Below are 115,343 nucleotides of genomic sequence, written 5' to 3' on the forward strand. Positions count from 1 at the left end.
TTTGAGACCTTTCTCCTTGGAGAGCTTGACCAGCGAATCGGTATAGGAGCCGCCGGGTGGCCTAAAAAGATGGGTCCCCGCACCAGTTGCCTGTACGATGCTCGCCTGAGCTTGATCCAATTCGGACAGAGCTTTGTTGCGAGAAATATACTGAAAGGATGAGTGAAGGAAGGTATGGTTGCCAACTTCATGCCCTTCTTCTCGTTCCCGCTTGACAAGGTGAGGCAGCTTTTCTACACGACTGCCGACGACAAAAAAGGTCGCTTTAGCATCGTATTCTTTAAGCAAATCCAAAATGGCAGGCGTATTGCTTCCATCCGGTCCGTCGTCGAATGTGAGGGCAATCAACTTGCGATGGGTAGGAACTTCCCATACAATGTCGCCGCGTTCTTCATAATAGGCTCTTCCCTTTGTAGGAGTAGGGGAGGTGTAAGATGCGGCTTGTGCAGTATTTGTATAGGTTGTGGGGCACAAGCTGGCACAAAACAAGGAAACAGCGATACTTGCAGATAGTAATCGGTCATATTTCATCAGGCTTCTTCTCCGTTCTAACGTATTCTCACATTAGCTTGCCAAGAAGAAGCGTATATCATTCTTCGGTTCTGAAATTCATCAATTCCAATCACTTAAAATTGGATCTAATTGTTTCTTCAATAAGACGCAGATTACAGAGTTATGCTTAAAAAGAGTGATAGCTTGCTTGTTGATAACATCCTGTACCCATGTTAAGTTGTACATATCCATCCTTGGTTTCAATGTGCAGTTGAGGTAGGTCATTGTCCAGTTCGTGAGAGTCTTAATCTGACGAAAAATGAAGAGGTCGACGGGACAAGCCGCAAAAGCTGATCTGAGGTCAAGGAGTTGCGACTCGTTCCTGAACTTCCAACAGGAGATGAGACGGGATGCAAACAAAAGAAAAAGAGCTGCGAGCTATTAGTCTGACGTTAGAAGCGGGCGAACACATTCGATCATATATGGGGTGTACGTATGATTTGCAGCAGAGCTCCCAAAGGATATCGCTTCATGGAATGCTGGCTGTGACGTCCGAACGAATCATTTTTTATTCCTGTACTATGGGTACTCCTTGGGTCAAGTTCATTAATTATCACCATATTTCACTGGCTAAGCTGGATGAGGATTTGTCGGGTACTAGGGGAAACATCACGCTAATCAATCAGGGTGTGAACGAGGTGTTCACCCATCTGCCGAGTGGAGAGGGTATAGAGGGATTTGTAGCTGTACTAGAGCAAGAAGCAGGTATCTCTTGTGAGAACTAATGATTATGGAAAACAAATAACTAAAACCTCCAACTTCGTAATATGCCAAGGGTGGCTACTTATCGAATTTGGAGGTTTTTTTGTCTTTTAGTTAGAGAGAGATGGAACGAGCGCTAGCTCAACAGGGTTATAACCAATAAATTATATAACACAAGCGGCAAAATGACATTGTTGTAGGCATAGGAGCGATTCGGAGTCGTGGTGCCTGGGAAGGGTGAGTGATATTGCTGAGGAACTCTCAGATACAAATGATCCGCATCGATGTGCACAATCGTTCCTTCATATACTTGATGATCCATCGTTTGTACCCTAACCGTATGATTCATGTAGGGGCTTAATTGATAATGCAAATGATCGCGGATCTTTTTGAGTTCGGTCTGTAATTCCGGTCTAGCTTGATATAAAGTTTGCGGACTGACGGTGTTGTACGGCATTCGCCTCTAACCTCCATACCATGTAATGATGCATCATATGCAGAAGTCTATGTCCTTGTGCTCATACCTATAGAGAGTTGCTTTTACAAAAAGGAAAAACATTAACATTTTACTCCAGCCCACTTGACGTTCCCTTTACATCGAAACGATACACTTACTGAGGTTGGTTTGAAAAGAAAGGGGCGCTCCGTTTTGGGTGAGCTTAACAAATCTATGGGACTGGGGACGAGGAGTCAGCAACAGACTTCGTCTAAAGCCCGCATACGCACGGGTTCGCTAAAAATTCAAAGACTGCGCGAAAACGCGCTGGCGTATACCTTTTTGGCTCCATCGCTTATTTTGTTTGCTGTATTTATGTTTTATCCGATGATCAAGTCCGTTTATCTCAGCTTGCATTCTACAGATCCCGCAGGAAACGTTGCAGCATATGTAGGATTAGATAATTTCACTACACTTTTCAGCTCGGGACTGTTTCTGCAAGGGATTAAGGTGACACTCCTGTTTGCACTGTTAACCGTACCAGTAGGTATTTTATTGGCGCTGGTACTGGCTGCACTTACACACAGTAAATTGCGGGGAATGCGTATCTTCCAGTTTGCCTTTTCGCTGCCGATGGTGTTGTCGGTCGGTTCATCTGCGGTCATTTGGAAATTTCTTTTTCATCCGACACTGGGGATGCTCAACTATGTGCTTTCCCTCCTACATATCAATCCGGTTCCGTGGCTGACCAGCCCGGATTGGGCGCTGTTCTCAGTAGCCATAATGACCATCTGGATGAATCTTGGCTTCAATTACATTATCTTATCGAGCGGACTTCAAGGGATTCCAGATGACATGTATGAGAGTGCCAAAATGGACGGGGCTGGACCGCTCGTCACGTTCTGGCGTATCTCCATGCCACTGTTATCACCGACGATCTTTTTTGTGACCGTAGTTTCCATCATTGGAGCCTTCCAGTCTTTTGCTCAAATTAACATTTTGACCAAAGGCGGTCCGGTGAACAGTACGAATGTATTTGTGTATTCCATCTATCAGGAAGCTTTCGTTAATTTCCGGTTCGGAACGGGGAGCGCGCAGGCCATTGTCTTGTTTGCTGTCATTCTGCTGCTCACGATGATTCAGTTCAAATGGGTGGAAAGAAAGGTGCATTACCAATGAAACGACACCTGAATTCTACATTGCTATATGTGCTGCTTACGATTGCAGCTGCTCTCATTTTGTATCCGGTTATATATACGTTTTTTATGGCAGTCATGTCTCCCGAGGAAGCGAGCGCTTACCCACCAAGCTTTTTCCCGCATTCTTTTCATATGGCCAATTTTACTGAAGTGTTTGAAATCGTTCCGATTGCAGCCTTTATTGGAAATACATTTCTCATTTCGGGTCTTACAATGATTGGGCAACTGATTACAGCGAGCTTGGCGGCCTATGCCTTTGCCAAAATGGAATTCAAGGGAAAAAACTTCATTTTCAGCATGTTTGTTGCGACAATGATGATCCCTTGGGAAGTGACCATTATTCCAAACTACCTGACGGTACGGAGCTGGAATTGGCTTGATACATATCAAGGGTTGACGGTTCCTTTTCTGGCGACGGCATTCGGGACATTCCTGTTAAGGCAATTTTTTCTCCAGCTTCCCAAGGAACTGTTCGAGGCGGCTCGTATGGATGGGTGCGGACATATCCGTTACTTTCTGTTCCATGTGCTTCCGTTATCGCGCCCTGCGCTCGGAACACTGGCTGTGTATTCGTTCCTGAATATGTACAATTCGTATCTCTGGCCTTTACTGATCACCAATAGCGAGAATATGCGTACAGTACAGATTGGAATATCCATGCTCGAATTTCAGGAATCGACTTCATGGAATCTGGTATTTGCGGGTACGGCTCTTGTCATTTTACCGTCTCTGCTCCTGCTGATCTTTGGACTAAAACAGTTGGTTCGTGGAATGGCAGCGGGTGCACTTAAAGGCTGACCACATATGTCAAAAGAAAGCAACACCTGCGCAAGCAGCCCATATACAGAGCTTCAACACACAAGAATATCGCAAGAGAATGCCAATTCAAGAATCATTTAATCAAAGGGAGAGAAGAGAGATTATGAGATTTTTTTGTCTGAAAAGTGCATTGACCCTGCTTATTCTGACTGCCATGGTGGTTGCAGCAGGTTGTAGCAATAATACTGCTGCAGAGAAGCCGAGTAATGGTAGTGATGGAGCAGCAGCGGCTTCCCCAGTGAAGCTGACTTGGTGGCATTCGATGTCCGGTAACGGTGAAAAAGCAATCAAGCAGATCGCCGCTGATTTTAACGCCAGTCATAAGGACATTCAGGTAGAGCCGGTATATCAAGGCAAATATGATGACAGCTTGAACAAGCTGAAAGCGTCGCTTGGTTCCGGCAGCGGACCGGACATCATTCAGGTATATGAAATCGGTAGTAAATTCATGATCGACTCCAAAATGATCACACCCGTACAACAATTTATTGATGCAGACAAGTTCGATCTGTCACAGCTAGAGCCGAATATTACACGATACTATACGATTGATGGTAAACTGAACGCGATGCCGTTCAATACGTCAAACCCGATTTTATATTACAACAAGGATGCATTCAAAGCCGCAGGAATTGATCCAGCTAATCCTCCGAAAACGTATGATGAGTTCGAAAAGGCTGCTAAAGCCTTGAGCAAGGATGGTAAATCCGGTGCTTCCATTGCCATCTACGGCTGGTTTATGGAACAACTGTTTGCCAATCAGAACGCAGATTATGTGAATAATGGCAATGGTCGTGATCAAGCGGCAACGGAATCCATGCTGAATTCGGATGTAGGTGTAAAAACCCTAACGTGGTGGAAGAAAATGATCGATGAAAAGGTTGTATCCAATCTGGGACGTAACTCGGACGATACGGCAAAGGCTTTTTCCGCAGGGCAAATTGCAATGACGCTGGATTCCACCGCTTCGCTGCGTAATATTGTGGAGCAGGTTGGCGATAAATTTGAAGTAGGCACAGGATTCCTGCCAAGAGCCAATGAAGCTAAAGAAGGCGGCGTGGTTGTAGGCGGCGCAAGCTTGTACATCATGAACAACAAGCCCGAAGCCCAGCAGAAGGCAGCATGGGAGTTCATTAAATTCGTCGCTTCCCCAGCTGTACAGGCACAATGGAGTGTGAATACCGGGTACTTCCCGATCACGAAAGCGGCCTATGACGAAAAGGTACTTAAAGACAATATGGTAAAATATCCGCAATTCCAGACGGCGGTTGATCAATTGCATGCATCGGCACAATCCACCGCTACACAGGGCGCAGTGATGGGCGTATTCCCAGAAGCGCGTCAAATCGTCGAAGGTGCAATCGAGGCTGTGCTGAGTGGCCAGCAACAGCCCAAACAGGCATTGGATCAAGCTACCCAAGAAATCACAGGCAAAATTGCGCAATATAATCAAACCGTGAAAAAATAGTCGGCCTTCCCTTAAAATCAGATGATAATCCGTAGAATGCGCCTCCTTATCATCCGATTTTATGACATAGCGGATCGAATGAGTGACCCCCTCACTTATTCGATCCGTTTTTGCATTTTCACTTTTAGAATAAGCGTTTAGACGAATTGTCTAAAATGAAATATTTTCATTTTTCCTATTGCTGGATAACTAAAAATGGGCTTATAATAAATACATAATTTTTGTACTGGACGGTCAGTTCAAAAAAGGAGGAAGCATGAAACAGCAGACAAAGGAAATTATTTTTAACGGCGCACTCAAAGCTTTTTCTGAACGAGGATTTAATGAAACAAATATGGAGGAAATTGCCAAAGTTTGTGGCATAGCCAAAGGAACCCTGTATTACAATTTTAAAAACAAGCAAGAATTGTACATTTACATTTTGAAGATGGGGATGGAGCGTTTTGTCCGGGATATCCATGAAGCAATGGCTCATACTCCTAAAGATCAGGTGGAGCTTAGGATTCGCAAGCTAATCCAAGTACATATTGAGTTTATTGTGAGAGAACCGGACTTTTGCCGTCTATTGGTCAGTAAGGGCTGGGTTTCGCAAGAGCAGCATTTTAATATTAGGCAGGTGCTGGCTGACTATTTTGATTTTATGGAGGCAGAGATCGATTCCGGCAAGTTTCATGGGAAAATTTCAAGTAAGCTGGATGCCAAAACAACAGCCAATTGCTTATTTGGGATTTACATTTTTGCACCGATGAGGTCAATGGTTTGGGGCGAAACGATGAATCTGCAAGAGGTTCGTGAAAGTATTGAAGTTTTTGTGTGTAATGCATTGGGCATGCAACATTAATATACAGATGGAGTGATGAAAACATGAAAGCTAAAAAGTATACGATTTATGTCGTACTTATTATTTTAATCGCGGTTGGGATATATGCCTTAACTGCTCTTCCACGGGGTGGAAGCAGCTTGTCTGCGGATCAGTCTTCTTCCATTCCTACGGCTTATGTGGAGTCGGATACCCTCAATGCCAGCTTTAAAATGGCAGGACGGATTGACCAGATGCTCGTCAAAGAAGGCGATCAGGTTAAAAAAGGGCAGGTGTTAGCCCATCTGGAAAGTCGCGAGTTGGAAGATAAGGTGAAGCAGGCACAGGCGGCATTGCTGGCAGCCAAGAGTAATGTATCCAAAGCAAAAGCTGGAGTGTTGCAGGCTCAAGCAGGCGTAGGCCAGGCACAGGCTACTGTGAGTGCTGCTCAGGCCAAGAAAAGCCAAGGCACGACATCGGTCAGTGTGACCGCAGAGGCTTCCTCCAGCCAGATTGAACAGGCCAAAGCGGCTGCGAACGCCGCCTTGGCAAAACTGGATGCCCTCAAGAGCGGGGCAAGACCACAGGAGCTTGAGCAATTGCAAGTATCTGTAAAGGTAGCCAAGGAAACGCTGGACCTGACCGTTAAAAATCTGGAGCGTGCCAAAAAGCTTCAAGAAGCCGGTGCAGCAACCCAGGCATCTTTGGATCAAGCGACATTGGAACATCAACAGGCAGTGGCCAAGTATAATGCGGAGTCGCAAAAATTGGATATGGCACGGGAGGGAAGCCGCAAGGAGGAAATTACGGCGGCTGAAGCTCAATACCGTCAAGCCTTGGCTGCGGTGAAGGAAGCACAGGCAGGAGCGGGCAAAGTTGCTCTGCAACAGGAAGATGTCAAAGCCGCTCAGGCTTCGGTAGAACAAGCGCAATCTGCGGTGAAGGCGGCGCAATCCACAGTTGAGCAGGCTCAATCTGCGGTTGCAGGTGCCAATGCACAGGTAGCCCAAGCGGAAGCCGCACTTCAAGAGGCTCAGACCTATTTGAGCTACACTACGCTGCGTGCGTCCGAGGATGGAATCGTAAAATCCAAGTCGCTTAGCTTAGGTGAAATGGCTAGTGCAGGGTTCCCGGTTTATACCATTGAAACTTCGACACAACGTTGGGCTAAATTCTATGTACCTGAAACGTCTCTGAACGGTCTTCAAGCAGGGGATACAGTCCAAATTAAATTGCTGTCTGGCGGTAAGGAGCTGAAGGGTAAAGTCATTCTGTTAGAATCGGCTGCTGACTTTGCCATTCAAAAACCGAGCCAAAGCTCCGGTGACAAGGATGTCCGTTCCTTCGGTGTTAAAGTAGCATTGCCAGACCTTGCTGCATCGGTTCCAACAGGCTCCACGGTTCTGTTTACAGGCAAAGGGGCGCAGTAATATGCAGGATTCACAGGAAAGACTTCGTATCCGCGATGTGTTTCGCGAGGAATGGCTGAGCATCTTCCGGGACCGCCGCTTTATGGCTATTCTGCTGATTACGCCGATTGTGTATACGATACTATTCGGCTTCCTGTATTCACATCAGCGGATTACCGAGATGCCTGTCACCGTGTACGACGGAGATAATTCGCAGCTCAGTCGCCAGATCATTCAGGCGTTTGATTCGACCGATTCATTTTCCGTTACACGGCAAGCAAACAATCAGGATGATGTAGTCCGTCAAGTAGAGGCTGGAGAAGCTAAGGTCGGAATCGTCATTCCCGACAACTTTACCACTCGGCTTAAGCATGGGGAGAATCCACCCGTGCTCACGCTGATTGACGGCAGTAATATGATGTATTCCAATAGTGCCAGTCGGATTGCGAATCAGGTTATTAGTAGCGTGAGTGCCGGAGTATCAGTCAATTCCATGAAACAAAAGGGAATGAACGCCGATCAGGCCGCGTCGACGCTGACTACCATCCCGTTCCGATCCAGAGTGCTATTTAACCCAGTATATGATTATAAGCTTTTCATGCCGTTGGGGGTTATTTCTGCGGCTCTCCAGCAGTGTTTGCTGCTAGGTATTGCGTTGTCTTGCACGCGTGATAAGGAAGCAGGGACTTGGGGAAGATTTGGCGCATGGAGAAATACCCCTTGGCGTTTGGCTATTGCCAAACTGGCACCGTATTATGCAGCGGGAGCTTTCAATGTGCTGACTGTATTCAGTATCAGCGCTTTATGCTTCGATATTCCGTTCAGGGGACAGGTACTGCCGTTGATTTTAGTGTCGCTGGTTTTTAACTTTGCCTTGTGCGGATTAGGCTTCCTGTTCAGTCTCTTTTCCAAAACCAGAGTAGATGCGACCCAAACTCTGATGCTGATTGCTGTTCCTTCCTTTATGCTGTCAGGCTATACATGGCCATTAGAGGCAATGCCCGGCTTCTTGCGGGGGCTTGCTGAGATATTGCCACTGACGTATTACCTGGATGCTGTACGGAACATCACGCTCAAAGGACTGGATATCACATACATTTTCAAAGATATGATTGCTCTAGGCGTCATTGGTTGTGTAAGTCTGCTGGTGTCTTTCGCGATCTATCCGTTATTCTTTAGACAGCACCAGACGACAGAGCAGCATGCCGAAGTGTCCGCTCAAGAAGGATTCACGCTAAAAGGCTGAGAGCAACTCTAAATATTGGATATCACAAAAAGGCAGATCAGGAGTAAACCCTGATCTGCCTTTTGCTTGTTCGTATGGTTTAAAAGCAGAAAAAATATTATTGCGGCGGCTGAAGATCCTCGATAGAATCAATCGGCACATAGGATGGAACGACAAGCCCGGACATAACGCCAGTCATGCTGGTTCCGATGTCATCCACCTTATCCTTGTATTGAGCCCAATAATCAGCATGCGTCAATGGAAGCCAAGCGGCTGCGGTAGCATCTACACTTCCGCCAGCTACGCCAGTCCACATCGGGCCGATTTCCACTTGCAGAGCTGTTACTTTATAGCCCAATTTTTGTTCCAATACATATTTCAATACGTTCGTACTGGCAATTTCAGAATCCCAAGCAGCGTAGCTTAGCTTCAAAGGATCGCCGTTGACGGGCTGCAGACCCTTGATCCATTCCTGAACCTTGTCAGGATGTTTATCAGCCCAATTCTTGGCAGCCTGCTGTGGGGCAGTACCGTCCTGAATCGCGATCATCACTTCACCCATATCTTCAGCAGTCCACTTAAATCGGCTTAGAAATTCATAAGCCACAGGAGCATCCTGCTTCAAACCTTTGCGGGCGATTGTATGAATTTCTTCCTTATCACCGTACGCTTTTTTAGGATCTTTCAAGTATTTCAAATCATATTTGTTAAACATCCAGTGAGGTGTCCAACCTGTTACGACGATAGGCTGCTTGGCTTTGATAGCTTTATCCAGTGTAGCAGTCATAGCAGCTCCAGAGCTTTCAAGCAGCTTCCAGTCGGATAAGCCATAGTCATTCATAGCTTTAGCGGTCAGCTTCATTAGTCCGGCGCCAGGGTCGGTACCGACAATGCGGTAGCCGACCTCTTTGCCAAAGTCTCCAGTTGTGGCGGAAGCCGGAGCCGCTTCGGCTCCGTTATCCTGCAAATCAGTAATCGATTTAACATCCATGTAAGCTGGAACGACCAATCCGGTTTTAACACCGCTCATATTAGCCCCAAGATCGTCGAGCTTATCCTTGTATTTAGCCCAGTAATCCGCATGTGTTAACGGCAGCCATGCAGCCGGTGAAGCATCTACATCACCACTAGCGACACCCGTCCACATAGGACCTGCTTCAACTTGAAGTGCTGTTACTTTGTAACCCAGTTTGTTCTCCAAAATATAACTTAGCAAATTCGTGCTGGCAATTTCAGAATCCCAAGCCACATAACTTAGCTTGAAGGTGTCACCATTGACAGGTTGCAGTCCTTGAGTCCATTCCTGAACCTTGTCGGCATGTTTCTCCGCCCAATCCTTGGCAGCTTGCTCAGGACTGGTTCCGGCTTGAATGGCGACCATCATTTCACCCATATCTTCTGGTGTCCATTTGAAACGTTTTAGAAACTCATAAGCGATAGGAGCATCCTGCTGCAAGCCTTTACGGGCAATCGTATGAATCCCCTCGGCTTCACCATAAGACTTCTTAGGGTCTTCCAAATATTTGAGATCATACTTGTTGAACATCCAGTGTGGAGTCCAACCTGTAATAATGATCGGTTTTTTCGCTTTAATGGCTTTGTCTAGTGTGGCCGTCATAGCTGCACCGGAACCTTCAACCAGCTTCCAATCAGACAAATTGTAGTCTTGAATTGCTTTGGCAGTCGATTTCATAATGCCTGCCCCGGCATCAATACCGATAATTTTGTAACCGACTTCTTCGCCAACCGGGTTGGCAGCAGCGTTACCTTTGCCAGATGCGGAATGATCCGTTCCAACAAAATATTGGGATGCACCAGCGATCAGAATGACAGCTGTAACTGCAGAAGTAATCCATACTTTTTGCTTGCTGGATACGCGGCTTTTGCCTTTTTGCGTAGGTTTAAACAGGTTTTGCGTAAAACGGTCAAGCACAATAGCCAGAACGACAACAGCTAAGCCGGCTTCAAAACCTTTACCGATTTGCAGCTGTGTCACAGCACGGTACACAACAGCACCGATGCCTTCCGCACCGATCATGGAAGCAATGACAACCATAGACAGTGACAGCATAATCGTCTGGTTAATACCAGCCATTAAGGTAGGCAATGCAAGTGGAAGCTGAACTTTGAACAGCTTTTGCGCAGATGTTGAACCAAAAGCGTCTGATGCTTCGATCAGCTCACCTGATACTTGCATAATCCCCAAGTTGGTCATGCGAATGGTTGGGGGGATAGCAAAGATAACAGATGCGATAACACCCGGCACAACACCCAGGCTGAAAAAGGTAACCGCTGGGAGTAAGTACACGAACGCAGGCATCGTCTGCATAAAATCAAGTAAAGGCGTGATAATGCGTGATGCCGATTTACTGTATGCACACCAGATCCCGATGGGAATCCCGATAACAATGGATACGAGCGCAGACGTGATGACCAGTCCGAGCGTATTCATTGTTTCACTCCAATAACCAAGATTATCAATCAGCAGGAAGCCGATGACAGTAAATAGCGTAAGCTGAACCCGCCCGATCATAAAGGCGATAATCCCGATGATTACGATGAACACCAGAGGGTGCGGAAGCATGAACAGGCCTGAGAAAAAGCCAACTACAGCTTCTATAATGGAAGAAATAACATTAAACAATCCAGCCAGATGAATACCCATCCAGTCTACAATGGATTGAATCCACTCAGCGATTGGCAGTTTCGGTATCATGGGCATTCACCTCCTTCGTAGTGGTAACATCTCCACCAAGTGCGCCGAGCAATGCTCCACGGACGATAACGCCCAGCAGCTTTTGCTTGTCATCGACCACAGCCAGCGGCACCTTGGACGAGCTTGTAATTTCAAATAAATCATTAATGACTGTCTCGGCAGCAACCTGCGGTCCGTCCGTGATCAAAATATCTTCAATTTTCAAATTATTGCGCAGTGCATGAACAGCATCCTCGGCGTTAATAACACCCAGTAGCTTTTTGGTGCGGTCAATGACGAACAAATTGGAAATCCCACGCTCCCGCATCAATTCCAGAGCCACACGCGGACCACGATCCATGGTGATGGTTTCTGGACGAAGCATGACATGAGCAGCCGTCAATACCTTGGACAGATCCACATCCTCGACGAAGCGGGCTACATAAGAGTTAGCCGGTTGGATCATAATTTCTTCCGGTGTACCGATTTGTACGACCGCACCGTCTCGCATCAATGCAATCCGGTCACCAATCCGCAGCGCTTCATCCAGATCATGGGTGATAAACACAATGGTTTTCTTCATTTTATCTTGAAGCTCCAACAGCTCATCCTGCATGTCACGGCGAATGAGAGGGTCCAATGCACTGAATGCTTCATCCATCAGGAGCACTTCAGGGTCATTAGCCAGCGCTCGTGCCAGACCGACACGCTGTTGCATACCGCCACTTAATTCATCGGGCATTTTATCGCCCCAGTTTTTAAGACCAACCAGTTCCAGCGCTTGTTGCGCCTTTTCCTGACGCTGTGCTTTTTCTACCTTTTGAATTTCAAGACCATATTCTACATTTTCTAGTACAGTCCGATGTGGGAACAGGGCGAATTTTTGAAAAACCATGCTGATGGTTTTACGACGAACTTCGCGAAGTTGTTCTTTGTTCATCTTACGGAGATCTTTGCCGTGGACCAGAATTTCACCGGAGGTAGGCTCAATCAAGCGATTTAGCATTCGCACTAAAGTAGACTTGCCACTGCCCGATAGCCCCATAATTACGAAAATTTCACCTTGCTTAATTTCCATGTTGGCCTTATTGACACCAACAGTAATCTGTTTTTCTTTGGCCAACTTTTCCTTGCCCCAGCCTTGCTCCAGGAGCGGAACACCTTGCTCTGCGTGAGGACCAAAGAGTTTGCTGACATTTTTGACTTCCAAAATCGTCATACATACACCTCTTCTTTCTATACTTTGCTTGGTATTAACCCCATGTTGCATTAAGGATTGAGTATAAAAATCATAATTCTGAACATCCTGAACGGTTAATGACAAAATTAATTGTAACAGAAGCATTGCTTACATTTCAAACAAAAAAACTGTTCATAAAGTACGTACAGAAAAAACTGTACAAAGTTTCCTTCGATATGCTCCTTCGTTCTATAGAATGCTCAAACATTCGGAACTTTACAACCGATAGTGCTTTTTTTAAAATAGACAATGAAATATAACCATAAGAAAAAGATTTATGTATATCCATAATTTAAAAAGTTTACTATCATTAGCAATTTTGCGAATTATGATTTTGAACGACCCATGCTGTTGTAATATAGACAGAAGCTTTGCTTTTGAAACATTTCATTTATTGTTGAAAGATTTCATATATTGCGTCAAAGCTAATCTTTTACGGGTAAATCGTTCATACTAGGTTGTGCAAAATGCTCTAAAATTAGGAGGTTGCAAGCATGAGCTTGTACCAGTTAGGTGATGAGCAGCAGGCTTCGCTGCAAAAAATTCGCAAACGTGTCATAGAAGCTATAGGTAAAAACATGGACCTGTATGGGATTACTTTGTCTGCGGGGCATTTATACGGTTTGCTTTTTTTTGCGGATAAACCAATGACGCTGGACGAGATGGGCCGTGAAATGGAAATGAGCAAAACGAGCATGAGTACAGGGGTTCGCACATTATTGGATCTGAAAATGGTAAATAAGGTATGGAGCAAAGGCTCACGCAAGGATTTGTATGAAGTTGAATATGACTGGCATCAAACATTTACTGACTTCTTCGCTATTAAATGGAGAAAAGCGGTAGAAACAAATTTACTGGTGTTGCGCAAAGCCATTGATGAGCTGGACAGATTGATGAATCAGGGTGAAGAGTACGAGGAATTTAAGGCGATTCTTCAGCAAGATCGTATGAAAATGAAGCAGGCCGTCGCTTATTACAAGTGGCTAGATCGACTAATTGACTCTATGGAAAGCGAAGAAATTTACAAGCTGATTCCAAAAGAAGAAGTTCGGGATTAATCGCTATTTCGCTATCTTGTTTATAAAAATGCCGGAGCGCAAAAGTGCTTCCGGTATTTTTTGGTTTGGCCGTGTGCAAAGGGTATAATAGAGATATGTAAAGATTGATATTATACCGTTGTGTTGAACTTACGAAATAAAGGGGGCTTCATGATGGAGAGTATTATAGTACATACTCGTCTAGGTCAATTGCGTGGGGAATCAGGAAATGGATATCATGTATGGAAAGGTATCCCATATGCACGGCCTCCTATTGGAAAACTGCGTTTTCACGCGCCCCAGCCTTTGGAGTCTTGGGAGGGTGTGCGGGCTGCGACGAGTTTTGGGCCAATCTGTCCGCAACCTATGCCATCCGCTGAAAGTATGACTGGAAATCTGGTGGAACCGCCTAAGCAGTCAGAGGATTGCTTATACCTGAACATTTGGACACCTGCTTCGAAGGCTCCTGAGAAGGGACGCCCAGTGATGGTGTGGATTCATGGCGGTGCCTTTGTCACGGGGTCCGGGATTATACCTTTATATGACGGGGAACGCATGGCGAAGAATGGCGATGTTGTGGTTGTTACGATCAATTATCGATTGGGGCCGTTAGGGTTTTTGCATCTGACTCCAAAGGGAGATGGACTGACCTCTAATGCGGGACTACTGGATCAGATCGCTGCGCTGGAATGGGTTAGGGATCACATCTCTGCCTTTGGCGGTAACCCGGACGAAGTAACGGTGTTCGGTGAATCGGCAGGGGCGATGAGTATTGCCGCTTTATTGGCGATGCCAACAGCTGAGGGACTGTTCCGGCGTGCGATTTTACAGAGCGGTGCGTCGCAGGTATTGCCAACTGCACAGGCCGAGCAAGTGACGGCTGTGTATCTGCAGCAGCTGGGTGTGGACACTCAGCATCCAGAACGGTTGTTTACGTTGCCGACAGATGCGCTGATGCTAGCTATGGAGAAGACATATGAAGTCATCGGACCAGGGATGGCGATGATCTATCAACCCGTTGTCGACGGTGTGACCCTGCCAGATGTACCGCTGTCTGCAATCGCGCAAGGTTCAGCAAAACAGGTATCCGTTTTGATTGGAACGAACTTGCATGAGGGGGCCTATTTCATCCGAAAAGAATCCCATCTAATGAACAAGTCAACAGCGAGTCAGGCTTTGGAAATGATGACGGGCATGTCAGACATCGGCGATCTGATAGAACCATTTCCGGTTACAATTGAGGGGCAGGCGCAAATGTTGACTGATCTATTTTTTTGGCGTCCTGCGTTGGCTCTTGCTGTTGCTCAGTCGGCGCATACTCCTGTATGGATGTATCGTTTTGATTGGACATTGCCCGGGCATCCTACCTTTGAACAAGCGGTTCACGGTGCAGAGATTGCGTTTGTTTTCGATAATCTGGAGCTGCTAGATAAGCTTGGATTAGAGATTCAACCTTCGATGCAGAAGCTGGCTCAAGATATGCAGCAGGCATGGGTTGCTTTTGCACGTGATGGGAAGCCAGTGCTGTCCGAGGGGGCTTGGCCGATGTACGACAGAGAAGAGCGGACTACAGCTATTTTCCATCAGAATATTAAGGTGGAGCACGACCCTGAAGGAGATAGACGCCGTCATTTAACCGGTCAGATGACCCTATAAGTAACAAGAGAGAGAGCATATCAAGAACTCAAATGTAAAAAGCCTTCGCCCGTAATTTGTATACGGACGAAGGCTTTTGTTAGTAGTAAGTTAAATCTTAAATCGCTTAACCAGCTGTTGCAAATCCTGCGCCATGTTGGACAACTCCTGTGACGAAGAGGCAATTTCCTCCATAGCTGCCATTTGTTCCTGAGCAGCAGCAGATGTTGTCTGCGAGCTGTCCGCCGAATTGCGAGACAGGCTTGCCAAATGGGTAACAGTGGCGGAGACTTCCTCTGTACTGGCTGAGATTTGTTCAGCAGCAGCGGACACACTTTGAATTTGTTCCACGATATGAGAAGTAGAGCGCTCAATATTCGTAAATGCACCTTCTGCATCTTGGCTAATACGCATACCTTCACCTACCTGGTTACGAACATTACCGTTCATGGTAGCGGTAGAGCGTTGAATCAAATCGAGCATCTGAGTAATAATCTGACTGATGGAATCCGCGCTTTCCTTGGATTGCTCAGACAGCTTGCGTACCTCTATAGCGACTACGGCAAATCCACGCCCGGCTTCGCCAGCTCTGGAAGCTTCAATAGACGCGTTCAGAGACAACAAATTGGTTTGCTTGGCAATGGCGGCAATAGCCGTATTCATCTGCTTCGCATCGTCCGAGAGCTGGGATAGCTCATCCATTAGGCTAGCCGTTTGGCTGACAGCCTCCAGAATACGGTCCATTTGGGTCCGTACACTACTGATCATTTGACTGCCTTGAGCCACATCATGCTCGGTTTGTCCTGCTGAATCCACGATGGAGCTTGCCGATTCGGCAATGGTGCTGACACCCTTCGCCATTTCTTCAACGGCATTAGCGGTCTGCTCGGATGCCTCGGCGCTGGTGGCTGCATTTTCCGCGGATTCCATAACCGTTTCCGCTACATGTTGTACGGACTCCGTCGTTTGCTCTGTGCTTTCCTTGATTATCAGGGAAGAGGAAGCAAGTCGGGAGGAGGTTTGGTTGACCTCTGAGACCATCGTATGCAAGGAATGCGTCATCTGGTCAAAATTCTGTGCCAGTTCGCCGAACTCATCCTTGCTGGATAGATTAACACGTTCGGTCAGATTTCCGTCACGGACGATGCGTGTTCCTGCTTGCAGCTTGCGCAGCGGAATTAAGAATGAGCGGACCATAAGCACAATGATGATCGCCGCGGCAAGTATGGAAATAACAATCACAATCAGGCTTTGTTTCAGAATTGGTTGGGCTGCATCACTATAATCCTCCAGATCCGACAGTGCGACAATGCTCCAACCGGTGAGAGGGTCCTTAAGTGTAAAGGCCAGCATATCTCGATTCATAAATTGAATTTGCGACATGGAAGGAGTATCATTTTCGACGGTTGTCGCCACTTCGGGAAGTCCTTCTATGGCGTCAGCCGCTTTTTTGCCTGTCTTGTTGAAAGCTGTTCCAGTCCCAGATACAACTTTATGTTCAGAATCAACAATAATGAGTCCTCCGCGCTCACCAATCTTAACAGACTGCAGACTTTCACTCATTTTGTCCAGGTTCAAAGCCAGGGCAACAGCTCCTTCACCGTCCTCCAGCGTTCCCGATATATTAACGACTAAATTCCCTGTCGTGACGCTGGCAACTGGAACACCGACGAATACTTTACCCTTTTCCAGCATCGCGTTTTTGTACCATTTTCTCTCCCTGGGATCATAATCGGACTCCTGTTTTTTCGGCGAACGTATGTATTGCCCCTTCTCATTGCCGAGAAGCGCTGCATCTAGCTCGGGGTGAGCCTTGACGATAACATCTAACTTTTTCTGAAGGGTCTCTTGGTTGGTACCAATGGAATCAGAATTGATTTCAGTGGTAAGCACGTCCAGGTCTTTCATAATAGGCGCTACATACTGATTGACATTGCTCCGGATCAGATACAGATTCGTGTATACGGAACCGCCCATTTGCTGACTGAGTTGTGTCGTAGCCCCCTGATAAGAAAAGTACCCGATAAGTACGCTCGGAATCAATAACACAGCTAAAAAAGATATTATTAATCTTGTCCTCATTAAATAAAACTGCTTGAGAAACCTGTTCCACCACGGAACTGTTTGTTTTGTTTTAGTCATAGTTCTTGCTCCTCTGTGTCTGATGATCACTACATTGTTTTATTCGACATAAACCGACGAATTTTATAGATGTAATCATTGGGAAACGAGAAATAGTAGCATATTTTAGACACTTTTTTTGAAAAACAGGTCTAAAGAACTATGATTAATATTAATGCGAACACATAAAAAGCCAAATCGGAGATGCAAAAGCATCTTCACAATTTGGCTTGGGTGAGTCATGAAGGGGACATTGAACTGTTAATTTTTTTGCTGACGTGAAATCATAAAGAGCGTAATCCAGATGAGCATAAAACCAGTCAATTGCGCTACAGTAACGATTTGCTGAAATGCGATCCAATTAATCACGACACCCACCATGGGAAAGCTCAATTCTGCCATCGTAGCATAAGACGCTTTGGTCGTACTTAAGCCTTTGTAATACAGCAATAAGCTAAGAAGACCCGGAAGCAATGCCTGCAATAGCAAGTTGATAATCACAGCTGCGCCTGCCCATGTACCGGCAGGCATATTCCATGGCGCATGCTCTACAGAGGTGAGGACAATTAGCAGAGGGAGCGCCACCATGAAGCGGAGGGAGGTTACCGTTTCATATTTCATTGAACGAAGCAAGTAGCTTCCCATGACTGTCGAACCGCCCCACAGAACCGCTGCACCCAGTGCAAGTAGACTACCGACCTGGACAAAATCACGAACATGCCCGAAGGGGAGCGACCAACCGAAGGTCAGAAGATACGTCCCGAACAGAGCGACGACAATTAATAATCCAAAATGACGCGGCAGCATTTCCTTCAATATAACGCGGGCCAGAATAATAGCGACCAATGGTTGAAGCTTCTGGAGTAAGAGTACAGCATTCAGATCACCGTTGCTGAGCGCCATGGTAAAAATCACGCTGGCCAGAGCCGAGCCGCCCCACGAGACGAACAAAATAGCGAAAACTTGACGAAGCCGTACCGCTTTGAGTTCCTCACGATGCTTCCACAGCATCGGTGTCAGAGCGAGGAAGAGCAGCACATGCTCCATTAGTACAATTTGTGTTGAAGTAAATGATTTTAGCAAAATAATACGAAACAGCGGATCAGCGCCCCACAAGGCTGCCCCAATTGCGACCAGCCAAAAACCGCTTTTCATGTGGGAGCTATGATCAAAACCTTTGGATGTTAGTACAGTAGAAGATTGACTCATACTCAATTAGCTCCTTGCGAATACAGGACCGGTGGCACAAAAACCCCCGTCCATGGCGAAAGGCCATGCAAGACGGGGGTTGATCAAATAAACTTGCCGCTTTATGCAAGTTAAATGAAGTTACTGCAAAACCAATAAGCAGCATTCATCCACTTCGCGGCATGTTGATATTTCGATCTTCTTCCATCCGGACTTTACCGTCGGCTTTGGCATCTCACCAAATCAGTCTGTATCCTGTTGCTAGATACAGAGTCGCGGGCTTAGCTCCATGAGCCATACCGCCGGTTGGGAATCTCACCCTACCCCGAAGATCCTTATTCCGTTTTTTAATTTCTCCTATAGGATATACCTGTTTTAGAATGAAGTCCAGTGAAAAATGTGTGTATATCTAACAATGATTTTCATCTATTTTTCGAAAGCGTTTTACTAAGTTACATACTACGAAGCAATATCCTTATACTCAATACGTCGAATCGCAGCATAAGCCACAAGCATTCCCAGTATAGAGAAGCCGATTTGCACGGGGGCAATGGAGCTGAGTGTAGCGCCGTTATTATTGGAGAAAAGCAATGCTACAATCAGAATTGAGGTCACAATGGTGGTGGGTACAGAGTATCTTCGCATCCCCATATACAGCGGAATCAGCCCCATAAAACTGGCAGCAACGGCATTGATCAGCGTCCGTGCTGATTGTTGACCCAGTATCGAAAGAGTAAGGTTATCCGGTACAATCAAGAAAAACTGATTGAGCAGATGAATAGCAGCCGTAATGATTATTTCCGATATAATAATGGACAAGAAGGTAAACAGCAGCACAACCAAGAGCTTGGCGATCATCAGCTTTTGACGGTGAATCGGATATATAAATAGGATCGTAATCGATTTGGACTTAAATTCCCCGACGATAAAGCGGCACAGGAGAACGGAGGCAAACACAATAAATGTGCCCCGAACCATAATGTCCATGAGATCGAGAAGCTGAGTGTACTGTGTAAATTCGGGTATTCCTTCACTTTGGCTGTCCAGCGCAATGATGCAGAGCAGCCCAAGAATGCATGCATTGGCGATTAGTGCCGAACGGATATAACCCGCCAGATGAAATTTTTTCAGCTCCAGTTGCATCAATTTAAGCATGAAGATCACCTCCGTTTAACAGGCGCAAAAAGTAGTCTTCCAGCGTACTGCTTTTCTGATGTATGGAATCCACCTCTATATCATTTAAAATGAGGGTTTTCGTAATTTGTTTCTGCGGCACATTTGAATCGTAAATACGTATACTCTGTTCATTGAGTACCCTTATATTATTCAGATTCAGATGATGGGAGAGGACGTAGGTCGCTTTTTTACAATCGTTGGTCGTAAATTCGATATATTCCGTATTGGTTTCCCGCACCTGTTCCATCGACACTTCCTCAATCAGCCTTCCGTGATTAATCACGCCTACCGTATCCGCAATCTGCTCTATTTCCGCTAAAATATGGCTGGACACGAGCAGAGTCATCCCATATTCCTTGCATAGCATGTGAAATAACTGGCGGATTTCCTTGATTCCCACCGGGTCCAATCCATTAATCGGTTCATCCAAAATGAGTAGCTCTGGCTTAGTTGCAATAGCGCGGGCAATCCCGAGACGCTGTTTCATACCCAGCGAAAAATCCTTTACCGGCTTGTCATCCGCATTTCGCAAATTCACTAATTCCAAGGCATCCAGAACAGCCTGCTTATTATAGTAGCCCATGTATTCACAATGAAGTTCGAGATTTTGCTGTGCCGTCAGCCTATCATAAAAAATCGGGTATTCAATAATCGAACCCATCCGTCCGAGCAGATGATACGACTTTGGCGTTACTTTCTCACCGAATAATTCAATTTCACCCGATGTCGGCTTGAGTAAATTCGTAATCATTTTCATTATCGTCGTCTTGCCCGCCCCGTTAGGACCGAGAAAGCCGTAGGTTTCTCCCTTGCGCACATTCATGCTAACTCCTGCTACAATCTCTTTGCCCTTCAGGGCTTTTGTCAACTGATGTGTACGTATTACGTAATTCATGGATGTTCTCCCTTCGTATACTGCTGATAATTCAAGGATAAAGGGCGAAATGTTCATTTTTCTTTCGTGATTCTTACAAATTTATTAAGTTGAGCACAAATCGAATTATAAAAATGCTGAGTTCGATTAATAGTTAATTTTCTTCAATGTAAAAGAGAAGACCGTTCGCTCATAAGGTCTGCTAGTCAATTGAATTTCTCCATTCATCGTTTCAACCAGACGTTTGGCAATCGTAAGGCCCAGTCCGCTGCCTTGTACCGCCTTATTGCGAGAGTCCTCCAGTGTGTACATACGTTCAAAAACTTTATCTTGCTCAGATTCCTGTATCCCTTTCCCACGATCCCATACCTCTATACGCACCGTATCCTGCTGTTCCGATAGAGTCAGACCCAACGTCCGTCCATCTGCCCCGTAGCGAATGGCATTCGAGATCAGATTGTTCAGCACCCGCCCAATGGCTCCTTCGTTTCCCAAGGCATGAATGGGGTGCTCCGGGATCTCAATATGCACAGTAAACCCCTGTGCAGTCAGCAGGTCGTAAAACTCCAAAATGCTGCGTCTGCACAGTTCTCCCACTTCCAGTCGTGTCAACGGAATATCCGTATCATTAGCTTCCAGTTTCGCCAAATTAAAAAAGCTTCCGATCAACTCAATCGCTTCGCTTGTCTTTTGATGAATTTTAGATAGCAGCTTTATACGTTCTTCCGGCAAAATAGTCGGATCGCCATCCAGCATCTCGGCATATCCAAGCACAACCGTAAGCGGGGTCTTGAGATCGTGGGAAATGTTTGAAATCATTTTGCGCATGGCGATTTGGCTACGGTTGTAATCTGCTGACACTCTGAGATTCAAGTCCAGCAGTCGATTAATTTCCGTCATGAGTCGTTGCAGTTCAACGTCACCTGTGACATATAGCAGCTTTTCCGCATGATTCACCGTCACTATTCGCTCTAGTAGGGCTCGGATATCCCTTATTTTGCGCTTATTGGCCATACGCTCCCGCCAAAGCCATACTATAACGACTGACATGATGAGACCGACAATCCATTCAGAAATGTTTTCGATGTTCATATCAGCCATTCTCCCATTTGTAGCCAATGCCCCATAGCGTTTTAATGTGGACAGGATGAGAGGGATCTTCTTCAATTTTCTCACGCAGGCGGCGAATATGGACGTTAATCACGTTCTCGTCGCCCATATAATCGTCCTTCCAAATAAATCCGTATAATTGTGCTTTTGTAAATACCCGGTTTGGATTGGCTACAAACAGCTTCAAAATATCGGATTCTTTGGCTGTTAGCTGAATTTCGTTTTCATTGCGTATGACTGTAAAATGATCAAAATCAATGCACAGACTGCCGTAGGTCAAAACTTGTGCTTGCGGCTGTTCCTCCTGCTGTTGCTGACGGGCATATGTAGTAGATCTGCGGATCGCGGACTGAATACGAGCGGTCATTTCCAGCATTGAAAAAGGTTTGGCAATATAATCGTCTGCCCCAAAGCCCAGTCCAAGCGCTTTATCCACGTCGCTGTCCTTGGCTGACATAATCAGAATCGGGACGGCGCTATGGGTACGAATTCGTCGAATCACCTCCATACCGTCCACCTTCGGCATCATCAAATCCACCAGTACCAGATCATAGGTATGACGTTCAAAGGCAAGAAGCCCCTCTTCCCCGTCATAGGCAGTGGTTAGGCTGTATCCTTCCTTAGTGAGTGCTTTAAGTAGCATTTCGGCAATGGATAGATCGTCTTCAATAAGTAAAATATGCTGTGGCATAGGTGTGGAACACCCCTAATTTTTAGATTAAGCTCGTGTGACGAACTGTACCTGAATTATATAGAGCAGTGGAGGGGATTTCCATAAAAAATATCCAAAGAAAAAATGAAAACTCCCTGGATCGTCCCAAGGAGTTACGTAATCAGCTGTGTCTGGCAATATATCTTTCCTCTATTATACTGAAAGAGTTTATAATCCGATGTTTGAAATACAGTGTTATAATATCCGGGGCATGCCTTATTATGAGAGATTAGGTATGTCGAATCACGCTGCGGTACAGGAGCGTCAATAAAGGAGAGCAACGATGTTTGTCATACGAGGAACACAAAAACTGCTGAAGGAATGGGAGACTGAACCACTTCAAGTTGATATTTATCCGCCTTTAAATAGTTGGCATGCCAGCTTATTTTTACTGAATCGAAGAAAAAATATAGTGTTTATGCATGATATATCCCGCTTAAGCATCACGCTGTTTGGGATTAAAAAATCGCAGTACAAAAACTTGCCGACTCTTTTTATACAAGCCTTGAAGGAATTAATGATCAGCGAAGGGTTTGATGAGCAGATCGTGAAGGCATACACACAGGAAGGCGAGCAGATGCTGGCAACTACGACGAATAGACATAGTGTGTTGGTAACCTTAGATGAGATTATATTTATTATGAAGGAACTGGATATGGAGCATGGGTGCGAGCTGGAAAAAAACCAGTGGAATAACCGGATTGTTTTCAAAACTGTTGAATACAAGTACCCTGTTGATGTTTTTAAAGAAGTGCTGGAAAAGCATTATAAACTAGAGCGGATTTGAGAAATTTATGATTTTACGAAATGAGTTCCATTTATTCCCTCTGTCCTATATAATCTAATATAGTTCTAAAAGACTATATAAAGAGAGGTAAGGGGTAAATGAAGATTAAATTAAGAAATAAAACTGGAATGATCAAGGAACGCAAAGTAGGTTTTTCATGGACTACGCTCTTTTTCGGTTTTTTCCCTGCGTTGTTTAGAGGGGATTGGAAGTGGGCTGTTATTATTTTTCTGGTATCGATCCTTACGAGTGGGGCGTCCAATTTTGTATTTTGCTTCATTTATAATCGCTTACATATTAATGATCTGCTGTCCCAAGGCTATGGCCCTGCTACTAAGAAATCCCAATCTATCCTGATTTCTAAGGGATTTATTGCTGAAAATTACGCTGCTAACTTTGCAGGTTAATTTGAGAGCTGTTTGTTAAACGAGACGTATCAAAAGGGCATCCACCAAAGTCCATACGGGCGGGGGAGGCTCTTTTTTTATAACTCACATGATAGCAACGCTTGCGATGAAATGAATCATAGCGCAATAAGCGGCACACTTTGGTAAAATAAAACGATACAGGGTTTGACACCATCGGTCAGACTTATAAAACGGGGGGTACATAACGAAAGATGAAGAGGATTATTGATATAGCCAAAGAAGCAGGAATTGAAGAAGAACATCTAGAGACGTATGGAAAATATAAAGCAAAGCTGAACCCGTCCCTGTGGGAGCAGTTAAAGGATCGTCCGAATGGAAAGCTGGTGCTGGTTACGGCGATGAACCCCACGCCAGCGGGAGAAGGCAAAACGCTGACCACCATTGGACTGTCGCAGGCGCTGAATGCGCTGGGGCATAAAACCGTTGCTGCGTTACGTGAGCCGTCCCTTGGCCCTTGCTTCGGCATGAAAGGAGGAGCAACTGGGGGAGGACAAGCCCAGATTGTTCCAGCAGAAGACATTAACCTCCATTTTACAGGTGATATTCACGCGATTTCGGCAGCGCATAATTTGCTGGCAGCGATGATCGATAACCACTTATTTCATGGAAATGCTTTGCGGTTGAAACCCGAGCGGATTGTGTGGAAACGCGCTGTCGATATGAACGACCGGAGTTTACGAAACATTGTAACCGGATTGGGGTCAGGTAATGGAGCAGTGAGAGAAAGTGGTTTTCTGATTACCTCGGCTTCAGAAGTGATGGCCGTATTATGTTTAAGTGAAGATATGGACGATCTTAAAGTGCGATTGGGTCGGATGGTGATTGGTTATAACGAAGATGGCGAAACGGTAACAGCTGAGGAACTACATGCGGTGGAAGGTATGGCTGTGCTGCTTCGGGAAGCATTGAAACCCAATCTGGTGCAGACGTTGGAGGGAACTCCAGTTATTGTGCACGGCGGACCTTTTGCGAATATTGCGCATGGATGCAGTAGTTTGATCGGTACGAAGCTAGCCCTGAAGCTGGGAGAGGTGGTTGTCACGGAGGCTGGGTTCGGGGCTGAGCTGGGGGCAGAAAAGTTTTTTGACATCAAGTGCCGTCAATCCGGTTTGCAGCCAGATGCGGCTCTGTTGGTCGTAACCGTCAAAGCGCTGAAATATAACGGCGGTGTAGCTAAAAATGAGCTGGACGCAGAAAATCTGGAGCAATTGCAACTTGGATTAGCCAACATGAATCGGCATGTACGGAATTTGCAAAAGTTTGGCGTGCCAGTACTGGTAGCGGTCAACCATTTTGTAACAGATAGCGAAGCCGAGCTGGAACTGATTTTCTCGGAATGCCGCAAGCTGGGAGTACCCGTAGAGTTGTCACAGGTGTGGGCACAGGGAAGCCAAGGGGGAGAAAAGCTGGCCCAAAGCCTGCTCAACCTGCTCCAGGAGGACAAGGCCCATTTTGCACCATTGTATGAGCATACCCTTGATTTGCAAGCGAAAATTAGTGTTATTGCGAAGGAGATTTACGGTGCGGCAGAGGTAGCTTACACTCCTGCGGCCAAACGGGTGTTGGCCGGTATGGAGCAGCTTGGTTTTGGACAACTGCCTGTATGCATGGCCAAAACGCCGTATTCTTTCTCAGATCAACCTTCTCTGCTAGGTGCACCGGAAGGCTTTACCATTCACGTGTCCAGCGTTGCTTTGTCTGCAGGGGCAGGCTTTGTGGTCGTGGAAACAGGCAATACTATGACGATGCCAGGATTGCCCAAATCGCCAGCAGCTGAGCATATGTCGCTGGAGGCAGATGGAAGCATTCAAGGTCTAATGTAGTATCTTTAGAAAATGGCAGCTTCTCAGGATGAAGTGCCAAGCAGTTTGGGCAGTGCAGTAAGCAGCTTTTGTCGGGTTATGGCATCGCTCCAGTTCCAGCGTTCAGCTTCTACGAAATATACCCGACCTTGACGTACAGCATGGAGGCTGCGCCAGAGAGGGCTGCTGATCATGCGTTCCAGCGTACGTTTGGATTCTGGGCTGTCGGGACAAGCATAAAAATGCGGTCCCCGGCGTAATCAGGCAATTCGCTTGGATCTATTTCCGCGAAGCCGTGTCCCTCGTCGAGCACCCTTTGGATCGGTTCAACGGGCTGAAAGCCCTGGGGGTGGTAGAGGGACGAAGAGAATCCGGACATACCCATGACAAAGAGCCGATCACCATGATCGAAGATGAAGACGGAGGCCGTTTCTCCAGCTGTGATTTGCGTACCGAGCTGCTGCCACATTGCCAGATTACGAGCTGTGAAGGTAGACAACCAGCGCTCGGCCTCGCGCTCCTTACCGAGCCAGACGCCAAGTGTACGCATCCGTTCCTCCAGCGTGGCGAAGGAGTTGAAGGTGACGGTGGGGGCGATGCTGGCAATGCGCTCATATTCCTGTTCATCCGAATTGGCGATGATAATTAGATCAGGATCAAGAGCGCTGGTCAAGCGGGCATCCAGTGGAAGGCCCACATCGGCAACATTCACAAGACGATGTTTATAGACACTGTATTCACTGAGTTGCAGACTTCCGCCGATGGCTTTGGCCCCTAATGCCAATAGATCGCCCATCGTTTCTCCATGATAGATGATGCGGCTTGCTCGGCGCGGAATATGAATATGGTGACCCGTCCAATCCTTGACGCGCACAGAACCGGAGACAGAAAGTGCGTACTTGCCAGGGGGAATCCCGGTCATTTGCCTAAACCGTCGATTAAAATAATATTCGTCAGAGAAACCAACCTGACGGGCAATTTCACGTAAAGGCCGTTTGCAATCCAGCAGCAGCCGCTTGGCATGATTCAAGCGCAGCTCAGTGAGGTAATGCAGCGGCTTTTTGCCTGTAATTTTACGAAACATTTGTGAGTATTGCCAAATGGAAACGTTCGCCTGCTCGGCAAGCTGCTTGACGGTAATGGGCTTTTCATAGTTGTTTTCCATATAGGAGAGAGTGCCTTCTACCGATGCTGGCAATGCCGGATTAGAGGTATTATTTTGATCAATAGGGGTGAGGTCTTCCTGCCACAGCAAGAGCAACTCTTGAAACAGGATTTGCTGCCGTAATACGGATGTTTGGTTATGCGGCTGTACCGTTTGTTGGGTACTATGAAATAGCTTTTCAATCAACTGAATAAGCTTGGAGGAAGAAGAGGAGACGATATATTCACGCGGTCCCGGCAGGACAGCTCCATGATATATGGATGGCATTCGCGCTGCGTGTTCAGCCAAGGCCATGTCGGCTTGTGGTTCCGACGGCAAAGCGATGACCTCAAACGTGATTTTGTAGTATCCGGGTACAGTTCCATTCAGGGGAGCGATTTGATAGGATTCACCTGGAGCTAGCCAATACCTATGACCTGTATGGAATAGATACTGCTCTGGGCCAATGTCCACCCTCCCTGTCCCACAGATGAACATAAGCAGACAGTGATATGAATTGGGACGTGATAATAATTCATCGGTAGGCTCACCAACTAACGCAATTTCTTTAAAATGAAAAAGCAATGAGCTGAACGGGGGAGGATATATGGACGACGGAGACTGGTTCACGGTATTGCTCCTTTTATTGAGAATGGTTATCATGCATATATAAGTATACCTCCTTTAGGTTCAACAAAAAAGAAGCCTATCAACAAGTGTTGATAAGTTTCTCCAATTTTATTTGATGAGCTTGGGCAATTCCTCCAGCAGCCATTCTCGAGTGGAAGCATCACTTTCGGTTTTGCCAATATCCTGAATGTACACTCGCCCCTGTTTGACAGCAGGAAGCTGGAGCCACAGCTTGCTTTTCATTAACTGTTCGGTGGATTGTTCGGCTTCTGAACCTGGTGTTCTTAGTATAAAAATCCGATCTCCAGCGTATTGTCCGATCACTTCCTGAGATATTTGTACAAATCCTTTGTCTTCATCCAGTGCTTTCTGGATAGGAGGGGTAGGTTTGAAACCATTCTTTTCATACAGTATCTGTGATAGTCCGGTCCGTCCCATTGCGAATAAACGGTCACCTGGATAGTAGGTAAAGACTGAAGCTGTTTCCCCCGCCTTAACACCTTCTGCGTGAAGTTTGGTCCACATCTCCGCTTCCTTTATTTTATATTGGGCAAGCCAATCTTCAGCAGCCTTTTTCTTGTTCACAATGTCTCCGAGATGCAGCAAACGTTCGTTTAACGGAGCAAAGGTATCGAACATAATTGTAGGTGCAATTTTTGTTAACGCTGCGTATTGTTTTTCATCTGTATCGGCGGTAATGATCAGGTCGGGCTGTAGTTCCAAGGCTTTTTCCAAATTAATCGGGAACCCCAGGTCGGCCACGTTCTGAACCTGCTTTTCGTAAACCTTGCCTTCAATCATAGAAGTCGATGTACCTACAGCTTGTACGCCTAAAACCAATAAATCCCCATAGTTTTCTCCAAAGTAAGCAATGCGCCGAGGAGTCGTGGGAATATTCACTGTATGTCCCTTATAGTCTGTGTATTCACGAGTTGTGGCAGCTTCCGATGTTTTTGTAGATGCTGTTGTGTTGCTGCTTGCACTCTGATTGTCAGACGCGCCGCATCCCAGCAGCAATGCCCCCATAAGAAAGAATAGGCAGATGAGAGCAGTGTATTGTCGAGTGGATTTTTTGTTGATTGTCGAGTTCTTGTTGGTCATAGCAACCTCCGTATAATAGAATGATTCAGAATTTTGCAAATGAGAATTATTATCACAAAAGCTATGATAAGCGCTGAACCCTCAATACTCAATGGACAAACTTGGTCAATGAATCCGATTTTGTACAAAATAAGTCTCAGGTGTTCTTAGCTCATTTCATTCTTCAAATTTTATTGATTTGTCATTTTTTATGGTATAGAATATCATTTTTATACATTTGAAAGGGGTTTTGAAATGGCATTGTTTATTACATATGTTTTACTAGGTTTCTCTATAGCACTACCTGTAGGTACAATTACGGTTGAAATGACGAAGCAAGGGCTAAAGAATGGATTCATGCATGGTTGGATTGTGGGCCTTGGGGGGATGACCATCGATTTGTTATTGATCACTGGCTTGTATTTTGGTCTAGCCTCAGTCTTGTCATTACCTGTTGTACAAGTGATTATGTGGTTCGTTGGAGCCCTTTTTTTGTGCTACGTGGGGTACGACAGTATTAAAAATGCGGATCATGATATTGCGCTAGAAGGAGAGAAAAAGACGAAATCATTATTTTCTTCCTATAAAAATGGGCTGCTTGTAGCTGTTTCACCAGGAAATTTAGTGTTCTGGGTGAGTGTTTTTGGAACTGTGCTGGCAAGTTCATTTGAACGGTCAAATACAAGTCACTTCTTGATTGTTGGCTTAGGTATTTTGTTTGGAATTCTTATCCATGATTTAGGCTTGATGACCCTCGTAGCCACAACACGAAAAGCCATGAATCGAACCGCCATCAAGTGGGTTACAATCGGTGCAGGCGTGGTTTTGATCGGTTTTTCGATTTATTTTCTGTATGAATTTATGATCACTCTCCAAAAGATTTTATAGCATTACGCAAGGATACGTTCAAGCTTGTCATGCCAGTCTGCATAAATCGAACAAGTCCTTCATAGACATGTACTAATTCATTTAAAACATGTGCTGAAGGGGTTGATGACATGCGCCGGATTTCATGGATGCTCGCCATGGTCATGTGTGTAACGCTGCTGCTGGCCGGGTGCGGCAAGAAGAGCGCGGACGATGTGGTTAAAGATTTGAGTGACGTGGTGAGCGACCTGAACAGCTACCACGGTACAGCTTTGATGACGCTGCATACCGGCGACACGCCGCAGGAATACAAGGTGGATATTTCCTACCGCAAGCCGTCCTATTACCGAATTGCCATGACGAACGAGAAAAAGGATGTTACGCAAATTGTGCTTCGTAATGATGAGGGTGTATTTGTGCTAACACCCAGCCTGAACAAAAGCTTCCGTTTCAAAAGCGACTGGCCAAACAATCAGGGTCAAGTATATTTATATGAAACGTTGGTTCGCAGCATTATCGGCGATGCCTCCCGTCAGTTGGCTACCGACGATAAATCCTATGTGTTTGATGTGGCAGCGAATTACAACAGCCATGCGCTGGTGAGACAAAAGATATGGCTGTCCAAAAATGACTATGCACCCACTCAGGTACAGGTGTCTGATGCGAATGCCAAGGTAGTTGTTGATCTGAAATTCGATCAATTTGCTTTTGATACGAAGTTTGACAAGGACTCTTTTGATATGGAGCGGAATATGGCTTCAGGTAAGACGAGTACAGGTAGCGCAGGGGCGCCATCTTCCGGAGCAGTAGATCCCAGCAGTCAGCTTGATCCTTCCGGTGCGATGGATGGGACGACTGGCGTGACGACTGGCGAACCCGGACAAGAGCAGGGGACCGCAGGGGATGCAGTCCAGCAACCGTCAGGGCAAGCCAAGGTGGACGGTACTGCCACAAACGATACGTCCAAACCGGACAAAGCAGCCAACGCAGAGAGGCAGCAACAAACCCCGGGCACATCGGATGCTGCAAACGGAACGTCAGCGGGAACAGATGCGGCAGAAGCTGTGATGGGTGAGTTCGGCTTGATCGAACCGTCCTACACGCCAGCCGGAGTACAGATCAAGGATACGCCGGAGCTGGAGGATAATGGTACACATGCCGTGATGCTACGGTATAGTGGAACATATAATTATACCATTGTGGAGGCACGTCCAAAAGATCGGGCGGTCGCACTGGCCGCAGGCGAACTGGTTGATATAGGAGGAAGCTTCGCCGTGCTAACCGGAAGCGAACAGCAGACGATGACCTGGATGAATGACGGAATCGAGTTCAGAATCACCAGTGCTGACCTGCCTGTGAGCGAAATGATACAAATTGCCGCTTCTATACAGGATCAATCGGGTAAATAAAATTTTATAGACGGATGCAGACGGTCTAGAGTGTAAAAATGCTCTGCTGCCGCCCGTATCCGTCTTTTGTTCATTCGCAGTCTAAGATGTGCATCGCTTGTATATCCTGTTCTATTGTAGAGATGGTAGAGGAGGCTGGTAAAGCCCCCCTGCCATTGACAGCCACGTTTTTGAACATTACCATTAACCTTTGGAAGCAAGCACTTTTGCCACACTCCGAATGGTAAAAGGTTATGTTACAGGCTAACAATTGAAGAAGGTGACTGGATTTGCAAGCACAATACAGATCGACCCGGGCCGAAATCAACCTGGATCACCTTGGCGCCAACTATGAAGCTTTTCGCAAGGCATTGCCAGCGGATAAGCTGATACTGGTCTGTGTCAAGGCGAATGCCTACGGACACGGTGCCGTGGAAATTTCAAAGGAATTGGAACGCCTTGGTGCGGATTATTTGAGCGTCGCTTTTCTGGATGAAGCGTTGGAGCTTCGTCATGCGGGGGTTCAGCTACCGATTCTTGTACTCGGCTATACCCCACCGGAAGCTGTACAAACGGCTTGGGAGCATGATATCTCATTGACTGTGTTCAGTGAAGAAGTGCTGGAGGGTATCCGCAGACTGGACTGCCAAGGAAATGAACGCAAGCTGAAGGTGCACATCAAAATAGACAGCGGCATGGGAAGACTGGGTTTGCTGCCTGGAGAAGAGGCTATGGCTTTTGTCCGGCAGGCTCACGAATTAGAGCAGGTGCTGCTGGAAGGCATGTACACCCATTTTGCCCGCGCGGATGAAGAAGACAAAAGCTATACACTGCTACAATATGATCGGTTTCGGGGCGTGGCGGAAGCGCTAAGGGAACAAGGTATCACCATTCCCATTATACATACGGCTAATAGCGCCGCTACCATTGATACCCCTTCTCTTTCCCCCAATATGGTGCGGATTGGTATCAGTATATACGGTCTGTATCCGTCTGATGAGGTTAACCGGCAAGCCATTGAACTGCTGCCTGTATTGTCATTGAAGACGGCGGTGGTTTATACCAAGACGCTTCCTCCCGGCTGGGGAGTTAGCTATGGCACCCGGTATGTGACTTCCAGTGAAGAACGGATCGGTACACTGCCAATCGGCTATGCGGATGGATACTCCCGCATGCTGAGTGGGAAGATCGAAGTATTGATACGCGGTCGCCGCGTCCCGGTACTCGGCACGATTTGCATGGACCAGTGTATGGTATCCTTACAATCTTTCGCAGAAGATGCGGAAGAAATCCAAACCGGCGAAGAGGTTGTTCTCATCGGTCAGCAGTCCGGCGAAACTATCGCGGCGGATGAGCTGGCATCCAAGCTTGGTACGATCCACTATGAGGTGATCTGCATGATCGCAGACAGGGTACCGCGTGTATACACACGAGGCCATGTTCCTGTTATTCGAGTGAACTCGCTTCTTCCAACCCACTGGAATTAATTTCATAACGCAAATTACCGAATAAAAGCAGGAGTTTTCGCAGAACGTCCCGAAATATGTACAAAGGAAAGAAAAGAGCGCTATAACTGTCAAAAGACGCATCAGGCTCCGCTGACACTTGTATTTCGGGGATCAAACGCCTGTACGAAAACGAACTGCGTAGTTTATAATGGAATGCAGCATAGATGATATACGAATATCATATACATTCTTGTATTCCGTTTGAATAAATTACCGGGAATAACGTTATAATGGTACAATGGCGACAAGGTTTTGGGGGTGGAAGAGAAGTTGGCCAATTTGCAGAACACCAAAAGAATAATGATCAGTTTGCCAGATCATCTCTTGCAGGAAGTGGACGGGATCGTAGCTATGGAAAATTCCAACCGCAGTGAATTTATCAGGCAGGCCATGAAGCTGTATGTAGGCGAACGTAAAAAACGTTACATTCGTGAAGCTATGCAGCGTGGATACATGGAAATGGCTAAAATTAACTTGACCATGGCATCCGAAGCCTTTCACGCGGAGGAAGATGCAAACAGCACCTTGGGCCGTACAGTTAGCGGGGTGTAATCCATATTGATCGTAAAGCGCGGCGACGTTTTTTTTTGCAGACCTTTCACCCGTAGTCGGTTCCGAGCAAGGTGGCGTCAGACCTGTGCTGATCATTCAAAATGATATCGGCAATCGGTTTAGTCCTACCGTGATCGTGGCAGCTATCACCGCTCAGATTCAGAAGGCAAAGCTGCCTACACACGTGGAAATCGACGCGGCGACGCATGGCTTTGATCGTGATTCTGTTGTTCTTCTGGAGCAAATTCGGACGATCGACAAGCAAAGGCTTACCGACAAAATCACCCACTTAGATGAAGAAACTATGCGCAAAGTGAGCGATTCGCTACAAATCAGTCTCGGTTTGATTGATTTTTAGCGTGATGGAACGACGAGTGAAACGGGAAAAGGGCAGCGCTTGGGCGCTGTCCTTTTGCGTGTCTGATGAAAAATGCAGGTAGGGCTTGCTCTAACGGCACCTGCTGGCGCTTTGAATCATTTTTTGTGATAATGAAAGACATGCTGTATGACAAGAGTTGTGAGGAAGAAGGGATAGGTTTGTCTAACGAGGAAACGAAGACCGAAATCCGGCAGGAGCCGAACGAAGCAGAACGCCAAGAGCGGATTGTCAAACAAGTGGCGAGAGAGCTGTCGCTGGCACTCAAGCAAATCCGGACAACGATCAGTTTGTTGGATGAAGGGAATACAATTCCTTTTATCGCGCGTTATCGTAAGGAAATGACAGGAGAGCTGGATGAAAATCAGCTACGTGAAATTGAAGATCGTGTAGTGTATTTGCGTAATCTGGAGGATCGTAAGGTAGAGGTCATCCGCATTATTGATGAGCAGGGCAAGCTGACGGAAGACCTGCAGGCGGCTATCACCTCTGCGGTTAAACTTCAGGAAGTGGAGGATCTGTACCGTCCGTATCGGCAAAAGCGCAAAACCCGCGCCAGTGTAGCAAAGGAACGGGGACTGGAGCCGCTGTCCATCTGGATCTGGAGCCAGCCGAAGCAGGGCGATGCTCTGAAAGAAGCCGAGTCTTATGTAAATGCGGAACTGGGAGTGGACAGCGCTGAGGCGGCCATCCAAGGAGCCTTGGACATTTTAGCTGAAAATATAGCGGATGATGCGGCTATTCGCCAATGGGTACGCCGATATACGCTGGACCATGGTATGCTGACCTCCGAAGCGAAGGACGCAGAGCAAGAATCCGTGTATGAGAACTACTACAGCTATCGTGAACTCGCTAAGAAAATGCCACCTCACCGTATTCTGGCGATTAATCGCGGGGAGCGGGAAGGCATTCTTAAGGTTGGTCTGGAGGTAGTGCCAGATTCTATTTACAATTACGTGGCAGGCCAAGTGATTAAAGGATCGTCTGTCGTGCAAGATCTGCTGCGCAGTGTCATTGAGGATGCGTATAAAAGACTTATCGCGCCGTCTATCGAGCGTGAAGTGCGCGCTGAAATGACGGAGAAGGGCGAGCAGCAGGCGATCTCCATTTTTGCAGGCAACTTGCGCAGCCTGTTGCTACAGGCTCCGATCAAGGGCCGACGTGTGCTCGGTGTCGATCCGGCCTATCGGACAGGCTGCAAGCTGGCGGTTGTCGATGACACCGGCAAGCTGCTCGAAGTGGCTGTGACGTATCCGACACCACCGAACAACAAGAAGCGCGAGGCTGCTGAAAAGTTCAAGCAGCTGATTGCCCAATACGGGATCGAATTGATTGTCATTGGTAACGGAACCGCTTCGCGCGAGACAGAGCAATTCGTAGCGGAAGTCATCGCGGACATTGGTGACAGCAGTCTAGCGTATCTGATCGTCAATGAGGCGGGCGCAAGCGTATACTCTGCCTCCAAGCTGGCACAGGAGGAATTTCCCGATTTAGACGTGGCCGAGCGCAGTGCGGCTTCCATCGCACGTCGTGTGCAGGACCCGCTGGCTGAGCTGGTCAAGATTGAGCCGAAGGCTATTGGTGTAGGCCAATACCAGCATGATGTGTCGCAGAAACATCTGGATGAAAGCTTAAAGGACGTTGTCGAATCAGCCGTTAACCATGTCGGTGTAGATGTGAACACGGCTTCTTCTGCGCTGTTATCCTATGTAGCAGGGATCAATGCGACGATTGCCAAAAACATCGTTAAGTACCGTGAGGAAAACGGTAAATTCAGCAACCGTCGTCAGTTGCAGAAGGTGCCGCGTCTTGGTGCAAAAACCTACGAGCAATCTGTTGGCTTTATCCGTATACCGGGTGGAGAAAATCCGCTGGATCGCACACCGATTCACCCTGAATCCTATGCTGTCGTAGACCGCCTGTTGGCGGAACTGGCCATCGATGCCCACGATCTGGGCACCAAGGCTGCAACGGAAGCACTGAACGTGTCCAACATTGACGAACTAGCTGCGAAGCTGGAAGTCGGCGTGCCGACACTGAAGGATATTCTGGACAGTCTCCAGCGTCCGGGCCGTGACCCGCGTGACGAGCTGCCGTTACCTGTATTCCGCAAGGATGTGCTGAAGATCGAGGATCTGGCACCGGGTATGGAGCTTCAGGGAACCGTCCGCAATGTCATTGATTTTGGCGCGTTTGTCGATATCGGTATTAAAAGTGACGGGTTGGTTCATATTTCACAGCTGCGCAGTGGCTTCGTAAAGCATCCGATGGATGTCGTATCTGTCGGTGATAACGTAACGGTGTGGGTGTTAAATGTTGATTTGAAAAAAGGCAGGGTTGGTCTGACGATGAAACCTCCTGCAGAGGCGCAATCGCAGGCATAATACTTTAAATAAAACTGTGCAACCTTCTTGTGAAGGGTTAACAAAAGCCGGAATCTCCGAACTGCATCGGAGATTCCGGCTTTCATTTTGGATGCCTTTAGCTTTTACCCGTTGTTGGCATCGAACTCCACGCCAGGTGCTTTATGATAAAAAAACCAACAATCGTTCAACAGTTTAATTTGGCGCCGGTCCTTTTTGTAAAAGGCCCGCATGAGCTGATTGCTGAGCCATTGAGGCAAGCCGATCTCCTCCTCTGCGTTACATCTGTATGCTTAGCATATGGGGTGGGTACCTAAAGTGTGCTTATGAATTGGGGGTTAGACTTCGGTCGTTATTTTATAATATGCTTGTCAGTAAGGAGCAAAGGAGGAGAGACCGTAAGGATGGAGTCCAAGTCCCTGAACAATTCAATGAACCATTCAATGAGCCATTCTATGAGTAATGAAGAGCTTCAAGAATGGGTAGAGCGCATTTCGCTGGAGAGCTTCGGTGTGCCGTTTCGACATCAAGCCACCTTTAATGTACGTCTGTCTTCCACAGGCGGTAGGTATTTTATGAAAAGTCATCATATTGAAATTAATCCACATCAACTCGCAGCTTACGGACGTTCTGAGGTGGAGAAAATTATTAAGCATGAGCTGTGCCATTATCATTTACATTTGCGCGGGATGGGCTATCAGCATCGAGATGCTGACTTCAAAGCATGGTTGGCCCGTGTAGGAGGAAGCAGGCATTGTCAGACTCTGCCGGGAAGAACGGAACGTAAGCCTCAGCCTTATCGTTACAAGCTAGTATGCGTTTCCTGTAAACAGGAGTATATGCGCAAGCGTAAGATGAATCCTCAGCGATATCGCTGTGGGAAATGTGGAGGTAAGCTTCGCCTGTTGGCACTTGACGGCACCCCCTGAATCATGGTAAATTAACCATACTGTAAGATAATTTACAGTAATGTTCCCTGATAGCTCAGTTGGTAGAGCACTCGACTGTTAATCGAGTTGTCACAGGTTCGAGTCCTGTTCGGGGAGCCATGGAGAGGTACCCAAGTGGCTATAAGGGGACCCTCTGCTAAGGGGTTAGGCTGCGAAAGCGGTGCGAGGGTTCGAATCCCTCTCTCTCCGTTGGTATTTTAAGTAGAAAAAGGACGCTCGTATGCATTGTAATGATGCTTGCGAGCGTCCTTTTTGTCTAGATCTGCTTTGAAAATAACGGTGGACTGAAATTCGTTTAAATGGAGAGACGAACGTGCTGCGTACGGCATGAAGCGACGTCAGCCTGTCTTGTAAGCAGCCAATGACTTCTATTTCACAGTGTCGGCCTCAACTGTCTTGAGTATGTTCAACAGAGCATGAGCGACGCCATCTTCCGTATTAGTCAGAGTCACTTCGGAGCAGACGGCCTTAATGTCGTCTTTTGCATTGCCCATGGCAATGCCTCTTCCTGCCATTGTCAGCATGGAGATATCGTTGTAACTGTCCCCAATCGCTACAGCTTCCTGCATGGGAATGCTCAGATGATTCGCCAGATAACGCAATGCATTACCTTTAGACGCGTCCTTATGCTCGACTTCAAAGTTACGGTCTGAAGAGATGACCATGTTCAGGCCCTGAAAACTTTGGTAACGCTCACGGCCCCGATCCAATTTGGCTTGATCAAAGGAGAAACAGAGCACGTTATAAATCTCTACATCCAGTGGAATGTCCTCATATGAAGCGATGCGGGTATGTCCGGTCTGTTCATATTGTTTTTCGGCTGCGTGTAATAATGTATCCAGCGAAATATCCGGGTTGGCGCTCAGCAATCGATCCATTTCAACAGCAAGTAGCTGATGTCCGTTTTGTGGAGAATAAATAGCGCGGTCTGTCATGACCTCATAGTAAAAGTCGTTATCGTGCAGCCAGCTCAGCACTTCAAACGTTTCACTGCGGCCCATAGGAGTAGAGGTTAACTGACGACGATGCACATCGTGTACGGTTGCCCCGTTTGCTCCAATGACGGGAGTTATAAGTTCTGCTTCCTCTAGCTTTGTCCAGGCGTCATAAGCGGCTCTACCAGTGGCAATTGTCACCTGAACGCCTTGCTTTTGTGCTTGGCGTATAGCCTCCGCGTTCACTTTGCTTATTTTTCCTTCCTCGTTCAGCAGTGTTCCATCCATATCAATCGCAAACAGTTTCATTTCTCTCCAACTCCTGTCTTTCGATATCTCTGTGATAAATCTTGAGTTCTAGCTAAGCAGTCTCATATTTTATGAGGGGACAACAACTTCAATATCATGATGTTGCAAAATTTCCAGCATTGCTGGTTCTGGCAAGCGATCGGTGATCACGATATTAACTTCAGATAAATCAGCAAAACGATACGGGAAATTAATTCCGAATTTCGAATGGTCCGCAAGGATGATCACCTGATCCGCCTGTTTCATCATCTGATGCTTCAGCATACCGTCTTCTTCATGAATCAGGCTTAGTCCGTGAGATGATATGCCTCCAATCCCGATAAAAGCTTTGTCTACAAAATAGTGAGACAAAGTGGCGATTACGGACGAGCCATATACATACCGGTGCTCTTTTTGCAGGCGGCCTCCCAACAGATGAATGGAGACACCGTCTTTTCCAGATAGTACGTCGGCCTGATTAATTGAATTGGTGATAACCGAACATTCCTGCACATTCAGTCTTTCTGCACACGCCTGTACGGTGGTAGAGGAATCCAATATAATACGATCCCTATCTCGTACCATGTTGGCAGCCAATTGTCCGATCACTTGTTTCTCCTCAGATACAGTAAGCAGTCTTTCGTTATAATTTCCAATTGGATCGTGATGCAGTTTAGGGAGAAGGGCGCCGCCGCGGGTGCGAATAATTTTTTGATGCTCCTCAAGTTTTACCAGGTCTCGACGGGCCGTATCCCGTGAAACATTAAAAATTTCACAAATATCATCCACCGAAATACGCTTGTGAAGCTGTAAGTAATCAACGATTTTTAACATTCGTTCTTCCTGATACATAGAAAGCTCCTCTGATATATAATGATTTCGGTATCTCGTAAGTGATTATAAGTAAATGTAAGTGATATTGCAATCATTTATCATGATTTTTCAGGGATTAAATGATTCTAGATAAGTTAATGTAAGTGGACATGCATTTTGTAATGATAAAAACTGCTTTTTTTAAAATTTCAAAAATAAGTATTGCCATTTGTTATTCTATTTGATATACTCTTTCTTGTCGCCAAGTTGGCGCATAATAATAAGGCCCGTTGGTCAAGGGGTTAAGACACCTCCCTTTCACGGAGGTAACAGGGGTTCGAATCCCCTACGGGTCATTGTTGTCTTTATAGACTACATGTTGCATGCTTAAGGGAAATTCCTGAGGTCTGGTCTAATGGCGGACAGCTTGGATGAACAGCATGAGCCATTAGCTCAGTTGGTAGAGCACCTGACTTTTAATCAGGGTGTCGAAGGTTCGAGTCCTTCATGGCTCACCATTTATATTTTGTTATGCGGTCGTGGTGGAATGGCAGACACGCTATCTTGAGGGGGTAGTGAGCGTACGCTCGTGGAGGTTCGAGTCCTCTCGACCGCATCAATGGAATGAACGGAAAAGTCTCTCGCGGTAGAGGCTTTTTTTATTTGTGTAATGATGTAATAAAGTAATGATTATGATGAAATAATGATTCCATAGTATAATATAACGCCATAATGTTATAGAATGATAAGTATAAACTTATGAAGTGACGGTGAAAAATATGGACACTCAACTGTTAGGAAATATATCAGAAAATATTTTGGGCTTGTTTCCGATTGTGAAGAAGAAATTTTTCACCTACGGTCCGCTCGATTTCCCATTACACTTGTCGCCTAATAACTTTCAGGTGCTAATGCTCCTGCGTGAAGTACGTTCGTCTACGGTATCTGATTTATCCAAACAGCTCAATGTCTCACGTCCGAACATGACTCCTCTTCTGGACAAACTGGTGGAGCATGGGTTGGCTGACCGCCAGTCGTGTGATTCGGATCGCAGAGTCGTGAATGTGGCGATTACACAGGAAGGCGATGCTTTTTGTGAACAGGTATTTCATACCTTCTCCAATAAAATTCAAGAAAGACTGGTGTATCTGCCAGAAGAAGATTTATTGCATCTGAGTGAAACTTTGAATGAATTGAAGCATATTTTACTTAAAATCGACAACTCTGCTACGTGATTGGCGTAAGTGGACTGGCTTAAAGACCGCCCTTTCTTCGGAAAACAGGCGGTTTTTGTTGCGTGTTGTGGTATAATGGAAACCAACATACATAATTCGGTAATTTTAGCATACGTGATCTTTGAAATGGGAACAGAGAACATGATATCGTTATTTGAGAGCCTGCTAGGGAGGAAGGAACTTCTATGCAATCTATTTACCATCGCATCGAGGAACTCATCAAGGAACGGGGAATGACGAAAAAGGCGTTCTGCCAGCAGTTAGGCATTAGTACAGGGAACTTCGGGGATTGGAAAAGAGGAAAAACGACGCCGGGCACGAATAAACTCATTGAAATCGCTTCTTTTTTTGATGCGAGTCTGGACTGGATTATGCTGGGTCGAGATATACAGGGTGAGGTGCTAAAGGAGTCGCAAGACCCTTATTTTTTTGACGCTTCAGGGCAACTGAATTGCCAGGGGGAACCGCTTAGTGAGGCGGAAAGAAATTTTATACTTGAGTATATTGAATTTACCCGCTTTCGTAAAGAGAAAAACCAGCGCAATTCTACTATGGGGTAATGGTTGCTTAGGATTTAATGGGGATTACTAATGAGTAAGGCTGAAAAATGAAAATTATTTCAGAAAAAGTTACTGTTTCGGAGGGGAAACATTTTGGGAGATCAAACTATTTATCAACGGATTGAAGCTTTGATTAAAGATCGGGGAATGACCAAGAAGGCATTTTGTGAAAAGCTTAAAATCAGTTCAGGGAATCTCGGTGATTGGAGAAGGGGGAAAACAACGCCGGGTACCACTCATTTAATTCAGATTTCGGACTTTTTTAATGTATCGCTCGATTGGTTAATGAAAGGGATTAAGCCGGGAGAAGGCGTACTTCAGGAGCAGAAGGCTGCTTATTTTTTTGGAGTGATGGGGCCACTGAATTGCCAGGCAGAAGATCTTGAGACGGAAGAACAGAATTTTATTTTAGAATATGTTGAATTTGCGAAATATCGTAAGCAAAAAAGTGAGAAGGATAAAACAAAGCCGGAATGATTTTTTTGGCTAAAGATTGTCTGGGTTGAAAACCCGTAAACGAACTGGAGGGGTTCGCTTTACGGGTTTATTTGGTTTCTTGGTGATATGGAATGACCTGTATGTAACTGGAATGCTTGTTGGATTTAGAGTGGCGATGCCTCCTTATAATCGTTATCGTCGATGTTCAGAATTGCAGCAACTTGTTTTCTGTACCTTTGTGCTTTGCGGGTGCCGTGAATCAGATTGGACAAGCGTGAAGGCGGAATATTGTGTGTCTCACAAAATGTTTTCTGATCCAGTCGAAGTTCGACAAGCCGTTGTTTGATGGCCCACCCGAAGGAGGTGACAGGCATTTTGTTGTTCAAAAGAAATCGCCCCTTACGGATTCTTACGGAATAATTGGTGTGTTATAATAATCATCAGTAAACATGTTAGAATTAACCATCTGAAACTATGATACACTTTTATACGTGTTTTTACAATCGTAAATACGTTATTTCGTCAAATTAATTACTTAGTTAAGTGCTAGGTGGTTCTGATAATCCGTAAGGGGGCAACATTAATGCATAGTTCAGCAAGCGGTTATCTTTATGCAGGACGGTATTATTATCGCTCATATATGTAAGTTAAAATAATTATAATATTTTTGTTTACAAATAGTTGATGAGAGAGTATAATAAATCTGTTGCCTCAATACATTATGATTTGCGGTCGTGGTGGAATGGCAGACACGCTATCTTGAGGGGGTAGTGGGCGTACGCCCGTGGAGGTTCGAGTCCTCTCGACCGCATTATATGCAAGACCTAGTTAAAAAAGCATCCTGACACGGTTTACGTGAAAGGGTGCTTTTTTTGTTAAGCATTTTCGTTATATTCTTTAGCCACGGAAGCCACGGTTGCAACAGGTCGTTTATTAACTGTGATAATGAAGAATGTCAGTTTTGCTGCAAAAGCTTCTCTATATCTCCCGCCAGTTTATCTGGAGTGGTTTGCGGTGCATAGCGCTTAAACACGTTACCTTCTCTTGTAATTAAGAATTTAGTAAAATTCCATTTGATCGCTTTGGACCCTAATACCCCCGGAGCTGTTTGGGTCAGGTAGCGAAATAAGGGGTGTGCTTGATCGCCATTGACATCTGTCTTGGCGAACATCGGAAAGGTGACACCATAATTGATCTGGCAAAACTCGGAGATCTCCTCACTGGAACCTGGCTCTTGTTTGGCAAACTGGTTGCTGGGAAATCCCAAAATTTCGAGCCCCTGTTCATGATACTGGTCATATAGCTCTTGTAGCGCTTTGTATTGGGGGGTTAACCCACATTTGCTGGCAGTGTTCACGATAAGCAGAACGTTCCCTTCAAATGTGGATAACGGAATTTGTTTCCCTTGCAGGGTTTGCGCATCATATTCATAAACGGTCATAGCATCTCTCCTCATTCAATATTCAGCAATTAAATTTTAGACAATTTAAAGAAGGGTTGCAAGCCTGGAAAAGCTGTATAAAGCCTTCAGGCGCTGTAAAATCGTATTTTGCTCAAAACAGTAAATCGCACCGCAAATGGAGCGAATTAAGTTGTTTCTTCTTATAAAAGCGGGTTAAATCGGTGTTTAGCTGGTACATATAGCGTATTTTCTTCTCTTTTTACAAAAAAAGGCCAATAACGCTTTACCCTACGCCAATATTGACATGCTTGTCATTTTCAAAAAGGGATGAAAAACAGAGATTAAAGGAGATGTGAGAAGCATAGTTGCATTGTAAGCGTTATTATTAATCTTCTATGCTCTAAAGCCCGATTTATAACCCTGCAGTTGAGCTTTACAGTCTTCCATGCGCGGGTGTATGATTCAAGACGTAATTTCAAATTAACTTGAATGAAGCAACAACGAAATGTCTATAGCGCTGAATTTTGCAGTTGCAAAAGCGGGGGAACCAATCGAGACTGTACGGCTTCGGAAGCCGTGTGTCTCATGGGGTGAATTTTCCGGTCAAGTGCCAGAAATAGGGCGACTCTCACGTCCGAATCCGACAGCTAACCTCGTAAGCGTACAGGGAGAGGCAACAAACCGCCGTGTGCAGCCATGGTTTATTTTATCATGGATATGTCAGAAGCCGGAGGAAAGCCTTTTTCCTTCGGCTTCTTTTTGTTGTCTTTTTATACCGGGAGAGGAGCTACTGATGGAAGGTCGGTTAATTATTGTCACTGCACCGAATGAAGCGGGCAGAAGTTTTGTGAAATTGCTTATTTTCAAAAAATTGGCGTTTGCAGTTCTCACGAATAGCGCCCAGGAGGAACGACAGCTCAAAAAAATGGGTGTGGAGCACATTGTCCGCATCAATACCATGCAAGCGGGAAAATGGAATTTTCCAAAAAAAGAAATTGGTAGTGTGTATTTGTTCGAGAACAGCTTGAATCTGACTTGCCGTTTCCTGCAAATATGTCGACCACTAACATCGGAATCGATCTATGTTATTACACACGGCTGTAATCCACAAGGAATTTATCGGGGATTGGGAGCGGACCATGTGATCTACACATTGAACGGAGAGGTGGGTTTTCTGCTGAACGGATAAGCACTTATGACATAGTTGTTTTATGATTTTATGATGGAATAAGAATGGCGATCTGAGGATCGATACGGAGGGTATAAACATGATGGATATATACATGCTGCTCGTCATGGCTGTGAGTTATGGAGTGATACTGCTGTTTGTACGCTGGTGTGATGCGCAGACCTCTAAAGGAGGACGAAGAGGATGATCGTTATACTCGGGCTTACGGCTATTGTGTTTATGTATTTAATCTACGCACTCCTGAACCCTGAAAAGTTCTAGTCACTTGTAGGGATAGAGCGGGCGGGAACAACAGATCTGAGCATTAAAGCATCATTGGTAGCAGGTTTTCGCAAACGTGTGCACTTCATAGATGGTCTAATCGGGTCTGTTGTTCCAAACGCAGGAGCATTTTGAAGGAGGAATAGAGGATGGAGCTGCTTCAAATTGGAATTGTGATCGTTATATTGCTGCTCTTGGTAAAGCCAATGGGTACATATATGTATCATGTATTCTCGAATGAACCGAATCGAACGGATCGGATTTTTGGCAGAACAGAAAAGCTGATTTATAAGGTAGTAGGCTTGAAGAAAGTGGAGAGCATGCGTTGGACTACGTATGTTATGAGTTTCATTGCTACGAACGTCGTGCTTGTGGCAATCAGCTACTTGCTGTTGCGTTTACAGGGAATGCTTCCCGGTAATCCGGCTGGAAACAGTAATATGGAAGCATCACTAGCTTTTAATACGGTAATCAGCTTTATGACGAATACGAATCTCCAACATTATAGCGGAGAAAGCGGGCTTACGTATCTGACACAGATGGCGTTCGTCACGATGATGATGTTCACTTCGGCTGCTTCCGGTTTTTCGGTTGCTGCGGCTTTTATGAGAGGATTGACGCGGCGCGGTGAAGGGATGGGCAATTTCTTTCAAGATTTTATTAAAGCTATTATAAGGATTTTCCTGCCACTGGCCTTTGTGCTTACGCTGGTGCTGGTGGGATTGAAGATACCACAGACGCTACAGCCTACGGCGGATCTTACGACGCTGAGCGGAACACAACAGCAAATTTCTATGGGACCCATTGCTTCTCTGGAGTCCATCAAGCATTTGGGGACGAACGGGGGCGGTTATGCGGGAGCTAACTCTGCGCATCCTTTTGAAAATCCAAGTCCTTGGACGAACGTGCTGGAAATTTTGGCAATGTGGGTAATGCTGGCTTCGTTGCCGTATACCTTTGGATTGTTTGCCCGTAATCGTAAGCAGGGCTGGATTATTTTTAGCTCCATGATGGTATTGTTTCTAATTTTTCTATCCATTACGTATGTGTCTGAGAAGACAGGTAATCCGTTAATCCAGACACTGGGTGTGGATGCTTCTCAGGGAAGCATGGAAGGGAAAGAGGTTCGTTTCGGTATTGGGCAATCGGCTTTATTCACTGCGGTCACAACAGCGGCAACGACAGGTTCGGTCAATAATATGCATGATACACTAACCCCGCTAGGTGGCATGGCTGCTTTGGGAGAAATGATGCTAAACGTCATTTTTGGCGGCAAGGGTGTCGGGCTGATGAATATGCTGATGTATGCGATTCTGGGTGTGTTTATATGCGGACTGATGGTCGGGAGAACTCCGGAATTTATGGGAAGGAAAATTGAAGGCAAGGAAATGAAGCTGATCGCCATTGCCATTTTGGTACATCCGTTTCTCATTCTCGCCCCAACTGCGCTTGCGTTTATGAGTCATTGGGGATATGATGCGGTCACTAACCCTGGCTATCACGGGTTGACTCAGGTGCTCTATGAATATGCGTCATCTGCCGCAAATAATGGTTCGGGGTTTGAAGGTCTTTCAGATAACAACGTATTCTGGAATGTAACAACGGGGATGGTTATGTTCTTCGGGCGATATGTATCTATGATTGCATTGTTGGCTGTGGCGGCTTCGTTGAATGCCAAAGCGCCGACTCCGGTGACGACGGGGACACTGCGCACGGACAACAAGTTATTTGGAGCCATTCTGATCGGAGTCGTGCTGCTGATTGGTGCGTTGACCTTTTTACCTGTCATCGTATTGGGACCTGTTGCTGAATTTTTGACCATGTGAAGAAGAAAATGAGAATGGATGAACGGGGTGTTTGACCATGAAGGAACAACGCAAACACATGCTGGACAGAAGCATCTTGAAGCATGCGATCAAGGATAGCTTTATAAAATTAAATCCGATGATGATGATGAAAAATCCTGTCATGTTCGTCGTGGAGATCGGTACATTGGTCGTGCTGCTAATGTTACTGTTTCCCGGTTATTTTGGAACTGACAAGGAAATAGGCTTTAACCTGGCCGTGTTTGTTATTCTGTTGTTTACGTTGCTTTTTGCCAACTTTGCCGAAGCGCTCGCGGAGGGGCGGGGTAAGGCACAAGCTGCCTCTTTAAAAAAATCCAAGCAGGACACGCAAGCTAACAAGCTCGTCGGAAATGACATTCAGGTGGTTAGCTCAACCGAGTTGCGTAAGGGGGACGTAGTTATTGTCTCCCAGGGTGAAATGATTCCAAGCGATGGTGAGGTCATTGAAGGTTTGGCTTCGGTGGATGAATCTGCAATTACGGGAGAATCGGCTCCGGTCATCAAGGAATCGGGTGGTGATTTTTGCTCGGTAACCGGCGGAACGCGAGTGGTTAGTGACCGGATTAAGGTGCGGATTACGACAGAGCCGGGCGAGACATTTATTGATAAAATGATTTCGCTCGTGGAAGGCGCTCAGCGGCAAAAAACGCCGAATGAGATTGCGCTGAACACTTTGCTGATTAGCTTGACGATTATTTTTCTAATTGTGGTAGTTACGCTAGCGCCGATTGCCCGTCATTTTAACATTGATTTGCCTGTTCCTGTGCTGATTTCGTTGCTAGTCTGTCTGATTCCAACCACGATTGGAGGACTGTTGTCAGCCATCGGGATTGCCGGTATGGACCGGGTCACCCAGTTTAATGTGCTAGCCATGTCAGGCAAGGCGGTAGAAGCTTCTGGGGATATCAACACGATGATTCTGGATAAAACAGGTACAATCACCTTCGGGAACCGGATGGCGAGTGAATTCGTGCCTGTAGAGGGCGTGGAGAAGGCAGAGCTAGTGAAGTGGGCAGCGACTAGCTCTATGAAGGATGAGACGCCAGAGGGTCGCTCGGTTCTCGAGTTGATGCGCAAACAGGAGCATACGTTGGATGAATCCTTGGCGGCAGGTGGAACCTTTATCGAATTCAAGGCGGAGACCCGGATGAGTGGTCTGGATCTGGCCGATGGACGAAAGGTACGCAAGGGCGCAGTGGATTCCGTTCGGCAATGGATCGTATCGCAAAATGGCAGTGTTCCAGCCGATCTGGAGGAAAAAGCGAATCAGGTAGCCTCTGAAGGAGGTACACCGTTGGCAGTCGCGCTAGATGATCAGATATACGGTATTATTTATTTAAAGGATACAGTGAAGCCAGGCATGAAGGAACGGTTTGATCAGCTCCGGGAAATGGGTATCCGTACGATCATGTGTACCGGAGATAATCCGCTGACAGCAGCTACAATTGCTCGAGAAGCGGGTGTGGACGACTTTGTAGCTGAGAGCAAGCCGGAGGACAAAATCGCGGTTATCCGACGTGAGCAGGAACAGGGTAAGCTGGTTGCCATGACTGGAGACGGCACCAATGATGCACCTGCGTTGGCGCAAGCCGATGTAGGTCTTGCCATGAATAGCGGCACAGTCGCGGCCAAAGAAGCGGCTAATATGGTGGACTTGGATTCCGATCCGTCCAAAATTATTGAGGTGGTCGCGATCGGCAAGCAGCTGCTTATGACGCGCGGAGCATTGACAACGTTCAGCATTGCGAACGATGTTGCCAAATATTTTGCCATCATCCCGGCGATGTTCATGCTAGCCATTCCACAAATGGGCGCTTTGAACGTCATGGGGCTTGGCTCCCCGCTGTCCGCTATTTTGTCGGCGTTGATCTTTAACGCGGTTATTATTCCGCTTTTGATTCCGCTGGCCATGAAGGGCGTGAAGTATAAGCCGATGAGCTCGGATCGCCTGCTGGGACGGAATTTGCTGATTTACGGTCTGGGCGGTATGGTCGTACCGTTTGTCGGTATAAAGGCCATTGATTTGCTGGTGCATTTGTGGATTTAGCGCAGAAAGGGTGAACGACATGAGTGGTTTTTATCGGATGATGTCTGGACGCAGATTTGCTGCACACGAAAAAGCTGAATCTGGCGGACAAGGTCATAACAAACATACAGGGACCGAGACTGTGTCGGAAGGAAAACCGGAGAGACAAGAGATGCGAGGAAGTACAGTTATTGGAGTGGCTTTGCGAACTTCGGTGCTGATGATTCTCTTGTGCGGTTTGGCATATCCGCTAGCCAGTACAGGAATAGCGCAGGTTCTGTTTCCGCAGCAAGCAAACGGCAGTATGCTTCGTGACGCGGAGGAGCGGGTGGTCGGCTCCGAACTGATTGGGCAGTCTTTCACTGATTCGGCGTTTTTTCAAGGTCGGGTATCGAGCGTTGATTATAATGGGGTTGGTTCAGGCTCTAGTAACTACGCACCGTCGAATCCGGCCTTGATACAGCGAGTCAAGGACTCTATTGCGGATTGGCAGAAGCATAACCCGGATGTACCCGTTAGTCAGGTTCCGGTGGACCTGATTACGAACTCCGGCTCTGGTCTAGACCCACACATTTCTCCACAGGCGGCACGGGTGCAAATTCCGCGCATAAGCGGCTTGACGGGTATCCCGCAGGATCAACTGAGAGCACTGGTGCAGGAGCAGACAGAAGGCCGCAACGCCGGCGTGTTCGGCGAGCCGCGTGTCAACGTGCTCAAGCTAAATCTTGCGCTTGAGGCGCAAATGAAGGTAGAGCCTGCCAAGCGTTGAGCATTCTCTATGTATACAGGACAAATAAAATAGGAAACAAAAAAGGTATTTCGCTGCCATTGGGGCAAGTGAGATACCTTTTTAATATATTCATATTTGGCTACCGATTAACCTGAAATCGTTTGGATGATGAGCACTACATTCAAGATAATGATGATAGCGGTCACGATCCAGGTTAGTACTTTTTGCCACATTTTATTTGCGAATTCACCCATAATCTTTTTGTCGCTGGTAAAGAGCAGTAATGGAATGATGGCAAAGGGAAGCTGGATGGATAGGATGACCTGGCTCAGCACAAGCAGTTCCTCCGCACCTTTTTCCCCTGCGATGGCAGTGACGATAACCGCTGGAATGATCGCGATGAGGCGGGTCACCAGACGACGCAACCAAGGTGAAAGACGAAGATTCAAAAAGCCCTCCATCACGATTTGCCCGGCTAAAGTGCCTGTTACGGTCGAGTTTTGACCAGAGGCCAGTAACGCTACCCCAAATAGTATGCTCGCCAGTGTGGTTCCCAGTAGGGGCGAAAGCAGATAGTAGGCATCGCTAATTTCGGCTACATCTGTTCTTCCTGCCGTATGGAATACAGCAGCTGCCACGATCAAGATGGCGGCATTAATAAATAATGCGAACATCAGCGCTATACTGGAATCCCAAGTTGCAAATGTAATAGCTTCCCGTTTACCTGCTGAAGTCTGCTCAAATTTGCGAGTTTGTACAATAGAAGAATGCAGATACAGGTTATGCGGCATTACGGTAGCACCCATAATACCGATAGCAATATACAGCATGCTTGGATTCGTCAAAATTTGCGAGTCTGGTACAAAGCCACCCAATACGCCGCCCCATTCCGGTTGTGCCAAAATGAGATTAATGCCAAAACAGCCGGCAATCGTCGCCATCAGTACAATGACGAGGGTTTCCAATGCCCGAAAGCCTTTGTTTTGCAGCAGTAAAATGAGCATAACATCAAATGCGGTAATGATAACTCCGTATAGTAACGGTAGACCAAACAGCAACTTCAGCGCAATGGCTGAACCGATGACCTCGGCTAAATCCATGGCTGCTATGGCAATTTCGCACAAGAGCCATAAGCCGATCGCGACAGGACGACTGTAGGCATCACGGCACATTTGAGCCAAATCTTTACCTGTGGCAATGCCAAGCTTGCCAGATAAGGCTTGCAGCAGGATGGCCATTAGGTTGGAGATTAGAATGACACTAAGCAGCGTGTAGCCGAATTTTGATCCGCCGGCGATGTCTGTGGCCCAGTTGCCGGGGTCCATATAGCCGACTGCGACCATATAGCCGGGTCCAGCAAAGGCAAGAAACTTCCGAAACCAGGTCCCGTCTTTTGGGACGCTCAAGGAACGATTCACTTCCGACAGTGAAGCGATTTCCGCGAAGTTACCCTTTGTATTTTTCATACGCTTCACCTTCTTTATGGATGTTGAAATATATTATTAGTGACATAACGATTGTGTTATCCCTATTGTACACTCCCAATAGTTTTTGTCTAGTACAACTTTTGTGTGGTCAAGCAAGTTAATCGTATTTTTGAAGCAATATGGCCATCGTATAAGCTGAACCATAGAAAAACCAAGCTATATCGCTCTGAGGGGAGCGGCTTGGTCGTTTTGGATTTTTTAAATTGTTGTCCATCTTCCGGGTGAACGCCCGTTCCATATTTTATCAATTTCCTTCTCATGTGCGACAGGGTTATCCCATCAAATTGGTAGGATTATGAAATGGTCTTACCTTATTCTGTCCCCGAAAATTAAACGACTGGTGGAGATGGTTGTTCAATGTAGACGGCCCAAGTAGGAGCCTATAACATATAGTGTAAACATGGTGGGGTGGAACTAAACGGTAAATGTACTAGTTTACATCCATATTTCAAATGATTCATTTTATGTAGTTCGTTTAAAGTACATACGAGAAGGAAATCATGTATTAACATGACGATAGGTTCCTGCGGAATGCAAAAGATATAGTGAAGGAGAGATGAAAACATGGAAGCATTATACACAGCATCAGCAACGGTACATGGTGGAAGAGACGGTTCAGTCGCTTCATCCGATGGAGTTTTGAAGCATAAGCTCAGCACGCCGAAGGAACTGGGTGGCGCAGGTGGAGAAGCTACGAATCCAGAGCAATTGTTTGCGGCAGGCTATGGTGCCTGCTATGAGAGCGCATTGGCTAATGTGGCCCGGAAGGCTAAGGTGAAGGTGGACAATGTTGAGGTCACTAGCCACGTATCTATCGGCAAGGATCCAAGCGATGGCGGCTTCCAGCTGGCGGTACGTCTGGATGTGAAAATACCCGGTATTGAACGCGCCCTGGCCGAAGATTTGGCACGCCAAGCGCATGATTTTTGTCCGTACTCCAAAGCAACACGCGGTAACATTGATGTCGAGCTTAATGTCATTTGACTGCATTTCTATAACTTCTACACTCTGGCCGCCGATTTATCGGGGGCTTTTGCACATAGATCTTGATTCGCTGAGATTCACGACCATTTGACATCATCGCCAAAATTCATTAAGATGGCTTAGGTGATTCTGGTCATCAGGTACGAAACAAATTTGAAAAATACGGGTGATATGATGTCTTACAGACCGAATATTGTTAATTTCACGCTGGCTGGCAGCAACGAAAAAGAAGGGCTTTATGAGTTTAAAATGAGTTTGGCCGATGGAACGGAGTGCCGCGTTTTTTCTCAACGTCATCCGGAGTGGACCTTGACGAATATTAGTCGACTGCTAACGACGCCTTGCCCGGTATGCCATAAGGATTTTATCTGCAAGTGTATGGATAAGTTCCATGAGGAGTTTTTAGAGCAAATTAATACGAAACAGCTGTTTGAGAAAGCATTGAGCTAGTTTTTCGAACAGGTAAAGACTATACATTTCTAAACAAGCGTCGGATAATTTCGGCGTTTTTTTGTTTATATTCATATGGTTGCGTTGATGGTATTCATGCCGTTGATTTCCCTGGAGGTGAAATGCTATATGAACCAGTCTGATCATGCTCATTCAGATCACTCCATTGTGTTGGTGGATGGGGTATGCCACTTTTGTCAGGGAGCAGTCCGCTTTATTATCAAGCGTGACCCTAAGGGAACATTTCATTTTGGTTCCCTGCAATCCGAGGCAGGACAAGAACTATTACGTGCAGGAGGACTATCTGCGGATCAGCTGGATACGTTCGTGCTGATTGAAGACGGTACGTATTATACAAGGTCCACCGCGGCTTTGCGAATTGCCAAACGTCTTCGTTTTCCATACCCGCTGGCCTATGGTTTCATCCTGGTACCCCGCTTTGTGCGCAACGCAGTCTATAACTGGGTGGCGCGTAACCGATATCGTTGGTTTGGCAAGGATGAAGAGGATCAATGTCTGATCCCCCCACCAGAAATTAGACAACGATTTTTTTAGTTTCTTTTTTAAGTTTCTTTTTTGGAGCGATGTCTACGAATTAGTAAGATCACAGCGATCACGATTATCAGGCTCGTAACAGCTACATACATGATATGTCGTACATTGGGCACGTTAACAGACAATTTTAGCTCGTTAGATTCCAATGGAGCAATGTTCCAGTACAGTGTTTTTCCGTCTTCCGACACACGGTCCGCATTATGGGTAGCAGGTTGGATGGGTAAGGATAGGCTGAAGTTAAGATCCAGCTGCCGCTCCAGTAATTTGCGCGCAAACACATTCATTTGCTTAAATTTGTCACTCAGTCCTTGAGCTTCTTCAGGAAGCATCCGTGGTAGATCGAGCTTCATGGTAAGATCAATATTCGTTGTGAAAAAATGTTGGCTCACAGCGCGCTTTATTTCTAATCCCTCAGGTAGATGTAATCCCTGACTGGGATTTTTTTTGTTTGTGCTCCAATCTCCTTGATAATGCCCCTTGATTTGATATCCCTTTCTTCCCTGTTCAGCTAGCGGCTGTACATCTACATTGTTGCTTTGAATACGCTTGACTAATTGATCTAGCACCCCGGGATTGTCCAACATCATCAGTGTCTGGTTGTTTACGCTGAACGTCGCATCCATATCTACACTTTGATCGAGATGAACATCTACATGGATGTCACCTCGAGCACAGGAAGTTAGGGCAAGCAGACAGCATACCAGCATAAAAATGAGCAGTATTTTTCGTATCCGAACTTGCCGACGTTTGTTCCGATATGGGCTGTACCCTATTGGCTTCATGACCTACACCTCTTTATATGTATTCTTTGGTTTAACGATTGGATATCTTCTATATATTACACATTGGGAGAACGAAAATCGAACGGTATAACGAAATACATAAGAAGAATTATATTTCACAAAATGTTTCCCTAGGTAAAAACTTTAGTGTATACTCTAAAATATAGTATTGATAAAAAATAATTGAATCAAGGAAATAGTTTGTCCCAAAACGAAATTCAAAGGAGGATTTTAAAACATGAACAAGCAGTTTAAGAAGGCTTTGCCGCGCTGGGTAACGACAGTTGGAGTATTGTCTCTAGCTCTGGTTCTAGCGACTGCATGTACCGATGCTAAGAAGAAAGAGCAGGGAAGTGCGAGAGAGACGGGACAAAAAGTAAAGGCTACGGCTACCATCGGTATGATCTCTGACATTGTCGGCAAGGTCGGCGGTAATCATGTGGAGGTCACGGGAATTATGAAGTCAGGCGTTGACCCGCATTTGTACAAGGCTTCACAGGGAGATATGCGCAAGCTGGATCAGGCCGATGTTATTTTTTATAACGGGTTGCATCTGGAAGGTAAAATGCAGGACATTCTGGAGAAAATCAGCAAGCAAAAACCCGTCATACCCGTGTCCAAGAACATCACACAGGATCAGTTGCGTGCAGGTAGCCCGGAAATGGGATCTGAGCATGATCCACATATCTGGTTTAACGTACAGAATTGGATGTCTGCGGTAGAAACCGTCAGAGATGAATTGTCGACGCTAGACGCTGTTCATGCGGAGGAATATAAGGCCAACGCAGAAGCCTATCTTACTGAGCTGCGAAAGCTGGATGATTACACGAGAGAGCAGATTGCCAGTATACCGGAAGCCCAGCGCGTGCTTGTCACTGCACATGATGCTTTCGGCTATTTCGGAGATGCCTACCACATTCAAGTGAGAGGACTTCAAGGTATGAGCACAGAATCAGAAGCGGGTTCTCAAGATGTGACCAAGCTGCGAGATTATTTGGTGGAGCATAAAATCAAGGCCATATTCGTAGAATCTAGTGTTCCGAGAAAGGCCATAGATGCGGTTATTCAGGGGGCCGCTCAGCAAGGTCATACAATTGAGGTTGGTGGCGAGCTGTATTCGGATGCCATGGGTGAAGAGGGCACAGAAAATGGAACATATATCGGAATGGTCAAGCATAACGTCAATACGATTGTTAAAGCTCTTAAATAAGGAGGCAGAGATACATGGGGCATTCACCACTTGTCGTTCGTGATTTATCGGTAGCTTATCAAAAAAAGCCCGTTTTGTTCGATGTTTCCTTTGAGGTGCCGGAAGGCAAGCTGATTGGTATTATCGGCCCGAACGGGGCTGGGAAATCTACACTGATCAAGGCAACGCTTGGATTGATTCCAAAGCTTAGGGGCGAGGTGCTAGTTTACGGCAAGCCCTATAAGCAACAGCTGCTTAAGGTTGGCTATGTACCACAGCGGGAGTCGGTGGATTGGGATTTTCCGACGAACGCATTGGATGTGGTTTTGATGGGACGGTATGGCAGATTGGGCTGGTTTAAGCGTCCGGGAGCAGCAGATCGTCAGGCTGCAATGGAGAGTTTGGACAAAGTTGGAATGAGCCAATATGCAGACAGACAGATTAGTCAATTGTCTGGCGGCCAGCAACAACGTGTTTTTTTAGCCAGAGCACTCGCGCAGGACGCTCAGCTTTATTTTATGGATGAACCGTTCGTCGGTGTGGACGCTGCAACGGAAAAAGCCATTATTTCATTGCTCAACGATCTGAAACAGCAGGGTAAAACCGTGCTTGTCGTTCATCATGATTTATCTACAGTCACGGATTATTTTGATCAGGTTATGCTGTTGAACGGGCATCTTATGGCGTTTGGAGAGACGACAGATATTTTTACCGAGGAAAATCTGCAGCGTACGTATGGCGGGCGTCTGAGTATACTCAAAACAGGCCCGGATTCCGGCACGATACTTGGAGTGAGGTGAGCAGTATGACAAGCTTGGCAACGCTTTTGACCGATCCAAACATGCAGTGGATTTTGCTGGGCTGCATTTTGCTCGGTTTAAGCAGCGGGGTGATTGGCAGTTTTATGTATTTGCGCAAGCAGTCGCTCATGGGAGATGCTTTGGCACATGCGGCTTTGCCGGGGGTATGTGTGGCATTTATGATCACAGGTACAAAATCTGTGTTTGGATTTATGATTGGGGCCGCCATTGCAGGGATTGTTGCGACCTTTGCTATCAGTGCGTTAACCCGGTATTCGCGAATTAAAAGCGATTCGGCGATTGCAGCGGTGCTGTCGGTATTTTTTGGCTTTGGCATTATGTTGTTGACCGAAATTCAGCATAGTGGCGCAGGAAACCAAAGCGGATTGGACAAATTTCTATTTGGTCAAGCTGCGGCAATGGTATTGTCTGATGTCTATACGATGGCGGTAATTTCAGTGGTACTCATCGGAATATGTATATTATTTTTCAAGGAATTTAAGTTGCTCAGCTTTGATCCTGGCTTTGCGCGCGGACTTGGTTTTCCGGCAGGTTGGCTGGATAAGTTGTTGATGCTATTGATTGTCATTGCGGTGGTTGCTGGCATTCAGGCCGTGGGAGTCATAATGATGGCTGCCTTGCTGATTACCCCGGCAGTGTCGGCAAGATACTGGACAGAGAAGCTGGGTGTCATGGTGTGTCTATCAGGCTTGTTTGGTGCTATAGCGGGGCTTGGTGGGACGCTCATTAGCTCTCTGGGGCAAAATCTGCCTACAGGACCGTTATGTGTGTTGTGTGCGACTGTGGTGTTTGGAATGAGCTTGATTTTTGCGCCGCAGCGCGGGATGATCTCCAAGGCTATCGTTCGGTTGAACGCCAGGAAAAATCTGGAGCTGACAGTCGGAACACAGCCAAGGGAGGAGCGTGCCCTATGAGTTCATTTTATGTAATTTTGACGGGAATGTTAGTGGCAGGGGGATGTAGTATCGTTGGGTGCTTTCTTGTGCTCCGAAAAATGGCTATGATCGGTGATGCAATCAGTCATGCGGTACTACCGGGGATTGTCATTGCCTTTCTCATTAGCGGATCGAGAGATTCGGTGTGGATGATGTTTGGTGCGGCAGTGCTGGGTCTTCTAACGGTGTATTTGATTCAGCTGTTCCAACAAAGCGGTCTGCAAAGTGATGCTGCCATTGGCGTGGTGTTTACGTCATTGTTTGCTATCGGTGTTTTGCTGATCAGCGTGTTTGCTTCCAATGCCCATCTGGATATGGATCACGTTTTATATGGGGAAATTGCTTATGTGCCGTGGAATACGTTAGAGATAGCCGGCTTTGATGTAGGTCCGAGGGCTGTGTGGATTACGGGTGCGATGTTTTTGATCAATTTGCTCGTGATAGGGGGCTTTTTCAAGCAATTTAAAATTACTTCCTTCGATCCCGCTTTGGCAGCTTCATTAGGCATTCCAGTTGTTTTTTTTCATTATCTGCTGATGAGTCTCGTCTCACTAACGACGGTGGCGTCATTTGAGAGCGTGGGCGCAATTCTGGTGGTTGGCATGCTCGTTGTACCGCCTCTTACCGCTTATTTGCTGACGGAGAAGTTGTCCCGTATGATTGTATACAGTGTCGGACTTGGAGCCATCAGCTCGGTCGCAGGCTTTTACACAGCAAGTGTATTGGATGCTTCTATTGCGGCATGTATGCTGTGTGTATCGGGTGTGTTGCTGCTTTTGGCTTTTCTCTTTTCCCCGTCTCATGGTGTGGTATGGCAAAAGTTAATTCAACAACGGGGGATCGTTGGCGAAGATAGCAAGTGATTGTAGGAAGTGATCCCATATGAGTTACCCAAAATAGCGTGCATTCAGGCATAGGAGACCTGAATGCACGTTTTTTTGCGCTTATGCTACCCTGTGCGGCTTTTTTTGGGGCAAGCTTGATTGATCATCTTGAATTGATTGGGACACGGGAGTACATTCATTACAACCATATAAGATGGACGGAACGAGCGGCTACGCTGTGGGGAGGAACGAAAGTGGAGAGCTTCAAACGTAAATCACCAGAGGAAATACTGGATTCGATTAACAAATTGCATCGAGGCAGACTCAAAATATACATGGGTGCGGTCAGTGGCTCGGGTAAAACGTATCACATGCTGCATGAGGGACGGTCGCTGCAGCATGAAGGTATCGATGTTGTGATTTGTGCGGTATCGACCATGCAGCGGCCTGAGACCGTGGAACAGGTCGGCACGTTGGAGCGAGTGCCTAGTATTCATTGGATAAAAGATGGTGAGGAGCAAAAGGATCTGGATGTGGAAGCTTTGGTGGCACGAAATCCTGAGGTGGTACTGGTGGATCATTTGGCACATCATAACCGGAAAGACGCCCCATTTCCAACACGGCTGGAGGATATTCGGTATTTGCTGGAGCAGGGGATTAGCGTCATTACGACGGTCAATGTTTATGAGCTCGAAGGAATTACGGAGTGGGTATATCAGCTGACAGGCTTTGAAGCGGAATATACGGTTCCGGTTGATACACTGGAGCTGGCGGATGAAATTCGTCTGATTGATGCCACCCCGGAGATGATTTTGGAACGGCTGGCGAAAGGCTACATGCATACGCCCAATCCTGAGATGTTTCACCGGGGAAATCTGGGTAAATTGCGTGAGCTTGCCTTGCGATTGGTAGCAGAGGATGTGAATGATTCGCTGGAACGGCACCGGGAGGAGTTGGGCTTGCACGGGGCGTCAGGAGCCGCAGAGCGTATTTTGGTACCTGTCCAATATCATTGGAATGGGTCCATTTATGTACGCAGGGGGGAACAGGTCGCCAAGCGGTTGGGTGGAGATATGCTAGTAGTCTCCTTTGTCAGCTCGAAGCGCAAGCTGTCCAAGGAATCAGCAGCCTTTAAGCGCTCAATTGAGCAATTGGCCGACAAGATAGGATCAACATTTGAAGAAATCCCGCTTTTTTCCCGCAGAAGGTTGCCTCGCCAACTGATTCATTATGCGGTGACGCACAATGTTACCCGTATTGTTATGGGACATTCTCGGCAGACTCCGTGGCAGGAGCTGATGAAAGGATCGCTGGTGAACGGGATTTTAAAACGAATGAAAAATATGGATCTACTGCTGATTGCGGACCGAGCCGAGCAGGAGGGTGAGCGAATTTTACCAACGATGAGACAGGAGGTAGAAGAGAATGACCCGTATCATCGTTTGAGCGTTGAGGAAGCACAGGCTGAGGCAGCCAAAATCCTGCGAGGCAAGCTCAAGGTATACATTGGCGCTGCTCCGGGGGTCGGCAAAACATACACGATGCTGAGAGAGGGAAACGATCTGCTGGAGAGCGGGATTGATGTGGTTATCGGATTGCTGGAAACGCACGGAAGAGCAGAAACATTGGCCCAGGTAGGCTCTCTGGAGATGATCCCTCGTCAGTCCATTGAGCGTCATGGCGCACACTTGGAAGAAATGGACACCGAAGCTATTCTCAGGCGCAATCCCGAGGTGGTGCTAATTGATGAGCTGGCTCATACCAACGTCCCAGGAAGTCTGAGATCCAAGCGCTATGAGGATGTGCTCGCCATTTTGGAACAAGGGATCTCTGTGATATCCACAATGAATGTACAGCATCTGGAGAGCTTAAATGATGCGGTAGAACAGATTACTGGCATACGAGTGAGAGAGACTGTTCCCGACCATATGATGCGTCTGGCCGATGAAGTGCAGCTTGTTGATGTGGCTCCCAAATCGTTGCAGCAGCGTATGCGTGAGGGCAAAATATACGATCCTGCGAAGGTGGAGCAGGCACTTAGCCACTTTTTTAAACTGGGCAATCTGATTGCGTTGCGTGAACTTGCTCTGCGGGAATTGGCAGATGACGTAGATGAGCGGCTAGAATCCTGGGATCGACACGAATCACTTCGGGGACCGTGGCGCAGGGAGGAAGTGATCTTCGTAGGCGTGACGCTAAGCGAAAATGCTGAAAGGTTGATCCGCCGTGGTTTTCGTATCGCCTTTCGGCTAAAGGCTGTGTGGATTGTGACGTATGCTCATGTCGGTGAGTGTATACCCGAGAGACTGAACCCTCGTCTGGAACAACTAAAGTTGCTGACCCACCGACTGGGGGGAACCTTTGAGATGCGGCTTGTTTCCAGCCGACGCGAGATTGCCGACATTTTGATTGCTCCGGTGGAAGGATATTCAGGAACGCAGCTTATCGTGGGGCAGTCTTCCCGAAGTAGCTGTTGGGGTAAGTCTGCGGTTGTGCCGAGGATTCTCCGTCAAGCACGTCATATGGATGTTCTAATTGTGGCGGATTATGATCCGGATATTAAGCTGGAGGTAGATCATTAATTAGCCCAGCAAATTCATAAATAGTCATATGCTGGTTACCGATGGTTCGCTGCTTCCATAGTATATTCTATCTCAAAGAAATGGAGGCGAATTTAAATGTTTAAACATCGTAAGCATCATTGTCATTTTCCAAAGCCAAAAAAACGTGTCTTTAAGAAGATCATTAAGGTGACTGTCATTAAGTTTAAACCTAAATTTGAACGTGATCATCGGAAACATGAAGATTTTGATAAGAAATGTCATTGCCGGAAACGTCATCATCGCCATCATCGCCATCATGACTGTCATCGTCGTCACCACAAATTCTACTAAGATGAAGATGGTAGGAGGCGGGGCTAGACTGCCCGCCTTCTCTTAGTACGAGGATTTTGGAAGATACTTGCACAAAAAATACTTGCTCTAATATAAGCGCTATGCTATTCTACCAGTAAATAGATTGCACGTGACGGAAGCACCGTTCACCAACCGTATGTACTTACGGATGGATGAACGGTGCTTTTTTGCGTTGTTGTGTTAGGGAAGGGATGAGCATTATGATTCCAGTGAAAGTGGTATTAGCCGTAGAAGGTCGGGATTATATTGAGCCGCTGCTGAATTATGTTCACGTAAGCGAGTACGCTAGAAGGCTGAGAATAACGGCTTTTTCGCAACCGGAGGCATTTCATCAATACATGATGGAAACCAGCGGAATGAAAAGACCGGATGTGGTGGTTGGTGAAACTCCCTTTTTGAATCTATGGACAGACAGGGAAGCTGCTGATATTCCTTGTTTGGTATTGCATGAGGGAGAACAAGTGAGCGAATATGGACAGCCTTTATTAAAATATCAGCCTTTATCTGAACTGGTCGGTTTTATTTTGGAAACGGCGAGACAGAAGTCAAATGGTCGGAAAAGTGTAAACAGCCGGGAAGGTGGGATGATTATCGGCATGGTAGCAGCTTCCGGAGGACTGGGCAAGACAACGGCCGCACTCAATATGTCCAAACAGCTGGGGAATGAGGGATATTCGGTATTCTATCTGAATCTGGAGACGGTGGATTCAAGCTCATTATTCACTGGTTCAGGCAGTGCTAGCGGAGCAGAAGGAGAAGGGCTGTCCAGGCTGCTCTATGATCTCAAGGCAGAAGGGAGTGAGGAGACTCCGTTATCCATTGCTTCCTATTGTGTTCGTCGCCCTGAAATTCAGGCGGATACTTTTCAGCCTGTCTATAATCGCAAGGAGCTGACGGATATGACTTGTGATGAAGCGAAAGAGCTGATTCGAACAGTTGCCGAAAGTGGACAGTATGATGTAGTGATCGTAGATGGCGATTCTGAAAAAGGTGATCGGGCTCAAGCCGTGCTTGAAGCTAGTCATAAGCTGATTTGGCTGCTGGCAGACGATTTAATGAGCATGCACAAGTGCGGATTATGGCTGGATGTTTTAGAAACCACGCGGCCTGAAGGGCTTGAAGACATGATATGCAAAACCAGCTTTGTGGTGAACCGCTATATGGGAACTATGATCAACTCGTTACCTCGTGACTTCATGGAGCTAAACGGAGCGTTACCCTATATACCTTCATGGAAACAGATGCAGCACCGTGAGCTGCTGCTAAGTTCACCAATTTATCAGCGGGAAATTCGTCATCTATGCCGCGAGCTGCTGAATGTGGACGGTGTAACACATCCGGCCACCGTTTGGTCTTAAAAGGGGCTGATGAACATGAATGAGGGACGATTTAAGGCATTGCGAGCAGATATCCGAAACGGGCTGGACGTAACGTCTTCGGTAAAGGATGCAGATCTGGTACGGCATATTGAAAATCGAATTTTACACGATGTAGAGCTGGTGGGCTTAACTTCCCGTGAGAAGCACGCACTTGTCCGCAAGATTTTTAACTCTTTCCGTGGGCTGGACGTACTCCAGCCATTGATTGACGACCCGACCGTTACGGAAATTATGATCAACAGTCACCGGGAAATCTTTGTGGAGCGGGCTGGTGAGGTGATGCAGGTATCCGATCAATTTGAATCCCGCGAGCGACTGGAGGATTTAATCCAGACGATTGTAGCCGGGGTGAATCGAATTGTGAATGAGGCTTCCCCCATTGTGGATGCCCGATTAAAGGATGGATCACGCGTAAATATTGTGCTACCTCCGGTTGCTCTCAAGGGTCCGACGATGACCATACGGAAGTTTCCCGAGCGTCCTATGACGATGGATGACTTGATACGAATGGGTGCGCTGGATGCAGAAGCCGCTGCTATGCTCAAGGACTTGGTACGTAGCAAGTACAACATTTTTATAAGCGGAGGAACGGGTTCTGGTAAAACAACTTTTCTGAATGCATTATCCCAATTTATCCCGCCATCTGAACGGATTATTACCATTGAAGATTCAGCAGAGCTGCAAATTGTGACGGTCCCTAATCTGGTTTCCATGGAAACACGGAATGCGAACACCGAGGGGAAGGGAGAAATCACAATTCGTGATCTGATTCGTTCCTCCCTGCGTATGCGGCCCAACCGCATTGTGGTGGGTGAGGTCCGGGGGAGTGAGGCATTGGATATGCTGCAAGCGATGAACACAGGACACGATGGATCGCTGTCAACTGGCCACGCAAATAATATCCGCGATATGGTCAGCCGGCTGGAAACGATGGTGCTGGGAGGGGCAGAGCTTCCGCTTGGAGTAGTACGACAGCAGATCAGCTCGGCCATTGATATATTTGTTCATCTGTCACGGATGCGCGACAAATCCAGACGAGTGCTGGAAATTAGCGAAGTGATTGGTTTTGAAAAGGGTGAGGTGACGCTTAACCCCCTTTATCGGTTTCAGGAGCGAGGAGAAAGCAAGGGGCGAATCGTAGGAGGTCTGGAACGTTGTGGCGAGGGTCTGCAACATACGTTGAAGCTGCAAATGGCCAGGATCAATCCGGAAAACTGGCACAGGGGAGGCGTATCAGCGTGAAGTCAGGAAAAACGGCGGCCAAGCAAGTATCACGTGAGGCCCCTTCTCTGCCAGATTATACGGTGTATACATTATCGACAGTCCAAAAAAGTCTGTGCATATTCTTTAGTGGCGTGTTGTTCGCGATGATCGGTTATCTATTTTATCACCAATGGATATTATCGTTGCTGTGCGCTGCCGGGGCTGGGGTGATGCCTCGTTATTTTAGGCAATTTTTGCTGCAAAGACGCAGGTCTGCCCTAAGCATCCAATTCAAACAGGCTTTATATTCGCTCTCGTCTTCTCTTTCAGCGGGAAGGTCGGTGGAGAATGGTTTTCGTGAGGCAGTAGAGGATTTGAGATTGCTTAGTCCAGATGGAGATCACGACCTGATTTTTGAATTTAACATTATTACCGCCTGTCTCGAAATCGGACAGCCTGTAGAAACCGCTTTGCAGGATTTGGCCCGTCGGGCGCAGATGGAAGATATTACTAATTTTGCGGACGTATTTGCGGCTTGCAAACGAACCGGAGGTGATCTGGTGGAAGTCGTAAGACGAGCTTCAAGTGTCATTGGTGAGAAGCTGGAAATTCAGCAGGAGATCGGTGTAATGATTGCGCAGAAACGTTTTGAATCGAGGGTTATGTTTGCGGCGCCTTTTTTGTTTGTATTGTTTATGACCATGACAGCGGGTGATTACATGATGCCCTTATACAGCGGTACAGGTATGATTTTATCAACCTTTTGTTTATTGGTGCTTGGTGGGTGTCTCGTGTGGATCAACCACATTATGAAGATTGAAGTGTAAGGAGAGATGGGTGTGGTGATGTTGATTTGTCTGGTCATGCTGGTTCTGCAAGTGGGAGGTTGGGTGGTGCTGAACCAGATGCACGGTGCTAAGTATGCGCATTTTCGCCATATGAAGTTGGAGGGACTGCGGCTGCAAAGACTTTCAGTCCCATTTGTACACATGATTCATGCTTCACGTGCTACTCATAGGCTGCCTTTGCTAATGTTCAAGCTCCAGCGTTCGGTGCAAAAGCTGTATGGTATGCGCAACAGCGGAGAAAAAACGATGCTTTTTCTGGCAGAAATGTTGGGTTACGGATATATGATGGCTGCTGGTGGAGCTATAGTATCGCTTTTGCTGGGTGGGGATGCGACCGGGCTGGTGCTCGGATTGGGACTTGGTCTTCTGGTACCCATCGCGCTGATCAAGGATTTGCACGGGAAAGTACAGAAGCGGGATCAGCAAATTTTAATGGAACTGCCTGAACTGTTGAGTAAAATGATGCTTTTAGTAGGTGCAGGTGAGACGGTACAACGGGCATTGCTACATTGCGTGGAACGTAAAGGGGCGGATACGGAACATCCGTTGTATCGAGAACTGAGGCAGACGGTGGCAGAATGGGAAAGCGGCTTTTCCTTTCAACAGGCATTTGAGCACCTGAGCAAACGTTGTGGTATTCAGGAAATGACAGTATTTACGACGACAGTTTTGTTGAATATGAGGCGCGGCGGGAGCGATTTCGTGATGGCTTTACGTGAGTTGTCCCAGACGTTATGGGGCAAGCGGACTTCAATTAGCCGCACAAGAGGGGAGCAGGCTTCATCTAAGCTGGTATTCCCGATGGCGCTGATTTTGCTAACGGTAATTGTGCTCGTGGGCGCTCCGGCTTTAATGATGATGAATATGTAGGAGGAATACAACGATGATGACATTAGTAACGGGCAGTATTCGTAAATTGTACAAGGATGAGGATGGTCTGGGTACGTTAGAAATGATCCTGATCATTGCCATTCTGATTGCGGTGGCAATTATTTTCAAGGATCAGATCAAGAAAATTGTAGAAGGGCTTTTGAAAAAGGCGGATAAAAAAAGTAACGATTTTATGGATTCATAATGCTGCGCAAATTGGCACAAAAAGAGGACGGGAGCTTCTCCTTGGAAGCTTCCCTCGTCTTTCCCATTCTACTGCTGGTCATTTTTGTGATGTTATTTTTTTGCCTGTACATATATCAAAAGTCTATATTGGTGCAGGTCGCTGCTACTGCTTCAGAAAGGGCCGCTTACAGTTGGGATAACAGCTTCAAGGACCCACGTACGGGAGCATTTACACAGGGGCAACGAGATTCTCTCTATTGGCGCTTGAAGGATGATGTTATGCTCGGAGCCCTGTTTGGCTGGACCGGAGCCAACAATCAGGAAAGTGTACAGGTTCCAGGCGGCAATGGGGGAGGCTCGTTACCTGCTCAAAAGCTGTCCAATGCAGAAAATAATATGCCTGCGGGCATGCAGGGGCAGATGACATATGAGAACAGTATGATTCACCGTAAGGTGACCACAAAGTTAAATAAAATCGTGAAGGTACCTTTGCTGAATCAGTTTTTAGATCAGACAGATTTTCAAGGGAAAATGAGCTCTGGCGTGGTCGAACCTGTGGAATGGATTCGTACGGTGGAGTTGGTCCGTTATTATGGTGCGAAGTTTATGGGCAGAGGATCAGGTGAAAAGGTAGATTCGGCAGTTGTAGGCAAAGTATTGATGCAATATGGTCAAAATGGTCAGTGAGAAGTAAGGAATAGGAATGTAACTGGGAAGGAGGAAGCGGGTGTTTGGTAAGGGTCACAATACAAAGGACGGGGAATCAGGTGCTGTCACGGTCTTTTTAATTCTGATTTTGGCGGTCATGTTCGGTTTTATTGCTGTATTTATTGATTACGCGAGAATTGCTGCACTGCATGTGCAGACCGAACGGCTGACCCATGCGGCGGTTCGTTCAGTGATGTCTGCTTATGATCCGACATTACAACAGGAGTACGGTTTGTTTGCTTATGGCGAAGGCGGCGGAGAACAAATTATGGTCAAAGTGCTGAATGATAGCGCGCGGCGTACGGCACGCGCAGAAACGCTACCGCTTATGAATATGAAGCTGGATTCTAGTTCCCTGCAAATGGAAAGGGAGCTTGGTAAATATGCCATATTTAACGAGCAGATCCGTGAAGAGATGAAGTATAAAGCACCTGTCGATTTTACGTTTGAAGTGCTCGAAAAGCTGAAGCCGCTCTCTCAAAATATGAAAGAGGCTTCTCATACGGTAGATTTGCTGAAACGGCTGCAAAAGCTATACGACAGACGAGAGGCCAAACTGGATGACATGCTGGAGAAGCAGCGTAAAGCAGGAGCTTATATGGAAGAGGTTCGCAAGCGGATTATTAAACAGAGGGGCACCTATATGCCCAATCAGTATATATGGGACCCGCTTGAGGTTGTAGCCGATATTGCCGCTCAATATAAGCATTACGTACATGTATATGAAGACAATAAGAAGAGTGTGGACGACGTTAAAATCATGCAGATGGAAAAGTATGCACGTAGAGCGAGGGCAGCGCTTGATCGCCTGCGTCAGATCATGGTTCAGGCTGGGGAAGAACATGATAAGTTGCTTCTGGAAGCCAAGGAACCGTTAAATGAGGCCCAACAGATTAATGAAGAGATGCGCAAAGTCATTGCCCAATATAAGCAGAGGGCGGCCAATGCAGGCTACGATGAGGTTTCAGCAGCCCCTACTCCAAGCGGGACAGGCTCCAACGCAGATCCTTCGGTAGGAAGCGCACGGCAAAAAGCAGAGGATTTGTTGATTCCAGACAAGGAATTTGAGCAATGGGAAGCAGAAATTGAAAAGCAACGGACTTCTATAAATACTGCTAACAATAGAATAACGAGTATGATGCGTACGTTATCCTTTTATACAGATCCATTTTTGAATGCAGACATGCTCAAGCAAGAAGTCGCTTCTACGCTTAAGGAGATAGATAAATACTTAAATGCGTATGCTTGGGCGGGACCCGCCAATGTGCTCGACGGTGAAGCCAGGACGATGGATACGCGACGCGGCCCGGACAAAGAACGCAAGAAAATGGAAAAAGAGGCGAAAAACAAACTCAAACAAGCCTATCGGATTATTGAGGTTCTATCCAAGGGTAAACAAAGTGCAGAACAATTCCAAAATCTGGAGCAGTATTACAATGAAAGTATTTCGTTTAACCAGTCTACATCCAGTCCATCTGTATCCGCTGATTTGTCCTATGACACCTATGATGCAGCAGGATCTTCCATGGATAGTATGGATGGTCTATACGGTGCGGCATCCAATTTACTGACTCAACTGGGAGACGAGTTTTACCAGAATGAATACGCGCTTTCTTACTTCCATCATGTGGATTTTAGTCGTTTTGGCAGTTTGGCCGGATCGGGTGGAAATGTGGGAAATGCTGCACAGATTTTGGAAGATCAGCTAGAGGTGAATAATCAGGAAGTTGAGTACATCTTGTATGGGTTCCATAATCCGACGGGTAATCTGGCATCCGCCTATGGAGAAATTTTTGCTATGAGACTTGCCATTCGAACAATGGAGGGATTGGTTAAGAACAGCTCAAAAGGTAATCCGCTGGTCGTTTTGGCGGCAGCTTTGTTATATGGAGTAGAAAAAGCGATAGAAGACATGATTATGCTGGCACAAAAGGGGGACGTGCCATTGTCTGATTTTCTGAAATTTCGAATGACATACAAGGATCATTTGCGATTGTTCCTGATGCTCCATAGCAATAATGAACGAAAAATGTCCCGTATGCTGGCTCTGATCCGTCTGAATACAGATGTCAATCCTGCTGAGCGGCAAACGTATGCAACGGGTGAGGTCAAGAATGGGATGAGGCTGTGGTTTCTACCTGGGGTAATGAAGATGCTCGGGACCGCCTCAAAAGAAGGCGAGAGTATTAAGGGAAGTGTGTACTATGTCACGAAAACAGCGCATTTTTCCTATTAATCGGTGTTTACGGAAAGTTTGTGGGCAAAAGCAATGTGAACAAGGAAGTATTGTTTTAGAAGCGTCATTGGTGTTGCCAATGTTTCTGTTTTTTATTATTTTTCTCATTTATATGGTTCAGATGACACTGGTATCTACAGCGTTGCAGACCACCGCTTCAGAAGCGGTTAAACAGGTTTCGGCTAAAATCTACCCAGTTTCTCTAGCCGTGGAGGCGGCGTCCGCAAAAATAGATGCAGTGCGTGAACCGCTGGATGAACTGCCCAAGTTATCTGTGAGTGAATATGCAAGCCAATTCGCTGCCCAGTTGCCACCTCCAATTGGTGATTGGGTAGAAAGCGCTGTTCAGGGCGGTCAAAAGCCGATGGAGGAACTGCGGGGGCGATTTACGGAAGCTGCACTCGATCCTGTTTTGAAGCCGATGCTAAAGCCTTTTATGGAGGAAAGCATTCTGGAATATGACCGTATTCATATAACGAGCGTACATGTACCTGCTCTTACAGGAACTAAGGACCCATATTTTAGAGTAGAACTGTCGTATGAACTGCCGATGAAGGTTCCTTTTCTGTATCGCAGCATTGTGCTTCAGGCGGCAGCTGAGGAACGTCTTTGGATTGGCGACACAGGGGAAGGAGCAGGTACAGGAAATGCGACGGGAGACAAGGATGCGGAGCATTCCATACAGTTGCTTGTTAAGCCTGAACCTGCTGTGAAGGGTGTGTACAATTTAATCAAGGCCAAGGTTGAGCCTGGGACGACTGCTAACCTTTCTGTGCTTTATAAGTCGGGTGAAAGCACAGCTCAGCACTTGGGCTGGACCTCTGCCAACGCGGACGGGATTATAGAATGGAACTGGTTTGTGGGAACGAACACAACACCTGGTCAATGGAGCTTTGTAATTGAAACAGAGGATGGTCAACGTATAGAAGTTCCGTTTACCGTGGAAAAGCCAGCTGATGGATAGGATGGATATAGACTTGTAGGGATAGCTACGATGGAAAATGATTTGGCAGTCTGCTAGTTCTATTTTTATAAAGGGGGAAGATCGCATTGACGTGGATGTATATTGTATGCGGAGTTCTGCTCGCGATTGCGTTAGTTACGGATTTACGTAGCATGAAAATCCCTAATAAGCTTACATTGCCCGGCATAGTGGTAGGCTTGGTATTCAATACTCTATTTGGGGGGTGGCACGGTTTTTTATTTGCTGTTGCTGGACTGGGTACCGGATTTGGGTTCATGCTGATTTTGTACTGGATGGGAGCTGTTGGTGCAGGAGATGTGAAGCTGTTCGGCTTGATTGGAGCATGGACAGGTGCCGCTTTTGCATGGCAGTCAGCTTTATATTCGATTTTTTTTGCAGGTATTATTGGCATAGGGATTTTGCTATGGAAGAGGGAAACCATCATGAGACTGCGGCGCGTAGCTTTTAATTTAGGAGGATTTTTTCTATTTCGCAGTGGAAAAGCACTGACCAGTGGAAATGAAGCACACCTCAGGTTTCCTTTTATGACGGCAGTCATTCCGGGGGCGATCAGTGCTTATCTTTACTTCTTGCCATGACATGTCCGCTGGGGGAGATCATGCTACCTCACGGAGATAGGAAATTGTTAAGGAGGTCATGAATTGTTTGGTTTAAGCAGGGATTTTGCCCGGAACGGCGGGACATTTATGATTCTAAACAAGGAAGACGGGCTCAAAACCGATGATTTAAATTCCGTGCAAACTGGAATGATGACTGGTAATCGGATTCCCGGTCTACTGGAACTTAGAATAAAGGAAGTCGATTTTCAGATTGAGTTACATTACGACATTTCGGGGCAACGCATGCTTTCCCAGTTATGGAAAGGTGGGGGCGTGTCGACTTCTGATTTCTACCGGATTCTTTTTGAAGTGGCAGATGCCCTCCATCGCAGCCCGCAATATATGTTAGATATTCGCCAGTTTATTTTGCACGAGGATTATATTTTTCTAAGTGGTTCAGGTACAAGGGAAACCGCCAGTTTAACCTATGTTCCTTTACGCAGTGTACAGTATGCAGGGCAAACAGGCAGTCAATTTAAGCAGATGGTTATTCGTTTAATGACTCGTGTGGCCCACTTTCAGGGAGAAAATATACAACGCATACTCGATCTGTGTGATAGAAATGAATTTGAATTGGGTTTGCTAAAGGAACTGCTGTTGCAAGGAATGAAGGCTGGTACAGAGAGTGCTAGCGTGCAGGCAGAAAGTATGGAAGAGCGAGCCTTTTCATCAGCCGATCCTATCCTATCTGCTCATACCTCACAGGGGAACTATACGGATCGTGGCGGAACATACGCGCGAGAGCATCGGGAAACTCTACAGGAGATTCAGGAGCTTAAACGGATCAATCGGCTCAAACCGTCCGTGAAACCAGAGGAGAATTCCGAGCATGTAACAGAAAACGAAGTAGAAGATGTGGAGCCTGGATTGCAAAAATATAAAACCTACATTGCTCTCGGATGTCTGCTCGCTTCGGCCATCGTGTGGCGTTATATTTATCTGGACCATCCAGAGACGGTACCGTTGATTATTTCCATGGTGCTGACCTTGGTACTTGCCGCTGTTGCTTATATAAGCTGGACGGGGAAATGGGAGCGCAATCGAACTTCATCTCATATGTACAGCGATTCAGTACCTGTATTGGATTCGGAATGGTTAGGAACTACTTCTTCCCCAGCACAGCGCAAAAATGATCGTTATCAGGTAGATAAGCTGACCGGATTTGTAGCGGGACGTCATCATCAAGACAAGCAATCTTCCGATTCGAGTGATCAAGGGCCGGAGGACTGGAGATGGACTTTTCCAAACTCAGAATCTAAGAGCGTGGGAAATCGAGTTGCGGAAAATAGTAAGAAAACTTCAGCAAATTGTGACTTACACGAGCCATCGTGGAAAGGTGCGGAACGGGGAAATGAATTGGAAGCCAGTGATACCAGCGAGGCTTATTATAAGTCTCTCTCCGGGGTAACGGAGCTTCTAAATGCTGCATCTAAGCAGGAAACGATGCTGCTTCGTGCAGATCAAGAGATGCAGATTTCACCAGTGCAGCAATCACCGATGGCTTGCCTGGATCGCAAGCCACCAGGTAGTGGAGGGACAGAGCGCATCCGGTTGCAGCCAGACCAATTCGTTGCAGGCAGTTTTATCATCGGGAGAGATCCGCAACTGGTTCAGTTTGTAGAGCATACGGATGGAGCTTCCCGTTCTCATATTGAGCTTTGCATAGTTACAGGAGAACATAGCCACATTGTTAAGGATTTATCCTCGACGAATGGAACTGTTCTGAATGGAGAGCCTATGGTGCCTTATAAGGAGTACACAATGAAGGATGGAGATACTTTTAAAATCGCTGGAGTTTCTTATACTTACCGGTTGGACTCTTTTAAATCCTCCAATGCATCATAAATGAAGGTTATATGGATATATGTCAAGAAGAGGCCTGTTATATTCAGAGCTTCTTTCTTTATGAATAGTGGACTATTCATGGGAATAAAATGGGGCATCTTAATAACTTGTAGTCTGCTTGAGAGATTGTATCTGACTAAAAAGAGGAACCCTAAGCTGGTAGTGACACTACCTACCAGCCAAGAGTTCCTCTTTTTCAATTCAATGCTGTTTTTGGGAAGAATGGAGTTCTTTAAGAGCGTCCTTAAGTGAAGGATAGTGAAACTTAAATCCGTGCTCCAGCGCTTTGCGCGGTATTACCTTCTGACCATCCAATACTAGCGTGCTCATCTCACCAACTAGCTTTGAAACGAGAATGCTGGGGACGGGAAACCAGTACGGACGGTGATATACCGTAGCTACTGTCCTCCCAAACTGGTCGTTCGTCAAGGGTTGTGGTGATGAAGCATTCACTGCCCCGACAATTTCCGTCGTATGGATGCAGTACGTGATCAGACGAACGATATCTTCAATATGAATCCAGCTCATCCATTGATGGCCGCTACCTATTTTGCCGCCGAATCCGAAGCTATAAGGCATCTTCATGAGTGGGAATGCCCCTTTTTTTCTGTCCAGCACAAGGCTAATGCGTAACTTAATTAAACGGGCTTCAGAAGGGTAGGCATTGGCTGCTTCTTCCCATTGCTCAACCACCTGAGACAGAAAATCTCCCGAACAGCGCGGGCTCGTTTCATCGAATGTTTCGGTCAGGGATGTACCATAGGCGGCAACAGCAGAAGCCTGAATGATTACTTTCGTTTTTTTTGTAGAGCATTCAATGCTTGAGCCAACCGGGCAACAGATAGCAGTCGAGATTGAAGAATTCTTTGTTTGGACTTATCCGTCCAGCGCTGATTCAGCGTTTCGCCTGCTAAATTAACGACCGCATCTGTGCCTTCCAGTACTTCAGGCTTTTGTTTTAATTCGTTCCAGCTCATATATTGCAAGCGGGGGCTCGCTTCGTGTCCTACCAGTGGCTTGCGGGTAACGACTTTCACGGTGTATCCGTCGTCTAGCAGGCTTTTGACCAGTGCACTCCCCACCAATCCAGTTCCTCCACATACGATGATGTTCATGGAGCCAGCTCTCCTTCCAATTCACAAAAATACATCCGTTATAGAATATAACCCTTTTCGAGAGAAAAAAACTTCATATGAATGTCCTTTATACGGTTAAGTGTCAATCCATGATTTTATTTACCCCTGTTTGACTAACATATATTCTGATGTGTACTTTATCTACGTATTCCCTTAATAGAGTTATTTGAGGATTTTGCAAAAGCCCAATAAGCGACTTTCAATGAAGAATATATTGATCGAAATGGTCTGGTTCGTCTGTATATTGCACTTTGGAGCGACTGGAATCGAATTTTGCAAAATCCTGATTTAAGAAAGTTGCCATAAAAGCTATGTTGTTTGATTTCAATAATCACGTTAAAATGATTAAATTAAAATAAGACAAGCATAACAGGATAAGGGGATGAATCAGGGTCATGCTGAAAATTGGTTCTCATGTGTCCTTCTCGGACAAGGGTCTGCTCAGCGCTACAAAAGAAGCGTCTACTTACGGGTCCAGCTCCTTTATGATATACACGGGAGCACCGCAAAACACGCGTCGTAAGCCGATGGAGTCCATGTATTTGGAGGAAGGCAAGCAGTTAATGGCTGAGAAGGGAATGGAAGATATCGTGGTGCATGCCCCGTATATCATCAACCTTGGCTCTTACAAAGAAAATACCTATGAGCTTGCGGTCAGCTTTCTTCAGGAGGAAATTCGGCGCACATACGCGATAGGTGTGAAAAATATTGTGCTGCATCCGGGCGCTTTTACCGATAAGGATGCGGAATATGGAATCGGGCGTATTGCCGATGGTTTGAACGAGGTACTGAACGGCGTGAAGGAGACAGATGTTAACATCGCGCTTGAAACGATGGCAGGCAAAGGAACGGAAATGGGGCGTAGCTTTGAGGAGATTGCCTCCATTATAGATAAAGTAGAGCGTAACGAGCGTCTTACGGTTTGTATGGACACCTGTCACATTCACGATGCGGGTTATGATATCGTAAATGATCTGGACGGTGTATTGGAGCAGTTCGACCGTATTGTCGGCTTGAATCGCATTGCAGTTGTTCACATTAATGACAGTAAAAATCCAGTTGGCGCTCATAAAGACCGCCATACTCCGATCGGATCAGGCTGGATTGGCTATCAGACTATTCATAATGTGGTGCATCATGAAGCACTTCAAGGACGTCCGTTTATTTTGGAGACGCCATGGATTGGGAAGGAAGCCAAAACTCAGCGTCCGATGTATGAGGTTGAAATTGCCCTGCTTCGCGGAAATGTAAAGGAGCGCTTTGGGGATGAGTTTTTGGGTCAGGTAGAGCAATTGCATTCGTTTTTCAAAAAACAGGATGTGGATGTCCGTAAATTTGTTCTGGACACCTGGGCTCTGCTGAAAAATGATGCCAAAGCAAGAAAAGCCGATCCACGTGAGCCGTTGGAGCGTCTGTATGACATGATAACGGAAGCAGCACTATTTCCAGATTTGAGCGAAGAACACATTAATCAACGGTTGATTGCCTGGTTTGCCGGCAGTCATTTGCCAGTGACGGTATAAGCTAAGGGGGATTAATAGCCACATGGAAATTCACGTAAAACATCAGCCAAATAGCACTCTATCTGCCCATGAAAACCGCGCGCGTATGCTTGTATCTTGTCCAGATGGACCAGGTATTGTAGCGGCCGTGTCCCGTTTTTTGTACGAGCATGGGGCCAATATCGTTCAATCTGACCAATATACAATGGACCCGTCGGGCGGTATGTTTTTTATGCGGATTGAATTTGATCTGCCGAATTTGAGTGCAACCCAGCCACAGTTGGAGCAGGATTTTGCCGCTGTTGCTGAGCAATTCCGTATGGAGTGGACGATTTCTGCGGTTAGCCGCAAGAAAAAACTGGCTATTTTCGTTTCCAAAGAAGATCACTGTTTGGTAGAACTGCTGTGGCAATGGCAGGCAGGAGATCTGGACGCGGATATTTCATTGGTGGTTAGTAATCATCCGGATATGAAGGAGTATGTGGAATCGTTTGGTATCCCATATCACCATATTCCGGTAACCGCCGATACCAAGCCGGAGGCGGAGCGTCGCCAACTAGAGGTTATTGGCGAAGAGATAGACGTTATCATTTTGGCCCGTTACATGCAGATTATATCTCCCAAGTTTATTGAGCATTATCGCAACCGAATTATCAATATCCATCATTCCTTTCTGCCTGCATTCGTGGGTGGGAAGCCATATGCCCAAGCCTATAATCGCGGTGTGAAAATTATTGGTGCTACTGCGCATTATGTAACTGAAGAATTGGACGGCGGCCCGATCATTGAGCAGGACGTGCAGCGTGTAAGCCACGGAGATGATGTAAATGAGCTAAAACGGATCGGTCGCACCATAGAGCGGGTCGTTTTGGCAAGAGCCGTGAAGTGGCATGCAGAGGATCGTATTCTGGTTCATGAGAACAAAACAGTCGTTTTTAACTAATCTTAAAATTTTAGGAAAAATTTGTGAATCTATATTTTTTGTTAAACAAAGCCCATCGCATAACGGGCTTTGTTTTTTTATATAAGGATTTTGCAAAATCCTCATGTGAATTATTAGCCTTATAGCCGGTCAGTACATAATATTTTTGTGATTTTATATTTTTTTAAATGAGGTTAATACATTACGGGTATATTTATATGAGGACACGGTACTACATTTCCCACAATCATCTTTATAAACGATCTGGCAAACTTTCACGGCAAATGGTACAATACTTAAGAATGTATAAGTCATATTGAAACATTCAAGCAGATTCACTCACTTCAACAGATATCGTTTTTGTATCAGGCGGTGATGTTGGGGAGTATGACCGAATGCAATTGACATACTTTTTACAATATGAGGAGGCTAACCATGACTGACCAGAACCAAGCGATTCAAAAGGATGAAAACTCCACGATCGACAATTTGTCCATCACAACTATTCGTACGTTGGCAATTGATGCCATCGAGAAAGCAAACTCGGGACATCCTGGTATGCCGATGGGCTCCGCGCCAATGGGATACCAACTTTTTGCTAAAACGATGAATCATAATCCCGATCAACCTACATGGGTTAACCGTGACCGTTTTGTATTGTCTGCAGGACACGGTTCCATGTTGCTATACAGCCTTCTGCACCTGAGCGGCTATGATCTTCCTATGGAAGAACTGAAACAATTCCGTCAATGGGGCAGCCTTACACCGGGCCACCCTGAGTTTGGCCACACTGCTGGTGTAGATGCTACAACCGGTCCTCTGGGACAAGGTCTAGCAATGTCCGTAGGTATGGCAATGGCTGAAGCTCAACTGGGCGCAACCTATAATAAGGACGAATTTAAAGTTGTAGATCACTTCACATATGCAATTTGCGGCGATGGCGATCTGATGGAAGGTATTTCCCACGAGGCTGCTTCGCTGGCTGGTCGCTTACAACTGGGCAAACTGATCGTATTGTTTGATTCCAATGATATTACACTGGACGGCAAGCTTAATCTGTCCTCTTCCGAGAGTGTTGCCAAACGCTTTGAAGCTTACAACTGGCAAGTACTGCGCGTAGAAGATGGTAACGACCTTCCAGCCATCCAAAAAGCCATTGAAGAAGCGCAAGGCGACTCGACACGTCCTACGTTGATTGAAGTGAAGACAGTCATCGGCTACGGAAGCCCGAACAAACAAGGTAAAGGCGGACACGGCGGTACTCATGGTTCCCCACTGGGATCAGAAGAAGCCAAGCTGACTAAAGAATTCTACAAATGGGTATACGAAGAGGACTTCCACGTACCACAAGAGGTTCGCGAGCATTTTGCTAAAGTAAAAGAGCGCGGTATCGCAGCGAACAAAGCATGGGATGAACAGTTCGCCAAATACAAAGCTGCTCACCCTGATTTGGCAGCTCAGTTCGAAACAGCTGTAAACGGCGATCTCCCAGAAGGATGGGATCGTGACCTTCCGAAGTACACGACTGAAGACAAAGCCGTTTCGACTCGTGTAGCTTCTGGTAATGCTTTGAACGGATTGGCTCCAAACGTACCTTTCCTGACAGGCGGTTCTGCCGATCTGGAGAGCTCCACAATGACACATTTGAACAACCTGACGAACTTTACGCCAGAAGACTACGCCGGCCGTAACATCTATTTCGGTATCCGCGAATTTGGTATGGCTGCTGCGATGAACGGTATGGCGTTGCACCAAGGTGTAAAAGTATTCGGCGGTACATTCTTCGTATTTACAGACTATCTGCGTCCAGCCGTTCGTCTGGCAGCTCTGATGGGATTGCCTGTAACCTACGTTCTGACTCACGACAGTATTGCTGTAGGTGAAGATGGTCCGACTCATGAGCCGATCGAGCAATTGGCTTCCCTGCGTATTATCCCGAACTTGACAGTAATTCGTCCAGCGGACGGTAATGAAACTTCTGCTGCTTGGGCTTACACGCTGGAAAACAAGAAAAACCCGGTTGCTCTGGTATTAACTCGTCAAAACCTGCCAATCCTGGCTGCTAGTGCTGAGCATGCACGCGAAGGTATCAAACGCGGTGCTTATGTGGTTGCAGATGCAACAGATGGCAAGCCAGTTGCTCAAATTCTAGCTACAGGCTCCGAAGTGCAATTGGCTGTTAAAGCTCAGGAAGCACTGGCAGAACAAGGTATTCAAGTACGTGTTATCAGCTTCCCAAGCTGGGATCTGTTCGAAAAACAAGACAAAGCATACAAAGATTCCGTTCTGCTGCCAGAAGTGAAAGCTCGTTTGGCTGTAGAAATGGCATATCCACTGGGCTGGGAAAAATATGTTGGCGACCAAGGCGACATTCTCGGTATCAGTACATTCGGCGCATCCGCACCTGGCGATCGCGTGATTAAGGAATACGGCTTTACAGTAGAGAGTGTTGTTAGCCGTGTGAAAGCTTTGTTGAAATAAAACATTGGAGCATCTAAAACAGACAGTCGTAACCTGAGTAAGGCTTACGGCTGTTTGTTTCATACAGTTGATGTTTTGCGAAAAGATCACTTTGGAATTCCAGTGTATTGTATACGTGATACAGTGTGTATTTTCATACTGAAGCTGGAATCAAATCTATGTTATGATGCACCAATATTCATTCAACCATTGAGAGCAGATGAGGGGATAACGAATGACACAGTTTGATGGAGTAAGCGTAGTTAAAAAAGCAAACGTTTATTACGATGGTCAGGTTACAAGCCGTACAGTCATCCTGGGTGACGGTAGTAAGGTTACACTGGGGATTATGCTGCCAGGAACGTACGAGTTCGGCACGGATTCCCGTGAGATTATGGAGATTTTGGCAGGGGATCTGAGAGTGTTACTTCCAGGTACTGAGGAATGGCTGGAAATACAAGGGACAGCAACCTTTCACGTACCTGCAAAGTCTTCCTTCAAGCTGGAAGTACGAAGTGTAACTGATTATTGCTGTTCTTATCCCGAATAGTAAGCTAAAACGGGTAAGCACACTCAGCCTTCAAGCTAAGTGTGCTTACCCTAAAGCTATGCCATATGTACACAAGCACAGCAGTATAGTTACACAGAAAGGTACAGCTTATTCGAGAGGTTGACCACCAATGGTGCGGCCAATCCATGCTTCGTATGTCTTCACGACAGCGGATAGGTCCTCGTCGCCGTAGCCTTGCGTTTGCCCGGCTTGAAATAGGCTTTTGGCAATGGATAACATAGGTGCGGGGATGGACAGGCTGTCTGTTAGTGAGGAAGCAAGCTTCAAGTCCTTAAGCATCAAGGCAAGTGAGAACTGGTTGCTAAAATCATGCTCAATGATTTTGCGCCCTTTCAGGTCAGCGGCCTTGCTGCCTGCCGATCCGAGTTGTACCAATTCAAGGAAGCTGTCTGCCGGGATGCCGGATTTAGCCGCGATAGCAAAGCCTTCAGCCAGAGCGAGGTTATGAATACCGACCATCGTATTATGAGCGAGCTTGGCTACGGCCCCGCTTCCATTAGGTCCCATATGAAGTACCTTTTTGCCCAGGGTATCAAAAACATCTGATTGTGCCGCAATGGCTTCTGCATTACCACCAACCATGAACACGAGTGTGCCGTCTACAGCGGCAGGCTTACTGCCTGTTACGGGAGCATCAATGAAGGAACAGCCCAGCTTGTCCGCTTCGGCGGCTAGTTGTTTGACCAGCTCAGGTGAAATCGTGCTGTTGTCCATCACGGTCATGCCAGCCGTAAGGCCGGCAAACACACCGTCTTCGCCGTAATAGATGTCACGAATGGAATGATCATCACTGACCATGGTAATGACCAAGTGCTGACCTTCAGCTGCTTCACGAGGGGTTGAAGCTGTACGTGCGCCTTGCTCTTCCAGTGGCTCGCAGCGCGAAGCGGTGCGATTATAAACTGTGACTCCGAATCCCTGCTTTAGCAGATTGGATGCCATCGGGGCGCCCATGGTGCCCAGTCCGATAAATCCGATGTTTTTCATTGCTAATCACCTTTCTTGTTGGAAGTTGCCGTCCGATGCAGATGCGTGTCGGCCCTGAATTGAATATTGAAACAGGTTGATCTCAGTTAATTGTAGCATGGGCATGCTACCCTATCTACAGGAGGGGCTGTCAAGCACAGGATACATAGGTAACGCAAGCTTGTCAGGCCCAGCAAATTAAAGTATCCTATTCCTAAGTCCTTATGTTCGTATTCATGGTCTTAGTAATACCAAACAGGAGGTTCCAAACATGTCTAAAAAAGTTATTTTTGATTACACTAAAGCTCTCTCCTTTGTAGGTCAGCACGAAATTGATTATTTTGCAGAGCCTATCAAGCTGGCTCATGAGCAACTGCACAACCAAACCGGTGTAGGTTCCGATTTCTTAGGTTGGATCGACCTGCCTACCAATTATGATAAAGAAGAGTTTGCGCGCATCCAAAAGGCTGCTGCTAAAATTCAAAGCGATTCCGAAGTACTGATCGTAATCGGTATCGGCGGTTCTTACCTTGGAGCACGTGCTGCGATCGAAATGCTGTCGCATTCTTTCTACAATGCACTGCCTAAAGATCAACGCAAGGGCCCAGCTATCTATTTTGCAGGCAACAACATCAGCTCTACATATGTGAATCATCTGTTGGAACTGATTGAAGGTAAAGACTTCTCTGTGAACGTCATTTCCAAATCAGGTACGACAACAGAGCCAGCTATCGCATTCCGCGTATTCCGTGCAGCTCTGGAGAAAAAATACGGTAAAGAAGAAGCGCGCAAACGTATTTATGCAACGACCGATAAAGAACGTGGCGCTTTGAAAAAACTGGCTAACGAAGAAGGCTACGAATCTTTCATTATTCCTGATGATGTGGGTGGTCGTTACTCTGTGCTGACAGCAGTAGGCTTGTTGCCGATTGCTACTGCAGGCATTAACATCGAAGAAATGATGCAGGGGGCGGCAGACGCTTCCAAAGAATACAGCAACCCGAATGTAGCTGAGAACGAGGCTTATCAATATGCAGCCGTTCGTAACGCTTTGTACCGCAAAGGTAAAGCAATTGAAATTCTCGTAAACTATGAGCCGTCTCTTCATTTTGTATCCGAGTGGTGGAAACAGTTGTACGGAGAAAGCGAAGGCAAGGATTACAAAGGCATTTATCCTGCTTCTGTTGATTTCTCGACAGACCTGCACTCCATGGGACAATTCATTCAGGAAGGCAGCCGCAATATTTTCGAAACGGTAATCCAAGTAGAAAATGTACCTAGTCACATCACCATCGAAGCAGATGAGGATGATCTGGACGGACTGAATTTCCTGGCAGGCAAAACTGTGGATTTTGTAAATAAAAAAGCATTCCAAGGTACATTGCTGGCTCACACAGACGGACAAGTACCGAACTTGATTGTAAATATTCCTGACTTAAGCCCTTACTCTTTCGGCTATCTTGCTTATTTCTTCGAAAAAGCTTGCGGCATCAGCGGCTACCTGTTGGGTGTAAATCCGTTCGATCAACCGGGCGTAGAAGCTTACAAGAAGAACATGTTTGCGCTGCTCGGTAAACCAGGCTTCGAAAAAGAAAAAGCTGAGCTTGAAGCGAGATTGTCTGAATAAGAGTGCTGTAATCTCTGATGCGAAACAGGATTTCGGTCAGAAGTGTTATAGTGTATAGCAGCAATTAAAGTACAGGAAAGCAGTTCACCAGCTGCCAGTAGCGGGGGACTGCTTTCTTGTAAAATGAAGTAAGGAAGGTTATACGTGTATGTTGGAACAATACCGAACCGTACGCGGTGCCGGCAACAAGGAAATTGTGATCCGAAAATCCCGTTTTATCGGCCATATTCAGCCTGTTCAAACTGAGGAAGAAGCAGTTGCTTTCATAGAGCGCATCAAAAAAGAGCATTGGAACGCTACCCATAATTGTTCTGCTTACATGATTGGGGAAAGAGACGAAATCCAAAAGCAATCGGATGACGGAGAACCGAGCGGTACGGCTGGAAAGCCTATTTTGGAGGTGATCCGCAACCAGAAGCTGAAAAATGTCGCTATTGTTGTTACCCGTTACTTTGGTGGGATTTTGCTGGGAGCAGGCGGTCTGATTCGCGCGTATTCAGATGGTGCTGTTGCAGCAATCGAGGCAGGGGATGCAATTACGCGTGTGCTGCATCGTGAAGTTTTTGTAGAATTGGATTATACCTGGTTGGGCAAAGTGGAAAATGAATTACGCAATCGCAGCATCCGCACTGGAGAAACAATGTTTACGGATAAAGTTACCTTAACCTGTCTGCCGCTGGCTGGTGATGCGGAATCCTTTAGCAACTGGATAACAGACTTGACGCAGGGGCAATCGCTTGTGTCGGAGGGAGAGCAGCTTTACTTTATTGAAGGGGAATAAATAATATGGCTAGAAGAGCAGTAGAACAGGAGTTGTCAAGAGGGCGGATTCTGGAAGCGGCCAGGCACTTGTTTATTACCAAGGGCTACCGTGCGATTTCAATGCGCAGCATTGGCCAGCATCTGGGTTACAGTCATGGTTCGTTATACTATCATTTTAAAGAGAAGGCTGAACTGTTCTATGCCATTGTGATTGAAGATTTTAATACATTGCGTGGGATTCTACTGCAAGCAGCAACAGGCACACCTGATGATGGCTTGAGCAGACTAGAGTACTTGATGCTGGAATTTATCCGTTTTGGTTTGGAAAATCCATATCAATACGAAATTATGTTCATGATGCACGATGAAGAACTATTTGCATACTGTCGCACAGAGCAAAACCGTTGTGTCGAACTATTTGCATCCATGATCCGTCAAGAATTGAGTGGTCAGGGGCATTCGGAGGAAGATTGCTCAAGGGTACCGAAAAGTCTGTTTTTATCCATGCATGGCTTTGTATCCTTTTATATTCAGGACGGTTTAACATTTGAAGAAATTAGGCCCGCTGCTTTAGCACATGTAAAGCTGCTGTGCAGACACCTATGAGCGTACCTGCATTCACACGCTTCACCCATGAACATGTAGGGCGCTTTTCTAGGTGTATGCACTTCATGACGGTGACTTATCATTACGGTACTTTGCGAAAGCGACTAAGAATTTAACAGACGATGATGCATCCAGTAGGAAAACATCATGGTCTGTTTTTTTACCCGTTTCCGTCAGCCCTTCATAATTTTCACATGGTATTGACGTCTGCGTGGTCCGTCGAATTCACAAAAATAAAGTCCTTGCCATCGTCCGAGCAACAGCTTTCCATCATGGATGATGATCGTTTGTGAGGGGCCTGTCGTGATGGATTTTAGGTGGGACGCTGTATTTCCCTCCATATGGCGATATTGGGGATGCTCCCACGGATAGACTTCATCTAGTCTTAACATCACATCATGTTTGACATCTGGGTCTGCATTTTCATTAATGGCGATGCCGGCTGTCGTGTGTGGACAATAAACAAGTGCGGTTCCTTGTTGCACCCCGCTTTTTTCGATCAATGAAGCAACCTCTCGTGTAATATCACGAATTTCATCTCGCCGTGTAGTGGATAATTCTAAAGTATGCAACAATAACTCCATCTCCTTTCTTCCTAATACTTTACCCTTTTAATTCCTAATATAATATATAGAGTTGACGAAAATTACTTTCCTTTGATAAAGTATCACATAAGAAAAAACATAGTATATGCATTGGAATAATTAAATGATTTTAAATGAGGTACGTGCTTTGCGGTAAGCAAGGCTGCTGCTGTTCCTGAACAGGTCCAGAAGCGGAAAGGAAGTGTACGGATATGCATGTGGAAGTAAGAGGATTAAACAAGCATTTCGGTAATTTTCATGCAGTAAAGGACGTATCTTTTGATATTCAGGCGGGCCATCTTATTGGCTTACTCGGTCCAAGTGGTGGGGGGAAAACCTCCATTCTTCGCATTTTGGCGGGTCTGGAGCAACCGGATGCGGGAGAAATTCATTTTCATGGAAAAAGGGTAAACGAGCTGTCCCCGCAGGAACGTGGAATCGGATTTGTATTTCAAAACTATGCTTTGTTCAAGCACATGAGCGTCTACGACAATATTGCCTTTGGTCTGAAAGTGAAAAAAAGCTCCAAAACCCGTATCAAGGAACGGGTCACGGAGTTGGTCGAACTAACGGGGCTCAAAGGATTTGAGCATCGTTATCCGCATCAGTTGTCAGGTGGACAGCGACAGCGAGTTGCTTTTGCGCGTGCTTTGGCACCAGAGCCTCAATTGCTGCTGTTGGATGAGCCTTTTGCAGCTATTGATGCCAAGATTCGTCAGGAGCTGCGCACCTGGCTGCGAGAGTTGATTGAGCGGGTGGGCATTACTTCAATTTTTGTCACCCATGATCAGGATGAGGCGATTGAAGTAGCGGATGAAATTATGGTGATTAATCAGGGACGACTGGAGCAGAAGGGAACGCCTTGGGATATTTATAAAAAACCGGGTACCCCGTTCGTGGCTTCCTTCATTGGGGAATCTACGGTGATTGAACAGGCAGGCAGTCTCAAAGGCTTCGAAGAAGCTGCTGGAGTGGGAACACGTGCCTTGATCCGTCCGGAGTATATTGATGTCGGGCCAAGCGAGGAATTTACGCTTCTGTCGGCGACCGAGGAAGGCGTAGTGAAGCATTTGCATTTTCGTGGAAGTGAGTGGATGGTTGAAGTACAAGTTGGGGACCATCGTCTCATGACGTACCGTTCGCTGGAGAAGTCTACGCTGGAACCTGGTCAGCAGGTGCGAGTGTTGGTGCATCGAGCCTATCTATATAATGACCAGTCCAGCTGGATGGTGGAAAACCGCCTGAAGGAAGATCCCATGCCTATCATCATTTAAAAATCAGGCTTTTGCAAAATTCTCAAATATATATGATCACGCTTGGGGGATGTCTAGCCTGATTTCACGGCTTTGGGCATGCTCCTTTTGGCGTTGGACGCTGGAAGGATTTACGCAGATGATTTACGTAGAATCGGTCTGTTCGTTATAATAGTAGTAAAAAGACCCAAATAGATAGGAGTTAAACCATGAATCGGCTTATTTTTCTTGGCACGGGGGATGCAATGGGGGTTCCGCGTGTATATTGTGATTGTCTCGTATGCACAGAAGCTCGCACGACAGGGGCGAACATAAGATTGAGATCGTCTGTGCTGATCGAAAGCGAGACGGAGGACTTTATGATTGATTGTGGCCCGGACTGGCGCAGACAGCTAGAATTACGCGATCTGCGTTTTATCCCTACGATCCTTGTGACACATGCACATTTTGACCATATTGGAGGATTACCAGAATGGGCAGATGCCTGTCGCTGGACTGGGAACAGAGGTCGATTGTACGCGCCACAGGAAGTGATCGACACGATCTTGCGGCAATTTTCCTGGCTCTCTGGAAATTTGGATCTTATTCCAGTAGATCAGGGAGCCCAACTTGGCGGGTGGAATATCCGGGGATGGCGTGTGAATCACGGGAAGAACGGATATGCCTACGCTTATCGCCTGGAAAAGGACGGCTTCTCGTGGGCCTACTGTTCGGATTCGATTGGATTAAATGAGGCGGAAATTCTGCCTTTGCACAATCTGAATTTGCTCGTCCTGGGAACGAGTTTTTATCATGAGGAGGCCGAGTATGCCACCCGCTCTGTATATGACATGCTGGAGGCACAGGAGCTTATAGGAAGGCTTAAGCCCCAAAGCACAGTGTTTACACATATGTCCCATGATGTGGATGTCACACGCAATTATGGGCTTCTGGAAGGGATTAGTTTGGCACACACCGGCATGAGTTTGCCGTTAGAATAAAGGTGCATTTTACCTTTACATCGTTCGACTGATACGTAGAAGGGCGGAGATTCCTTCTTTGATTTGTAGCTCGTTGGCGTATGAATAGGACAGTCGTACATGCGTTTTACCCTCTGCGCCGATGGGATCAAATACATTGCCGGGGACAAAGGATACAGATTCTTGTACACTTTTGGCAAGTAATTCATTAGGTTTCAACGTAGAAGGCAGCTGGAGCCACAGGTTGAGTCCTCCCGCTGGGCTGGTCCATGTCCAACCGGAATCGCGGAGACTGTCTTCCATCGTTTCCTTACGAATCTGGAGCGCGATACATAGTTTTTTAATATGCTGCTGCATACGTGGAGATTGAAAGTATTCTAAAAATAGCTTTTGATTCAGCAGTGGCGATCCATTGTCCACCAACGCTTTGACGTTGAGCAGGCTGTTCATGAGCTGTGGTCGGCAGGTCACGGCTGCGATTCGTAGACCGGGTGCGACATATTTACTGTAACTTCGAATGTAGACGACGCTTCCCGAAACATCATAGGCGAAAATCGGAGAAGGAGGCTTTTGCCCAAAGCTGATGTCATAGGTGCTGTCATCCTCAACAATGAGGCAGCCGTAGCGCTCGGCTAGTTCAGGCAGTCGTTTGCGTTGCTCATCGGGGACCGTAAAGCCCGTCGGGTTGTGGAATGTCGGATTCATATAAAAGAGACGTGGTTTTTCCGTTTTCATGCACCACTCAATCTGGTCCATATCATATCCTTCTGGTCGAATATCGGTCATGGTCAGACGTGCGCCTTGTCTGCGGAATATTTCCATGGCAGGACCATAAGCAGGGCGTTCGATCAATACACGGTCTCCTGTATGGAGCAGAGATCGGGCAATTAAATCAATGGCTTGCTGTGCTCCCGAGGTAATCATCACTTCATCCGGTGATAAAGCAAAATGCTTATCCACGCTAAAATGCTGCGCCATGGCCTCCCGAAGCTCGGTATCACCCTGTACAGCGGAATAGGTGGCTGCTACTTTCGGATGCTTTTCAAAAACCTGCATCATCAGCTCTCCCCAAAATCGGTTGGGCAGGAGAGAGGGGTCAATCAGCGCTTTGGAAAACTGGAAATTCGCATTCACTGATTGAACGCGGGTAAGTCCATCCATTCCTCTCCAGGCTGAAACTGACGGATCATCTGCCGCATGGGCAGATTTGGAGTGAATCGTGAGGTCTATGGACGTATGTCTCGAGTAGCCAGCATATTTTGCATGTCCAGTCGCTTGGGAAGCATGAACGTAATATCCTGATTTGTCCCTTACATAGACCAGTCCTCGTTGCTTCAACTCCTGATATGCCCGGAAAACAGTTAGCCGATGTACACCCAGCTCCTGAGCCAAGCTTCGTACGGACGGCAGCTTCATGTCTGTTTGCCAATCCCCGCGATCGATCCGCACAGCTACATAATGGATAACCTGCTCATACAGCTTTAAGGCATGATCGGCTGGAAAAAGTAGTTCGCTGTTGTTCTTACCCATGCTATCCACGCTCCTTTGTGTGTATTGTACTATATAGCACTTCAAAAACGTATACAACTGTTCTGTAGTTATACAACTGTTCTGTTCGTCTCCCTGTATGCTTAAAAGCAACTGAAGGGAGAGGGACGTATCATGATTGGGATCGCGTTTACAGTAATGTGTCTTATTTTTGGCACAACGTTTTTGGCCATAAAAGTGGGAGTGGAAGCCGGGCTTCCGCCGTTTTTATCGGCAGGGGTACGTTTTTTCGCCGCAGGTGCGATATTATTTATTGCTATGAAGCTGACCGGAAAGGTGAAATGGTCGTTATTATGGCGTAAGGAAATGTTGCTGATTGGAGCAGGAACGACCTTCGGTACCTTTTCGGCCTTGTATTGGGCAGAGCAATATGTCAGCTCCGGGATCGGAGCTATTCTGTCAGCTACCGGGCCGATGATGATCGTCATTTTGCAATCTGTACTGCTACGGCAAAAAACGTCACGGATTACGGTCGTTGGCTGCATGATCAGCTTTCTTGGTGTGGTGCTGGTTGTGCTGCCTGGATTGGCGGTTCAGATCAGTGGTCTGTGGCTGGCGGGATGCCTTGTTATTTTGCTGGGGGAGCTGTGTTATTCAGGGGGAGCTCTTTATTCCAAGCGAGTGATGGATGTATTTCGTGAAACGAACCCGATTGCCCTGAATGCGGCGCAAATGATCCATGGGGGATGGATGCTGCTGTTACTGTCTGCGATCACGGAACCGTGGAGTTCTGAGGGGTGGCAGTACCTTCCTGCCATGGGGTCTTTACTCTATCTGATCCTGTTTGGTTCGATGATTGCACATACACTGTTCTACTGGCTCATGGAGCGTACAAATCCCCTGTTTCCGACGACGTGGCTGTATATATCACCGCCGATTGCGGTGGGCTTGGGAGCGTTGTTGTATGGAGAGCATGTAAGCTGGTGGATGCTGGTTGGGGTGCTGCTCATTGTGACCGGACTAATCCTTATGAACAATGGAATTATCCGTTTGGTGAACAGGCGTAAGTTACGTTCTGCTGCCTGATATTTTATAGCGGTCAGGTTATTATATGATCTGACAGAAAAGGCCTCCAAACTGTCGTATGTTACTGATCATGCGACAGTTTGGAGGCTTTGTTGTTGTATTACTTTATTTAAGAATTATGGGAGCAGGCACTTTTTGCTTATTCAACATTGAGTACGAATTTGTCGATGGCGTGCTTAACACCATCTTCGTTATTGCTGCGAGTGATGTAATCAGCCAGCTTCTTCAAATCAGGAATGGCATTCTCCATCGCTATGCCGAGACCAGCGCATTCAAGCATTTCATGGTCGTTCCAAGAGTCGCCGATGGCAATCGTTTCCGACAGTTCACAGCCAAAATGGTTTGCAAGGAAGGTAAGCGCGTGACCCTTGGTGCCTTCATGGTGCATAATTTCCAGAAAGTGAGGCTTGGATTTTGTAATGTGAACTTCATTGCCAAGCAGTACGCGAAGTTCAGGAATTAATTCATCCAACACTTCCGGCTCGTCGATAATCAGCAATTTAGGAGCCGGCTGCTCTATAACTTTACTGAATACAGGCTCTACAAAATATTCCGTGTTGTTCAGCTCCGTGTAATCTTTGATTTTCTGATTATCTTCACGTGTGTACAATTTGTCATCAATATACGTTTGTAGATGCAGATTGCGTTCCACGCAGAATTCATACAGACGACGTGCAGCCACGAGTGGAACATAACGCTCATACAGCACGTTTTCGTCCAGCAGGTTTTTAACCAAAGCTCCTTGATACGTAATGATCGGCACGTTCAAACCAGTCTGGCGAGCAATTTTGTGTGCAGAGGCATAAGCTCGTCCAGTAGCGAGGGTAACCACCACACCTTTCGCTACAGCAGCTTCTAATGCCTGTTGTGTCGCTGGTGTAACTTCTTTTTGGTCGTTAATGAGTGTATCATCAATATCAATGGCAATTAATTTATACATATCGGTATTCTCTCCTTTATCTCTATCATGGGGCAATGCTAAAATTGTATCTTATAATATTCAAAATGACAATATCGCAAGGAAAAGGGGACGGCTCCTATAAGAGCCTGTCCCCTTATAACCACTGAAGTATTGGTTTGAAACGATGGGAAAAAGTAACGGTTAGTCTTCCAAAAATACAAGTCCAACAAAATCGTCCAACTCAATATTACCAAAATAGTGCTTCAAATCGAGAGAGGATAAGGCTTGACGTACCTCACCTTCATCATAACGCTTGCCGCGCAGGATATTTTCAATATCAGCAACGTCACCCACACCGAAGAAATCCCCATAGATTTTAATATCACGAATGTAGCCTTCCTTAAGATCCATGCGGATATCAATAATACCGACTGGAAATTTACGTGTGTGCTTTATATTGCTCTCGGGGGATAGACCGTAGTTCCAATCCCACGATTGGTAACGTTCTTTGGATATTTCATGGATTTTGGCCCAATCGGTATCGGTGAGCTTATATTGAGGTACTTGATCCAATTCTGATCCGAATATGAAACGCAACAGTTCCTCGCGAAATTGCTCTATGGTCATCTCACGGTCCATCAGTTCGCTGATGTTAGCTACGCGACTGCGGACAGATTTAGTGCTTTTGGATTTGAATTTTTCGGGATTGGCATGCAGTGATGCAGCCACATTGTCCAGATTCAGGTTAAACATCAATGTACCGTGGCTGAACATACGTCCGCGTGTGGCAAATTGGGCGTTTCCTGAAATTTTACGTTCTCCGACCTGCAGATCGTTGCGGCCTGTCATTTCAGCTTCTACTCCCATTTGGCGCAGAGCATCAATCACAGGTTGCGTAAATTTGAGGAAATTATGAAAGGACTCCCCGTTATCCTTGGTAATAAAACTGAAATTTAAATTACCGAGGTCATGATATACAGCACCGCCGCCGGACAGGCGACGAACGACTTGAATATTGTTATCTCTGACAAACTCGGCGTTGATTTCTTCAATGGTATTTTGATGCTTGCCTATAATAATAGAAGGCTGATTAATGTAAAACAGCAAATAGCTGTCGTCCAGCGGTAGATGCTTGAGCGCGTATTCCTCAATAGCAAGATTAATGGCTGGATCGTGTATCCCTTGGTTGTCGATGAACAGCATGTCCATTCCTCCGTATATAAACTGTGTAATTTTATGTGTGCCTCCTTCTATTGTAACCCAAGTGAGCCATGTACAAAAGCTCATTTGCATTGACGGGACGCAAAAAGCAGCCTCATAATGGAGCTAAATGATTGGAAACGGGCGGAAAGGATGAGAGGCAATGATAGAGGTTTACGGTCATGGCGGGGACAGGGAAACAGCTGCGGCGACATTTGGCGGGACTGCTGCTGATTTTGTAGATTTTAGTGCAAATATTAATCCGCTTGGTCCACCGCCTGAGGTGCTTGAGGCGCTGCAACACTCATTTGACACTGTGATTCGCTATCCAGACCCTGGGCATCGGAATTTTAAAAATATGCTCGCACGGCGACTGCATGTTCCACCGGAGTCGTTAAGTATCGGAAACGGAGCGGCTGAGAGCATGGCGCTCTTGTTATTGGGACTAGCTCCTAAGCGTGTGGGTACAGTGGAGCCGTGTTTTTCGGAATATGCCGAGCTGGCTGGCAAATTCGGAGCTGAGGTCAACCGGGTGTATGGGAAGGCCTCGCTTCAATGGAAGGCGGACGTGGAGGACATCCTTCAGCTCATGGAGCAGGTAGATGTTTTGTTCCTCGGGCAGCCGAATAATCCAAATGGCGTCCAATATAGTGAGCAGGAGCTGTGCGAGCTGGCAGAGGCGGCTGGCACAACGGGTACTGTGCTGGTGGTGGATGAAGCATTCATTGATTTTATTCCGCTGGAACGGCGAATCTCACTGCTGCCTGTGCTGGATCGCTATCCTCATGTGATTTTGATCCGGTCAATGACCAAATTTTATGCCATTCCTGGCCTACGATTGGGTTATGCGATTGCTCATCCGGACTATATCCGGCGAATGACGGCCAAACAGGTGACCTGGAGTGTGAATGGATTGGCGTTGCTGGCTGGCGAGGCGTGTTTGAGAAGTGGGCAAGCATATGAGCACCAAACACAGGAGCTGATTGCTGCGGAGCGCAACCGTCTGTTAACCGGCTTGGCGGAATGGGGCTGCGGTGTCGTTCCCGGTGAAGCCAATTACGTGCTGGCAAGGGCGCCGGGTACGTGGAGTGCATCGGCTATTCAGCAGGCGCTTGGACAACGCGGAGTTCTTATACGTAGCTGTGCTATGTATCCGGGACTGACGACGAGCCATTTTCGGATTGCGGTCAAGGATGCAGAAGCCAACGACAGGCTGCTATCTGTATTGGGTGAAGTGCTGGAGGAGGAACAGCGGCGTGACAGTTAGCTTGATTATCCTGGCAGCCTACCTTTTGGACAGGATGATCGGTGATCCGAGGTGGTTGCCGCATCCAGTCATCGGTATGGGACATGCCATTTCGGCATTGGAAAAATTGATTCGCCGCCAGGTCCGAAGTGACCGGGGGCTGAAACGTGCGGGTATACTGCTTCCACTCATTGTGGCGGGAGGCTCCTTTGCGCTCGCCTGGGCGCTGTTGCACTTGCTTGCCTGGATTCATCCGTGGTTATCTGTCGGCGCAGAAATAGTGCTGATTGCGACCACGATTGCTTCCAAAGGACTAAAGGATGCAGGAATGGCAGTCTACCGAGCGTTGCAGGCGGATGACCTGGCTGCGGCACGGCGGGAGCTGGGCATGATAGTCGGGCGGGATACGCAGCAACTTGATGAGCCTGAGATTGTACGCGGTACGGTTGAAACGGTCGCTGAAAATATCGTGGACGCGATTATTTCCCCGCTTTTTTATGCCTTGATCGGGGGAGCACCCTTGGCGCTGGCTTATCGTGCTGTGAATACGCTCGATTCCATGGTTGGCTACAAAAATGAAAAGTATCTGCATTTAGGCTGGGCTTCAGCACGTCTAGATGATGTGGCTAACTACATTCCAGCACGCCTGACAGCGGCAATGCTTGTGATAGCGGCGTTGATGTACAAACGAGATGCTGCAAGAAGCTGGCGCACAGTCAAGCGAGACGCTCGTTTGCACCCAAGTCCGAACAGTGGCTTCCCGGAATCGGCTGTTGCTGGTGCATTGGGGATTCGTCTTGGAGGATATAATGTGTATCATGGCGTGCGCTCCTTTCGTGCATACATGGGGGATTGGATACGACCGCTAGAGTCGAAAGATATACGGCATACGATCCAGCTGATGTTCGCCGTGTCCAGTATGTTTGTAGGATTGTGTTTGTTAGGAGCCGCAGGTTGTTTTGCCTTGGGATGGGTGCGGTGAGGGTGAGGAGTGACACACTGAATAATGATCGAGCAGGAAGTGACATTTCTTGAAACAAGATATAGCAGCAAAAAGGACAGTAGAATACGCACAAAGACCGAACTCACAGGAGGATAAGGTGCCGTATGATGCTAAAGAAGATCTGCATTGGGATATGGAGCTCGTGTTAGTTCGTCACGGCACAACCTTATGGAACAAGGAACGTCGATATCTGGGACACTCCGACTTAGGTTTGCTACCGGGGGCAGAGCAGGAATTAAAGCCTTTGCAGGAAAAATTGCAAGGTCAGTCCTTTGCTCGAATCTATTGCAGCGACTTAATGCGATGTCGCCAGACCTTGCAGATCATTGTGCCGGAATCAGAGTTGACGTCTGGGCGTTCCCTATCTACTATGCCTCCTATGATGGAACCATGTCTGCGAGAGCTTCATTTTGGCGAGTGGGATGGAAAAACGTATGACATGCTCAAGGATGTGTCGTTGTATCGGGCTTGGATTGATGAGCCGCAACGGATCACCCCACCTGGTGGAGAGTCTTGGACAGATTTTGTAAATCGTCTGCGCAAATTTCTTGACTCTCTGTATGAATGGCGTGTTGCTATGGAAGTTCAACCCATGGATTTGACTGCTACGTCGCCCTCTGTTTTGGTCGTTACGCATGGTGGCGTAATTCGTCAGCTAGCTTGCATGCTGATACCGGGCCATGATTTTTGGAGTCTGAATCCGAAGCCGGGAGAAGCATTAAGGATTCAATTGAGGCTGGCAGGACCGCACAATTACATAGCGGAAATGCTTCCTCATTAGGTTAGACACCAGCGGATAAAGAGGCTGTTTGGGTTGTAAGCCGCCTCATTTTAACCTATAATCATCAAGTAAAAGAACGGCTTGACTATCACTACATCAAATATCCAGCAGACGAGGTCGGCGCAGCGTGATGAAACTATGGTTTCCCTCCCTGCGCTGTTAAAAGGGAAGTCGGTGTGAATCCGGCGCGGTCCCGCCACTGTAAATGGAAACATGCCCGTTAGTCCTCTTTATATGTTACTAAGCATATGAAAGAATTTCAGGACATGTATTTTACCATAAGTCAGGATACCTGCCCGTCCGCCTGTCACCATAATCCTTCGAGGAAAGGATGACGTGTTCGCAGTGACTGTCCATGCGGAAAGAAGCTGCCGCCTGCGCACGATCTGCGCTAACGTGACCCCTGTGTCCTGATATGAGGATGCGGGGGTTTTTGATAGGAAAAAAGGCTAGATTTAGAAGATATCTGATGATGTTCAAGTAACGCTCTTAACGATTTATTTATGAAGGGGTGCAAATCATGGCAGGAAAAAAAAATAAAGGTGTGGACAACAGGTCTATTGGCTCTGATTTTGGCAGTTGTGCTGAGTGCATGTGGCGCTAATGGAAAAAATGCAGAAAATAAAGAGGGTCAGGCTTCTTCACAGCAGCCGGGACAGGCAGTAAACGCACAAGAGCCTCCGGGCAAAACGGTTTACCCGCTCACAGTTAAAGATGCAACAGGACAGGAATTTACATTCAAAAAAGCGCCGGATAAAATCGTTTCCGTCTCCCCGGCAGAAACCGAGGCGTTGTTCGCCATTGGGCTGGATAAGGAAATTGTCGGCGTCTCCGACTACTCTGATTACCCGGAAGCAGCTACGAAAAAGCCTAAAGTGGGCGGTATTATGAAACCGAACGAAGAGGCGATCATTGCTGCGAACCCGGAAGTCGTTTTTGCAGGGATATCACTTAGTGAACAGGCTACGACCAAGCTGCGCGACATGGGAATTATGATTTTTAAAACGGAACCGAAGACAGTGGAAGATGTCATGGCTAACATCGAATTGTATGGGAAAATCACCGATCATCAGAGAGAAGCAAGAGCGGTGACTGACAAGATGAGAGCAGATGTAGCAGAAGTAAAAGAAGGAATTAAAAATATCGGTAAAGGGCAGAAGCTGCGGGTATACGTCGAGTTTTCACCAGGCTGGACAGTGGGTAAAGGCGAGTTTATGGACGAGCTGATTACGTTGGCGGGCGGCGAAAATGTAGGTGCCACGCAGAAGGGGTGGTACCAAATCAGTGAGGAAAATATTATTGCTGCGAACCCTGACGTGATTTTGTACAGCAAAAGTGTCAAGGACGACAAAACGGGCCAGACGCTCGGTGATATCATTAAAGCTCGCAGTGGATGGGATCAAATATCGGCTGTTCGCCACAACCGGGTGTTTGCCGTGGATGATAATTTGATCAGTCGTCCGGGTCCACGCGTAACGGAAGGTCTCAAGGAAGTGGCCAAGGGCGTGTATCCTGAAATTTTCAAATGAACCGTAAACTGATCGGCTTTGGAGGGACAGGTCTTGTCCTGCTGTTGCTGACGCTGCTGCTCTGTCTTGGCATCGGCTCGGCCAAGCTTCCGGTCAGCCAAATCACGGGCATTCTGGTTAACCACCTACCGTGGTTAGGCGATACGTTTACACCGGATTGGAATACATCCTCAGAGCAGATTATTTTGAAGGTCAGATTGCCACGAGTGTTACTGGGAATGTTGGTAGGAGCAGCGCTGGCGCTGGCGGGAGCCGGATTTCAGGGTGTGCTGCGTAATCCTTTGGCTGATCCGTATACACTGGGGGTATCCTCGGGGGCTTCGGTAGGAGCGGCAGTACTGATTTATTGGGGCCTTCAATTTTCATTTGTTGGCATATGGACGCTGCCGCTAGTGGCATTTACGACCGGAATGCTTACGCTGTGGATGGTGCTGACGTTGGCACGGGAAGGTGGGAAAATTCCGACACAAAGTCTCATTTTGTCGGGTGTGGTGATGCAATCCTTTCTGGGAGCGGTTGTTTCCTTTCTGACAGCCATGTCGAAGGAGACGGTCAATGAAATATTGTACTGGACGATGGGAAGTCTTAGTCTGCGCGGTTGGTCATATACAGGAATCCTTTTACCTTATGTGGTCATAGGGCTGGTATTTCTATGGAACCGGGCACGTGTGCTGAATATTTTGGCTTTGGGTGAACGTCAGGCGGCGCACATGGGAGTTCATGTAGATGCGACGAAGCTATCTGTTCTGATTATTTCCACGCTGCTGACAGCAGCCGCTGTCTCGGTGTGTGGCGTGATTGGCTTTGTTGGACTCGTTGTACCGCATATCATTCGTCTGGTGACAGGTCCTGATTACCGTATGATTGTTCCATTATCTGCGCTCGGCGGAGCTGTTTTTATGGCTTGGGCAGATACGGCGGCTCGCACATTGTTAGCCCCCACAGAAATTCCTCTGGGCGTGATGACGGCCTTTGTTGGGGCACCGTTCTTCGCATATCTCCTGTACCGAAACAAGAAGCTGCGCAGGGGGGGGACTGCTGTGACAGAACAAAGTGAATCACAGAAGGTGCGTGATCGGGCATTAGAGGTAGTGGGTCTGACACGTGCCTATGGAGAGTTCCATGCTTTAAAAAATATAAGCTGGAGCGTCGACGAAGGAACTTGGTGGGGGATTATTGGTCCGAACGGCAGTGGAAAATCGACCTTGTTGCATTTGCTTTCCGGTGTAGATCAGCCAACTTCGGGAAACGTTCATATCTATGGCAAAAAGGTCGGTAGCTACAGCAGGAAAGAGCTTTCCCGACTCATAGCCGTACTCCAACAGGAAGGGCTTCCTCCCGTGGGATACACCGTCAGGGAAGTCGTAGAAATGGGACGTTTTCCCCATCAGGACTGGCTAGGCAGGGAAAAGGGTGTTGATGTGGAGGCGATCGCGGATCGCGTGCTGGAGCGATTGGGTCTTACCACGCTGGCGGACAGAGCATTAGACCGTTTGAGTGGGGGACAGCGACAGCGTGTAGCTTTGGCAAAAGTAATGGTGCAGGAGCCACGAATATTGCTGCTGGACGAGCCTACGACCTATCTGGACTTGCGCTATCAGCTTGAATTTATGGAACTGCTGGCAGATTGGCGCCAAGAAACGGGTGTGACGATCATTGCGGTCTTGCATGATCTTAACTTGACAGCCCAATTTTGCGAAGATTTGCTTGTACTCAAGGATGGAATGGTTGAAGGATTGGGAGCTTCATCGAAGTTATTAACTGAGGATCGGATTCGACGAGTATACGGTGTTGAGCCTGTGATGCTTCCGCATCCTGATAGCGGTGTGCCGCAGCTCTTGCTGCGCAGGAGCGCTTCGGATACAGCAGATTAAATAAACGATGAAACACACTTAAAAAGAGCAGGGAGTGGAAGGTATGAACGACAAGCTGCGTCAGCTGATCGATAGCATTGCCCAGCCGGATGGGGTGGCGGCCTCGGCAGCTTCAGCCCATTTGGACCAATTAACAAAGCCACCGGGAAGTCTTGGAAAGTTGGAAAGTGTGGTCATTCAGCTAGCAGGAATTACAGGAGTGGATAAGCCTGAATTCGATCGTAAAACGGTTATGGTCATGGCTGCGGATCACGGGGTGTGTGAAGAGGGAGTCAGTGCCTTTCCGGCTGAGGTTACACAGCAAATGCTGTATAACATGCTGTCAGGTGGCGCAGCAATTAATGTGCTGGCACGCCATGCGGGCGCAGATGTCAAGGTGGTAGATGTTGGCGTGAATGCGGATGTCGCTCACGCGAATCTGGTGGACCGAAAGGTACGCATGGGTACTTCGAATATAGCTAAAGGGCCAGCGATGCTGCGTACGGAAGCGGAACAGGCGATTTTGGCCGGAGCTGGAGCTGTAATAGAAGCGGTCAAAGGTGGCACACGGCTATTCGTTACTGGAGAGCTGGGCATCGGGAATACCACAGCCAGCGCTGCGGTCGTATGTGCTCTTACCGGGCTAGAGCCGGAAGTTATCGTAGGCCGGGGAACGGGTGTAAATATGGCTGGGCTTACCCGCAAAATAGCGGTTGTCTGCCGCGCATTGGACGTGAACCAGCCAGATGCAAATGATGCGCTCGACGTGCTCACTAAGGTCGGCGGTCTGGAGATTGCCGCCTTGGCAGGAGTTATCCTCGGCGCAGCCGCACATCGCTGTCCAGTCGTGTTGGACGGCTTTATTTCCGGCGCAGCTGCCCTCGCAGCGCGTGCACTTGCGCCTGCAAGCGCTGCGTACATGCTCGCTTCGCACGCCTCGGACGAGCGCGGGCACGCGGCGGTGCTCCGCGAGCTCAAGCTGGAGCCCATGCTTCATTTGGACATGCGGCTCGGGGAGGGCACAGGTGGTGCGCTTAGCTTGCACCTGATTGATGCGGCGTGCCGCATTATGCGCGAAATGGCGACCTTTGCCGATGCAGGCGTATCGGACGGTCAGGGAGCCGCGCAGCGATGAAAGCGCTCGTGACCGGCGGGGCACGCAGCGGGAAAAGCGGCTTTGCCGAGCGATTATGCATGACGCGCGCGCCTGGCGCATGCTACATTGCAACGGCGCAGGCCTACGACATGGAGATGAAGGAGCGCATCGCCCTTCATCGGGTCCAGCGCGAGTCTGCCGGGTACGACTGGCAGACGCTGGAGGAAGCGCAGGCGCTGCCGGAGCTGCTGCGACGGCTTGGCGGCGATCAAGCGTCGCAGCCATCACCCGCGCCTATGGTGTTAGTCGACTGCCTGACCCTGTGGCTGTCGAACGTGCTGCTGGCCGCAGGCGAGGACGGCGAAGCTGCGTCCAAAGTTGCCATTAATGAACTGACGGCAGCTGTGGAGCAGTATCCGGGGCAGCTTGTCATCGTGACCAACGAGGTTGGTGACGGTATTGTGCCCGAATATCCGCTGGGTCGGCTGTATCGGGATTTGAGTGGGGTTATGAATCAGCGGATTGCCCGTCTTTGTGATGAAGTATTTTTGGTGACGGCGGGTATTCCCGTAGAACTCAAACGGCTGGAATATAAGCTATGAGCCGCGAACGTCAGGCTGTTGCTGCTGCTTTTCAATTTTTAACGCGTCTTCCGGTGAAGGCGGAATTGGATTTTTCCCCGGATTTGCTTAAACGCAGTGCAAGTTATTATCCGCTGGTGGGAGTGGTCATTGGCATCATCGTCTGGGGCTTTGCGGCGCTCGCTTCTATGGTGCTGCCGCCGTTGCCGTGTGCGATTCTTACTCTTGTTGTCTGGGTTTGGTTGACGGGTGGATTGCATTTGGACGGGTGGATGGATGCAGCTGATGCCTTGTTCAGCTACCGATCCCGTGAACGGATGCTGGAGATTATGAAGGATAGCCGTGTAGGGGCAATGGGCGTTATTGCTTGCGTGTTGCTGCTCATGCTCAAGGCTTCTTTGCTATATACGGTGCTGGTTGAACGGAATGTGTCTGGCTTGCTGCTGCTTCCGATGGTTTGGAGCCGCTGGTTTATGGTACATGCGATGAAGCGCTGGCCTAAAGCCCGTAATGATGATGGACTGGCTGCGCGTTTTGCTGATATGAGTGGTGGCCGCGTAGGGTTGGCCGTATTCTGGGCAGTATTAGTGACCCTAAGTGCTGCCGTAGGACAATATCTTCTGGCAGATTTGGCTACAGCAACAAGGGGGACTGGGAATCTGTCGTTGGCAGGATCATACTTACAAACCTTGCTTTCATATTCTGAAAGCCTTCCAATCTCGATAGGTTTTGTGTTGATTCCGCTCTTGGCTTACGGTGTTGGAACCTTCACGGCAAACCGTATTAACCGCCGCTTGGGTGGACTTACGGGAGATATATACGGAACTTTAAACGAATTGCTGGAGACTGTTTTATTGTTGTTTATTGTCATTTTGTACGGGTTGTGACCAGATTTGAAATGAATTCGTTAAAGGGGAAGAGGCAATTGTCAACTTTCGAACCGTCCTGCACGAGCCCGGCAGCCGTATTGATGCTTCAAGGAACAGCGTCGGATGTGGGCAAAAGCGTGGTGACGACTGCGCTTTGCCGTATTTTTACGCAGGACGGATATCGTCCAGCACCATTTAAGTCGCAAAATATGGCGTTAAACTCTTATGTTACCGAAGACGGCAAGGAAATTGGACGCGCTCAGGGGGTGCAGGCTGAGGCCTGCGGTATTGAGGCCACGACCGACATGAATCCGATTCTGATTAAGCCGGTCAAAGATATGCACTCACAAATTGTTGTACACGGTGTACCTTATGCCTATATGAGCGCCTCCGATTACCGGAGGGATTTTTTGCCAAAAGCCAAGCAGACCGTTATGGATGCTCTGAATCGGTTGCGCGATACCTATGATATTGTCCTTATGGAAGGGGCAGGCAGCCCGGCAGAGATTAATTTGAAGGACCGCGATATCGTAAATATGAATCTGGCAGGTTGGGCGGATGCTCCAGTGTTGCTTATTTCAGATATCGACCGGGGCGGTGTTTTTGCCTCTCTCGTAGGAACTATCGAGTTGCTTGAACCCCATGAAGTACAACGTATCCGCGGATTTATCATTAACAAATTCAGAGGTGATCTGTCTCTGCTGCAACCGGGATTAGACTGGCTGGAGGAACGGACAGGCATTCCTGTACTCGGTGTATTGCCCTATCTACCAGACATTCGCATTGAAGCAGAGGATTCGGTAGTACTGGATAAGAAGCCCAAGCAATCTGCAAAGGATAAAGAACTGGATATTGCAGTGATACGATATCCGCGGATTTCCAATTTTACGGACACGGATGCTCTGGCCGCAGAGCCGGATGTGAGTGTTCGTTATGTCACAGAAGCCGGACAGTTGGGCGTACCGGACGCCATTATCTTACCAGGGACCAAAGACACCATTGGAGACCTGCTGGAATTGCGTGAGAGAGGTCTGGAGAAAGACATTCGGCAGGCTATGAATACCGGATGCACACAGCTAGTTGGCATTTGTGGAGGTTACCAGATGCTGGGTACAGCGCTAGTTGATTCCGAAGCCGTCGAATCTGGGTTGCCGCAGCAGGCAGAGGGGTTAGGTTGGCTGGCTCTGTCCACGACCTTTTTGAAGGAAAAGCAAACCGTACGCGTACAAGGAACCCTGTCTAATCATTGTCCGCTTTTGCTTGGCACTGCGCCTGATTCGGGTTATGCCTCCAAGCCAAGTATTGAAGGTTATGAAATACATATGGGCGTTACGGAGTATGTTACGGAACCATACGCACCTACAGGTAGAACTTTAAACCTAAGCGAAATGAAAAGGTTATTCCATATCCGGCGTGGCGAAGGAACAGCTTTTGAGGAAGGCTGGGGTACGACAGACGGTAAAGTATGGGGAACCTATTTGCACGGTGTGTTTGATAATGACCGTTTTCGCCGATGCTGGCTGGATGGATTGCGACAAGCCAAGGGCTTGGCACCTTTAGAAAGCACTTTTACTGTACGTGAAGCCAAGGAACGAGAGTTTGACCGTGTCGCAGAGGTGGTTCGGGCTCATTTAGATATGGAGCAAATTTATCGTATGATGGGAATGAATTCATAAACTTCATAAAATGATTATTTAAATCGCTCTTAAAAATAAAGAGGTATCTCTACAGCCATTTTCATGACTGAGAGATACCTCTCTTTATTCAGGATTTTGCAAAATCCTCTATGGTATCGGCTTACGTAATTTTAAATTTTTGGACAGCCTTTTGCAGCTCGGTTGCTTGTTTGCTTAATTGGCGAACAACCTCGCTGTGGCTTTCCATTTCATTCAGTTGCTCATCGGCATTTAAACCGATTTCCTGAATCATATGCTGTGCATTGGCAGCGATGAGAGCTGTCTCTTCCACGGAAGCAGATACTTCTTCCGAGCTGGCGGATACTTGTTCCGTTGCTGCAGATACCGTTTGAATCGTAGCATTGATCTTTTGCATAAGCTCACTTAGCTGGTTAAAGGCTGAGCTCGCTTGTTGAACCATTTCCGTTCCCGAATGAATTTCACGGCTCACCTGGGTCACAGAGTCCACAGATTGTTGCGATACTTCTTGAATGGTAACCAAATAGTCGGAAATTTCTTGTGTGGCTTCTTTAGATTGCTCCGCAAGCTTGCGCACTTCTCCGGCTACTACGGCGAAGCCCCGTCCATGTTCGCCCGCACGGGCAGCTTCAATGGAGGCATTCAGGGACAACATTTGAATTTGCTTCGTGATATCGAAAATAGCCGAAACGATACTGCCAATGGCTTCTGAGCGCTCATTCATACTATGGATGTATCGAAGCGATTCATCGGCAGCATGTCCTACCTGTGACATTTGAGCTACAGCTTTTTGAGCGAGCGTAGTACCGTTAACCGTTTCTTTTGTCGCTTCACTGATTTGATCGGATACATCATTGGCAGAGGAGGCGATGTGCTGAACACCTTGAGCGATTTCCTCCATAGCCTGCGCATTTTCAGCAGCAGCTGTAGCTATGCTGGTACTGCCCTTTGCTATTTCCTCTGCGGCAACTGTAGAATCCTGGACTTTTACACTCATAGCCTCAGTCCGACGAAGCAGCTCGTCCGATCCTCCAACAACCGCACCAGATGTAGAAAGCACATGGCCGATCATTTCTTTTAAGTTATGAGACATCGATTGGAAGCTGCGGGCAAGTTGCGCAATTTCATTGACGCCATGAACCTTCGCTTCTTGTGAAAGATCACCTTGAGCAATTTTTTCGCTATGACGAACCAATTCAGCAATGGGTTTTACAACTTTACGTATCACGAGGGTAGAAATAATTCCGCCCAGCAGGAGTGTTGCCACTGTAATACCTATGCAAATCCATAGAATTTGTTGGGATTTTTCTTGTACGAATCCAACATCTTCGTTCACGCCCAGAACTAAATTACTACCCGATATAGCAAAGAAGGCGGTTTTGTGTACTCCGTACGAATCGCTATAAATTTCACTGATATTCATCTCGCCTTGTTTTGCTTTTTTTACATCCTCTACAGGAATGAGTGCATCCTTGACCTTGTATACTGATTTTACATTCCGTGCGACGACTTCGGCTTTACCATCCTTCACTACCGCGATATATGCCGATTCTAATTTGAGGGTATCGACTTTGTCCTGCAGATAGGATTCCATCTGTATAGCGGAGCCGGAATCAGAACCGCTTCCTTGCCCGGCCTGAACAGCTAAGGAAATATTGAGATCCTGATATACATTTTTAGCTCCAATTTCTAGTAATTGGTCTACCTGAGGCATGACACTGTTATTAATGATACTCATGGATATTGCATAGAAACTGATGCTGAACAAAAGGGATGCAAAGAGCTGAATCAGCAAAAACATAATTCGTAATTTCGCGCCAATGGAACGATTAAAACTCTTCATGAAAATTCTCCTCTCACATGATGGTAATAAAGTCAGACGAATTCCCCTGCTTGATGTAGGCCGCTTGTCCAATAAGATGCTAGACACGCCATGATCTACTTGTTTTCCTCTCCTTGCTTGAAGAAAAGACTGAAAATGTTCGGATTCTATGTATATTTCAGCTGTATTCAAGGAACAAGAATGTGAAAGGGAAGTAATCCATGATTTACTAAAAAGTAGGTTAGACCTATTTTACATAATTAACAGGCGGTTGAATAGTCATATTTGCCCAAAAACAAACAAAAAATATATAACTATGGTCTTAGGTGTTTAGATGTAAGTTTGATGTAAATTATCAGGTGCATAAAAACGAATAGATTACTCCTTCTATAAAACTATTGTAAAAAAGAAGTAATATAAGTAGCATAAGGAATACCGCTTTTACGACAATATTCTTCTAAGCTTGGTTTGGTAAGTTCGAAAGTGGTCTTCAATATACATATAAAAGGGGAAAAGGTAGTTATGAATGGGGATTTACTTTCCAAAGAAATGATTTCGCAGGTCAGAGGAGAAGATGAACTAGAGCCAACTTCCGGCAGTAACAGAACTGCTACAGGGGGAAATCCGATAAGTCGTCTATTAGATTATGTATCAGGCGTATTCACTCCGATCTTGCCGGCAATGATTGGGGCAGGAATGATCAAGGTAATTATATTAGTTTTAATGTCCTTCGGTTTATTGTTGTCTGATCCGCAGGTATATACTATTTTAATGGCTATCAGCGATGGGGTGTATTACTTTCTACCTATTTTTGTTGCGGCAAGTGCGGCAAGAAGGCTGCGCAGCAATGTATTTGTTGTGGCAGCCATCGCAGTATCCGTATTCCATCCCCAACTAACAAGTTTATTCCAGTCAAGTGAGGAGGTACGTTTTGCCGGTCTGTCAGTTATAGACCCACAAGCTGCTTCATCTATAGTACTCATACTTGTTGTCGTTTGGATAGCATCGTGTGTCGAAAGATGGTTAGACAGGTATACCCCTTATTCACTTAAATTATTGGTTGTCCCGACTTTGACACTGATACTCACTATACCTTTGATGGTGTTCGCTTTCGGACCACTGTGGAGTTATCTCGGCCAATATGTATCGGATGGACTAGGCTGGTTGTTTGACAATGCAGGAATATTTACAGGGCTGTTGCTCGGAGGTGCGATGTCTTGGCTTATTATTGCAGGCATGCAATATATAATGCTACCGATTATGATCAGCTCGCTTACAACATTGGGTTACGACCATATTTTTCCCGTGGTCATTGCAGCGGCTTTCGCTCAGGCTGGCGCAACATTTGGCGTATGTGTTAAATCCAAAAATCCCAAAGTCAAAACGCTGGCTGCGTCCACAGGTTTGTTAGCCATGCTGGGAATCATTGAACCGGCCATGTATGGTGTCAATATCCGTTTCAAAAAACCGTTAATAGCAGTTATGATTGGTGGAGCCGTTGGTGGGGCTTGTATGTGTTTGTTTGAAACAGAGCTTACTGCTATTGGTACGTCTGCTGGGCTGCTCAGCTTACCTTTATTTTCTGAACCCACGCTTGTGTACGGTATTGTGGGTATACTGATTTCGTTTGTTACGGCTGGCGTAATTACGTATTTTATGGGCTTTGTGGATGAGAAAGATGAACATTCGCAAGTAGCATCTACATCTGGCATGAATGCTTCTCCGAACTCGGTTATGGAAAAGAGCCCCGGCAGCTAAGTTGAATACATGTCGTTCTGTTCAGGACAAAAAAACAGCAAGCCTTCATCTTACGAAGGCTTGCTGTTTGTCATTTTGATAAATCTAAGGCAGAAGCAGATTTATTATTTTTATTTCAATAAAACCTACAAAAATAGTTGGCTTTGTGATATAGTAATCTTCGGATTGAAGGGTCACTTTAGAAAACATCTTACGTTTAAGTTTGGAGGAAATGATATATGGATACCTTCTTTATTATTTTGAATGTCATCGTGCTGCTTGCACTGCTCGGCGTGTTGGTCTGGATGCAGAAAAAGCATATCTCCTTTACAAAAAGGGTATTTGCCGCACTTGGCTTCGGACTGATCTACGGGGCTATTCTACAATATGCCTATGGGGCAGGCTCAGAGGTCATTACAAAATCAGTTGATTGGTTCAACCTCGCAGGTAATGGTTATGTCCGTTTGCTGCAAATGGTCGTTATTCCGCTTATCATGGTGTCGATTATTTCGGCTATTATGAATTTGAAGGGAAGACAGAACCTTGGCAAAATCAGCGTGTCCATTATTGCAGTACTACTGATTACAACGGCAATTGCTGCTTCAGTGAGTATTGTAACCAGTCTGTCATTTGATTTAAAGGCCATTGAGATTCAAGGTGGAGAAAAGGAACAAGCACAGGGCTTGAAGATGGAAGAGCGCCTTGGAACAGTTCAGGACATGACCATTCCACAACAGGTGCTGGAATTTATTCCTTCAAATCCTTTTGAGGATATGACGGGAGCACGTCGTACGTCGACGCTGGCGGTGGTTATTTTCTCGGCCTTTATCGGGGTGGCTGTGCTCGGATTGGATCGTAAAAAACCGGAACAGGCGCAAACCTTCCGTAAAGTGATCGATGCAGTGTACGCTGTAGTGATGCGGATTGTAACGTTGGTGCTGAGATTGACACCTTACGGTATTTTAGCACTGATCACTAAAGTAGTAGCTACGACCAATCCAGATGAAATTTTGAAGCTAATCAAGTTTGTACTCGCTTCTTATGTGGCTTTGTTGGTCATGTTTATCATTCATCTTATTTTGCTGGCCTTGTTCGGCTATAATCCGGTGACGTATGTGAAAAAGGTATTGCCTACACTGGTTTTTGCTTTTACTTCTCGTTCCAGTGCGGCGACCATTCCGTTAAATGTTGAAACGCAAACGAAAAAGCTGGGTGTGTCCGACGGCATCGCGAATCTGTCTGCGACCTTGGGAGCGACTATTGGGCAAAACGGCTGTGCTGGTATTTATCCGGCGATGCTGGCGGTTATGATTGCTCCAACCGTGGGTATTGATCCAACGAGCTGGGATTTTATCCTCACGCTTATTCTAGTCGTTACGGTCAGCTCGTTCGGCGTGGCGGGTGTAGGCGGTGGTGCCACTTTCGCTTCCCTGATCGTGCTTTCCACCATGAATCTTCCAGTGGCATTGGCAGGATTGCTCATCTCAGTCGAACCGTTGATTGATATGGGTCGCACAGCGTTAAATGTCAATGATTCTATTACCGCAGGTCTCATTTCAGGCAAGGTGCTCAAAGAGAACGATCAAGACGTGTTCAACAATCAAGGTATGGATTTGGATGCAACGTCGCACTCTTAAGTAAAAGATAGACAAGATGGTGTAAACTACAGTCTCATATCGCATCTATCGCATATGTAACACATGCACTGTGCACCTCAATACTCAGAGTCGACCTTAAGGTCGGCTCTTTATATTAGGCTTAGGACAGTGTGAATTATAGCTGTTCACGAATCCTAATCTATGATACATTAAAATAATGTTTTTCCGGCTTGCTTCGGATGAACCGCGGTTCGCAACCATCCCGCGCTATCAAAACTAGGAGGATTTTATGTTTAATCTTTTATGGGGGGCAGCTTTTGTCCTCGTCAATTTTATGTTCTTTTTGTTATGTTTTCGGTTGTTCGGTAAAAAAGGGCTGTACGCCTGGATTGGTGTTGCTACTGTACTAGCTAACATTCAGGTAACCAAAACGATTGATCTGGTCGGCATTACCACGACATTGGGAAATACGATGTATGTTTCTATGTATATGGCCAGCGACTTGCTGAATGAAAAATATGGGCCTAAAGAGGCGCGTAAAGCTGTGTGGTTCGGCTTTTTCACTCTGATTATGACGACGGTCACGATGCAAATGGTGCTGCAATTCGAGCCAACTGCAACGGATTTTGCCCAGACCCCGATGCAACAGCTGTTTGGATTGTTGCCAAGGCTTGCGCTGGCCAGCTTGACAGCCTATGCAGTCAGTCAATTGCTGGACGTGCGTCTGTACGCCTGGATTCGCAAGTTTTTCCCGGAACGTCATCAGCTCTGGATTCGCGGCAACGGCAGCACGATGATCAGCTCGTTTATAGATACGCTCATTTTCTGTACTATTGCCTTTTACGGTTATGCGTGGGGGATATGGATCGAGATATTATTCACCACCTACATCTTAAAATTTGTACTGACTGCGGCGGGTACACCCATTTTGTACATTGCACGCAATTTCAACTTTATAGAAGAGGAGGGGCAAACCCTAAAGCCATGATGGCTTGGGGTTACCCCTCCTTTTTTCTGCTTTTTATATAATGAATAGCGATGGGTTTATCCGAGTACTGTCAGTTCTTTTGGAAAAGAGGTAAGCACTTCAACACCATCAGAGGTGACCAGAACGTCATCTTCAATCCGCACACCGCCGAGGCCTGGCACATAGATGCCGGGTTCGATTGTGAACACGAAGCCTTCATGAAGCAGATCGCTATTGCCTCCGTGTACAGATGGATATTCGTGAACACTCATGCCAAGGCCGTGTCCAACTCGATGGTTAAAGGCAGGGCCATATCCAGCGGATTCAACAACAGCCCGTGCTGCCTGATCTACGGATGCGCAGGAAACTCCCGGGCGAATGGCGGCAATTCCCGCTTCGTTCGAGCGAAGAACCGTATTATAAATTGTTTCGAGCTCAGTCGATAGCTTTCCAAAAGCAAAAGTACGCGTAATATCCGAAGCATAGCCATCGGAGTATACGCCCATATCAAACATGAGCAGATCGCTGTGTTGCAGCTTGCGGGTACCCGGAACACCATGAGGCAAGGCTGTTTTGGGTCCAGACAGCACTGTTGTGTCAAAAGACGGGCCATCTGCACCGATTTTTTTCATCTGGTATTCGATTTCGGCCACCAGCTCGACTTCCGTCACCCCTTCACGCACATGGGTGAGACCGTGACGAAGGGCATCTTCCACCAAACGAGCTGCATGTTTCAGACGTTGTACTTCCTCAGGAGTTTTTCTCACACGCATTTCTTGAAGCACTGGACCCAGGTCTACATATTGAGCCGCGCCAATGGCAGTATGTAGCTGTTCGTAACGGAGGACGGAGACGTGCTCCTTTTCCAGCGCGAATGCTTTCACACCGGTGCCTGTGCGTTGACGCAGCAGATCATATGGATTGTCCGTATCGGTGTGGGTGGATATACGAGTCACAGAAGAAGCAGCTTGGGCGGCTTCTGCATCCAGGGCGGGTACGATCAGTTCTGGTTCTTGGTCCCGAAGCAACACCAGACCAAGAAAACGCTCATGCGGATCACTGGCAAAGCCCGTCAGGTAGTAAATATGTTTAGGATCGGTCACAAGCAGGCCGTCCCAAGACTGTGACTTCAGTTCATCATACAGTCGGGTTATTTTCTCATTCATAAAGTCTCATTCCTTTCTGCCTATTTATTCATTATAGCTCTTCATACATCATTATTTATAGCATGGAATGACTTATTCTCTTTCCTGACTTAATGTTTGCAGACGTGCCTGTACATTCTGATCATAGTAACCACCATGGTAGCAGAGTACCTTTTCAACATCCAATACAGTCAGTTTATCGAGGCTCTTTAGGGCCAGCGGCATATCCGGCGTAGCCGACTCAGCGGGACCGACCAGTTCACCCTCGACTACAAGCAACTCATCTGCTGCCAAAAGTAGCTTTTGTGCGGGCACATACAAGCTGATATGCCCGGGCGTGTGGCCGGGTGTATGTATAATCTGTATTCCTCCACCATAGGGTAGATGCTCACCGTCCTCAAGAATATGAGCAAAGCGCAAATCTGGCAGGCGGCGAATCAGATCCTCTGCTTGTTGCTTGAGCGTAGTATCCAACTGATTAATCCGTTCCGGCGTTAGCTTCACAAATGGTCGCTCTCCTGTCATATAAGGGACGTCATCCTTATGGGCTAACAGGGCAGTATTCGGCAGCAAGTCCAGCAGTGCATGAACATTTCCGATATGGTCAATATCTTGATGTGTTAAAATAATTCTTTTCAGGCGGCTGATATCCTCACCCACATCTGAAATAGCCTTGCGTAATGGCTCCAATTGGCCGAGCATTCCCGTGTCAATCAGTGTAAGTCCATCCTCGTCCTTGAGCAGTACAGGATAAATGGTTGTTTTTCCAAAAAAAGATTCCATAGGTATTTCCAAAATCAAGAGTTGAGTTCCAATATTCATATTAAGCTGCTTCAGAATCCTTGACTCCGAAACATACCTCCCGTCTCGTCATGTTAAATCGCTTACTACGTTTTTGTTTTTCTTCAAGCTCTATTATAAAACCCTTTGGGACTAATCCGCAAAACAACTCGATATGGCTGATCGGGCGCTTGTCTTGTACAATAAATAAATCACACAATAGGAGGCGGATACGAATAATGAATAACGACCAATCTTTTTCCATTGAATTTGCATGCAAAGAGGATCTTCCCGATATTGTGGACATTTATAATTCTACGATCGCAGGACGAATGGTCACGGCAGATCTGGAACCGGTGACAGTGGAAAGTCGAATTCCATGGTTTGAGGCTCATCAGGAAAACCACCGGCCTTTGTGGGTTTTAAAACAAAAGGGTACAATTACCGGATGGGCCAGTCTTCAGTCCTTTTATGGGCGTCCAGCTTATAACGGTACAGCAGAAATTAGCATATACGTCCATGAGGATTCTCGTGGAACCGGAACAGGAAGTCGACTGGTGCAGCACTTGCTAAATGAATGTCCGAGACTGGGGATTACCACGTTGTTGGGATTTGTTTTTGGTCATAATGAGCCAAGTATTGGGCTGCTACGGAAGTTTGGTTTTGAGCAATGGGGGTACTATCCGCGTGTAGCTGTGCTGGACAGCATAGAGCGAGATTTGGCGATATTGGGTAAGCGAGTGGATGAATAAGCTTATGACATATAAATATTCTTTGTAACGTGTACAGAAAAAGGCTGTTTCCAAAATCGTCTCATACACTGCAGATGATTTTGGGAGCAGCCTCTTTTGCTTTTCTATTTTCATCGCTTTTAGCGCTGTGGTTTAAAACGTATACTGTGAAAAATCTGATTAAGCACTTCAGACAGCACCAAACCGACAGCAATCGCTCCTGCGATCATCAGCGTGCTCATCGCCAGCTCCAGTGCCTGCGGATAATGTTGTTGTACGAACTGGCGCATGGCATTATAGGCCATTCCCCCTGGAACGAGCGGAATCATGCCTGCGACACTGAAAATAATCACAGGCATTTTGTACAGCCGCGCAAAGCCTTGACTGACGATGCCGATGAGGATCGTTGCCAAAAGGCTGGCGCTCACAGGTCCCATGCTGTCCGTAGTTGAATAATAGACCAGCCAGCCTAGCATACCGACGAAACCGCATTGCAGCAGCGAGCGCCGAGGGGCATGGAAAAGTATGCCGAATGCAGCGGTGGCAATAAAGCTTGTGAATAATTGTGCAAGCATAGACTTGAATCTCCTCCGAATCACATATAAGAAATGATCACCGCAACGCCAGCTCCAATGCCGAAAGACGTCAGGCAAGCATCGGCTCCCTTGGAAAGACCCGAAACAAGGTGCCCGGACATTAAATCACGGATGGCATTTGTAATTAACAAGCCTGGAACCAGTGGCATGACAGAGCCAATAATAATTTTATCCATCATCTGTCCCCAGCCTACTATCGTTAATAGAGCCGCCAGCAAACCGATTAGAAAAGATGCAGAAAACTCTGAGAAAAACTTAACCTTAACGAGCCTGTGAAAATACTGTACGGCTGCAAATCCGATACCTCCGCATAACACAGCTGCGGGGAAATCTCGCCAAACTCCACCAAACATGATCATAAAGCAACCGCTGGCCAACGCAGCAGCCATCAGCTGTATACGGTTAGAATAACGGAGGGGACCACATTCAATCTCCGAAAGCTCCTTGACGGCAGCGCGGGGAGACAAATCACCTGTGCTGATTTTACGTGAAATGGAATTGACCTCTGTCACCTTGTGCAAATCGGTGGTCCGCTCTACGATGCGAATGAGCGTGGCAGGCTCCGAGTCATTAATGGCAAAAAAAATCCCAGTTGGTGTGACATAGCTATGGGACTGGGATATGCCATAGGCCGAAGCAATGCGGGACATCGTGTCTTCAACACGATAGGTTTCGGCTCCATTTTGCATCATCAGTTTGCCCGCCAACAGACAAACCTCAATGATTTCAGGAGTAGGATAGGAATGATTATTCATGCTCGCTCTCTTTCATTCATACCGGGCCGTTCGACCCTATTATTTTCATTTATTGTAGCACAAAAAGCCGCCTTTTCGGAGGCGGTTAGGTTAGGGGAAATCCAAGGAATTCGTCATGATTCTATCATATCAGGAATAACGGTATAGTAGGACTCTTCCAGATATGTTGCGGCCTCAGATAGGCCCATCAACTTAAGCTGTCCAGCTACAAAAGCACGAAGGGCAGAATGGGTGAACAGATGCCGTGTCTGGGCATCTCGAATAAAGGCCAGTCTGGCTTCACGCGAACCGTTGTGGAATAACTCACGCACAGCTTCGCCTTGTTGTTCCCAAAGGAAAGGCTCCGTTACGGTCAAGAGTGCACTCTCCTTAGAAGAGCTATGCTTCGCAGAAGAAGATACCTGAATGCCCAAGCCGTTCAGCGTAGGAGCTGCTTCATTGTGCTTCCGTTCTGTACGCAAACTATCGATATAGGCAGCCATATCCTGAATCGGTTCGATACCAAAGCGTTCCCGGAAGCATTCGCGTACAAACGCGGTACGTTCATCTACAACCTGAGGCAGTCGCTGACCTGCATGTCCAGAATAGTCATCTCCACTGGCGTAGTATCGTTGTAATGAACTGTTCTCTGTATAAACAACACTTAAAAAATCCTGCAAATGACGGGCAACCACCCATACACCCGTCCAATCGACGGGAGATACGCATACGATAGGGGCCTGTGAAAGGTCCTTTTCAAGACCAAAATCCGTTAAAAAGCCATAATGTATTCCGTCCACCCCTGCATGGGCAAAAGGAATAACATCTGGTGGTGTAGCCATATATCGTGGCGCGCGGCCCTGCTCCATAATCAATCCCAAATCAAAACTCAAAGAATGCCGGTTCGCTTCGAGCTCCTTTTCAAATTCTATAAGTGCCTCAATCAAAGGTGTAGCTGATCCATAGGCTAGGTTAGAACCGGAATCCATCGTGTCTGCCTCCCTTATCCAATACATCCATAAAGCGTCCATCCCTAAAAGGTACGTGATTTTACACGAAATGTAAACCTGTATGACGAATCTTTTCAAAAATGTGACCTTTTACCCGTGTGTTGTCAAATAAAACGCTTTCGGGCAAAGCAGGACAAGATACCTATATTAGCTCGGTAGAGAAGTAAAGTGAGTTTGCGAAAATGCGGTCTTTTCAGTGTATGTTAGCAACCGTGAAGTGTGATTGCAGGATGCGCAATGTGAAGGGCAGGGTGCAACGTAACAGGCCAACGGGTATAATATCAGGACAAGGTGAAAAGGAGCGACATCCGAAGATTTAACAGAAAGAAGTGGGCATATGAACTTGCAAAAGAAGGCTGTTTTTTTTGATGTAGATGATACGATGTACGATCATTTGCACCCTACACGCGATGCATTGCGAACAGTATTAGGATTGAGTGAGCGTTTTCCTTTTGAGAAAGCCTACCATCGTATTCGCTATTATAGCGATGTACTATCGGCTAAAGGAGGACTACTGGAGGGGAAGGCAGGGACGCATGAACTGGATGAGATGAGAGAAGGCCGTTTCATTCTGGCTTTACAAGAATTCGGGATAGAAATTACCCGTGAGCAGGCAGAACATGTTCAAGAAGAATATTTGGATCGTCAGTACCGAATTGAGCCTTTTGAGGGGGCTACCTCGTTAATAAATGATTTGAACTCGGCTGGCTTTTTAGTTGGATTAATTACCAACGGTCTTGAAGAACACCAGATGAGCAAGATCAAGGCTATGGCGTTGGAAAATCATGTTGCAGCAGAGCATATCTTTGTATCTGGAACCGTTGGCTATGCCAAGCCTGATCCGCGCATTTTTGAAGTAGTGAACGAACGGACAGGAACGTTAGCAGAGCACTGCTGTTACATTGGGGATTCCTGGCGCAATGACGTGGCGGGAGCTATAGCTGCGAATTGGCAGGTGATCTGGTTCAATCACAGGAACGCTCCCCCGGAAACTGACGTGCTAGGAATCTATAAAACAGCGGCAAGCTATGCAGAGTTAAGAAGGTTGCTTTTGCCGGACGCTCGTTAGACACGGCACATACCGTTTTTTCTAAAAGAATCAACCTATTTTGAAGCCATTCCCAAAGCTAACCCGTAATACTATTTATCTGTTATAGATCTAATTTCATTGGTAATGGTTTAGAACAGAAAAGGAGGGGATCGCGCATGGTAGAACAATGGAGGCAGGCAGAAGACATCATAAGTCAAGTGACCGTATACAGTACAGAGGATAATGATCCGGTTACCATTAAAACAGCCACTCAAGACGTCCGCTGTATTGGCATCGGGACAGATGCGGCCGTATTTACGCTGGATACGTTGCCAGGCTACGCATTCAAGGTGTACTCAGACATGGCGATCGACAAGAAAGATGCGGAGGCCGACGTATATGAGCGTTTGCGAGGGTCTGACTTTTTTCCTCATTATTACGGAAAAGGCGACAAGTATATTGTCATAAGTTATGAATCCGGTATTACGCTGCTGGATTGTTTGCTGCAAGGAATTCCTGTGCCAGAGCAGGTCATTCTGGATGTGGAAAAGGCGAGAGAATTTGTCCGATCCAAGGGGCTGAACCCCCGTGACATCCACCTCAAGAATGTACTCATGCAAGACGGGCGTGCCAAGGTATTGGACGTATCTGAATACGTGAAGGAAGGCGATGACAAGCGCTGGGAGCATTTGGTGTGGGCGTATCATACGTTTTATTCTGGTATCTCGGAGGTTAAAGTTCCCTCATGGATTTTGGATACGATTAAAAAATGGTACTACAAGCTGGATAACTCCAACTTTAATCTGGAGGAATTTGCCCAGCGTGCCAGTCAATTGTTCTCTAAATGGAGGTCATAACCGCTGTGAAGATAACGGATATGCAGTCTGATCTTTCCATAGCAAAAAGGATTGCACCCGCATTTAGGGGAGCAATCCTTTTCTTTTATCTGAAATCCCGAGGCACTCTTCTCGCTGTACCACTCGCAATTGCGGCTTGAATTACCTTTTCACGCACCCGTTGAACCGCACTCTCGTTAAATACACCAGGGATTATATACAGCTTGTTTAGTTCTTCAGGACGGATCGTGCCTGCGATGGCCTCGGCGGCCGCCAGCTTCATCTCTTCGTTGATTTCACGGGCACGGCAGTCGAGCGCTGCTCGAAAGATGCCTGGGAAACAAAGCACATTGTTAATTTGGTTAGGATAGTCCGAACGTCCGGTGGCGATGACACCCGCAATGTCCTCGACGTCCTCTGGCGCAATTTCGGGAACTGGGTTAGCCATAGTGAACAGTACCGGGGCTTCTTTCATACGTTTCACGTCTTCTCGTTGCAGTAGTCCGCCTGCCGAGAGTCCGATAAACACGTCAGCGTCCTTCAGAACCTCGGACAGCGTGCCAGACAGCCGTTCGGGGTTGGTATGCTGCGCATACCAGTTCCACATCTGATGCTCGTATGTTTCATCCGCTGTAAGCGCTCCGTGACGATCTACGCCAATGATATTGACTGCTCCTGCAGATAGCAAAATTTTCGTACAGGCCACACCCGCAGCCCCGATACCACAGACGACAATTTTGACGTCAGACAGGGCCTTGCCGACAACCTTGAGCGCATTGATCAGCCCTGCGTACAAAACGACAGCTGTACCGTGCTGATCGTCATGAAAAACAGGTATGTCCAGCTCGTTACGTAACCGCTGCTCAATCTCAAAGCATCGTGGCGATGAAATATCCTCCAGATTAATACCGCCAAAGGCTGGGGCCAATTGCTTAATGGCCTTAATGATTTCTTCGGTGTCCTGCGTATCCAGACAGATGGGAAAGGCATCGACGGACCCGAGCTGCTTGAACAGCATAGCTTTGCCTTCCATAACTGGCATGGCTGCATAGGGACCGATGTTGCCTAGCCCGAGGACAGCGCTTCCGTCAGAGACGACGGCGACCGTGTTGCGCTTGATCGTCAAACGGAAAGCTTTGTCCGGTTCCTCGTGAATCGCCATACATACGCGTGCCACATCGGGGGTATATACCCGGGATAAGTCATCGCGGTTTTGAATGGGGACCTTGGGCTGCATTTCAATTTTGCCCCCGAGGTGTAATAGGAAGGTACGATCAGAGATGGATAATACCTTAACACCTTGTGCTTTTTTAATCCGGGCAATCATTTGATCGATTTCTGCTGGATCAGCAATGGTGACTGTAATATCTCTCACAGTGACCTTCTCAGAGGTGCGGATGACGTCAATGGCGATTACATCCCCGCCATGTTCGTTTACCAACGTAATCAATTGACCAAATTGGATGTGCTCTGTGGAAATTTCCAGTCGTAAAATGATATTTTTACCGCCAATACCGCCTTGCATGCAAATTCCTCCTTTGTCTTCCATGACAAAATCATACGTAGGATCGATTGATTGCGCTTACAATATGAAGCGGATGTAAAATCTATGCTGATATTTTAAATTAGTGGTTTCTTCCCCTATCATAGTGAACAATCACTCGCTTGTACAGATCAAGTTGAGTAATATCTTTTATTTTGTATCAAAAAAAGGACGAAAGCCTGGCTGTATTTCAGTCCAAGCGATCATCCTTTTTTTCAATGAAATGATTCACTTTATTTTCACGCATTCGATCTGTTACGTCATATTTTTACCGTAGTAAATTTCGTCCATTTCAATTTTGAGACGTGTTGATATATTTTGTTGCTCTTTTTCAGTCAGACTTTCCTTGGTGTAGCCGAACAGGTAATTGTCTAAATCGAATTGTTTTAGCTTACATTTGGTATGGAAAATATTTTCCTGATACACATTCACGTCGATCATGTCATACTGACTGCGCACTTCGTCTGGAATATAGTTTTGAATGGAGCCGATATCATGGTCGATGAAAAGCTTATGTCCATTCATATCACGTGTGAAGCCGCGTACCCGGTAATCAATCGTCATAATGTCGGTGTCGAAAGAATGAGTCAAATAGTGGAGTGCCTTGAGCGGGGAGATTTCCCCACAGGTAGAGACATCAATATCTGCTCGAAACGTACTGATCCCCTCGTCTGGATGATATTCCGGGTAGGTGTGAACCGTAATGTGGCTTTTATCCAGCTGTATCACGACAGATTCAGGTAGGGGGCCTGGTGACTCGGCATAAGATTCAGTCGGAACCTCCACAATGGGTCCCTCTGATATAAGTACTGTCACGCTGGCTCCTTGAGGAACATAATCCTGCTGGGCTACGTTGAGCACATGGGCGCCGATAATGTCAGATACATTCTTTAAAATAGCTGTCAGCCGATCTGAGTTATATTGTTCATCAATATATTCAATATACGCCTCGCGTTCTTCTTTGGTTTTGGTGTAACAAATATCGTACATATTGAAGCTCAATGATTTGGTCAGGTTGTTAAATCCGTGCAGGGTAATCCGCTGTTCCGGTGTTATGGTCATAGGCTATTTCCCCTTATAGTCGCAGTATTCATACATAATATTCCCAACACGCCTTTTCATATACCGATTCATAAAATCAGTTCTGTAGCTGTTAGATTAAAGGCTTGAACAAGTATGTCTTACCCGTTTGGCATAATTAAAAACAGGCAGGGGAGTGGCTTTGTTTTTACATGTATGGAAATTTTAATGTATATATACTTTATTTCTTACTCAGCAATTTTTAAGTAACAGGACTTATAATATGAACTATGTATACGAAGAAGGAACTGAACTGACAGAGAACTCGTAGTAGAACTTAAGAACCAGGTTAGTAATTCAGTAATTTAATGTGTATCACCTTCACAATGCCGAAAGCTTAACCGAATATGATTATAGACCCGGAAAAATAGTGATTTTGTATATTGCATAAATCGAGAAAGCAACTTCAGCTAATAATATGCGTATAATAAAATAAACGTAAGAAGCTGAGAATTATGAAGTTAAAATGAATTTGTTAGCGAGTTTAATTTACAAACCGATCCCATGTTACTGTCAGGATTTTGCACAATTCGATTCCAGTCGCTCCGAAGTGCAAGATATAGACGAACTAAACTACTTCGTTCTATACCTTTGTTCATTGGAAGTCGCTTATTGGATTTTTGCAAAATCCTTTACTGTAAGAAAAACGGTGGAAGGAGTATCAAGATGCTGGCTTTGTCCGATCCGGCCTGGACTCTGCTCCAAGGCCCTTATGGTTCTTCTCAATACGTCCCGGAAATGTTGAAGCAGCTCCAAGCCGGATATGATGGCGAAATGGCTGACACCTTGTATTGGGAGGAGCTGTATCACCAAAATACGTTGTATACTTGTACATTTGCGGCTGTACCTTACCTTGTAGACATTGCGTTAAAAAGTTCTGATATAGGGATTCGTGCAGATATATATAACATTTGCGGAATATTCGAAGCGAAGAATAACAATCCCTTACATACCAAAGTTCCTTTGGAATTTACAAGGGATCAGGTGAAAGTGGATTCTAGTCTGGCTGAATATATTTACGCGCAATATCGGTGTGCCATTGTCCGACTTGCAGAATTGACTGAAGAAATGGTGCTGTATGCGAAAGAACACGAAGGAGATGTCGGTAAACGCTATGTTCTGGCTGCGGGTGCCGCTTTTCAGGGTTATCGCTGCGTAGCTTATATGCTACAAAGCTTCGATACTGGTGACGAATATACGCTGGATTGTCCGCATTGCGGTACCCCGCTCTATATTTGGCCTGATGAACAGAATGACACCTTGGTTGTCTATGATAAGGATCCTGTAAATTCAGATAATCT

General features: G+C 46.7%; 102 protein-coding genes, 6 tRNA genes, 4 pseudogenes and 3 riboswitches (2 of these 115 only partly in view). Of the genes and pseudogenes, 78 read left to right on the top strand and 34 right to left on the bottom strand.

The window, feature by feature from the left end; genetic code table 11:
- Positions 1–531: pseudogene (locus ACWA2B_RS01200) on the bottom strand (polysaccharide deacetylase family protein); it reaches 262 nt to the left of the window's first position.
- Positions 532–902: 371 nt separating this feature from the next.
- On the opposite strand from ACWA2B_RS01200, the gene ACWA2B_RS01205 reads away from it, so the two are divergent.
- A complete protein-coding gene (locus tag ACWA2B_RS01205; protein ID WP_318626945.1) occupies positions 903–1,277 on the top strand; it encodes a PH domain-containing protein in 375 nt (124 codons plus the stop codon).
- Between the two features lie 113 nt (positions 1,278–1,390).
- On the opposite strand, the gene ACWA2B_RS01210 is transcribed toward ACWA2B_RS01205, so the two are convergent.
- A complete protein-coding gene (locus ACWA2B_RS01210; RefSeq protein ID WP_318626944.1) occupies positions 1,391–1,711 on the bottom strand; it encodes a hypothetical protein in 321 nt (106 codons plus the stop codon).
- Positions 1,712–1,903: 192 nt separating this feature from the next.
- Here ACWA2B_RS01210 and ACWA2B_RS01215 point away from each other — a divergent pair, with 192 nt between their 5' ends.
- From ACWA2B_RS01215 to ACWA2B_RS01240, 6 genes are all read left to right on the top strand, one after another.
- Entirely contained in the window at positions 1,904–2,869 is a 966-nt protein-coding gene (locus ACWA2B_RS01215; protein ID WP_340931632.1) for a carbohydrate ABC transporter permease, read from the top strand.
- On the top strand, positions 2,866–3,687 hold the full coding sequence (locus ACWA2B_RS01220; protein WP_029516315.1) for a carbohydrate ABC transporter permease: 822 nt from the start codon (positions 2,866–2,868) through the stop codon (positions 3,685–3,687). The genes ACWA2B_RS01215 and ACWA2B_RS01220 overlap by 4 nt, the downstream gene beginning before the upstream one ends.
- A gap of 124 nt (positions 3,688–3,811) precedes the next feature.
- Positions 3,812–5,176, top strand: a complete 1,365-nt coding sequence (locus ACWA2B_RS01225) for an ABC transporter substrate-binding protein (RefSeq protein WP_449291613.1) — start codon at positions 3,812–3,814, stop codon at positions 5,174–5,176.
- A 256-nt stretch (positions 5,177–5,432) separates the two neighbouring features.
- Positions 5,433–6,017, top strand: a complete 585-nt coding sequence (locus tag ACWA2B_RS01230; protein ID WP_069011115.1) for a TetR/AcrR family transcriptional regulator — start codon at positions 5,433–5,435, stop codon at positions 6,015–6,017.
- Positions 6,018–6,040: 23 nt separating this feature from the next.
- Positions 6,041–7,405, top strand: coding sequence for an HlyD family secretion protein (locus ACWA2B_RS01235; protein ID WP_341039052.1), 1,365 nt, complete (start codon positions 6,041–6,043; stop codon positions 7,403–7,405).
- Between the two features lies 1 nt (position 7,406).
- Entirely contained in the window at positions 7,407–8,630 is a 1,224-nt protein-coding gene (locus tag ACWA2B_RS01240; RefSeq protein WP_341071793.1) for an ABC transporter permease, read from the top strand.
- Between the two features lie 97 nt (positions 8,631–8,727).
- Here ACWA2B_RS01240 and ACWA2B_RS01245 read toward each other — a convergent pair whose 3' ends face one another.
- Both ACWA2B_RS01245 and ACWA2B_RS01250 read right to left on the bottom strand, forming a co-directional pair.
- A complete protein-coding gene (locus ACWA2B_RS01245; RefSeq protein WP_340931638.1) occupies positions 8,728–11,325 on the bottom strand; it encodes a glycine betaine ABC transporter substrate-binding protein in 2,598 nt (865 codons plus the stop codon).
- Complete coding sequence (locus ACWA2B_RS01250) at positions 11,300–12,523, bottom strand: quaternary amine ABC transporter ATP-binding protein (protein WP_029516322.1); 1,224 nt, start codon at positions 12,521–12,523, stop codon at positions 11,300–11,302. Before ACWA2B_RS01250 ends, ACWA2B_RS01245 begins: the two co-directional genes overlap by 26 nt.
- Positions 12,524–13,038: 515 nt before the next feature.
- Here ACWA2B_RS01250 and ACWA2B_RS01255 point away from each other — a divergent pair.
- Positions 13,039–13,602, top strand: a complete 564-nt coding sequence (locus tag ACWA2B_RS01255) for a GbsR/MarR family transcriptional regulator (RefSeq protein ID WP_028543060.1) — start codon at positions 13,039–13,041, stop codon at positions 13,600–13,602.
- Positions 13,603–13,755: 153 nt separating this feature from the next.
- Positions 13,756–15,237, top strand: a complete 1,482-nt coding sequence (locus ACWA2B_RS01260; protein ID WP_341071795.1) for a carboxylesterase/lipase family protein — start codon at positions 13,756–13,758, stop codon at positions 15,235–15,237.
- A 90-nt stretch (positions 15,238–15,327) separates the two neighbouring features.
- On the opposite strand, the gene ACWA2B_RS01265 is transcribed toward ACWA2B_RS01260, so the two are convergent.
- The 6 genes from ACWA2B_RS01265 to ACWA2B_RS01290 all read right to left on the bottom strand — a co-directional run bounded on the left by ACWA2B_RS01265 (position 15,328) and on the right by ACWA2B_RS01290 (position 22,376).
- On the bottom strand, positions 15,328–17,358 hold the full coding sequence (locus ACWA2B_RS01265) for a methyl-accepting chemotaxis protein (RefSeq protein WP_165144886.1): 2,031 nt from the start codon (positions 17,356–17,358) through the stop codon (positions 15,328–15,330).
- Positions 17,359–17,598: 240 nt separating this feature from the next.
- On the bottom strand, positions 17,599–18,546 hold the full coding sequence (locus ACWA2B_RS01270; RefSeq protein WP_340954696.1) for a DMT family transporter: 948 nt from the start codon (positions 18,544–18,546) through the stop codon (positions 17,599–17,601).
- Between the two features lie 171 nt (positions 18,547–18,717).
- Positions 18,718–18,862: riboswitch (FMN riboswitch) on the bottom strand.
- 122 nt (positions 18,863–18,984) lie between these two features.
- Complete coding sequence (locus ACWA2B_RS01275) at positions 18,985–19,680, bottom strand: ABC transporter permease (RefSeq protein WP_449291614.1); 696 nt, start codon at positions 19,678–19,680, stop codon at positions 18,985–18,987.
- Complete coding sequence (locus ACWA2B_RS01280; RefSeq protein ID WP_449291615.1) at positions 19,673–20,596, bottom strand: ABC transporter ATP-binding protein; 924 nt, start codon at positions 20,594–20,596, stop codon at positions 19,673–19,675. The genes ACWA2B_RS01275 and ACWA2B_RS01280 overlap by 8 nt, the downstream gene beginning before the upstream one ends.
- Positions 20,597–20,722: 126 nt before the next feature.
- Positions 20,723–21,667: a sensor histidine kinase gene (locus tag ACWA2B_RS01285; protein WP_449291616.1), complete on the bottom strand. Its 945-nt coding sequence runs from the start codon at positions 21,665–21,667 to the stop codon at positions 20,723–20,725.
- Between the two features lies 1 nt (position 21,668).
- Complete coding sequence (locus ACWA2B_RS01290; protein WP_029516330.1) at positions 21,669–22,376, bottom strand: response regulator transcription factor; 708 nt, start codon at positions 22,374–22,376, stop codon at positions 21,669–21,671.
- A gap of 304 nt (positions 22,377–22,680) precedes the next feature.
- Here ACWA2B_RS01290 and ACWA2B_RS01295 point away from each other — a divergent pair, with 304 nt between their 5' ends.
- The 3 genes from ACWA2B_RS01295 to ACWA2B_RS01305 all read left to right on the top strand — a co-directional run bounded on the left by ACWA2B_RS01295 (position 22,681) and on the right by ACWA2B_RS01305 (position 25,435).
- A complete protein-coding gene (locus ACWA2B_RS01295; protein ID WP_029516337.1) occupies positions 22,681–23,184 on the top strand; it encodes a DUF6933 domain-containing protein in 504 nt (167 codons plus the stop codon).
- 98 nt (positions 23,185–23,282) lie between these two features.
- Complete coding sequence (locus ACWA2B_RS01300; protein WP_029516338.1) at positions 23,283–23,591, top strand: hypothetical protein; 309 nt, start codon at positions 23,283–23,285, stop codon at positions 23,589–23,591.
- 212 nt (positions 23,592–23,803) lie between these two features.
- The gene (locus ACWA2B_RS01305; RefSeq protein ID WP_449291617.1) at positions 23,804–25,435 is read left to right on the top strand and encodes a formate--tetrahydrofolate ligase; all 1,632 of its coding nucleotides are present in this window, start codon (positions 23,804–23,806) and stop codon (positions 25,433–25,435) included.
- A 23-nt stretch (positions 25,436–25,458) separates the two neighbouring features.
- On the opposite strand, the gene ACWA2B_RS01310 is transcribed toward ACWA2B_RS01305, so the two are convergent.
- The 3 genes from ACWA2B_RS01310 to ACWA2B_RS01320 form a co-directional block, all read right to left on the bottom strand.
- Complete coding sequence (locus tag ACWA2B_RS01310) at positions 25,459–25,608, bottom strand: hypothetical protein (protein ID WP_449291618.1); 150 nt, start codon at positions 25,606–25,608, stop codon at positions 25,459–25,461.
- Positions 25,605–27,188 carry a helix-turn-helix domain-containing protein gene (locus tag ACWA2B_RS01315; RefSeq protein WP_449291619.1) on the bottom strand — a complete coding sequence of 528 codons (1,584 nt, stop codon included), beginning with the start codon at positions 27,186–27,188 and terminating at the stop codon, positions 25,605–25,607. Before ACWA2B_RS01315 ends, ACWA2B_RS01310 begins: the two co-directional genes overlap by 4 nt.
- 108 nt (positions 27,189–27,296) lie before the next feature.
- The gene (locus ACWA2B_RS01320; RefSeq protein ID WP_449291620.1) at positions 27,297–28,289 is read right to left on the bottom strand and encodes an ABC transporter substrate-binding protein; all 993 of its coding nucleotides are present in this window, start codon (positions 28,287–28,289) and stop codon (positions 27,297–27,299) included.
- 234 nt (positions 28,290–28,523) lie between these two features.
- Here ACWA2B_RS01320 and ACWA2B_RS01325 point away from each other — a divergent pair, with 234 nt between their 5' ends.
- The 6 genes and pseudogenes from ACWA2B_RS01325 to ACWA2B_RS01350 all read left to right on the top strand — a co-directional run bounded on the left by ACWA2B_RS01325 (position 28,524) and on the right by ACWA2B_RS01350 (position 35,343).
- Complete coding sequence (locus ACWA2B_RS01325) at positions 28,524–29,156, top strand: LysE family translocator (protein WP_449291621.1); 633 nt, start codon at positions 28,524–28,526, stop codon at positions 29,154–29,156.
- Positions 29,157–29,266: 110 nt separating this feature from the next.
- The gene (locus ACWA2B_RS01330) at positions 29,267–30,544 is read left to right on the top strand and encodes a DUF4367 domain-containing protein (protein WP_449291622.1); all 1,278 of its coding nucleotides are present in this window, start codon (positions 29,267–29,269) and stop codon (positions 30,542–30,544) included.
- A gap of 269 nt (positions 30,545–30,813) precedes the next feature.
- Positions 30,814–32,010 (top strand): alanine racemase, encoded by a 1,197-nt coding sequence (alr, locus tag ACWA2B_RS01335; RefSeq protein WP_039269622.1) that lies wholly within the window; start codon positions 30,814–30,816, stop codon positions 32,008–32,010.
- 291 nt (positions 32,011–32,301) lie between these two features.
- Entirely contained in the window at positions 32,302–32,583 is a 282-nt protein-coding gene (locus tag ACWA2B_RS01340) for a CopG family ribbon-helix-helix protein (RefSeq protein ID WP_007429334.1), read from the top strand.
- A 6-nt stretch (positions 32,584–32,589) separates the two neighbouring features.
- A pseudogene (locus ACWA2B_RS01345) lies at positions 32,590–32,941 on the top strand (type II toxin-antitoxin system PemK/MazF family toxin).
- 179 nt (positions 32,942–33,120) lie between these two features.
- Positions 33,121–35,343: a Tex family protein gene (locus ACWA2B_RS01350; protein ID WP_449291720.1), complete on the top strand. Its 2,223-nt coding sequence runs from the start codon at positions 33,121–33,123 to the stop codon at positions 35,341–35,343.
- Positions 35,344–35,447: 104 nt separating this feature from the next.
- Here ACWA2B_RS01350 and cmpA read toward each other — a convergent pair whose 3' ends face one another.
- The gene (gene cmpA, locus ACWA2B_RS01355; RefSeq protein ID WP_007429337.1) at positions 35,448–35,582 is read right to left on the bottom strand and encodes a cortex morphogenetic protein CmpA; all 135 of its coding nucleotides are present in this window, start codon (positions 35,580–35,582) and stop codon (positions 35,448–35,450) included.
- A 144-nt stretch (positions 35,583–35,726) separates the two neighbouring features.
- Here cmpA and ACWA2B_RS01360 point away from each other — a divergent pair, with 144 nt between their 5' ends.
- From ACWA2B_RS01360 to ACWA2B_RS01370, 3 genes are all read left to right on the top strand, one after another.
- Positions 35,727–36,251: a SprT family protein gene (locus tag ACWA2B_RS01360; protein ID WP_029516345.1), complete on the top strand. Its 525-nt coding sequence runs from the start codon at positions 35,727–35,729 to the stop codon at positions 36,249–36,251.
- Between the two features lie 44 nt (positions 36,252–36,295).
- Positions 36,296–36,371: transfer RNA gene (locus tag ACWA2B_RS01365), tRNA-Asn, on the top strand.
- Position 36,372: 1 nt separating this feature from the next.
- Positions 36,373–36,461, top strand: a tRNA-Ser gene (locus ACWA2B_RS01370).
- 179 nt (positions 36,462–36,640) lie between these two features.
- On the opposite strand, the gene ACWA2B_RS01375 is transcribed toward ACWA2B_RS01370, so the two are convergent.
- Positions 36,641–37,516: a Cof-type HAD-IIB family hydrolase gene (locus ACWA2B_RS01375; protein WP_029516346.1), complete on the bottom strand. Its 876-nt coding sequence runs from the start codon at positions 37,514–37,516 to the stop codon at positions 36,641–36,643.
- A gap of 69 nt (positions 37,517–37,585) precedes the next feature.
- On the bottom strand, positions 37,586–38,347 hold the full coding sequence (locus ACWA2B_RS01380; RefSeq protein WP_029516347.1) for a DeoR/GlpR family DNA-binding transcription regulator: 762 nt from the start codon (positions 38,345–38,347) through the stop codon (positions 37,586–37,588).
- Between the two features lie 245 nt (positions 38,348–38,592).
- Between ACWA2B_RS01380 and ACWA2B_RS01385 the strand changes: the two genes are divergently transcribed.
- The 6 genes from ACWA2B_RS01385 (at position 38,593) to ACWA2B_RS01410 (ending at position 40,580) form a co-directional block, all read left to right on the top strand.
- Positions 38,593–38,664, top strand: a tRNA-Glu gene (locus ACWA2B_RS01385).
- A gap of 86 nt (positions 38,665–38,750) precedes the next feature.
- Positions 38,751–38,826, top strand: a tRNA-Lys gene (locus ACWA2B_RS01390).
- Between the two features lie 15 nt (positions 38,827–38,841).
- Positions 38,842–38,924: transfer RNA gene (locus tag ACWA2B_RS01395), tRNA-Leu, on the top strand.
- Between the two features lie 163 nt (positions 38,925–39,087).
- Entirely contained in the window at positions 39,088–39,543 is a 456-nt protein-coding gene (locus ACWA2B_RS01400; protein ID WP_023987598.1) for a MarR family winged helix-turn-helix transcriptional regulator, read from the top strand.
- Positions 39,544–39,728: 185 nt separating this feature from the next.
- Positions 39,729–40,103 (top strand): helix-turn-helix domain-containing protein, encoded by a 375-nt coding sequence (locus tag ACWA2B_RS01405; RefSeq protein WP_318626934.1) that lies wholly within the window; start codon positions 39,729–39,731, stop codon positions 40,101–40,103.
- 93 nt (positions 40,104–40,196) lie between these two features.
- Positions 40,197–40,580, top strand: a complete 384-nt coding sequence (locus ACWA2B_RS01410; RefSeq protein ID WP_013309253.1) for a helix-turn-helix domain-containing protein — start codon at positions 40,197–40,199, stop codon at positions 40,578–40,580.
- A gap of 125 nt (positions 40,581–40,705) precedes the next feature.
- Here ACWA2B_RS01410 and ACWA2B_RS01415 read toward each other — a convergent pair whose 3' ends face one another.
- On the bottom strand, positions 40,706–40,927 hold the full coding sequence (locus ACWA2B_RS01415) for a hypothetical protein (protein WP_029516349.1): 222 nt from the start codon (positions 40,925–40,927) through the stop codon (positions 40,706–40,708).
- Between the two features lie 342 nt (positions 40,928–41,269).
- Here ACWA2B_RS01415 and ACWA2B_RS01420 point away from each other — a divergent pair.
- Positions 41,270–41,352, top strand: a tRNA-Leu gene (locus ACWA2B_RS01420).
- 144 nt (positions 41,353–41,496) lie between these two features.
- Here ACWA2B_RS01420 and ACWA2B_RS01425 read toward each other — a convergent pair.
- Complete coding sequence (locus tag ACWA2B_RS01425) at positions 41,497–41,982, bottom strand: glutathione peroxidase (RefSeq protein WP_069012206.1); 486 nt, start codon at positions 41,980–41,982, stop codon at positions 41,497–41,499.
- 466 nt (positions 41,983–42,448) lie between these two features.
- Positions 42,449–42,621: riboswitch (cyclic di-AMP (ydaO/yuaA leader) on the top strand.
- Between the two features lie 115 nt (positions 42,622–42,736).
- On the opposite strand from ACWA2B_RS01425, the gene ACWA2B_RS01430 reads away from it, so the two are divergent.
- The 5 genes from ACWA2B_RS01430 (at position 42,737) to kdpC (ending at position 48,035) form a co-directional block, all read left to right on the top strand.
- Positions 42,737–43,132 (top strand): hypothetical protein, encoded by a 396-nt coding sequence (locus tag ACWA2B_RS01430; RefSeq protein ID WP_023987603.1) that lies wholly within the window; start codon positions 42,737–42,739, stop codon positions 43,130–43,132.
- A gap of 183 nt (positions 43,133–43,315) precedes the next feature.
- Positions 43,316–43,393 carry a potassium-transporting ATPase subunit F gene (locus tag ACWA2B_RS01435; protein ID WP_071559652.1) on the top strand — a complete coding sequence of 26 codons (78 nt, stop codon included), beginning with the start codon at positions 43,316–43,318 and terminating at the stop codon, positions 43,391–43,393.
- A gap of 149 nt (positions 43,394–43,542) precedes the next feature.
- Positions 43,543–45,219, top strand: coding sequence for a potassium-transporting ATPase subunit KdpA (kdpA, locus tag ACWA2B_RS01440; protein WP_449291623.1), 1,677 nt, complete (start codon positions 43,543–43,545; stop codon positions 45,217–45,219).
- 37 nt (positions 45,220–45,256) lie between these two features.
- On the top strand, positions 45,257–47,287 hold the full coding sequence (gene kdpB, locus ACWA2B_RS01445) for a potassium-transporting ATPase subunit KdpB (RefSeq protein ID WP_029516352.1): 2,031 nt from the start codon (positions 45,257–45,259) through the stop codon (positions 47,285–47,287).
- 19 nt (positions 47,288–47,306) lie between these two features.
- Positions 47,307–48,035: a potassium-transporting ATPase subunit KdpC gene (gene kdpC, locus ACWA2B_RS01450; RefSeq protein ID WP_341071799.1), complete on the top strand. Its 729-nt coding sequence runs from the start codon at positions 47,307–47,309 to the stop codon at positions 48,033–48,035.
- Positions 48,036–48,142: 107 nt separating this feature from the next.
- Here kdpC and ACWA2B_RS01455 read toward each other — a convergent pair whose 3' ends face one another.
- The gene (locus ACWA2B_RS01455) at positions 48,143–49,462 is read right to left on the bottom strand and encodes an Nramp family divalent metal transporter (RefSeq protein ID WP_029516354.1); all 1,320 of its coding nucleotides are present in this window, start codon (positions 49,460–49,462) and stop codon (positions 48,143–48,145) included.
- Positions 49,463–50,047: 585 nt separating this feature from the next.
- On the opposite strand from ACWA2B_RS01455, the gene ACWA2B_RS01460 reads away from it, so the two are divergent.
- The 3 genes from ACWA2B_RS01460 to ACWA2B_RS01470 all read left to right on the top strand — a co-directional run bounded on the left by ACWA2B_RS01460 (position 50,048) and on the right by ACWA2B_RS01470 (position 51,472).
- Positions 50,048–50,467: an organic hydroperoxide resistance protein gene (locus ACWA2B_RS01460; RefSeq protein ID WP_029516355.1), complete on the top strand. Its 420-nt coding sequence runs from the start codon at positions 50,048–50,050 to the stop codon at positions 50,465–50,467.
- Positions 50,468–50,590: 123 nt separating this feature from the next.
- A complete protein-coding gene (locus ACWA2B_RS01465) occupies positions 50,591–50,917 on the top strand; it encodes a hypothetical protein (protein WP_013309265.1) in 327 nt (108 codons plus the stop codon).
- Between the two features lie 129 nt (positions 50,918–51,046).
- Entirely contained in the window at positions 51,047–51,472 is a 426-nt protein-coding gene (locus tag ACWA2B_RS01470; protein ID WP_029516356.1) for a thiol-disulfide oxidoreductase DCC family protein, read from the top strand.
- An 8-nt stretch (positions 51,473–51,480) separates the two neighbouring features.
- Here ACWA2B_RS01470 and ACWA2B_RS01475 read toward each other — a convergent pair whose 3' ends face one another.
- The gene (locus ACWA2B_RS01475; RefSeq protein WP_449291624.1) at positions 51,481–52,254 is read right to left on the bottom strand and encodes a DUF3153 domain-containing protein; all 774 of its coding nucleotides are present in this window, start codon (positions 52,252–52,254) and stop codon (positions 51,481–51,483) included.
- Between the two features lie 238 nt (positions 52,255–52,492).
- Between ACWA2B_RS01475 and ACWA2B_RS01480 the strand changes: the two genes are divergently transcribed.
- The 15 genes from ACWA2B_RS01480 to ACWA2B_RS01550 all read left to right on the top strand — a co-directional run bounded on the left by ACWA2B_RS01480 (position 52,493) and on the right by ACWA2B_RS01550 (position 69,797).
- Complete coding sequence (locus tag ACWA2B_RS01480; RefSeq protein WP_029516357.1) at positions 52,493–53,464, top strand: metal ABC transporter solute-binding protein, Zn/Mn family; 972 nt, start codon at positions 52,493–52,495, stop codon at positions 53,462–53,464.
- Positions 53,465–53,478: 14 nt separating this feature from the next.
- The gene (locus ACWA2B_RS01485; protein ID WP_029516358.1) at positions 53,479–54,243 is read left to right on the top strand and encodes a metal ABC transporter ATP-binding protein; all 765 of its coding nucleotides are present in this window, start codon (positions 53,479–53,481) and stop codon (positions 54,241–54,243) included.
- A 5-nt stretch (positions 54,244–54,248) separates the two neighbouring features.
- Complete coding sequence (locus tag ACWA2B_RS01490; RefSeq protein ID WP_029516359.1) at positions 54,249–55,178, top strand: metal ABC transporter permease; 930 nt, start codon at positions 54,249–54,251, stop codon at positions 55,176–55,178.
- Positions 55,175–56,062, top strand: coding sequence for a metal ABC transporter permease (locus ACWA2B_RS01495; RefSeq protein WP_029516360.1), 888 nt, complete (start codon positions 55,175–55,177; stop codon positions 56,060–56,062). The genes ACWA2B_RS01490 and ACWA2B_RS01495 overlap by 4 nt, the downstream gene beginning before the upstream one ends.
- Before the next feature lie 215 nt (positions 56,063–56,277).
- A complete protein-coding gene (locus ACWA2B_RS01500; protein ID WP_340887071.1) occupies positions 56,278–58,605 on the top strand; it encodes a histidine kinase in 2,328 nt (775 codons plus the stop codon).
- Between the two features lie 533 nt (positions 58,606–59,138).
- Positions 59,139–60,296, top strand: coding sequence for a P-loop NTPase family protein (locus tag ACWA2B_RS01505; protein WP_029516363.1), 1,158 nt, complete (start codon positions 59,139–59,141; stop codon positions 60,294–60,296).
- 15 nt (positions 60,297–60,311) lie between these two features.
- Positions 60,312–61,559, top strand: coding sequence for a CpaF family protein (locus ACWA2B_RS01510; protein ID WP_449291625.1), 1,248 nt, complete (start codon positions 60,312–60,314; stop codon positions 61,557–61,559).
- Positions 61,556–62,347: a type II secretion system F family protein gene (locus tag ACWA2B_RS01515; protein WP_318626876.1), complete on the top strand. Its 792-nt coding sequence runs from the start codon at positions 61,556–61,558 to the stop codon at positions 62,345–62,347. Before ACWA2B_RS01510 ends, ACWA2B_RS01515 begins: the two co-directional genes overlap by 4 nt.
- Before the next feature lie 6 nt (positions 62,348–62,353).
- Positions 62,354–63,238 carry a type II secretion system F family protein gene (locus ACWA2B_RS01520; RefSeq protein ID WP_340884746.1) on the top strand — a complete coding sequence of 295 codons (885 nt, stop codon included), beginning with the start codon at positions 62,354–62,356 and terminating at the stop codon, positions 63,236–63,238.
- A gap of 13 nt (positions 63,239–63,251) precedes the next feature.
- Complete coding sequence (locus tag ACWA2B_RS01525) at positions 63,252–63,443, top strand: Flp1 family type IVb pilin (protein WP_013309278.1); 192 nt, start codon at positions 63,252–63,254, stop codon at positions 63,441–63,443.
- A complete protein-coding gene (locus ACWA2B_RS01530) occupies positions 63,443–64,111 on the top strand; it encodes a TadE family protein (protein WP_029516367.1) in 669 nt (222 codons plus the stop codon). Before ACWA2B_RS01525 ends, ACWA2B_RS01530 begins: the two co-directional genes overlap by 1 nt.
- A 40-nt stretch (positions 64,112–64,151) precedes the next feature.
- On the top strand, positions 64,152–66,368 hold the full coding sequence (locus ACWA2B_RS01535; RefSeq protein WP_449291626.1) for a hypothetical protein: 2,217 nt from the start codon (positions 64,152–64,154) through the stop codon (positions 66,366–66,368).
- Positions 66,337–67,332 carry a TadE/TadG family type IV pilus assembly protein gene (locus ACWA2B_RS01540; RefSeq protein WP_039269666.1) on the top strand — a complete coding sequence of 332 codons (996 nt, stop codon included), beginning with the start codon at positions 66,337–66,339 and terminating at the stop codon, positions 67,330–67,332. The genes ACWA2B_RS01535 and ACWA2B_RS01540 overlap by 32 nt, the downstream gene beginning before the upstream one ends.
- Before the next feature lie 86 nt (positions 67,333–67,418).
- On the top strand, positions 67,419–67,931 hold the full coding sequence (locus ACWA2B_RS01545; protein WP_025722689.1) for an A24 family peptidase: 513 nt from the start codon (positions 67,419–67,421) through the stop codon (positions 67,929–67,931).
- A 63-nt stretch (positions 67,932–67,994) separates the two neighbouring features.
- Positions 67,995–69,797, top strand: a complete 1,803-nt coding sequence (locus ACWA2B_RS01550; protein WP_340884749.1) for a DUF6382 domain-containing protein — start codon at positions 67,995–67,997, stop codon at positions 69,795–69,797.
- A gap of 201 nt (positions 69,798–69,998) precedes the next feature.
- Here ACWA2B_RS01550 and ACWA2B_RS01555 read toward each other — a convergent pair.
- Positions 69,999–70,912, bottom strand: a pseudogene (locus tag ACWA2B_RS01555) (TIGR01777 family oxidoreductase).
- 416 nt (positions 70,913–71,328) lie between these two features.
- On the opposite strand from ACWA2B_RS01555, the gene ACWA2B_RS01560 reads away from it, so the two are divergent.
- The 4 genes from ACWA2B_RS01560 (at position 71,329) to ppnP (ending at position 76,367) form a co-directional block, all read left to right on the top strand.
- Positions 71,329–72,456 carry a deoxyribonuclease IV gene (locus tag ACWA2B_RS01560; protein ID WP_449291627.1) on the top strand — a complete coding sequence of 376 codons (1,128 nt, stop codon included), beginning with the start codon at positions 71,329–71,331 and terminating at the stop codon, positions 72,454–72,456.
- Positions 72,457–72,478: 22 nt separating this feature from the next.
- Positions 72,479–73,378 carry a formyltetrahydrofolate deformylase gene (purU, locus tag ACWA2B_RS01565; protein WP_029516374.1) on the top strand — a complete coding sequence of 300 codons (900 nt, stop codon included), beginning with the start codon at positions 72,479–72,481 and terminating at the stop codon, positions 73,376–73,378.
- A gap of 414 nt (positions 73,379–73,792) precedes the next feature.
- Positions 73,793–75,838, top strand: coding sequence for a transketolase (gene tkt, locus ACWA2B_RS01570; RefSeq protein ID WP_449291628.1), 2,046 nt, complete (start codon positions 73,793–73,795; stop codon positions 75,836–75,838).
- Positions 75,839–76,052: 214 nt separating this feature from the next.
- Positions 76,053–76,367 carry a pyrimidine/purine nucleoside phosphorylase gene (gene ppnP, locus ACWA2B_RS01575; RefSeq protein ID WP_013309288.1) on the top strand — a complete coding sequence of 105 codons (315 nt, stop codon included), beginning with the start codon at positions 76,053–76,055 and terminating at the stop codon, positions 76,365–76,367.
- Positions 76,368–76,475: 108 nt separating this feature from the next.
- Here ppnP and ACWA2B_RS01580 read toward each other — a convergent pair whose 3' ends face one another.
- A complete protein-coding gene (locus ACWA2B_RS01580) occupies positions 76,476–77,375 on the bottom strand; it encodes an NAD(P)-dependent oxidoreductase (protein WP_029516376.1) in 900 nt (299 codons plus the stop codon).
- A gap of 250 nt (positions 77,376–77,625) precedes the next feature.
- Between ACWA2B_RS01580 and ACWA2B_RS01585 the strand changes: the two genes are divergently transcribed.
- The 3 genes from ACWA2B_RS01585 (at position 77,626) to ACWA2B_RS01595 (ending at position 80,349) form a co-directional block, all read left to right on the top strand.
- On the top strand, positions 77,626–78,981 hold the full coding sequence (locus ACWA2B_RS01585; RefSeq protein WP_013369975.1) for a glucose-6-phosphate isomerase: 1,356 nt from the start codon (positions 77,626–77,628) through the stop codon (positions 78,979–78,981).
- A 148-nt stretch (positions 78,982–79,129) separates the two neighbouring features.
- Entirely contained in the window at positions 79,130–79,762 is a 633-nt protein-coding gene (locus tag ACWA2B_RS01590; RefSeq protein WP_029516377.1) for a YigZ family protein, read from the top strand.
- Between the two features lie 5 nt (positions 79,763–79,767).
- Positions 79,768–80,349 carry a TetR/AcrR family transcriptional regulator gene (locus ACWA2B_RS01595; protein WP_029516378.1) on the top strand — a complete coding sequence of 194 codons (582 nt, stop codon included), beginning with the start codon at positions 79,768–79,770 and terminating at the stop codon, positions 80,347–80,349.
- 173 nt (positions 80,350–80,522) lie between these two features.
- Here ACWA2B_RS01595 and ACWA2B_RS01600 read toward each other — a convergent pair whose 3' ends face one another.
- Entirely contained in the window at positions 80,523–80,924 is a 402-nt protein-coding gene (locus ACWA2B_RS01600) for a secondary thiamine-phosphate synthase enzyme YjbQ (protein ID WP_029516379.1), read from the bottom strand.
- Between the two features lie 221 nt (positions 80,925–81,145).
- Between ACWA2B_RS01600 and ACWA2B_RS01605 the strand changes: the two genes are divergently transcribed.
- Both ACWA2B_RS01605 and ACWA2B_RS01610 read left to right on the top strand, forming a co-directional pair.
- Positions 81,146–82,207, top strand: coding sequence for a sulfate/molybdate ABC transporter ATP-binding protein (locus ACWA2B_RS01605; RefSeq protein ID WP_029516380.1), 1,062 nt, complete (start codon positions 81,146–81,148; stop codon positions 82,205–82,207).
- Positions 82,208–82,395: 188 nt separating this feature from the next.
- Positions 82,396–83,166, top strand: a complete 771-nt coding sequence (locus ACWA2B_RS01610) for an MBL fold metallo-hydrolase (RefSeq protein ID WP_029516381.1) — start codon at positions 82,396–82,398, stop codon at positions 83,164–83,166.
- Positions 83,167–83,181: 15 nt separating this feature from the next.
- Here the strand turns inward: ACWA2B_RS01610 and ACWA2B_RS01615 are convergent, their stop codons facing one another.
- On the bottom strand, positions 83,182–84,675 hold the full coding sequence (locus ACWA2B_RS01615) for an aminotransferase-like domain-containing protein (protein WP_449291629.1): 1,494 nt from the start codon (positions 84,673–84,675) through the stop codon (positions 83,182–83,184).
- 132 nt (positions 84,676–84,807) lie between these two features.
- Between ACWA2B_RS01615 and ACWA2B_RS01620 the strand changes: the two genes are divergently transcribed.
- Positions 84,808–85,719 (top strand): DMT family transporter, encoded by a 912-nt coding sequence (locus tag ACWA2B_RS01620; RefSeq protein WP_029516383.1) that lies wholly within the window; start codon positions 84,808–84,810, stop codon positions 85,717–85,719.
- Positions 85,720–85,858: 139 nt separating this feature from the next.
- Here the strand turns inward: ACWA2B_RS01620 and ACWA2B_RS01625 are convergent, their stop codons facing one another.
- Together ACWA2B_RS01625 and ACWA2B_RS01630 are read right to left on the bottom strand one after the other, a co-directional pair.
- On the bottom strand, positions 85,859–86,659 hold the full coding sequence (locus ACWA2B_RS01625) for a Cof-type HAD-IIB family hydrolase (protein ID WP_029516384.1): 801 nt from the start codon (positions 86,657–86,659) through the stop codon (positions 85,859–85,861).
- Between the two features lie 162 nt (positions 86,660–86,821).
- Positions 86,822–87,823, bottom strand: coding sequence for a lipoate--protein ligase (locus ACWA2B_RS01630; protein WP_029516385.1), 1,002 nt, complete (start codon positions 87,821–87,823; stop codon positions 86,822–86,824).
- 160 nt (positions 87,824–87,983) lie between these two features.
- Between ACWA2B_RS01630 and cobD the strand changes: the two genes are divergently transcribed.
- The 10 genes and pseudogenes from cobD to ACWA2B_RS01680 all read left to right on the top strand — a co-directional run bounded on the left by cobD (position 87,984) and on the right by ACWA2B_RS01680 (position 98,454).
- Positions 87,984–89,087 carry a threonine-phosphate decarboxylase CobD gene (gene cobD, locus ACWA2B_RS01635; protein ID WP_165181812.1) on the top strand — a complete coding sequence of 368 codons (1,104 nt, stop codon included), beginning with the start codon at positions 87,984–87,986 and terminating at the stop codon, positions 89,085–89,087.
- Positions 89,077–90,048: an adenosylcobinamide-phosphate synthase CbiB gene (cbiB, locus tag ACWA2B_RS01640; RefSeq protein ID WP_165144928.1), complete on the top strand. Its 972-nt coding sequence runs from the start codon at positions 89,077–89,079 to the stop codon at positions 90,046–90,048. Before cobD ends, cbiB begins: the two co-directional genes overlap by 11 nt.
- 49 nt (positions 90,049–90,097) lie before the next feature.
- Positions 90,098–90,850 (top strand): histidine phosphatase family protein, encoded by a 753-nt coding sequence (locus tag ACWA2B_RS01645; protein WP_029516388.1) that lies wholly within the window; start codon positions 90,098–90,100, stop codon positions 90,848–90,850.
- A 122-nt stretch (positions 90,851–90,972) separates the two neighbouring features.
- A riboswitch (cobalamin riboswitch) is annotated at positions 90,973–91,164 on the top strand.
- Positions 91,165–91,353: 189 nt separating this feature from the next.
- The gene (locus ACWA2B_RS01650; protein ID WP_449291630.1) at positions 91,354–92,379 is read left to right on the top strand and encodes an ABC transporter substrate-binding protein; all 1,026 of its coding nucleotides are present in this window, start codon (positions 91,354–91,356) and stop codon (positions 92,377–92,379) included.
- Positions 92,376–93,410, top strand: a pseudogene (locus tag ACWA2B_RS01655) (FecCD family ABC transporter permease); the annotation flags it as partial. The gene ACWA2B_RS01650 and the pseudogene ACWA2B_RS01655, both read left to right, overlap by 4 nt.
- Positions 93,411–93,419: 9 nt before the next feature.
- A complete protein-coding gene (locus ACWA2B_RS01660) occupies positions 93,420–94,253 on the top strand; it encodes an ABC transporter ATP-binding protein (RefSeq protein WP_029516391.1) in 834 nt (277 codons plus the stop codon).
- 43 nt (positions 94,254–94,296) lie between these two features.
- The gene (gene cobT, locus ACWA2B_RS01665) at positions 94,297–95,367 is read left to right on the top strand and encodes a nicotinate-nucleotide--dimethylbenzimidazole phosphoribosyltransferase (RefSeq protein WP_029516392.1); all 1,071 of its coding nucleotides are present in this window, start codon (positions 94,297–94,299) and stop codon (positions 95,365–95,367) included.
- The gene (cobU, locus tag ACWA2B_RS01670) at positions 95,364–95,930 is read left to right on the top strand and encodes a bifunctional adenosylcobinamide kinase/adenosylcobinamide-phosphate guanylyltransferase (protein WP_029516393.1); all 567 of its coding nucleotides are present in this window, start codon (positions 95,364–95,366) and stop codon (positions 95,928–95,930) included. Before cobT ends, cobU begins: the two co-directional genes overlap by 4 nt.
- Positions 95,927–96,796, top strand: a complete 870-nt coding sequence (gene cobS, locus ACWA2B_RS01675; RefSeq protein ID WP_029516394.1) for an adenosylcobinamide-GDP ribazoletransferase — start codon at positions 95,927–95,929, stop codon at positions 96,794–96,796. Before cobU ends, cobS begins: the two co-directional genes overlap by 4 nt.
- Positions 96,797–96,834: 38 nt before the next feature.
- On the top strand, positions 96,835–98,454 hold the full coding sequence (locus tag ACWA2B_RS01680) for a cobyric acid synthase (RefSeq protein WP_449291631.1): 1,620 nt from the start codon (positions 96,835–96,837) through the stop codon (positions 98,452–98,454).
- Positions 98,455–98,575: 121 nt separating this feature from the next.
- Here ACWA2B_RS01680 and ACWA2B_RS01685 read toward each other — a convergent pair whose 3' ends face one another.
- A complete protein-coding gene (locus ACWA2B_RS01685; protein WP_318626855.1) occupies positions 98,576–100,276 on the bottom strand; it encodes a methyl-accepting chemotaxis protein in 1,701 nt (566 codons plus the stop codon).
- A gap of 501 nt (positions 100,277–100,777) precedes the next feature.
- Here ACWA2B_RS01685 and ACWA2B_RS01690 point away from each other — a divergent pair.
- From ACWA2B_RS01690 to ACWA2B_RS01700, 3 genes are all read left to right on the top strand, one after another.
- Positions 100,778–102,013, top strand: a complete 1,236-nt coding sequence (locus ACWA2B_RS01690) for a PTS transporter subunit EIIC (protein WP_449291632.1) — start codon at positions 100,778–100,780, stop codon at positions 102,011–102,013.
- Positions 102,014–102,231: 218 nt separating this feature from the next.
- Positions 102,232–103,629, top strand: a complete 1,398-nt coding sequence (locus ACWA2B_RS01695; RefSeq protein WP_341071807.1) for an L-cystine transporter — start codon at positions 102,232–102,234, stop codon at positions 103,627–103,629.
- A gap of 250 nt (positions 103,630–103,879) precedes the next feature.
- Entirely contained in the window at positions 103,880–104,578 is a 699-nt protein-coding gene (locus tag ACWA2B_RS01700) for a queuosine precursor transporter (RefSeq protein WP_449291633.1), read from the top strand.
- Positions 104,579–104,634: 56 nt separating this feature from the next.
- Here ACWA2B_RS01700 and ACWA2B_RS01705 read toward each other — a convergent pair whose 3' ends face one another.
- Together ACWA2B_RS01705 and ACWA2B_RS01710 are read right to left on the bottom strand one after the other, a co-directional pair.
- Positions 104,635–105,723: a M24 family metallopeptidase gene (locus ACWA2B_RS01705; RefSeq protein ID WP_449291634.1), complete on the bottom strand. Its 1,089-nt coding sequence runs from the start codon at positions 105,721–105,723 to the stop codon at positions 104,635–104,637.
- Positions 105,724–105,795: 72 nt separating this feature from the next.
- Entirely contained in the window at positions 105,796–106,524 is a 729-nt protein-coding gene (locus ACWA2B_RS01710; protein WP_449291635.1) for an MBL fold metallo-hydrolase, read from the bottom strand.
- Between the two features lie 197 nt (positions 106,525–106,721).
- Here ACWA2B_RS01710 and ACWA2B_RS01715 point away from each other — a divergent pair, with 197 nt between their 5' ends.
- Positions 106,722–107,234 (top strand): N-acetyltransferase family protein, encoded by a 513-nt coding sequence (locus tag ACWA2B_RS01715; protein WP_449291636.1) that lies wholly within the window; start codon positions 106,722–106,724, stop codon positions 107,232–107,234.
- 119 nt (positions 107,235–107,353) lie between these two features.
- Here ACWA2B_RS01715 and ACWA2B_RS01720 read toward each other — a convergent pair whose 3' ends face one another.
- The 3 genes from ACWA2B_RS01720 to ACWA2B_RS01730 all read right to left on the bottom strand — a co-directional run bounded on the left by ACWA2B_RS01720 (position 107,354) and on the right by ACWA2B_RS01730 (position 109,532).
- Positions 107,354–107,788, bottom strand: coding sequence for a threonine/serine exporter family protein (locus tag ACWA2B_RS01720; protein WP_013309318.1), 435 nt, complete (start codon positions 107,786–107,788; stop codon positions 107,354–107,356).
- Between the two features lie 20 nt (positions 107,789–107,808).
- Positions 107,809–108,564 (bottom strand): threonine/serine exporter family protein, encoded by a 756-nt coding sequence (locus ACWA2B_RS01725; RefSeq protein ID WP_029516404.1) that lies wholly within the window; start codon positions 108,562–108,564, stop codon positions 107,809–107,811.
- 113 nt (positions 108,565–108,677) lie between these two features.
- The gene (locus ACWA2B_RS01730; protein WP_029516405.1) at positions 108,678–109,532 is read right to left on the bottom strand and encodes a hypothetical protein; all 855 of its coding nucleotides are present in this window, start codon (positions 109,530–109,532) and stop codon (positions 108,678–108,680) included.
- A 358-nt stretch (positions 109,533–109,890) separates the two neighbouring features.
- On the opposite strand from ACWA2B_RS01730, the gene ACWA2B_RS01735 reads away from it, so the two are divergent.
- Both ACWA2B_RS01735 and ACWA2B_RS01740 read left to right on the top strand, forming a co-directional pair.
- A complete protein-coding gene (locus ACWA2B_RS01735) occupies positions 109,891–110,622 on the top strand; it encodes an HAD family hydrolase (protein WP_449291637.1) in 732 nt (243 codons plus the stop codon).
- Between the two features lie 137 nt (positions 110,623–110,759).
- Positions 110,760–111,440 (top strand): serine/threonine-protein kinase, encoded by a 681-nt coding sequence (locus ACWA2B_RS01740; protein ID WP_029516407.1) that lies wholly within the window; start codon positions 110,760–110,762, stop codon positions 111,438–111,440.
- A gap of 85 nt (positions 111,441–111,525) precedes the next feature.
- On the opposite strand, the gene ACWA2B_RS01745 is transcribed toward ACWA2B_RS01740, so the two are convergent.
- Positions 111,526–112,944, bottom strand: a complete 1,419-nt coding sequence (locus ACWA2B_RS01745) for an NAD-dependent malic enzyme (protein ID WP_029516408.1) — start codon at positions 112,942–112,944, stop codon at positions 111,526–111,528.
- A 273-nt stretch (positions 112,945–113,217) separates the two neighbouring features.
- A complete protein-coding gene (gene speD / locus ACWA2B_RS01750; protein ID WP_029516409.1) occupies positions 113,218–114,024 on the bottom strand; it encodes an adenosylmethionine decarboxylase in 807 nt (268 codons plus the stop codon).
- A gap of 684 nt (positions 114,025–114,708) precedes the next feature.
- Between speD and ACWA2B_RS01755 the strand changes: the two genes are divergently transcribed.
- Positions 114,709–115,343, top strand: partial view of a hypothetical protein gene (locus ACWA2B_RS01755; RefSeq protein WP_029516410.1) — the 5' portion only. Its footprint extends 214 nt past the window's final position; the window shows 635 of its 849 coding nt (coding positions 1–635); its start codon is at positions 114,709–114,711; its stop codon lies beyond the right edge, outside the window.

Source organism: Paenibacillus sp. CMM36 (assembly GCF_053570945.1).

What these genes read in the sequence shown, in the direction of transcription:
- ACWA2B_RS01525 (WP_013309278.1), top strand. Translation starts at nt 63,252, where the DNA reads ATGATGACATTAGTAACGGGCAGTATTCGTAAATTGTACAAGGATGAG.
- ACWA2B_RS01265 (WP_165144886.1), bottom strand. Translation starts at nt 17,358, where the DNA reads ATGACTAAAACAAAACAAACAGTTCCGTGGTGGAACAGGTTTCTCAAG.
- ACWA2B_RS01715 (WP_449291636.1), top strand. Translation starts at nt 106,722, where the DNA reads ATGAATAACGACCAATCTTTTTCCATTGAATTTGCATGCAAAGAGGAT.
- cobD (WP_165181812.1), top strand. Translation starts at nt 87,984, where the DNA reads ATGATAGAGGTTTACGGTCATGGCGGGGACAGGGAAACAGCTGCGGCG.
- ACWA2B_RS01615 (WP_449291629.1), bottom strand. Translation starts at nt 84,675, where the DNA reads ATGGGTAAGAACAACAGCGAACTACTTTTTCCAGCCGATCATGCCTTA.
- purU (WP_029516374.1), top strand. Translation starts at nt 72,479, where the DNA reads ATGGAAATTCACGTAAAACATCAGCCAAATAGCACTCTATCTGCCCAT.
- ACWA2B_RS01605 (WP_029516380.1), top strand. Translation starts at nt 81,146, where the DNA reads ATGCATGTGGAAGTAAGAGGATTAAACAAGCATTTCGGTAATTTTCAT.
- ACWA2B_RS01270 (WP_340954696.1), bottom strand. Translation starts at nt 18,546, where the DNA reads ATGAGTCAATCTTCTACTGTACTAACATCCAAAGGTTTTGATCATAGC.
- ACWA2B_RS01430 (WP_023987603.1), top strand. Translation starts at nt 42,737, where the DNA reads ATGGAAGGTCGGTTAATTATTGTCACTGCACCGAATGAAGCGGGCAGA.
- ACWA2B_RS01210 (WP_318626944.1), bottom strand. Translation starts at nt 1,711, where the DNA reads ATGCCGTACAACACCGTCAGTCCGCAAACTTTATATCAAGCTAGACCG.
- ACWA2B_RS01325 (WP_449291621.1), top strand. Translation starts at nt 28,524, where the DNA reads ATGGCATTGTTTATTACATATGTTTTACTAGGTTTCTCTATAGCACTA.
- ACWA2B_RS01470 (WP_029516356.1), top strand. Translation starts at nt 51,047, where the DNA reads ATGAACCAGTCTGATCATGCTCATTCAGATCACTCCATTGTGTTGGTG.
- ACWA2B_RS01730 (WP_029516405.1), bottom strand. Translation starts at nt 109,532, where the DNA reads ATGGATTCCGGTTCTAACCTAGCCTATGGATCAGCTACACCTTTGATT.
- ACWA2B_RS01700 (WP_449291633.1), top strand. Translation starts at nt 103,880, where the DNA reads ATGTTTAATCTTTTATGGGGGGCAGCTTTTGTCCTCGTCAATTTTATG.
- kdpA (WP_449291623.1), top strand. Translation starts at nt 43,543, where the DNA reads ATGGAGCTGCTTCAAATTGGAATTGTGATCGTTATATTGCTGCTCTTG.
- ACWA2B_RS01425 (WP_069012206.1), bottom strand. Translation starts at nt 41,982, where the DNA reads ATGACCGTTTATGAATATGATGCGCAAACCCTGCAAGGGAAACAAATT.
- ACWA2B_RS01235 (WP_341039052.1), top strand. Translation starts at nt 6,041, where the DNA reads ATGAAAGCTAAAAAGTATACGATTTATGTCGTACTTATTATTTTAATC.
- ACWA2B_RS01330 (WP_449291622.1), top strand. Translation starts at nt 29,267, where the DNA reads ATGCGCCGGATTTCATGGATGCTCGCCATGGTCATGTGTGTAACGCTG.
- ACWA2B_RS01650 (WP_449291630.1), top strand. Translation starts at nt 91,354, where the DNA reads ATGAAGGGGTGCAAATCATGGCAGGAAAAAAAAATAAAGGTGTGGACA.
- ACWA2B_RS01275 (WP_449291614.1), bottom strand. Translation starts at nt 19,680, where the DNA reads ATGCTTAAATTGATGCAACTGGAGCTGAAAAAATTTCATCTGGCGGGT.
- ACWA2B_RS01745 (WP_029516408.1), bottom strand. Translation starts at nt 112,944, where the DNA reads ATGCAAGGCGGTATTGGCGGTAAAAATATCATTTTACGACTGGAAATT.
- ACWA2B_RS01485 (WP_029516358.1), top strand. Translation starts at nt 53,479, where the DNA reads ATGGGGCATTCACCACTTGTCGTTCGTGATTTATCGGTAGCTTATCAA.
- ACWA2B_RS01205 (WP_318626945.1), top strand. Translation starts at nt 903, where the DNA reads ATGCAAACAAAAGAAAAAGAGCTGCGAGCTATTAGTCTGACGTTAGAA.
- ACWA2B_RS01580 (WP_029516376.1), bottom strand. Translation starts at nt 77,375, where the DNA reads ATGAAAAACATCGGATTTATCGGACTGGGCACCATGGGCGCCCCGATG.
- ACWA2B_RS01480 (WP_029516357.1), top strand. Translation starts at nt 52,493, where the DNA reads ATGAACAAGCAGTTTAAGAAGGCTTTGCCGCGCTGGGTAACGACAGTT.
- ACWA2B_RS01720 (WP_013309318.1), bottom strand. Translation starts at nt 107,788, where the DNA reads ATGCTTGCACAATTATTCACAAGCTTTATTGCCACCGCTGCATTCGGC.
- ACWA2B_RS01610 (WP_029516381.1), top strand. Translation starts at nt 82,396, where the DNA reads ATGAATCGGCTTATTTTTCTTGGCACGGGGGATGCAATGGGGGTTCCG.
- ACWA2B_RS01510 (WP_449291625.1), top strand. Translation starts at nt 60,312, where the DNA reads ATGAATGAGGGACGATTTAAGGCATTGCGAGCAGATATCCGAAACGGG.
- ACWA2B_RS01455 (WP_029516354.1), bottom strand. Translation starts at nt 49,462, where the DNA reads ATGAAAAATACAAAGGGTAACTTCGCGGAAATCGCTTCACTGTCGGAA.
- ACWA2B_RS01705 (WP_449291634.1), bottom strand. Translation starts at nt 105,723, where the DNA reads ATGAATGAGAAAATAACCCGACTGTATGATGAACTGAAGTCACAGTCT.
- ACWA2B_RS01380 (WP_029516347.1), bottom strand. Translation starts at nt 38,347, where the DNA reads ATGTATCAGGAAGAACGAATGTTAAAAATCGTTGATTACTTACAGCTT.
- ACWA2B_RS01625 (WP_029516384.1), bottom strand. Translation starts at nt 86,659, where the DNA reads ATGTATAAATTAATTGCCATTGATATTGATGATACACTCATTAACGAC.
- ACWA2B_RS01475 (WP_449291624.1), bottom strand. Translation starts at nt 52,254, where the DNA reads ATGAAGCCAATAGGGTACAGCCCATATCGGAACAAACGTCGGCAAGTT.
- cobT (WP_029516392.1), top strand. Translation starts at nt 94,297, where the DNA reads ATGAACGACAAGCTGCGTCAGCTGATCGATAGCATTGCCCAGCCGGAT.
- speD (WP_029516409.1), bottom strand. Translation starts at nt 114,024, where the DNA reads ATGACCATAACACCGGAACAGCGGATTACCCTGCACGGATTTAACAAC.
- cobS (WP_029516394.1), top strand. Translation starts at nt 95,927, where the DNA reads ATGAGCCGCGAACGTCAGGCTGTTGCTGCTGCTTTTCAATTTTTAACG.
- kdpC (WP_341071799.1), top strand. Translation starts at nt 47,307, where the DNA reads ATGAGTGGTTTTTATCGGATGATGTCTGGACGCAGATTTGCTGCACAC.
- ACWA2B_RS01255 (WP_028543060.1), top strand. Translation starts at nt 13,039, where the DNA reads ATGAGCTTGTACCAGTTAGGTGATGAGCAGCAGGCTTCGCTGCAAAAA.
- ACWA2B_RS01400 (WP_023987598.1), top strand. Translation starts at nt 39,088, where the DNA reads ATGGACACTCAACTGTTAGGAAATATATCAGAAAATATTTTGGGCTTG.
- ACWA2B_RS01220 (WP_029516315.1), top strand. Translation starts at nt 2,866, where the DNA reads ATGAAACGACACCTGAATTCTACATTGCTATATGTGCTGCTTACGATT.
- ACWA2B_RS01320 (WP_449291620.1), bottom strand. Translation starts at nt 28,289, where the DNA reads ATGACCAACAAGAACTCGACAATCAACAAAAAATCCACTCGACAATAC.
- ACWA2B_RS01260 (WP_341071795.1), top strand. Translation starts at nt 13,756, where the DNA reads ATGGAGAGTATTATAGTACATACTCGTCTAGGTCAATTGCGTGGGGAA.
- ACWA2B_RS01710 (WP_449291635.1), bottom strand. Translation starts at nt 106,524, where the DNA reads ATGAATATTGGAACTCAACTCTTGATTTTGGAAATACCTATGGAATCT.
- ACWA2B_RS01520 (WP_340884746.1), top strand. Translation starts at nt 62,354, where the DNA reads ATGGGTGTGGTGATGTTGATTTGTCTGGTCATGCTGGTTCTGCAAGTG.
- ACWA2B_RS01245 (WP_340931638.1), bottom strand. Translation starts at nt 11,325, where the DNA reads ATGATACCGAAACTGCCAATCGCTGAGTGGATTCAATCCATTGTAGAC.
- ACWA2B_RS01305 (WP_449291617.1), top strand. Translation starts at nt 23,804, where the DNA reads ATGAAGAGGATTATTGATATAGCCAAAGAAGCAGGAATTGAAGAAGAA.
- ACWA2B_RS01240 (WP_341071793.1), top strand. Translation starts at nt 7,407, where the DNA reads ATGCAGGATTCACAGGAAAGACTTCGTATCCGCGATGTGTTTCGCGAG.
- ppnP (WP_013309288.1), top strand. Translation starts at nt 76,053, where the DNA reads ATGACACAGTTTGATGGAGTAAGCGTAGTTAAAAAAGCAAACGTTTAT.
- ACWA2B_RS01300 (WP_029516338.1), top strand. Translation starts at nt 23,283, where the DNA reads ATGAAGATTAAATTAAGAAATAAAACTGGAATGATCAAGGAACGCAAA.
- ACWA2B_RS01540 (WP_039269666.1), top strand. Translation starts at nt 66,337, where the DNA reads ATGTCACGAAAACAGCGCATTTTTCCTATTAATCGGTGTTTACGGAAA.
- ACWA2B_RS01405 (WP_318626934.1), top strand. Translation starts at nt 39,729, where the DNA reads ATGCAATCTATTTACCATCGCATCGAGGAACTCATCAAGGAACGGGGA.
- ACWA2B_RS01375 (WP_029516346.1), bottom strand. Translation starts at nt 37,516, where the DNA reads ATGAAACTGTTTGCGATTGATATGGATGGAACACTGCTGAACGAGGAA.
- ACWA2B_RS01530 (WP_029516367.1), top strand. Translation starts at nt 63,443, where the DNA reads ATGCTGCGCAAATTGGCACAAAAAGAGGACGGGAGCTTCTCCTTGGAA.
- ACWA2B_RS01725 (WP_029516404.1), bottom strand. Translation starts at nt 108,564, where the DNA reads ATGAATAATCATTCCTATCCTACTCCTGAAATCATTGAGGTTTGTCTG.
- cobU (WP_029516393.1), top strand. Translation starts at nt 95,364, where the DNA reads ATGAAAGCGCTCGTGACCGGCGGGGCACGCAGCGGGAAAAGCGGCTTT.
- ACWA2B_RS01595 (WP_029516378.1), top strand. Translation starts at nt 79,768, where the DNA reads ATGGCTAGAAGAGCAGTAGAACAGGAGTTGTCAAGAGGGCGGATTCTG.
- ACWA2B_RS01435 (WP_071559652.1), top strand. Translation starts at nt 43,316, where the DNA reads ATGATCGTTATACTCGGGCTTACGGCTATTGTGTTTATGTATTTAATC.
- ACWA2B_RS01695 (WP_341071807.1), top strand. Translation starts at nt 102,232, where the DNA reads ATGGATACCTTCTTTATTATTTTGAATGTCATCGTGCTGCTTGCACTG.
- tkt (WP_449291628.1), top strand. Translation starts at nt 73,793, where the DNA reads ATGACTGACCAGAACCAAGCGATTCAAAAGGATGAAAACTCCACGATC.
- ACWA2B_RS01740 (WP_029516407.1), top strand. Translation starts at nt 110,760, where the DNA reads ATGGTAGAACAATGGAGGCAGGCAGAAGACATCATAAGTCAAGTGACC.
- ACWA2B_RS01360 (WP_029516345.1), top strand. Translation starts at nt 35,727, where the DNA reads ATGGAGTCCAAGTCCCTGAACAATTCAATGAACCATTCAATGAGCCAT.
- ACWA2B_RS01460 (WP_029516355.1), top strand. Translation starts at nt 50,048, where the DNA reads ATGGAAGCATTATACACAGCATCAGCAACGGTACATGGTGGAAGAGAC.
- ACWA2B_RS01585 (WP_013369975.1), top strand. Translation starts at nt 77,626, where the DNA reads ATGTCTAAAAAAGTTATTTTTGATTACACTAAAGCTCTCTCCTTTGTA.
- ACWA2B_RS01290 (WP_029516330.1), bottom strand. Translation starts at nt 22,376, where the DNA reads ATGCCACAGCATATTTTACTTATTGAAGACGATCTATCCATTGCCGAA.
- ACWA2B_RS01230 (WP_069011115.1), top strand. Translation starts at nt 5,433, where the DNA reads ATGAAACAGCAGACAAAGGAAATTATTTTTAACGGCGCACTCAAAGCT.
- ACWA2B_RS01490 (WP_029516359.1), top strand. Translation starts at nt 54,249, where the DNA reads ATGACAAGCTTGGCAACGCTTTTGACCGATCCAAACATGCAGTGGATT.
- ACWA2B_RS01310 (WP_449291618.1), bottom strand. Translation starts at nt 25,608, where the DNA reads ATGATCAGCAGCCCTCTCTGGCGCAGCCTCCATGCTGTACGTCAAGGT.
- kdpB (WP_029516352.1), top strand. Translation starts at nt 45,257, where the DNA reads ATGAAGGAACAACGCAAACACATGCTGGACAGAAGCATCTTGAAGCAT.
- ACWA2B_RS01285 (WP_449291616.1), bottom strand. Translation starts at nt 21,667, where the DNA reads ATGAACATCGAAAACATTTCTGAATGGATTGTCGGTCTCATCATGTCA.
- ACWA2B_RS01590 (WP_029516377.1), top strand. Translation starts at nt 79,130, where the DNA reads ATGTTGGAACAATACCGAACCGTACGCGGTGCCGGCAACAAGGAAATT.
- ACWA2B_RS01735 (WP_449291637.1), top strand. Translation starts at nt 109,891, where the DNA reads ATGAACTTGCAAAAGAAGGCTGTTTTTTTTGATGTAGATGATACGATG.
- ACWA2B_RS01280 (WP_449291615.1), bottom strand. Translation starts at nt 20,596, where the DNA reads ATGAATTACGTAATACGTACACATCAGTTGACAAAAGCCCTGAAGGGC.
- ACWA2B_RS01690 (WP_449291632.1), top strand. Translation starts at nt 100,778, where the DNA reads ATGAATGGGGATTTACTTTCCAAAGAAATGATTTCGCAGGTCAGAGGA.
- ACWA2B_RS01495 (WP_029516360.1), top strand. Translation starts at nt 55,175, where the DNA reads ATGAGTTCATTTTATGTAATTTTGACGGGAATGTTAGTGGCAGGGGGA.
- ACWA2B_RS01505 (WP_029516363.1), top strand. Translation starts at nt 59,139, where the DNA reads ATGATTCCAGTGAAAGTGGTATTAGCCGTAGAAGGTCGGGATTATATT.
- ACWA2B_RS01685 (WP_318626855.1), bottom strand. Translation starts at nt 100,276, where the DNA reads ATGAAGAGTTTTAATCGTTCCATTGGCGCGAAATTACGAATTATGTTT.
- ACWA2B_RS01295 (WP_029516337.1), top strand. Translation starts at nt 22,681, where the DNA reads ATGTTTGTCATACGAGGAACACAAAAACTGCTGAAGGAATGGGAGACT.
- ACWA2B_RS01630 (WP_029516385.1), bottom strand. Translation starts at nt 87,823, where the DNA reads ATGCTGTTCATCGACAACCAAGGGATACACGATCCAGCCATTAATCTT.
- ACWA2B_RS01225 (WP_449291613.1), top strand. Translation starts at nt 3,812, where the DNA reads ATGAGATTTTTTTGTCTGAAAAGTGCATTGACCCTGCTTATTCTGACT.
- ACWA2B_RS01620 (WP_029516383.1), top strand. Translation starts at nt 84,808, where the DNA reads ATGATTGGGATCGCGTTTACAGTAATGTGTCTTATTTTTGGCACAACG.
- ACWA2B_RS01560 (WP_449291627.1), top strand. Translation starts at nt 71,329, where the DNA reads ATGCTGAAAATTGGTTCTCATGTGTCCTTCTCGGACAAGGGTCTGCTC.
- ACWA2B_RS01250 (WP_029516322.1), bottom strand. Translation starts at nt 12,523, where the DNA reads ATGACGATTTTGGAAGTCAAAAATGTCAGCAAACTCTTTGGTCCTCAC.